The organism is Marinomonas profundimaris (assembly GCF_000508165.1).
GTDB classification, from domain to species: Bacteria; Pseudomonadota; Gammaproteobacteria; order Pseudomonadales; family Marinomonadaceae; genus Marinomonas; species Marinomonas profundimaris.
In genome coordinates this window covers 1-115,343 of record NZ_AYOZ01000003.1, presented here as the reverse complement: position 1 = coordinate 115,343, position 115,343 = coordinate 1, and the positions used below count along the sequence as shown (strand labels likewise).

The 115,343-nt window shown below is 44.3% G+C and carries 109 protein-coding genes and 2 tRNA genes (1 of these 111 running past the window's edge); 47 read left to right on the top strand and 64 right to left on the bottom strand.

Annotated elements, in window-relative coordinates:
• On the top strand, positions 1–128 hold the end of the coding sequence (locus tag D104_RS22505) for an AraC family transcriptional regulator (RefSeq protein WP_024022913.1). It extends 595 nt beyond the left edge of the window; 128 of the gene's 723 nt are visible here — the last part of the coding sequence; the start codon falls outside the window, past its left edge; it ends in the stop codon at positions 126–128.
• Here D104_RS22505 and D104_RS22500 read toward each other — a convergent pair.
• From D104_RS22500 to D104_RS22475, 6 genes are all read right to left on the bottom strand, one after another.
• On the bottom strand, positions 112–1,188 hold the full coding sequence (locus D104_RS22500; RefSeq protein ID WP_024022912.1) for an ABC transporter substrate-binding protein: 1,077 nt from the start codon (positions 1,186–1,188) through the stop codon (positions 112–114). The two genes, D104_RS22505 and D104_RS22500, sit on opposite strands and share 17 nt — an antisense overlap.
• Entirely contained in the window at positions 1,185–2,663 is a 1,479-nt protein-coding gene (locus D104_RS22495; RefSeq protein ID WP_024022911.1) for a sensor histidine kinase, read from the bottom strand. The genes D104_RS22500 and D104_RS22495 overlap by 4 nt, the downstream gene beginning before the upstream one ends.
• Positions 2,626–3,309: a response regulator transcription factor gene (locus D104_RS22490; RefSeq protein WP_024022910.1), complete on the bottom strand. Its 684-nt coding sequence runs from the start codon at positions 3,307–3,309 to the stop codon at positions 2,626–2,628. Before D104_RS22490 ends, D104_RS22495 begins: the two co-directional genes overlap by 38 nt.
• A 107-nt stretch (positions 3,310–3,416) precedes the next feature.
• Positions 3,417–4,940, bottom strand: a complete 1,524-nt coding sequence (locus D104_RS22485) for a tripartite tricarboxylate transporter permease (RefSeq protein ID WP_024022909.1) — start codon at positions 4,938–4,940, stop codon at positions 3,417–3,419.
• A 1-nt stretch (position 4,941) separates the two neighbouring features.
• On the bottom strand, positions 4,942–5,382 hold the full coding sequence (locus D104_RS22480; protein WP_024022908.1) for a tripartite tricarboxylate transporter TctB family protein: 441 nt from the start codon (positions 5,380–5,382) through the stop codon (positions 4,942–4,944).
• Positions 5,383–5,481: 99 nt separating this feature from the next.
• Positions 5,482–6,474, bottom strand: coding sequence for a Bug family tripartite tricarboxylate transporter substrate binding protein (locus D104_RS22475; protein WP_024022907.1), 993 nt, complete (start codon positions 6,472–6,474; stop codon positions 5,482–5,484).
• A gap of 300 nt (positions 6,475–6,774) precedes the next feature.
• On the opposite strand from D104_RS22475, the gene yddG reads away from it, so the two are divergent.
• Positions 6,775–7,707: an aromatic amino acid exporter YddG gene (yddG, locus tag D104_RS22465; protein ID WP_024022905.1), complete on the top strand. Its 933-nt coding sequence runs from the start codon at positions 6,775–6,777 to the stop codon at positions 7,705–7,707.
• Positions 7,708–7,745: 38 nt separating this feature from the next.
• Here the strand turns inward: yddG and D104_RS22460 are convergent, their stop codons facing one another.
• Complete coding sequence (locus D104_RS22460) at positions 7,746–8,978, bottom strand: pyridoxal-phosphate-dependent aminotransferase family protein (RefSeq protein ID WP_024022904.1); 1,233 nt, start codon at positions 8,976–8,978, stop codon at positions 7,746–7,748.
• Positions 8,979–9,278: 300 nt separating this feature from the next.
• Here D104_RS22460 and D104_RS22450 point away from each other — a divergent pair, with 300 nt between their 5' ends.
• Positions 9,279–9,716: a DUF3010 family protein gene (locus tag D104_RS22450; RefSeq protein WP_024022902.1), complete on the top strand. Its 438-nt coding sequence runs from the start codon at positions 9,279–9,281 to the stop codon at positions 9,714–9,716.
• Positions 9,717–9,789: 73 nt separating this feature from the next.
• Here D104_RS22450 and D104_RS22445 read toward each other — a convergent pair whose 3' ends face one another.
• The 5 genes from D104_RS22445 to D104_RS22410 form a co-directional block, all read right to left on the bottom strand.
• The gene (locus D104_RS22445; RefSeq protein ID WP_024022901.1) at positions 9,790–10,194 is read right to left on the bottom strand and encodes a DUF1801 domain-containing protein; all 405 of its coding nucleotides are present in this window, start codon (positions 10,192–10,194) and stop codon (positions 9,790–9,792) included.
• A gap of 116 nt (positions 10,195–10,310) precedes the next feature.
• Positions 10,311–11,246: a hypothetical protein gene (locus D104_RS22440; protein ID WP_024022900.1), complete on the bottom strand. Its 936-nt coding sequence runs from the start codon at positions 11,244–11,246 to the stop codon at positions 10,311–10,313.
• Positions 11,194–12,333, bottom strand: coding sequence for a Shedu anti-phage system protein SduA domain-containing protein (locus D104_RS22435; protein WP_024022899.1), 1,140 nt, complete (start codon positions 12,331–12,333; stop codon positions 11,194–11,196). Before D104_RS22435 ends, D104_RS22440 begins: the two co-directional genes overlap by 53 nt.
• A gap of 317 nt (positions 12,334–12,650) precedes the next feature.
• Positions 12,651–12,929 (bottom strand): hypothetical protein, encoded by a 279-nt coding sequence (locus tag D104_RS22430; protein WP_024022897.1) that lies wholly within the window; start codon positions 12,927–12,929, stop codon positions 12,651–12,653.
• A gap of 1,450 nt (positions 12,930–14,379) precedes the next feature.
• Positions 14,380–15,273, bottom strand: coding sequence for a DMT family transporter (locus D104_RS22410; protein ID WP_024022893.1), 894 nt, complete (start codon positions 15,271–15,273; stop codon positions 14,380–14,382).
• A gap of 138 nt (positions 15,274–15,411) precedes the next feature.
• Here D104_RS22410 and D104_RS22405 point away from each other — a divergent pair, with 138 nt between their 5' ends.
• From D104_RS22405 to D104_RS22395, 3 genes are all read left to right on the top strand, one after another.
• Positions 15,412–16,230 carry an HAD-IIB family hydrolase gene (locus D104_RS22405; RefSeq protein ID WP_024022892.1) on the top strand — a complete coding sequence of 273 codons (819 nt, stop codon included), beginning with the start codon at positions 15,412–15,414 and terminating at the stop codon, positions 16,228–16,230.
• 63 nt (positions 16,231–16,293) lie between these two features.
• Positions 16,294–17,520, top strand: a complete 1,227-nt coding sequence (locus D104_RS22400; protein ID WP_024022891.1) for a glycosyltransferase family protein — start codon at positions 16,294–16,296, stop codon at positions 17,518–17,520.
• A 67-nt stretch (positions 17,521–17,587) separates the two neighbouring features.
• Positions 17,588–19,348 (top strand): alpha-amylase family glycosyl hydrolase, encoded by a 1,761-nt coding sequence (locus D104_RS22395; RefSeq protein WP_024022890.1) that lies wholly within the window; start codon positions 17,588–17,590, stop codon positions 19,346–19,348.
• A 77-nt stretch (positions 19,349–19,425) separates the two neighbouring features.
• On the opposite strand, the gene D104_RS22390 is transcribed toward D104_RS22395, so the two are convergent.
• Together D104_RS22390 and D104_RS22385 are read right to left on the bottom strand one after the other, a co-directional pair.
• Positions 19,426–19,755 carry a DMT family transporter gene (locus D104_RS22390; RefSeq protein WP_024022889.1) on the bottom strand — a complete coding sequence of 110 codons (330 nt, stop codon included), beginning with the start codon at positions 19,753–19,755 and terminating at the stop codon, positions 19,426–19,428.
• 75 nt (positions 19,756–19,830) lie between these two features.
• Positions 19,831–21,693, bottom strand: a complete 1,863-nt coding sequence (locus D104_RS22385; RefSeq protein ID WP_024022888.1) for an ABC transporter ATP-binding protein — start codon at positions 21,691–21,693, stop codon at positions 19,831–19,833.
• Positions 21,694–21,999: 306 nt separating this feature from the next.
• Here D104_RS22385 and D104_RS22380 point away from each other — a divergent pair, with 306 nt between their 5' ends.
• The 4 genes from D104_RS22380 to D104_RS37380 all read left to right on the top strand — a co-directional run bounded on the left by D104_RS22380 (position 22,000) and on the right by D104_RS37380 (position 24,843).
• On the top strand, positions 22,000–23,199 hold the full coding sequence (locus tag D104_RS22380; RefSeq protein WP_024022886.1) for a Bcr/CflA family multidrug efflux MFS transporter: 1,200 nt from the start codon (positions 22,000–22,002) through the stop codon (positions 23,197–23,199).
• A 25-nt stretch (positions 23,200–23,224) separates the two neighbouring features.
• Complete coding sequence (locus D104_RS22375; RefSeq protein WP_024022885.1) at positions 23,225–23,575, top strand: HopJ type III effector protein; 351 nt, start codon at positions 23,225–23,227, stop codon at positions 23,573–23,575.
• 154 nt (positions 23,576–23,729) lie between these two features.
• Complete coding sequence (locus D104_RS22370) at positions 23,730–24,551, top strand: HAD-IIB family hydrolase (RefSeq protein ID WP_024022884.1); 822 nt, start codon at positions 23,730–23,732, stop codon at positions 24,549–24,551.
• Positions 24,552–24,678: 127 nt separating this feature from the next.
• Positions 24,679–24,843, top strand: coding sequence for a hypothetical protein (locus tag D104_RS37380; RefSeq protein ID WP_024022883.1), 165 nt, complete (start codon positions 24,679–24,681; stop codon positions 24,841–24,843).
• Between the two features lie 39 nt (positions 24,844–24,882).
• Here D104_RS37380 and D104_RS22365 read toward each other — a convergent pair whose 3' ends face one another.
• On the bottom strand, positions 24,883–26,391 hold the full coding sequence (locus D104_RS22365) for a TyrR/PhhR family helix-turn-helix DNA-binding protein (protein WP_024022882.1): 1,509 nt from the start codon (positions 26,389–26,391) through the stop codon (positions 24,883–24,885).
• A 38-nt stretch (positions 26,392–26,429) separates the two neighbouring features.
• Positions 26,430–27,632 carry an ROK family transcriptional regulator gene (locus D104_RS22360; RefSeq protein ID WP_024022881.1) on the bottom strand — a complete coding sequence of 401 codons (1,203 nt, stop codon included), beginning with the start codon at positions 27,630–27,632 and terminating at the stop codon, positions 26,430–26,432.
• Positions 27,633–27,822: 190 nt separating this feature from the next.
• Here D104_RS22360 and D104_RS22355 point away from each other — a divergent pair, with 190 nt between their 5' ends.
• Positions 27,823–29,028, top strand: a complete 1,206-nt coding sequence (locus D104_RS22355) for an AGE family epimerase/isomerase (RefSeq protein ID WP_024022880.1) — start codon at positions 27,823–27,825, stop codon at positions 29,026–29,028.
• A gap of 90 nt (positions 29,029–29,118) precedes the next feature.
• Positions 29,119–30,072: a LysR family transcriptional regulator gene (locus D104_RS22350; protein ID WP_024022879.1), complete on the top strand. Its 954-nt coding sequence runs from the start codon at positions 29,119–29,121 to the stop codon at positions 30,070–30,072.
• An 83-nt stretch (positions 30,073–30,155) separates the two neighbouring features.
• Here D104_RS22350 and can read toward each other — a convergent pair whose 3' ends face one another.
• The 5 genes from can to D104_RS22325 form a co-directional block, all read right to left on the bottom strand.
• Complete coding sequence (can, locus tag D104_RS22345; RefSeq protein WP_024022878.1) at positions 30,156–30,788, bottom strand: carbonate dehydratase; 633 nt, start codon at positions 30,786–30,788, stop codon at positions 30,156–30,158.
• Complete coding sequence (locus D104_RS22340) at positions 30,781–31,635, bottom strand: putative RNA methyltransferase (protein ID WP_024022877.1); 855 nt, start codon at positions 31,633–31,635, stop codon at positions 30,781–30,783. Before D104_RS22340 ends, can begins: the two co-directional genes overlap by 8 nt.
• Before the next feature lie 118 nt (positions 31,636–31,753).
• Positions 31,754–33,763: a putative bifunctional diguanylate cyclase/phosphodiesterase gene (locus D104_RS22335; RefSeq protein WP_024022876.1), complete on the bottom strand. Its 2,010-nt coding sequence runs from the start codon at positions 33,761–33,763 to the stop codon at positions 31,754–31,756.
• Positions 33,764–33,824: 61 nt separating this feature from the next.
• Positions 33,825–34,685 carry a DUF1853 family protein gene (locus D104_RS22330; RefSeq protein ID WP_024022875.1) on the bottom strand — a complete coding sequence of 287 codons (861 nt, stop codon included), beginning with the start codon at positions 34,683–34,685 and terminating at the stop codon, positions 33,825–33,827.
• On the bottom strand, positions 34,685–35,026 hold the full coding sequence (locus tag D104_RS22325) for a YqcC family protein (RefSeq protein ID WP_024022874.1): 342 nt from the start codon (positions 35,024–35,026) through the stop codon (positions 34,685–34,687). Before D104_RS22325 ends, D104_RS22330 begins: the two co-directional genes overlap by 1 nt.
• A 95-nt stretch (positions 35,027–35,121) precedes the next feature.
• Here D104_RS22325 and D104_RS22320 point away from each other — a divergent pair, with 95 nt between their 5' ends.
• The gene (locus tag D104_RS22320) at positions 35,122–36,210 is read left to right on the top strand and encodes a DUF3549 family protein (RefSeq protein ID WP_235075883.1); all 1,089 of its coding nucleotides are present in this window, start codon (positions 35,122–35,124) and stop codon (positions 36,208–36,210) included.
• A 74-nt stretch (positions 36,211–36,284) separates the two neighbouring features.
• On the opposite strand, the gene D104_RS37375 is transcribed toward D104_RS22320, so the two are convergent.
• From D104_RS37375 to D104_RS22295, 6 genes are all read right to left on the bottom strand, one after another.
• On the bottom strand, positions 36,285–36,431 hold the full coding sequence (locus D104_RS37375) for a helix-turn-helix domain-containing protein (protein ID WP_031214465.1): 147 nt from the start codon (positions 36,429–36,431) through the stop codon (positions 36,285–36,287).
• Between the two features lie 231 nt (positions 36,432–36,662).
• A complete protein-coding gene (locus D104_RS22315; RefSeq protein ID WP_024022872.1) occupies positions 36,663–36,923 on the bottom strand; it encodes a hypothetical protein in 261 nt (86 codons plus the stop codon).
• A gap of 189 nt (positions 36,924–37,112) precedes the next feature.
• A complete protein-coding gene (gene purU / locus D104_RS22310; protein ID WP_024022871.1) occupies positions 37,113–37,973 on the bottom strand; it encodes a formyltetrahydrofolate deformylase in 861 nt (286 codons plus the stop codon).
• 96 nt (positions 37,974–38,069) lie between these two features.
• On the bottom strand, positions 38,070–40,238 hold the full coding sequence (rlmKL, locus tag D104_RS22305; protein WP_024022870.1) for a bifunctional 23S rRNA (guanine(2069)-N(7))-methyltransferase RlmK/23S rRNA (guanine(2445)-N(2))-methyltransferase RlmL: 2,169 nt from the start codon (positions 40,236–40,238) through the stop codon (positions 38,070–38,072).
• Positions 40,239–40,356: 118 nt separating this feature from the next.
• Positions 40,357–41,397, bottom strand: a complete 1,041-nt coding sequence (locus D104_RS22300) for a quinone-dependent dihydroorotate dehydrogenase (protein WP_024022869.1) — start codon at positions 41,395–41,397, stop codon at positions 40,357–40,359.
• 51 nt (positions 41,398–41,448) lie between these two features.
• Positions 41,449–41,670 (bottom strand): DUF2835 family protein, encoded by a 222-nt coding sequence (locus D104_RS22295; RefSeq protein ID WP_024022868.1) that lies wholly within the window; start codon positions 41,668–41,670, stop codon positions 41,449–41,451.
• 129 nt (positions 41,671–41,799) lie between these two features.
• On the opposite strand from D104_RS22295, the gene D104_RS22290 reads away from it, so the two are divergent.
• From D104_RS22290 to D104_RS22260, 7 genes are read left to right on the top strand one after another with little or no spacing between them, the layout of a single operon-like run.
• Entirely contained in the window at positions 41,800–42,768 is a 969-nt protein-coding gene (locus D104_RS22290) for an AAA family ATPase (RefSeq protein WP_024022867.1), read from the top strand.
• Positions 42,769–42,817: 49 nt separating this feature from the next.
• A complete protein-coding gene (locus D104_RS22285; protein WP_024022866.1) occupies positions 42,818–43,729 on the top strand; it encodes a DUF58 domain-containing protein in 912 nt (303 codons plus the stop codon).
• Positions 43,729–44,205 (top strand): DUF4381 domain-containing protein, encoded by a 477-nt coding sequence (locus tag D104_RS22280; protein WP_024022865.1) that lies wholly within the window; start codon positions 43,729–43,731, stop codon positions 44,203–44,205. The genes D104_RS22285 and D104_RS22280 overlap by 1 nt, the downstream gene beginning before the upstream one ends.
• A complete protein-coding gene (locus tag D104_RS22275) occupies positions 44,198–45,211 on the top strand; it encodes a VWA domain-containing protein (RefSeq protein WP_024022864.1) in 1,014 nt (337 codons plus the stop codon). Before D104_RS22280 ends, D104_RS22275 begins: the two co-directional genes overlap by 8 nt.
• Positions 45,211–46,947: a VWA domain-containing protein gene (locus D104_RS22270; RefSeq protein WP_235075882.1), complete on the top strand. Its 1,737-nt coding sequence runs from the start codon at positions 45,211–45,213 to the stop codon at positions 46,945–46,947. The genes D104_RS22275 and D104_RS22270 overlap by 1 nt, the downstream gene beginning before the upstream one ends.
• A complete protein-coding gene (locus D104_RS22265) occupies positions 46,941–48,764 on the top strand; it encodes a BatD family protein (RefSeq protein WP_024022862.1) in 1,824 nt (607 codons plus the stop codon). Before D104_RS22270 ends, D104_RS22265 begins: the two co-directional genes overlap by 7 nt.
• A 29-nt stretch (positions 48,765–48,793) precedes the next feature.
• A complete protein-coding gene (locus D104_RS22260; RefSeq protein ID WP_024022861.1) occupies positions 48,794–49,711 on the top strand; it encodes a Dyp-type peroxidase in 918 nt (305 codons plus the stop codon).
• A gap of 62 nt (positions 49,712–49,773) precedes the next feature.
• Here D104_RS22260 and D104_RS0118655 read toward each other — a convergent pair whose 3' ends face one another.
• The 8 genes from D104_RS0118655 to D104_RS22225 all read right to left on the bottom strand — a co-directional run bounded on the left by D104_RS0118655 (position 49,774) and on the right by D104_RS22225 (position 58,287).
• Positions 49,774–51,597, bottom strand: a complete 1,824-nt coding sequence (locus D104_RS0118655) for a SurA N-terminal domain-containing protein (protein ID WP_031214462.1) — start codon at positions 51,595–51,597, stop codon at positions 49,774–49,776.
• 75 nt (positions 51,598–51,672) lie between these two features.
• Positions 51,673–51,749 (bottom strand) — tRNA-Asp (locus D104_RS22255).
• Between the two features lie 7 nt (positions 51,750–51,756).
• On the bottom strand, positions 51,757–52,029 hold the full coding sequence (locus tag D104_RS22250) for an HU family DNA-binding protein (RefSeq protein WP_024022860.1): 273 nt from the start codon (positions 52,027–52,029) through the stop codon (positions 51,757–51,759).
• 125 nt (positions 52,030–52,154) lie between these two features.
• Entirely contained in the window at positions 52,155–54,548 is a 2,394-nt protein-coding gene (gene lon, locus D104_RS22245) for an endopeptidase La (protein WP_024022859.1), read from the bottom strand.
• A 215-nt stretch (positions 54,549–54,763) separates the two neighbouring features.
• A complete protein-coding gene (gene clpX / locus D104_RS22240; RefSeq protein ID WP_024022858.1) occupies positions 54,764–56,044 on the bottom strand; it encodes an ATP-dependent protease ATP-binding subunit ClpX in 1,281 nt (426 codons plus the stop codon).
• A gap of 15 nt (positions 56,045–56,059) precedes the next feature.
• On the bottom strand, positions 56,060–56,692 hold the full coding sequence (clpP, locus tag D104_RS22235; protein ID WP_024022857.1) for an ATP-dependent Clp endopeptidase proteolytic subunit ClpP: 633 nt from the start codon (positions 56,690–56,692) through the stop codon (positions 56,060–56,062).
• Between the two features lie 74 nt (positions 56,693–56,766).
• A complete protein-coding gene (gene tig / locus D104_RS22230; protein WP_024022856.1) occupies positions 56,767–58,092 on the bottom strand; it encodes a trigger factor in 1,326 nt (441 codons plus the stop codon).
• Positions 58,093–58,210: 118 nt separating this feature from the next.
• Positions 58,211–58,287: transfer RNA gene (locus tag D104_RS22225), tRNA-Arg, on the bottom strand.
• 328 nt (positions 58,288–58,615) lie between these two features.
• Between D104_RS22225 and D104_RS22220 the strand changes: the two genes are divergently transcribed.
• Both D104_RS22220 and D104_RS22215 read left to right on the top strand, forming a co-directional pair.
• Entirely contained in the window at positions 58,616–59,440 is an 825-nt protein-coding gene (locus D104_RS22220; RefSeq protein ID WP_024022855.1) for a YihY family inner membrane protein, read from the top strand.
• A gap of 54 nt (positions 59,441–59,494) precedes the next feature.
• Positions 59,495–60,046 carry a hypoxanthine-guanine phosphoribosyltransferase gene (locus tag D104_RS22215; RefSeq protein ID WP_024022854.1) on the top strand — a complete coding sequence of 184 codons (552 nt, stop codon included), beginning with the start codon at positions 59,495–59,497 and terminating at the stop codon, positions 60,044–60,046.
• A 77-nt stretch (positions 60,047–60,123) separates the two neighbouring features.
• Here the strand turns inward: D104_RS22215 and sthA are convergent, their stop codons facing one another.
• From sthA to D104_RS22170, 9 genes are all read right to left on the bottom strand, one after another.
• Positions 60,124–61,518, bottom strand: coding sequence for a Si-specific NAD(P)(+) transhydrogenase (gene sthA / locus D104_RS22210; protein ID WP_024022853.1), 1,395 nt, complete (start codon positions 61,516–61,518; stop codon positions 60,124–60,126).
• 20 nt (positions 61,519–61,538) lie between these two features.
• The gene (gene nqrM, locus D104_RS22205; RefSeq protein WP_024022852.1) at positions 61,539–61,772 is read right to left on the bottom strand and encodes a (Na+)-NQR maturation NqrM; all 234 of its coding nucleotides are present in this window, start codon (positions 61,770–61,772) and stop codon (positions 61,539–61,541) included.
• A 32-nt stretch (positions 61,773–61,804) separates the two neighbouring features.
• A complete protein-coding gene (locus D104_RS22200) occupies positions 61,805–62,818 on the bottom strand; it encodes an FAD:protein FMN transferase (RefSeq protein ID WP_024022851.1) in 1,014 nt (337 codons plus the stop codon).
• Between the two features lie 63 nt (positions 62,819–62,881).
• Positions 62,882–64,108, bottom strand: coding sequence for an NADH:ubiquinone reductase (Na(+)-transporting) subunit F (nqrF, locus tag D104_RS22195; RefSeq protein ID WP_024022850.1), 1,227 nt, complete (start codon positions 64,106–64,108; stop codon positions 62,882–62,884).
• A 42-nt stretch (positions 64,109–64,150) separates the two neighbouring features.
• Positions 64,151–64,759, bottom strand: a complete 609-nt coding sequence (nqrE, locus tag D104_RS22190) for an NADH:ubiquinone reductase (Na(+)-transporting) subunit E (protein WP_024022849.1) — start codon at positions 64,757–64,759, stop codon at positions 64,151–64,153.
• Entirely contained in the window at positions 64,760–65,422 is a 663-nt protein-coding gene (locus tag D104_RS22185) for an NADH:ubiquinone reductase (Na(+)-transporting) subunit D (RefSeq protein WP_024022848.1), read from the bottom strand.
• Complete coding sequence (locus tag D104_RS22180) at positions 65,422–66,222, bottom strand: Na(+)-translocating NADH-quinone reductase subunit C (RefSeq protein WP_024022847.1); 801 nt, start codon at positions 66,220–66,222, stop codon at positions 65,422–65,424. Before D104_RS22180 ends, D104_RS22185 begins: the two co-directional genes overlap by 1 nt.
• Positions 66,215–67,411, bottom strand: a complete 1,197-nt coding sequence (locus D104_RS22175) for an NADH:ubiquinone reductase (Na(+)-transporting) subunit B (RefSeq protein ID WP_024022846.1) — start codon at positions 67,409–67,411, stop codon at positions 66,215–66,217. The genes D104_RS22180 and D104_RS22175 overlap by 8 nt, the downstream gene beginning before the upstream one ends.
• A gap of 3 nt (positions 67,412–67,414) precedes the next feature.
• Positions 67,415–68,752, bottom strand: a complete 1,338-nt coding sequence (locus D104_RS22170; protein WP_024022845.1) for a Na(+)-translocating NADH-quinone reductase subunit A — start codon at positions 68,750–68,752, stop codon at positions 67,415–67,417.
• A 440-nt stretch (positions 68,753–69,192) separates the two neighbouring features.
• Here D104_RS22170 and folX point away from each other — a divergent pair, with 440 nt between their 5' ends.
• From folX to D104_RS22155, 3 genes are read left to right on the top strand one after another with little or no spacing between them, the layout of a single operon-like run.
• Complete coding sequence (folX, locus tag D104_RS22165) at positions 69,193–69,561, top strand: dihydroneopterin triphosphate 2'-epimerase (RefSeq protein ID WP_024022844.1); 369 nt, start codon at positions 69,193–69,195, stop codon at positions 69,559–69,561.
• A 6-nt stretch (positions 69,562–69,567) separates the two neighbouring features.
• Positions 69,568–72,978 carry a transcription-repair coupling factor gene (gene mfd, locus D104_RS22160; protein ID WP_024022843.1) on the top strand — a complete coding sequence of 1,137 codons (3,411 nt, stop codon included), beginning with the start codon at positions 69,568–69,570 and terminating at the stop codon, positions 72,976–72,978.
• Positions 72,975–73,775 (top strand): hypothetical protein, encoded by an 801-nt coding sequence (locus D104_RS22155; protein WP_024022842.1) that lies wholly within the window; start codon positions 72,975–72,977, stop codon positions 73,773–73,775. Before mfd ends, D104_RS22155 begins: the two co-directional genes overlap by 4 nt.
• Positions 73,776–73,852: 77 nt before the next feature.
• On the opposite strand, the gene sohB is transcribed toward D104_RS22155, so the two are convergent.
• Positions 73,853–74,890 (bottom strand): protease SohB, encoded by a 1,038-nt coding sequence (sohB, locus tag D104_RS22150; RefSeq protein ID WP_024022841.1) that lies wholly within the window; start codon positions 74,888–74,890, stop codon positions 73,853–73,855.
• 174 nt (positions 74,891–75,064) lie between these two features.
• Here sohB and nhaB point away from each other — a divergent pair, with 174 nt between their 5' ends.
• Positions 75,065–76,567 carry a sodium/proton antiporter NhaB gene (nhaB, locus tag D104_RS22145; protein WP_024022840.1) on the top strand — a complete coding sequence of 501 codons (1,503 nt, stop codon included), beginning with the start codon at positions 75,065–75,067 and terminating at the stop codon, positions 76,565–76,567.
• 109 nt (positions 76,568–76,676) lie between these two features.
• Here the strand turns inward: nhaB and dnaQ are convergent, their stop codons facing one another.
• Genes dnaQ through D104_RS22130 form a run of 3 tightly spaced genes read right to left on the bottom strand, consistent with a single transcriptional unit; the run spans position 76,677 to position 78,567 of the window.
• Positions 76,677–77,390, bottom strand: coding sequence for a DNA polymerase III subunit epsilon (dnaQ, locus tag D104_RS22140; RefSeq protein ID WP_024022839.1), 714 nt, complete (start codon positions 77,388–77,390; stop codon positions 76,677–76,679).
• Positions 77,387–77,830, bottom strand: coding sequence for a ribonuclease HI (gene rnhA / locus D104_RS22135; RefSeq protein ID WP_024022838.1), 444 nt, complete (start codon positions 77,828–77,830; stop codon positions 77,387–77,389). The genes dnaQ and rnhA overlap by 4 nt, the downstream gene beginning before the upstream one ends.
• On the bottom strand, positions 77,827–78,567 hold the full coding sequence (locus D104_RS22130) for a class I SAM-dependent methyltransferase (RefSeq protein WP_024022837.1): 741 nt from the start codon (positions 78,565–78,567) through the stop codon (positions 77,827–77,829). The genes rnhA and D104_RS22130 overlap by 4 nt, the downstream gene beginning before the upstream one ends.
• A gap of 97 nt (positions 78,568–78,664) precedes the next feature.
• Between D104_RS22130 and gloB the strand changes: the two genes are divergently transcribed.
• Both gloB and D104_RS22120 read left to right on the top strand, forming a co-directional pair.
• Positions 78,665–79,438 (top strand): hydroxyacylglutathione hydrolase, encoded by a 774-nt coding sequence (gene gloB / locus D104_RS22125; RefSeq protein ID WP_024022836.1) that lies wholly within the window; start codon positions 78,665–78,667, stop codon positions 79,436–79,438.
• A 54-nt stretch (positions 79,439–79,492) separates the two neighbouring features.
• Positions 79,493–81,145, top strand: coding sequence for a lytic transglycosylase (locus tag D104_RS22120; RefSeq protein WP_024022835.1), 1,653 nt, complete (start codon positions 79,493–79,495; stop codon positions 81,143–81,145).
• 78 nt (positions 81,146–81,223) lie between these two features.
• Here D104_RS22120 and ppnP read toward each other — a convergent pair whose 3' ends face one another.
• From ppnP to D104_RS22100, 4 genes are all read right to left on the bottom strand, one after another.
• On the bottom strand, positions 81,224–81,514 hold the full coding sequence (gene ppnP / locus D104_RS22115; protein ID WP_024022834.1) for a pyrimidine/purine nucleoside phosphorylase: 291 nt from the start codon (positions 81,512–81,514) through the stop codon (positions 81,224–81,226).
• 55 nt (positions 81,515–81,569) lie between these two features.
• Positions 81,570–82,466 (bottom strand): transcriptional regulator GcvA, encoded by an 897-nt coding sequence (gcvA, locus tag D104_RS22110; RefSeq protein WP_036200499.1) that lies wholly within the window; start codon positions 82,464–82,466, stop codon positions 81,570–81,572.
• Between the two features lie 98 nt (positions 82,467–82,564).
• Positions 82,565–83,911 carry a DEAD/DEAH box helicase gene (locus tag D104_RS22105; protein ID WP_024022832.1) on the bottom strand — a complete coding sequence of 449 codons (1,347 nt, stop codon included), beginning with the start codon at positions 83,909–83,911 and terminating at the stop codon, positions 82,565–82,567.
• Between the two features lie 88 nt (positions 83,912–83,999).
• Positions 84,000–84,545, bottom strand: a complete 546-nt coding sequence (locus D104_RS22100) for a DUF1285 domain-containing protein (protein WP_024022831.1) — start codon at positions 84,543–84,545, stop codon at positions 84,000–84,002.
• A gap of 171 nt (positions 84,546–84,716) precedes the next feature.
• On the opposite strand from D104_RS22100, the gene D104_RS22095 reads away from it, so the two are divergent.
• Positions 84,717–85,676, top strand: coding sequence for a methylenetetrahydrofolate reductase (locus D104_RS22095; protein ID WP_024022830.1), 960 nt, complete (start codon positions 84,717–84,719; stop codon positions 85,674–85,676).
• Here D104_RS22095 and D104_RS22090 read toward each other — a convergent pair.
• On the bottom strand, positions 85,669–86,679 hold the full coding sequence (locus tag D104_RS22090) for a glycosyltransferase family 9 protein (RefSeq protein WP_024022829.1): 1,011 nt from the start codon (positions 86,677–86,679) through the stop codon (positions 85,669–85,671). The genes D104_RS22095 and D104_RS22090 overlap by 8 nt on opposite strands.
• Before the next feature lie 107 nt (positions 86,680–86,786).
• Between D104_RS22090 and D104_RS22085 the strand changes: the two genes are divergently transcribed.
• Positions 86,787–87,497 carry a 3-deoxy-D-manno-octulosonic acid kinase gene (locus D104_RS22085; protein ID WP_024022828.1) on the top strand — a complete coding sequence of 237 codons (711 nt, stop codon included), beginning with the start codon at positions 86,787–86,789 and terminating at the stop codon, positions 87,495–87,497.
• Complete coding sequence (locus D104_RS22080) at positions 87,490–88,416, top strand: lysophospholipid acyltransferase family protein (RefSeq protein ID WP_024022827.1); 927 nt, start codon at positions 87,490–87,492, stop codon at positions 88,414–88,416. The genes D104_RS22085 and D104_RS22080 overlap by 8 nt, the downstream gene beginning before the upstream one ends.
• An 88-nt stretch (positions 88,417–88,504) precedes the next feature.
• On the opposite strand, the gene D104_RS22075 is transcribed toward D104_RS22080, so the two are convergent.
• From D104_RS22075 to D104_RS22050, 6 genes are all read right to left on the bottom strand, one after another.
• The gene (locus D104_RS22075) at positions 88,505–89,491 is read right to left on the bottom strand and encodes an LLM class flavin-dependent oxidoreductase (RefSeq protein ID WP_024022826.1); all 987 of its coding nucleotides are present in this window, start codon (positions 89,489–89,491) and stop codon (positions 88,505–88,507) included.
• Between the two features lie 134 nt (positions 89,492–89,625).
• Positions 89,626–91,974 carry a fatty acid cis/trans isomerase gene (locus D104_RS22070; protein ID WP_024022825.1) on the bottom strand — a complete coding sequence of 783 codons (2,349 nt, stop codon included), beginning with the start codon at positions 91,972–91,974 and terminating at the stop codon, positions 89,626–89,628.
• A 150-nt stretch (positions 91,975–92,124) separates the two neighbouring features.
• Positions 92,125–92,724, bottom strand: a complete 600-nt coding sequence (locus D104_RS22065) for a hypothetical protein (RefSeq protein WP_024022824.1) — start codon at positions 92,722–92,724, stop codon at positions 92,125–92,127.
• A 67-nt stretch (positions 92,725–92,791) separates the two neighbouring features.
• The gene (locus tag D104_RS22060) at positions 92,792–93,172 is read right to left on the bottom strand and encodes a YacL family protein (protein WP_024022823.1); all 381 of its coding nucleotides are present in this window, start codon (positions 93,170–93,172) and stop codon (positions 92,792–92,794) included.
• Between the two features lie 11 nt (positions 93,173–93,183).
• On the bottom strand, positions 93,184–94,200 hold the full coding sequence (ylqF, locus tag D104_RS22055) for a ribosome biogenesis GTPase YlqF (RefSeq protein ID WP_024022822.1): 1,017 nt from the start codon (positions 94,198–94,200) through the stop codon (positions 93,184–93,186).
• 267 nt (positions 94,201–94,467) lie between these two features.
• The gene (locus D104_RS22050; RefSeq protein ID WP_024022821.1) at positions 94,468–95,067 is read right to left on the bottom strand and encodes an acyl carrier protein phosphodiesterase; all 600 of its coding nucleotides are present in this window, start codon (positions 95,065–95,067) and stop codon (positions 94,468–94,470) included.
• A 234-nt stretch (positions 95,068–95,301) separates the two neighbouring features.
• Here D104_RS22050 and D104_RS22045 point away from each other — a divergent pair, with 234 nt between their 5' ends.
• The 6 genes from D104_RS22045 (at position 95,302) to D104_RS22020 (ending at position 101,796) form a co-directional block, all read left to right on the top strand.
• Positions 95,302–96,834, top strand: a complete 1,533-nt coding sequence (locus D104_RS22045) for an ABC transporter substrate-binding protein (protein ID WP_024022820.1) — start codon at positions 95,302–95,304, stop codon at positions 96,832–96,834.
• 63 nt (positions 96,835–96,897) lie between these two features.
• Positions 96,898–97,878: an ABC transporter permease gene (locus tag D104_RS22040; RefSeq protein ID WP_024022819.1), complete on the top strand. Its 981-nt coding sequence runs from the start codon at positions 96,898–96,900 to the stop codon at positions 97,876–97,878.
• A complete protein-coding gene (locus D104_RS22035) occupies positions 97,875–98,813 on the top strand; it encodes an ABC transporter permease (protein WP_024022818.1) in 939 nt (312 codons plus the stop codon). Before D104_RS22040 ends, D104_RS22035 begins: the two co-directional genes overlap by 4 nt.
• Before the next feature lies 1 nt (position 98,814).
• A complete protein-coding gene (locus D104_RS22030; protein ID WP_024022817.1) occupies positions 98,815–99,816 on the top strand; it encodes an ABC transporter ATP-binding protein in 1,002 nt (333 codons plus the stop codon).
• Entirely contained in the window at positions 99,813–100,823 is a 1,011-nt protein-coding gene (locus D104_RS22025; RefSeq protein ID WP_024022816.1) for an ABC transporter ATP-binding protein, read from the top strand. The genes D104_RS22030 and D104_RS22025 overlap by 4 nt, the downstream gene beginning before the upstream one ends.
• A gap of 37 nt (positions 100,824–100,860) precedes the next feature.
• Entirely contained in the window at positions 100,861–101,796 is a 936-nt protein-coding gene (locus tag D104_RS22020; protein WP_024022815.1) for a LysR family transcriptional regulator, read from the top strand.
• Positions 101,797–101,829: 33 nt separating this feature from the next.
• Here the strand turns inward: D104_RS22020 and D104_RS36955 are convergent, their stop codons facing one another.
• Positions 101,830–104,163, bottom strand: a complete 2,334-nt coding sequence (locus D104_RS36955) for a bifunctional diguanylate cyclase/phosphodiesterase (RefSeq protein WP_024022814.1) — start codon at positions 104,161–104,163, stop codon at positions 101,830–101,832.
• A gap of 180 nt (positions 104,164–104,343) precedes the next feature.
• Between D104_RS36955 and dbpA the strand changes: the two genes are divergently transcribed.
• From dbpA to D104_RS37370, 4 genes are all read left to right on the top strand, one after another.
• Positions 104,344–105,726, top strand: coding sequence for an ATP-dependent RNA helicase DbpA (gene dbpA / locus D104_RS22010; RefSeq protein WP_031214454.1), 1,383 nt, complete (start codon positions 104,344–104,346; stop codon positions 105,724–105,726).
• Positions 105,726–106,124: a VanZ family protein gene (locus D104_RS22005; RefSeq protein ID WP_024022812.1), complete on the top strand. Its 399-nt coding sequence runs from the start codon at positions 105,726–105,728 to the stop codon at positions 106,122–106,124. Before dbpA ends, D104_RS22005 begins: the two co-directional genes overlap by 1 nt.
• A gap of 91 nt (positions 106,125–106,215) precedes the next feature.
• Complete coding sequence (gene guaD, locus D104_RS22000; protein WP_024022811.1) at positions 106,216–107,517, top strand: guanine deaminase; 1,302 nt, start codon at positions 106,216–106,218, stop codon at positions 107,515–107,517.
• A gap of 121 nt (positions 107,518–107,638) precedes the next feature.
• Positions 107,639–107,803, top strand: coding sequence for a hypothetical protein (locus tag D104_RS37370; RefSeq protein WP_024022810.1), 165 nt, complete (start codon positions 107,639–107,641; stop codon positions 107,801–107,803).
• Here the strand turns inward: D104_RS37370 and D104_RS21995 are convergent.
• Positions 107,800–108,303 (bottom strand): hypothetical protein, encoded by a 504-nt coding sequence (locus D104_RS21995; RefSeq protein ID WP_024022809.1) that lies wholly within the window; start codon positions 108,301–108,303, stop codon positions 107,800–107,802. The two genes, D104_RS37370 and D104_RS21995, sit on opposite strands and share 4 nt — an antisense overlap.
• Positions 108,304–108,526: 223 nt before the next feature.
• Between D104_RS21995 and D104_RS21990 the strand changes: the two genes are divergently transcribed.
• Both D104_RS21990 and D104_RS37365 read left to right on the top strand, forming a co-directional pair.
• Entirely contained in the window at positions 108,527–109,756 is a 1,230-nt protein-coding gene (locus tag D104_RS21990; protein WP_024022808.1) for a multidrug effflux MFS transporter, read from the top strand.
• A gap of 209 nt (positions 109,757–109,965) precedes the next feature.
• A complete protein-coding gene (locus tag D104_RS37365) occupies positions 109,966–110,109 on the top strand; it encodes a hypothetical protein (RefSeq protein ID WP_024022806.1) in 144 nt (47 codons plus the stop codon).
• A gap of 134 nt (positions 110,110–110,243) precedes the next feature.
• Here D104_RS37365 and D104_RS21985 read toward each other — a convergent pair whose 3' ends face one another.
• Genes D104_RS21985 through D104_RS21975 form a run of 3 tightly spaced genes read right to left on the bottom strand, consistent with a single transcriptional unit; the run spans position 110,244 to position 111,669 of the window.
• Positions 110,244–110,702 carry a hypothetical protein gene (locus tag D104_RS21985; RefSeq protein WP_024022805.1) on the bottom strand — a complete coding sequence of 153 codons (459 nt, stop codon included), beginning with the start codon at positions 110,700–110,702 and terminating at the stop codon, positions 110,244–110,246.
• On the bottom strand, positions 110,692–111,228 hold the full coding sequence (locus D104_RS21980; protein ID WP_024022804.1) for a type II toxin-antitoxin system MqsA family antitoxin: 537 nt from the start codon (positions 111,226–111,228) through the stop codon (positions 110,692–110,694). The genes D104_RS21985 and D104_RS21980 overlap by 11 nt, the downstream gene beginning before the upstream one ends.
• 9 nt (positions 111,229–111,237) lie before the next feature.
• A complete protein-coding gene (locus D104_RS21975; protein WP_024022803.1) occupies positions 111,238–111,669 on the bottom strand; it encodes a hypothetical protein in 432 nt (143 codons plus the stop codon).
• Positions 111,670–112,543: 874 nt separating this feature from the next.
• On the opposite strand from D104_RS21975, the gene D104_RS21965 reads away from it, so the two are divergent.
• The 4 genes from D104_RS21965 to D104_RS0118645 are packed head-to-tail and all read left to right on the top strand — an operon-like array spanning position 112,544 to position 115,103.
• The gene (locus D104_RS21965) at positions 112,544–112,936 is read left to right on the top strand and encodes a phage tail protein (protein WP_024022801.1); all 393 of its coding nucleotides are present in this window, start codon (positions 112,544–112,546) and stop codon (positions 112,934–112,936) included.
• Entirely contained in the window at positions 112,920–113,129 is a 210-nt protein-coding gene (locus D104_RS21960) for a tail protein X (protein WP_024022800.1), read from the top strand. The genes D104_RS21965 and D104_RS21960 overlap by 17 nt, the downstream gene beginning before the upstream one ends.
• Positions 113,120–114,163 (top strand): contractile injection system protein, VgrG/Pvc8 family, encoded by a 1,044-nt coding sequence (locus D104_RS21955; protein ID WP_024022799.1) that lies wholly within the window; start codon positions 113,120–113,122, stop codon positions 114,161–114,163. The genes D104_RS21960 and D104_RS21955 overlap by 10 nt, the downstream gene beginning before the upstream one ends.
• Positions 114,164–114,218: 55 nt before the next feature.
• Entirely contained in the window at positions 114,219–115,103 is an 885-nt protein-coding gene (locus D104_RS0118645) for a hypothetical protein (protein ID WP_024022798.1), read from the top strand.
• Positions 115,104–115,343: the final 240 nt, after the last annotated feature.

Sequence of the window (115,343 nt, the reverse complement as noted above, 5' to 3'; positions counted from 1 at the left end):
CGAGCAACAAAAGCTTGGAATGTATTGCTGAACAAGTTGGCATCAGCAACGCCAGCGCACTGGTGCGTCTGTTTACCAAACATTATCACGTTACGCCTGGACACTATCGCGCTACTCTTCCTCACTGATTTCCAGCGCCATTTCCCAGTTACGAATAAAGCGTTTTTGCTTGGCGTAATCTCGTCCAACTAATAACTGCTGATCTAATTCAATTACCCCTGTTGGCCCCGGCGCATTGACCACATAAGGGTCATTTTGGCTGTTCAAATCCGGTCGTATCGGAAACAGAAGCCCTTGGGTCTGCATCATTTTTTGCGCTTTGTCAGACAGCAAAAAGTCCAGAAAAACACCCGCATCTTCAGTGTTTGGCGCGCCTTTTGGGATCAACGCCACTCGCATCAACATCAAGGTGTAGTCTTTTGGCAGAATCATTTTTAGTCGATCGTCATCGCGCGCTCTTTGCGACGCGTAAGACCCCAACAAGTTGTAACCCAGCACTAATTTTCCTGAGGCAACATCGTCAATAATTTCGTGTGTACAACAATAAGTTTGCACGTCATGGCTACCGAAGGCTTCTAATAATCGCCCCCATGTCACGTCGGCTTGGCGAGCATCTTGGCTGGCCAATAAATACCCAACGCCACTTTTTCGAATATCATAAGTGCCAATGCGTTTGGTCATTTCTTTTTCGTTCTGACGAATCGTTTGCAACAACGACTGCCGATCGTCTGGCAAGGCGCCCGGAAATGCCTTTTTATTGACCAGCATAACAATCGGTTCCAGTGAAAACGCAAACAGCTGATTACGCCATTTGAAATTGGCCGGTAAGCGATCGGTTAAGCTCGATTGGTATGTTTGCGCATAGCCATCGTTCACGAGTTTGAGGTGCAAATCCATCGCACTGCTGACCACCAAACTGGCTTGCGGCTTGTTTTGTTCTTTTATCGTCTGGTAATACAACTCCAACGTGTTTACGTCTCGATACGCCACACGGACATCAGGATGAAGCGCCACAAACTCCGTTAGAATAGGTTCAAATGACGCCAAATCCATAGCGGAATTAATGTACAAAACCCGCGACGCGCTGACATTGCCAAACCACACGGGCTCCGTCGCCCATAACTTTCCCGTTGCCACACTCAGAAACGCGATTAGAGCCACACTTCCCCAGACTAAAAACCGTCTCATGCTTCGTTCACTCCGAATGTAAATTTGGCAAAATCCACCTGAAACGTGGTGCCTTTTGGTTCTGTGTCCAATATTTGAATTCTGGCAGAATGGTGGTCGACAATGTCTTTCACCATCGCCAATCCAACACCGCTGCCCGCAATGTCATAACGGCCTCGATAAAAACGCTCAAATACACGCTCTTTTTCGATGTCTGGAATACCGCTGCCGTAGTCGATCACTTTGACGCGATAAAAACCGTCAAATTCATTCAACTGCACGATCACTTCTGTGGCATGTTCCACGCCTAATCCGCTGTAACGCACCGCATTTTCAATCAAATTTTGCATCATTTGCTGAATGGAAAAACTGTCACCTAAAATCAGGGGATCTTGCAATTCACAGTCTAAAGAAAGGCGAACACCTTGATGCAACGCTGTGACGGCCTGTTCACGACACGAGGCTTGGATCGCTTCTAATAGATCGATCGGTTCCAATCGGTGGGTTTGCAAACGATGCGACACGACCGCTTGATTCAGCAATAAAGTCACGGTTTGGCTTAAGGTATCGCATTGCTTCACGATGTTATTTAACGCCTCGCGTTGTTTTTCTGGTGAGCCGTAATCGGCAGAGGTGTTGTCTCGCGCATTTTCCGCCAGTGCCTTTAAGCTCGCCAATGGCGTGCGTAATTGATGCGCGGCATCGGCGGTATAGTTTTCCAGTTGTTCTAAGTTTTTTTGCAGACGCGCCATAAAATGGTTAATGGCAACTTTAAGGTGATGAGTTTCTTTGGGTGTGTTTATGTCTATGGGGGTTAAATCGCCCATGATTCGCTCTTCTAATGCACGCTCAATACGGTGCAACGGCCGCAGCACAAGATGACTGCCAATAATGATCAGGGTGATCGCAACCAAGGCAATAAACACCACGACTTCGACCGCTTTTTGCGTTACCGCCGAGGCCATTTCTTCACGCGACAAGCGCGTTTGGCCCAATACGATACGCACAGTTTGCGCGGTTTCAGGGTCTGTTAGATGGCGTTCAATCCAAGCAAAACGCACCATTTCGCCAGAATATTTTTGGTTATAAAATTGAATTTGATCGAGTTGTGGCGGTTTGGGTGGCACGCTGTCCAGATCTTGATATCCGGTAATAAAGCCCTGCTCTATGCTCTCGACTTTATAAAACACTCGGTCTTCTTCTGCTTGCGCCAAGGTCGCAAACGCTGACCAAGGAATGTCGATACTCACTTCGTTGCGCATTAACCCAACGTTTTCGTCCATCTGCAATAAAGCACTGCGCAACAAACGATCGTAGGATAAATCGGCCAGTTTTTGGCTGTAATCAAAAATCAAATTGATCGCCAATCCGGCAATAATGCCGATGACCAAAACACCCGCCAAAATAAAACGAAAGCGCAGTGACGGCGCTTTTCTTAAGGCGTTTTTTTCCTCTTCTTCACTGAGGCTTTGATGATTTAGTGATTTCTGCCACATAACCAATTCCTCTTAGGGTATTAATGGCTAAATCCCCTTTGACCATTTTTTTTCTCAATCGACCAACATACAACTCAATCGCATTTGGGCCTGGTGTCTCATTGAAATTGAACAAGTGATCGGTGATTTCGTCTTTGCTTAATACACGGCCTAAATGACCGAGGAAAATTTCAAGCAAACGAAACTCTCTGTTGGTGATCGCGGTGAGTTCATCGTCGATAAAAACCTGACGACTGTCGCGATTTACGACGATGTTACCGTGTTCGGTAACATTGGCCGCGTAACCTTGCTTGCGACGAAGTAAGGCCCTGCAACGAGCCTCTAGCTCGCCAAAATCAAAGGGTTTGGTTAGGTAATCGTCCGCACCTTCGTCCAATAAACGAATGCGATCTTCTATTTGATCGCGGGCGGTTAAAATCAACACCGGCGTGTCATCGTCACGCTGACGCAGTTTTTGCAGTAGCTGCAATCCAGACAACCCTGGCAAATTCAGGTCCAGCAGTATTAAGTCGACCGCTTGGTACTTGAGCAACTCATCCGCACGTTTACCATCTCCAATTAAATCCACGCCATGTCCTAGGCTGGTTAATCGTTCACAGATCGCTTGCCCTAAGACCTGAGTATCTTCTACTACCAGAATTCGCATACGTTTTAAGCCATCATATTTTTATTTTTCGTCATAAAAACAACAAAATTCGAGCAACTTTCGCTGCTCGAATTTTGTGTCACAATACCGTTGTAGTATTGCAGGGCTTAAACGTCTTTAACAGCTTCTTTTGATTTTCTCATCTTAGCGCGAACAATCGGGCCAACAATGACAGGTAGAACCAAACCAAGAACAGCGACAGACCAAAGGCCTATGCTCAATCCACTGTTGAAAAGAGCCATCCAATCACCATCAGAAAGTACCAATGCGTGACGAAGACTTTTCTCCATTTCTGGCCCAAGCAACATACCCAAAATGATAGGCACTAATGGAATATCGATCTTACGGAAGATATAACCCAACACACCAAAACCAACCATGAAGTACAAATCCAATGCACTGTGGCTGACAGAATAAATGCCAACCGAAGCAATCAAAGTCACCACTGGCATTAAGTATTTTGGTGGAATGCTCAGCAATTTAACGAAGATACCAACCATTGGAATGTTCAAAAGCAACAAGACCAAGTTACCAACGAACATCGCTGCAATAACACCCCATACTAAATCAGCGTTCTGTTGGAACAGCATTGGACCCGGAGAGATATTCAACGAGATCAACATTGCCAATAGCACTGCAGTTGTACCACTTCCTGGTACACCCAGCGTTAACATTGGAACAAGCGCACCAGACGCCGCACCGTTGTTACCCGCTTCCGGCGCGGCAACACCACGTGGGTCGCCTTTACCAAATGTGCCATCTTTATCCGATACACGTTTTTCCAATGTGTAACTAATAAAGCTACCCAAAGAAGCACCCGCGCCTGGCAATACACCAGCAACGAAACCCAATACGGCACCACGGAAAGACGCAGGAAGCACTTTAATAATGTCTTTTGGCGTTAGTTTCAGTTTATTAATGGCTACTTGTTTAAGACCGTCACCTGCGTGACGTTCTAAAAAGAACAACAATTCACTGATGGCAAATAAACCCACTATCGCAATAATGAAATCGACACCTTCAAACAATTCAAGCGTGTTGTACGTAAAACGTTGTACGCCCGTTGAAATATCGATACCCACTGTCGCGATCATCAGACCAATCGCAGCGGCCATTAATGTTTTAAATTGGTTTTTGCCTGTAATACCGCCCAAGGTAGCGAAAGCAAGTGCAAACAAGGCGAAGTATTCAGCAGGACCAAATTTCAGTGCAAATTTCGCCAAAATCGGAGCCAAAATTACTAGGCCAATGGTTGCAATCAAACTACCAATGAAAGAAGCAATCGCAGAAATGGCTAAGGCTTCTGCCGCCTTTCCTTTCAATGCCATTGGATAACCATCTAAACAGGTCATCATGGCAGGCTCGTCACCTGGAATGTTCAACAGGATAGAGGAAATACGACCGCCGTACATAGCGCCTGCATACACAGACGTTAATAGAATTAGAGAAGAAGTTGGCGACAAACCAAGGCTGAATGCCAAGGGAATCAATATAGCCACACCGTTTGCAGGGCCAAGACCTGGCAGAGCGCCGATTAGGGTACCTAAAATAGCACCGATAACCGCAAACATAATACTTTCCGGCGTTAACGCGACCGAAAAGCCTTGCATTAACAAGCTCATAGTATCCATATTAAAACTCCAATAGACCTAGAGGCAGTGCTAGTTCTAGCACATTATTGAAAAGGAAGAAGATCACAACAGAACTTGTCACACCGGTGATAAGACTCTTCGCAATGCTTGCTCCCATACGCCAACTTAAAAAGCTAACAACCAATGCCGCTGCAGGCATGAAACCAAGCGGTTCAATCGCCCATGCAAAAGCCAGCATCGAAAGAACAACAACACTTAGTTCAATCAACATCGCAACTGGCGCCCATTTCTCGTCTGGATCGGGGCGAACAATCAAATAAATAGAACTAATGCCTAAAATGAGAGAAAGCATAATAGGAAAAGTTTCAGGTCCGACACTTTCGTGCCCGCCAAAAGGAATGGGGAATTTTGTTGCTTCCCAGCCATATACTACGGCAAGGATCAGCATCAGCATGCCAAACACACGATCGTTAATACGCATGTCTCTGCTCCGTGTCAGTGAATCATAAGGGTGAAGTAAATCGAAAACAGGAGGGGCACTGTTTTAGAACAAATGTCCCCTCCAAAAAGCGGTCTGAGGTTATTTAATTAGACCGATATCTTGAGACAAGATTTTGATATCAAGTGTTTGGTTCTTAACGAATTGAGTGAAGTCAGCACCAGACTTGTGGAATGGCATTAAACCATTTTTAGTCATGATGTCTTTCCATTCTTGAGTTGTGTACAACTCATTCATTGTTTTTACCCACCAATCGTAAGAATCGGCACTTGCATTACCTGGTACGTAAAATCCACGCCAGTTAGGTGCGACAGAATCGATACCTTGTTCCATTGCTGTTGGAATGGAATCAAATGGTGCTGGTAGGCGCTGTTCAGAAAGAACCGCTAGAACGCGTAGATCACCAGAATCCATGAAACCTTTCACTTCAGAAATGTCACCAGTAAACGCATCTACGTGACCGCCAACAACTTGAACCAATGCTTCAGAACCACCGCTGAACGCTAGGTAACGAATTTTTGGCAATTTTTCAACGTGGGCTTTTTGTGCTGTCATCAATACTTTCAAATGATCCCAACCACCAGAAGCACTACCACCGGCGAATTTAACCGCGCCTGGGTCTTTCTTAAGGGCTTCGATCACTTGAGTAAGAGACGTGTATTTTGAATCTTTGCCTACCGCGATGATGCCGTAGTCAGCGCCCAATGTACCAACCCATTTAACTTGGTCAGAATTCATACCTGGGAATTGGCCTTGCGCTAGACGAGTCGTTGTTGCCGTACTAGCCGCAACCAATAAGCTATCGTCACTGTCACGTTTACTCACGGTGTGAGCAAAAGCAACACCGCCACCAGCGCCTGGCATGTTGACAGTTTGAACGTTACCTGAGAAATATTTTTGATCTACCAATACTTTACCTACGCTACGGCAAGTAAAATCCCAACCACCGCCTGGGTTAGCTGGTGCGATACATTCTGCACTGCGAGCTGGTTCGAAGGCGTAAGCCTGTCCAGCAATAGTTAGTGCTGCGGCACTTGAAATAAGAACAGACTTCAAAGAAATGGTTTTAAGCATGGTTATCTCCTGCTTGATTATTTTTTTTGTTGTTAGCCAATCAAGCTCTGAAATAAAGAATTTCAGTAAACTTGAGTCGCTAGACCTTACCTGTCAAACCTGTCACTACCCTGTCACCGTCAACTTTTCTTACTTATTTGCGATAAAAAAAGCCGTTAACCTCATTAAACTGATCAATTTCCATTCATCAATCACGTCTTTCTGACAAAGAAAGTCACGCATTTTTGACAATGTTTTTCATCACCCAGCAAGGTACTCTGGCGCTTAAACAGACTAGAACAGCTTTTAGGAAACAACAAGATGACTGTAAATAATCCGCAAGCCACACTGATTGGCACAATGGCTATTTTTCTATGGAGCGTCCTTGCCCTTTTCACAACACAAGCGAGTCTTGTGCCCCCCCTACTGCTTTTGACACTCACTTTTGGTGTCGCCAGCCTTTTGTTTTTTTTGGTGTATCTCATCAAGGGCGAGCTCAGAACGTCTTGGAAAAAAACGCCAATACGCGCGATTCTCATGGGGGGCTTGGGGTTTTATTTTTACCACTTCTGTTACTTTTACGCGTTTCAACATGCGCCACCGGTAGAAGCTGGCCTTATCGCTTACCTTTGGCCTTTATTGATTGTCTTAATGGCGGGAATGGCGAAGGGAAACACGCTCTCTTGGACGCATTTAGTTGGCGCGATGATTGCCTTTTTGGGAACAGGCATCATGCTGCAATCGAAAGGACAAAGTATTGATATCGACAGCTCAAACCTTCATTGGACTGGATACGCTGCGGCCTTCGCCTGCGCCTTCATTTGGTCGAGTTATTCGGTGGCTAATCGACGCTTCCAAGCAGTTCCTTCCAGTGCGGTACTTTGGTATTGCATCATGACCACTTTATTAGCAGGCGCATCGCATCTTGCGCTCGAAACACCACAATGGTCGTTTCCATTAACCACATGGATTGCCATTCTCGGATTAGGGCTTGGCCCTGTCGGTGTGGCGTTTTTCTGTTGGGATTTTGGCGTTAAGAAAGGCAATTTGTCTTTGCTCGGCGTGCTGTCTTATACCGCGCCAGCGCTTTCTACCGCCTGGCTTGGACTGTTTACCGACGCCCAACTCAGCACAGGACAGATCATCGCGTGTTTGTTGATTACAGCAGGGGCTCTTTTTGCGAGCTTGATGCCACGCCTAAATTTAAAAAACAAAAAAATACCCTTGGATTCAAAGAAAACCGAGGGCATTTAATCATTGTCTTATGTGTTAAAAGCATTTAAGCCGTTAAGTTACGCCACTTGATAAAGCGTACGAGGCACACGCTGCAAATAAGACTCCATTTCCGCCATACCGTTGGGTTGATCCACTTTCACGCCCAAGTCGCGCATAGTGCTGCCAAAGGCATGTAAAGTACGGAACAAGTTATGTTCACGGCATTGCTCACCCATTTGTCCGATACGAACAATCGGCTGACCAAATGAACCCGCAATCTCAACTCGATACACATCGGATATATGACGACAAATTTGACCCGCCGTTAGCCCTTCAGGAATATTAATACCGACAACCGAGTTTAACCGAGACGCCGGTGGAATAAAGAGCGACAGCCCCATTCCTTCTATGCCTGATTGCAACGCTTTAGAGCAACGTAAATGGCGCGCAAAACGATTTTCCAATGTTTCATCACAAACCAACTTTAACGCCTCATGCAACGCCATGATGCCAGAAACCGGTGCTGTATAATGATAGCCATCTTTGTGCCAGAAGTTTTCTGCCAGTTGTGCATCAAAACACCATTGCGCCGTCGGTTGAGTACGGCTTTTAACCGCGGCCCACGCTTCGTTTGAAAACACCAACAACGACACGCCAGGAATCGACGACAAGCCTTTTTGCCCGCCCGTAATCACAACGTCCACTTGCCACTCATCCATTTTCAATGGCATGGTACTCAGCGTACAAACCGCGTCCACCACCACTAAACAGCCATAGGATTTTGCGATTTTGGTGATGTCTTCCAACGTGTGATTAAACACAGTATTCGACGTTTCACCTTGTACCAATGTCAGTACTTTAGGACGCGTTTCTTCAATGGCTTTGCGAACACGCTCTGGGTCTGCGGCCTCATGAACACCAACGTGCAATTCGTGCACATCTGCCCCCACTCGAATCGCCATTTCTGCCATGCGATGACTAAAGAAACCATTGTTGATGCATAAAATTCGCTCGCCCGGTTGCAGTAAATTCGCAACCGCCATCTCCATCGCGGCCGAGGCCGGTCCCGCTACACCCAGTACCCATTTAGATTCTGTTTGGAACACATAACGCGCCATTGATTTCACTTGATCAATGACCTGTGCCATAACACCACCCAAATGATTAATGACAATCGAGTTGGCTTTGGCCACTCGCTCAGGAATCGGCACAGGTCCGGCTCCCATCATCAATAAAGGTTCGTGTGGAAGGATTTCGTCTAGAGTTTTCACCTGGGGGCGAGGAATACCCATTGGCGATGAAGCGGTCATTTTATGCAGCCTACGTTAGTCAGAGTTAAAATAAACACCTTCACGATAAAAAGTATATTTTTATACTTTTGCAGTAGAAAATGTCGTGTTTTGAAAATTAACAAAATAATATCTTGAAATAGTACAATATCCCTATCAAAAATAAGAGTCAGCAAAACCAAAAGAGTGTAATCCACCACAAGCAATTACTTTCGCCTTAGATCTGACTCGTTTCATCTCACTCAACCAGTATTTTTTACTCTGCAAGATCGCCATTAACTGTGCCATAATGCGCGAAACCACCCTATTCAGGATCTATTTATGATTACTTGCGGTATCGAAATCAAAGGCAGCGAAGTTATTCTGTGCCTTCTGTCTAAAGAAGACGGACTTTTCCAAATCACCGACTGTCGCCAAATACGCCACACGTTGAGCAATTCCACCGACACAGAAAGCGTGCGTAAATTCCAGTTTCTGCTTAAAAAGCTGTTTGAAGACTACAAGGTCAAAAAAGTGGCCATTCGTGAACGCCCAACAAAAGGCAAATTTGCTGGCGGTTCTGTCGGCTTTAAAATCGAAGCCGCGATTCAATTGATCGATACGGTTCAAGTTGACTTGTTCAGCGGCGCAAAATCCAAAGAGATATTGCAGCACAACCCAATGCCGATTCCATTCAAAGCAACGGGCTTACGCGCATTTCAAGAAGGCGCCTTTACCACCGCGTATGTTGCCTTGTCTGAGTACTTCCCAGAAGCGTAATCATTTATAGATCTCACAATAAAAAACGGACACCATAAAATGGCGTCCGTTTTTTTATGCTTTGTCGTTTTGTTTAACAGCCAAGCAAGGGCAAATTTTTCCGTTGTTGATAGGTTAACGCCAACTCGATACAGTGCTTTACAGCGGCTTCGGGCAATGGCTTAGACAATGACAAAACGATGGCCCTGTTTCCCTGAAAATCCAACACTTCGCCATACAATTCGCGGAATGTATCGACTAACTTGGTTTGGCAATGGAAGAAAAGGCCGTAATCATTAGGAGATTTTAGCTTCCAATCCATCCTGATCGGACTACCTGTTGTAACACTGTAACTGGGTTCACCCCATTTTAAAGACTCTTCCACCTCGCCCAACGCCAAGTCAGAAGCAACCAGAAAAACCAAACCTCGCAACTCTTCTAAACGAATACGAACGTTTTCTGGGTACTCAGCGAAACGGTCTGTGACAGCCTTGGTCATTGGGTTTTCCTGTGAGGGTAACGTCGCGTTCAGAGGCAATAAAATAGCTGGTTAAAATAAGCGAGGCACGAGCAAAAACCAGCTGTTTTTTGTCCTGCTGAAATGACTTGTTATATTTACATTACACATTGCACTTTTTCAAAGGACCAACCTATTGGCTTTAAAGGCTTTGCAATCAATACCTTTCCTTGAGGTAAAAACACTACGCCGTCAATATTTGAAAAATTATCCCCTTGGCAAGTGTGATGTAGATTAAAGTCCGCATATACAGCTACGTTACTTGCCAATATATTACTTTGTAGTGTAACAAAACTTGCAGATCCGATAGTTAAACCTACACCAATAATAAGAAGTATTCCTGACAAAGCTCTTTTAGTAAAATCTAGTAAATTCGTGTAACTGAGGATCAAAGCATCGACTACCCAGATACTTACATAAAGTAAAAGAAATATGAAGTAGCTACCCATAACACCAATAACTACATTTTTAAAAAAGTGAACTACTGTAAGAATTGTTATAGTCCATGGGAAAATCCCTGGTGCTTCTAAGAATATACTGTTCACCTCACCTGACGCCCAAATATATGCCAAAGCACTATATACGGCGACAATTACAGATAAAACGCCTTTTCCCCACATGCTTTTCTTTAATGTTTGGTAAATATAGTTTTCTGTAAGAATCATAAGAACCATTGCAAAAGGAATTATTAAAGTCAATATAAGTACAATCAGTACTAGGGATTTAGGGAACTGTAAGTAAATAGTAAAAAACAATGCTATGTAAGAAAAAATTAACGCATAGAAAAAATTTAGATACTTTTTTTTAGTATTAGCAATCCATTGTTTTGCTTTATTTAATTTTTCTGTAATTTGATCTTTGATATTCAACTCGATACTTCCTTGTAAATATAACGCCCTGTTAACAGGCAAAAAATAGTTGGCTAAAATTAGCGACGAAGGAGCAAAAGCCAACTGTTTTTTGTCCTTTTTTAACAGCTTGTTAGCTTCGTTTTGAATGGTTCTCGTTATGAACAATAAATCTTGCTCTTTCATAAAGCTCATCATAAGTGACTAACTCTACGTTTCTAGAATCTCTGCGAAATAACTCTAAGGTTTTCTCTTTAATCCGCTTGATACCAGTGGGATCATTATCAATTTGAGACCACGAGCCCATTAATAAAATAGTTTTTGAATCGTATGAATGTTGCGTTATTTCTTCGTAATTGTCACCAATAAACTCCTTACTAGTTTCAATTTTAATTTGACCACTAGCTTTTTGTTCTAGGATCTGTGAAAAAGCATCTATTAAGCAGTTAGACAGGCTCCAACAATTAGATCTATTTTTAGACTTATTGAAAAGCTCAGTATTGGGTAATTTTAATTCAACAAATGTAGTGAATTTTTTATCACCTAAAAGAAAGTCAGCAATAACCTCTTCTTTACCTGCTGCATTAGATGTTGATGCATGAAATTCTTTCTGGAGAATTCCTTGGAACCTATAATCTAAACCGTAACCAAAGATCCACTCGTTGGCTTGAAAAAAATGCTGCCAAGCTGTTTCATCTTTTGTATTTGGTTTACCTATTTGAATTTTATAATAAGCTAAACCGTTTCTATTTAGTAGTGAATCAAATACTTCTAATTGATGTTTTCTATAGCCTGTATTTACAAGATCTTGATTGGTAATTAAGCCATTATCCAATAATTCGTACACTACATCACTACCGTCCTCTCCTGATAGAAGTGTAGCTATCTTGGCTTTAGTTTCAGAATCTAAAACACTTAATTCATCATCAGCCAAAGATATACGACGTTTAGTAACATCTTTGAAGTTTAGCTCTTTGATAAACTCTAAGAAGCAAGTTAGTTGTTCCAAATTAAATTTAGATAATTTTACCCGTTCTTTTTCTTTATTTGAAACAACTTTAATTATTTCAAACCCCTCAATATCATCTTTTTCTTTGAGGTAAACAACCTTAAGACAAGTTCTTGCCGCTAATTTTATATGAGTTTCATCTTCATCGGAGAATATAACTTGAAAAAATCGTCCATCACTAAACTCATGGTTGTATAAGTGCTCTAATTTAGAGTTTAAAATTACGTCCTCATCAGTTAATGGGGGTGGTGTAAAATCGTTCATATTGACTCCATTCTATGATGAAACGCTTAAGAAGCTAACATTTTAATAGTGCGCATGCGCATCTACACTGTTTTTAATTTCCATATAAATCCCTATAAAAAATTGATTCTATGGCACTTTTTAAATTTTTCCACAGGATGGTTAATTGGAAATCCGAGCATGCGGGTTTACACATTTATTCACAGCGCGTTATATGGGCTGGGTTTTATGTTGTTGATTGATACTAAAAGACTTTCTGACTTGCTGCCAGTACAAACGCGCAAAAATGCATATCTTTTGGGGTCAGATGAAAATTAAGGCGATTTTTCATTTGCTTGTTATGAATTTTCATCTGGTTTATAAAAATGTGGTTCGTGTATTTGAGGATTTACCTCGTAGATTCCATCCATTTCTTTTGGCCTAAGCTCAGGATAACGTTCCCATAAAGGCTGTAGCATCTCTAAGAAAATTTCTCCCATAACTTTCCCTGCATTTGATCTATAAGATTCAAAATTTTCTTTTGTATCCTTATCCATAACGAAACGCACGCTTTGGTCGAGCTTTCCTGAAACTTGCATTAATAGAACACTTAGTTCTTCGGCTTCCTTCTTATTCACTTAGATCTCCATATACATAACAATTAAGGGTTATACAGCAGTGTAGTTTCGGCTATAACCCACTGTTTACCGGCAGCGTTGTCTATATAGGGGATTTGCTTTTTTCATGATAGGACTTCCCTGTTATATAACTCGCTAAACACCAAAGCCTGTTTGGACGATGCCGCTTCAGATGGTCTTTGGTAACCGCTATGTTGGTTCTTTATTTGCTCTTTTGTAGCGTGATTTGACCAGCAAGGCAAGCGATTCCATCAGACTTTATGACCTGATCTGTTTTCAAGGCAATGTATTTATGCCTAACTAAATATTACGTTGTCGGGCTAAAGCCGCTACCTACCTTTCAATAGGGTGGTTGATGTGGAGTAAGACAAATACCAAGAGCGAGGTCAAACGGCAGTGTCGAACGGTGGTGTTTGGCTTGCTCGCATCTCCAGCGGAAATCAGGGTCAAAACCCCGAGGAGCCAAAGTAATAACCCCTCCCTAGCCCTCCCCTTGAAAGACATAAGGGGAGGGAATAATTACGTTGTCGGGCTAAATGAGGTGATTGATATGAACAAGGCGAACACCAAGAGCGAGGTCAAGCGACAGTGTCGAGCGATGGTGTTTGGCTTGCTCGCATCTCCAGCGAAAGCCTGAGTCAAAGCCCCGAAGAGACAAAGTAATAACCCCTCCCTCGCCCTCCCCTTGGAAGATATAAGGGGAGGAATCATCGCCCCGAAGAGCCAAAGTAATAGCCCCTCCCCCGCCCTCCCCTTGAACGACATAAGGGGAGGGAATGTTTACGTTGTCGGGCTAAATGAGGTGATTGATATGAACAAGACAAACACTAAGAGCGAGGTCAAACGGCAGTGTCGAGCGGTGGTGTTTGGTTTGCTCACATCTCCAGCGAAAGTCGGAATCAAAGCCCCACCTACAAAAAATGTTAAATCAATAACTTATTCAGGTTGATGTGGAGTAAGGCTAACCCCAAGAGCCAAAGTGACACCCCCTCCCTAGCCCTCCCCTTGAAAGACATAAGGGGAGGGAATGTTTACGTTGTCGGGCTAAATGAGGTGATTGATATGAACAAGACAAACACTAAGAGCGAGGTCAAACGGCAGTGTCGAGCGGTGGTGTTTGGTTTGCTCGCATCTCCAGCGGAAATCAGGATCAAAGCCCTGAAGAGCCAAAGTAATAACCCCTCCCTCGCCCTCCCCTTGAAAGACATAAGGGGAGGGAATAATTACGTTGTCGGGCTAAAGCCGTGACCTACAAAAAATGTTAAATCAATAACTTATTCAGGTTGATGTGGAGTAAGGCTAACCCCAAGAGCCAAAGTGACACCCCCTCCCTAGCCCTCCCCTTGAAAGACATAAGGGGAGGGAATGTTTATGTTGTCGGGCAAAAACGACCAAATATCACTCAATAAATTAGTCGATTATGGCGCGCCAAGACAAAAGCGCACCAAAACTAGGCGTTTTTAGAGGCTCGTTTTCTTGCCATAATAACGAGTAACACGCCACCCAGAACGCTTAACGTTGCAATTATAAGATGTAAAGTGATGGATTCATTGGCAAAAATAACGCCTCCAACGGTGGCGATGATGGGAACCAAGAGCTGTAAAACAGCCGCTATAGAAGCACTAAGATAAGGCAGAACGGCGTACCAGATGGCATAACCTAACCCAGACATAATGGCGCCGGAAGTGACGGCCAGAAAAATGCCTTCACGTTGTGCGCTCTGTGGTTCATCGTTATAGAAATGAATAATAAGCAACGCCATCAGTAACAACGGAATGGTTCGCACGAAGTTAGACGTGGTTGCAAACAAAGGCTTAGCCGAGATTTTGCCTCTCCATGTGTACAAGCCCCACGCCACGCCCGCTAGTGTCATTAACACAAAGCCCAATAAAGAAGGCGATGACAAGGTCGGCAGTACCAAATAAACAAAGCCTGCAAAGGCTATGGTCAATCCTAGCCATTCCAACCAAATCAGTTGTTGACCTGCCCTCACTGCCATCACGACCAATGTAAGCTGAACAGCGCCAAAAAGTATCAAGGCTCCCATGCCCGTTTCCAATGTGACGTAGGCATAAGAAAATCCCAAAGCGTAAACAAACAATGACATCGCCGACAACCAGCTACCTTCTTGCCAGATCACTTTCATCGACAGGTCTTTTCCTTTCCAGCCATTCAATAGACAGAGTAACGCCAAGGTTACTGCGCCGCTCAATAAGCGCCATATTGTAAAGTCTGCAGGGTCAATTAAGCCGTCTGCAAGCGCGAGACGGCACAGAACCGAATTGGCTGCGAAGGCAAACAAAGCAAGAAGGATAAAGACATATAAACGTAGCAAACTTGTCATCAATTTGTTCTACAGCCCAGTTAACCTTAGGCTGGTACCTCGTTAAGAAAGACGTACTTTTGCGCACTGGCACCAGATTTGCAAGCTTAATACTAACGCCCACCAGCAACGTATGATGGGCCTAAAAATGGAATCTACATGACAAGCCTTTTAGTATTCACAGATTTAGATGGCACCTTACTTGACCATCACACCTACCGCTTCGACGCGGCTCAGTCTGCTTTACTCTCGCTAAAGACCTTTTCTATTCCTTGCATCATCAACACCAGCAAGACTTTTAGTGAGTTAATCCCCCTTCGAAAAGAACTCAATCACCAAGACCCTTTTATCGTTGAAAATGGCTCCGCCGTTTACATTCCCAAACACCTTGCGCTTCCAATCGATGAAACGCTGGAAGATTGCGGTGATTATTGGCTTAAGTCGTTTGGGCCAAAGCGCGCCCGTTTGATCCAACTCACCGACGGTCAACAAGACAACTACACCTTTAAACGTTTTAGCAACATGACATGGCAAGAATTAATGGCCATAACGGGCTTAAGCGAAACCAATGCAAAACAAGCCATGCAACGAGAATTCACCGAGCCAATGGTGTGGACAGATTCCAACCTTGCACTGACGGCATTCCGCAATCACCTCGATCAATTTGATGTTCAAATTCAAAAAGGCGGTCGTTTTTCCCACCTAATGGGCAAGCACTGCGACAAGGCAAACGCCATGCTGTGGCTAAAAGAAGTGTATGCCCAGCAAAATGAAGACGTTATTACCGTGGCACTGGGCGACGGCGAAAACGACGTCGGCATGTTAAGTCAAGCCGACATTCCCGTGGTGATCCGTTCACCAGTGCACGCTCCGCCAGAAATCCCAAATCGAAGCGATGCTTGGCTAAGTGACGCTTATGGCCCAGAAGGCTGGGCACAGTCCATTAATTTGATCTTAAACAAACAAGGCATTTTGTAACACTAACAAGAGAAAACAACACGAACCATCCATATTTTTATAACAATATTTAGGAGATTTATCATGGGCGACTTTCATCAAAACGGTATCATCACCACACTTCACAATCTGGCGCACCGCCCGTTAGAAGAAATGGAAAAAGAGCTGTGTGAATTTTCTAAAACACGCCCAATGTCTCTGATTCTTCCTTGCCTGTATTCTGAATTAGAAACAGACGCCATGCCCAATATCATTAAACACTTACAAGAAGTGCCGTATCTGTCTGAGATTATCATTGGATTGGACAGAGCAACAGAAGACCAATATCGCCATGCGCTCGAATTTTTCAGTGTCCTTCCGCAAAATTACAAAGTGTTATGGAACGACGGTCCACGATTAAGAGCGATCGATGGCGTATTGAAAGGCGAACACCTTTCGCCTTCCGACCCAGGCAAAGGCCGAAACGTCTGGTTTTGTATGGGTTACAACCTTGCCGCTGGCAAAGCCGAATCCATCGCCATGCACGATTGCGACATTGTCACTTACGACAGAGAGTTGCTCGCACGCCTTATTTACCCTGTTGCCAACCCGAACTTTAACTACGAATTCTGCAAAGGCTTTTATGCTCGCGCGGCGAATGGGAAAATGAACGGCCGCGTCAGTCGATTATTGGTCACCCCATTATTGTATTCATTAAAAAAAGTCTTTGGTCATTTAGACTATTTAGATTATCTAGACAGCTATCGCTATCCACTGGCAGGGGAGTTTTCTTTCCGTCGCGATGTCATGACAGACTTACGCATTCCTAGCGATTGGGGCTTGGAAATTGGCGTGTTAAGTGAAATGTACCGCAACTATTCAACCAACCGTTTGTGTCAGGTCGATATCGCTGACATTTACGACCACAAACACCAAGACTTATCAGCCGACAATGACGATGGCGGTTTGTCTAAAATGTCGATCGATATCACCAAAGCCATCTTTCGCAAACTGGCCACCAATGGTACGATTTTCAACCAAGAAACATTCCGGACCATCAAAGCGACCTATTACCGAGTCGCTCTAGATTTTATTGAAACGTATCGTAACGATGCCGAAATCAATGGACTTAAACTTGATGTTCACTCAGAAGAGCAAGCGGTAGAGCTCTTTGCAGGCAACATCATGAAAGCCGGTAATCAGTATTTAGAAAACCCAATGGAAACGCCTTTTATTCCGAGCTGGAACCGCGTGTTGAGCGCCTTTCCAGGTGTCATGACTCAGCTGGCGCAAGCGGTTGAATTAGACATGGCTGAATTCGGCCCTAAATAACAGGACGTTGATAAACACACCAACGCGTTGATTTTCACCCATTGATTTAAAAGACAGGCAGGTAAACATGGAAAATGCTCCTTTGTCGCATCTAGAACAACGATTGATTGCTCATTTACAAGTCATTTACCCCACCTTAGACAATAAGGTATTGTCGGAAAAATGCTTGGCCACCTTTCATCTAGATCCGGCAACCGAGTCACCCCAACCCCACAAAAACTTGTGGGATCAATCCGACATCATGCTGATTACGTACGCGGATACGTTACGCAGGAAAGACGAAGCGCCCTTGGAAACATTGCACCAGTTTGTTAAAAGCAAACTATCCGATTGCATTTCCGCCGTTCACTTGCTGCCTTTTTTTCCTTACAGTTCAGACGATGGCTTCAGTGTGATGGATTACACCACGGTGAATCCTTCATGCGGAAAATGGGATCACGTCGCCAATTTATCAAAAGATTTCAAAGTCATGGGCGATTTGGTCATTAACCATTGCTCGAGCCGAAGCCTATGGTTTGAAAACTTCAAAGCGGGTGTTCACCCTGGTGCAGACTTTTTTTATGAAGCCGATCCGAGTGCAGATTTAAGCGCCGTTGTTCGCCCAAGAACGTCTCCACTGCTGCGAGAAGTGCAAACCAAAAACGGCGAAAAACATGTTTGGTGCACGTTTAGTCATGACCAAGTCGATTTGAATTTTGAAAAGCCAGAAGTGCTGCTGGAGTTTCTACGCATCATTCATTTGTATTTAGAAAAAGGCATCCGTTGGTTTCGCTTAGACGCGGTGGCGTTTTTATGGAAAATCCCCGGTACCAATTGCATTAACCTACCGCAAACCCATGAAATGATCCGTTTATTACGCTTGATGATTGAACATTACGCGCCTGAGTCCGTCATCATCACAGAAACCAACATACCAAATCAGGAAAATCTAACCTACTTTGGTAACGCCAACGAAGCGCATTTGATCTACAACTTTTCGTTACCGCCTTTGCTTATTAACAGCCTTGTGACTGGCAACGGTAGCCATTTGAAACAATGGCTCATGAGCATGCCGCCCGCACAGCAAGGCACCACGTATTTGAATTTCCTTGCGTCGCATGATGGCATTGGTTTACGACCAACAGAAGGCCTGCTGTCGGAGTGGGAATTGGAAACGCTCATTAATACGATGAAGCGGTTTGGCGGCAAGATAAGCTCTCGCACCACACCGGAAGGCGAGGCTAAGCCTTACGAGATCAACATCAGTCTTTGGAATGCGCTGTCAGGGTCCGCTCAGCACGGTCCAGACCAGTGGCAATTCGCCCGCTTTCTTTGTGCCGCCGGGGTTATGATGGCGCTGGAAGGCGTGCCTGCCTTTTATATCCATAGTTTGTTTGGCACAGAAAACGATTTGGATCGCGTCAATAACACAGGTCATTTTCGCTCGATTAACCGCCACATTTGGGACATGGAAGACTTAGAACACGCATTGAATACACCCACTCATCATCAAAAGGTCTTTCAAAGCGTCACTAAATTAACCCAAATTCGCCGAGCGCAACCGGCGTTTCACCCCAACGCCACGCAATACATTTTGCACATGGGCGAAAACCTGTTTGCGTTCTGGCGCCAAAGCCTAGACAGAAGACAAAGCTTGTTTGCGGTGTACAACATGACCGATCAGCCACAGAGTTTTAACTTGTCAGAACTGAACCTGATTGCGACAGACGATTGGACTGATCTAGTATCAGAACAGGTGTATGAAGACCATTTAGGGAAAGTTACACTGATGCCTTATCAGTTTGTCTGGCTTGCAAATAAGAGAGGACGAGTCAAATCCATTTCGTAATGGCTAAAAACAGAATAAAAAAACGCGCTCATTTCAAATGGCGCGTTTTTTTATATTACAGCGTTAACCGCGAGCTACTAATGACTGACCGTGTCAGAAAATACATTAATGACCACAACACCCGCCACGATCAAGGACATGCCTAAACACGCCGCCAAGTCGAGTTTCTCATTGGCAAAAAAGTACCCAAACAGCGAAATTAACACGATACCTAAGCCCGACCAAATTGCGTATGTTACGCCAGTAGGCATCGATCTCATGACAATGGTTAATAGGTAAAAAGACACCGCATAACCAATCACTAACACCACACTTGGCCCTAATTTAGCGAAAGAGTCCGAGGCTTTTAATGCCGTCGTTGCGATCACTTCAGCCAATATGGCCAAGAACAACAAAAAATACGTCATAGAACGTCTCCGCATGGAAAATTAAAATACATCCGTTATTGGCTCACGGTCGCTTCAAGACACTATAAACCAATATTAAGCCTCACTTTTAGGATCGTCAGGATCAATATCTGCGGCCAAAAAACCGCCCGTTTGATGAGTCCAAAGTGACGCATAAATCCCAGCGTGTTTAATCAGTTCTTCATGGCTGCCTTGCTCGACGATGTTGCCTTTGTCCAATACGATCAAGCGATCCATTGCGGCAATGGTCGATAATCGGTGAGCAATCGCAATCACGGTTTTGCCTTGCATCAACTTGTATAAGCTGTCTTGAATGGCCGCTTCCACTTCCGAATCCAGCGCCGAGGTTGCCTCGTCCAATATCAACAATGGCGCATCTTTCAACAACACACGTGCAATCGCAATACGCTGTCGTTGGCCGCCAGATAATTTGATACCGCGCTCTCCGACCATGGCGTCATAACCGACATTACCAAATGGGTCGGTAAGCGTTTGAATGAAATCATGCGCTTCCGCTTGCTTCGCCGCGGCAATCATTTCGGCTTCGGTTGCGTCTGGTCGACCGTATAATAAATTCTCACGTACTGTTCGGTGTAACAAAGACGTGTCTTGCGTCACCATGCCGATTTGAGCGCGTATCGAATCTTGTTTAACGTCTCGAATGTCTTGCCCATCAATGCGAATGTGGCCGGATTCGATATCGTGAAAGCGCATCAGCAAGTTCACTATGGTCGATTTACCTGCACCAGAGCGACCAACTAATCCTACTTTTTCGCCCGCTTTAATAGACAGTACAAGATTTTCAATCACCTTGTTATCTTGTTTTCCATAATGGAAATTAACCGCGTCATATTCAATTTTCCCGTGCGGAACCAATAATGCCGGTGCGTCTTTTGAATCTTCTATTTCAATAGGTCGCGATAGGGTTTTCATACCGTCATTGACCATACCAATGTTTTCAAACAGCGCACTCACTTCCCACATAATCCATTGGGCCATGCCATTTAAGCGAAGTGCCAAACTGACTGCAATGGCAATCGCGCCCACGCTAATAACACTGTCTGTCCACAACCAAATAGATAAGGCGGCAATTGAAAACGTCAATATGTAGTTACACGATTGCACACCTACGTTGAGCAAGGTAACCAAACGCATTTGCCTATAAACCGTTTGTAAAAAGCCATCCATGCCGTCTTTCGCGTATTCCACTTCACGTTCATGATGTGAAAAAAGTTTCACCGTCGTGATGTTACTGTAGCTGTCGACCACTCGGCCGGTCATGGTCGAGCGAGCGTCGGCTTGTTCGGCGGATATTTTTTTCAGTTTCGGTACGAAATAAAGCTGTAACAACACATAACAAACCAACCAAGTTAGCATTGGAATCATCAAGCGATAGTCTGCATTGCCGATCAACACAACCATGGAAACAAAGTACACGCCGATATAAACCAATACATCGAGCAATTTCATCACGGTTTCACGAACTGCGAGCGAAGTTTGCATGACCTTGGTGGAAATACGCCCCGCAAATTCATCCTGAAAGAAAGACATGCTTTGACGCAAAATATAATGATGAGACAACCATCGAATCCGCATTGGATAATTACCAAGCAAGGTTTGATGAATAATAGCTGAATGCAAAAACGTCACCAATGGCATTGCCACGAGAATCATCAAAGACATCCACATTAGGTGTGAACCCTCTTCTGCAAAGAAGGTGTCTGGATTTTTGTTAATCAACCAATCAACCAGCTGCCCCATGAAACTGAACAAGGTCACTTCTAGAATCGCGATGGTCGCGGTTAAGATCGACATAATTAACAGCGGCAGCTCTACGCCTTTCGAGTAGTAGCGACAAAAAGCGAGCAATGTTTTAGGGGATTGTATTGCGTCGATATCAGGATAAGCCGACACCCATTTTTCAAAAAAACGTAACATAATATTCCTTATTGGACCCTAAAATTGATGCTGCTCAGAAAATAGAACAAAACGAGAAAATAGAGTGATGTAGCGGTAAATGACACAGATCCATCATTGTTTTAGCAAAGAGGCAAAATTGAAGCACGTTACATAATTGAAAACCAGAAAAGAACCGCCTTTCAAAATGCATCGCAATGCGCTTTACTTAGTGTTTGCACAATTAGAGCCGCTGACAATAAACAAACCCATTATAATTCAGTTCGCGTACAAATATGCTTCAACTTTGTTGCAAACAACCGATTCATCCATAAATAAAGCCATTATATGAAACTGACTTTCCCCATTATTTTAGTTCTCGGCCTTCTGTCTGGACTAACACCGCTGGCCATTGACGCTTATCTACCCAGTATTCCAACCATATCTAAAAGCTTAGAGACCGATATTAGCCTGATACAAATGACGTTAAGTTTGTATTTGTTGGTGTTTGCTTTTCTACAGATTGTCTTTGGTCCAATTTCAGACGCCATAGGACGCCGAAAAGTCGTCGTTGGTGGTCTGGGTGTTTTTGCCATTGGTAGTTTGATATGTGCCATCGCACAAAGCTATGAAATGTTACTCGTCGGCCGAGCCGTTCAAGCCTTTGGCGGTGCCGCTGTGGCCGTGTGCGTTCCCGCTCTTGTGAAAGATGGCATGTCGATAAATCAATTTGCTAAAACCATGTCGATGATCATGCTGGTGATGGCGCTTGCGCCTTTAGCCGCACCGATTCTTGGCGGGGCCATTTTGACCATTCTAAGCTGGCATTATATTTTTGTTTTCTTAGGCATATTAGCCATTATCGCCATGGTTTTATTTTTACGCACGATTCCTGAAACGCTGCCTCCGGAACAACGCACCCCGTTTTCATTTATCAACGCTTCTCGTAACTATGGAATCTTGATTAAAAATCCATCCGTGTTGGGTTATGTCGCCGCCTCCGCGTTTTATTTCGCGGGTATGATGAGTTTCATTACGGGCTCTTCTTATGTCTATATTGAAATTTATGGCGTTGACCCGGCTAACTTTGGTTTCTTGGTGGGACTTAATGTTATTTCTATGATGCTAGCGTCAACCATTAATGGTCGCTACGTTGAAAAAATCGGCACAGAGTTGCTGTCTAAATATGCGATTTACGTTCCATTAGTAGCGTCGATATTAATGATCTTCGTGAGTTTTTTTGAGCGCCCTCCGCTCTTCTTTATCATTATTACCAGCATGTTATTTATGGGGCCAATGGGCATACTCGGCAGTGGCTTTATGGCAGGCGCACTAAAAAATGCGGGCAATCACAATGGCAGTGTCGCCGCCTTAGCGGGCACTTCTCGCTTTGCTTTCGGCGCGTTAGGTGGTGCTGTCGTAAGTATTTTTCATAACGACACGTTTGTCCCTATGCTGATAACCATCGCCACGTGCGGCATCATTGCCTTTGTCATTTTCAAAGTCACTGTGCACTACGCAAACCCCACAACAGACACCGAATCTTAATAACAATCAACACTATGGAGCCCTAATGTTAAGCACACAAACACTGATTGAAAAGATCAAACAAACGCCAGAAAACGTCCAATTCAAGGAAGTTATTGATGTTATTGAACGCGAGTACGATTTCACACCCGTCGCTTTTACAAATGGCGAGCAACAGAATGCGATAAATGAAAACAATGGCTCCTGCAAAATTTTCTCATTTGCATCGATTCATCAACTAACCGATGCAGAAACGTTGCATTTATTTGGAAATTTCTATCGTGTTGATGTACTAGAAAATCTGGATGCCACAGACCATCAGAATATTCGCCAATTTATTAAAAATGGTTGGTCGGGCATTGCTTTCTCTTCAACGGCTTTAGTGAATAAAAACTGATACTTAGGGCCGCTATCATCGCTTGCGTGGTTTTGCGGCCCAACACCCTCTGTTTTCTGCGCCCTATTCTCTGAATATTATTTACCCTCGTTAACAGTTGAATTTCCCACTGATAAAGTGCGATAGTGCCAAACACATTACGCATGAGGTGGTTATGGAATTAGTGGCATTTGATCTGGATGGAACCCTACTTAACCGACATCAACGTCTTTCGGATTACACGCTCGACACACTTGAGCGCTTAAAGTCAGCGGGTATCTTCTATACTGTCGCCACAGGACGAACCCATTTTGCGGCCATGCCTTGCATTGAAGGGCATCAATTTCCCAACTGGCAAATTTTTAAAAATGGCGTCGAATGGTGGGACCCCCAGCAAAACCAATATCGCCACAGAAACCTACTGTCCCAAAGCCACATTTCTGAATTGCTGCCTTCCTTTGAAGAAAACGAAGTCACTCCTTTCATTTTTTGCTTAGGAGAAGATGGCTCACATCAGGTCTACCACGCTCCACTTTCTGGTCACTTAAGCGATCACATTGCCAACGAGTTAGGCAACCATAAAAACATGAGCCTTCACCCTCTTACCGAGCTGACTCAAAACGCGAAAATCACCAACATCAGCGCCATGGGTCGACCAGAGTTGATTGATAACATCATCAAAGACAGCCAAGAACACAGCCATTTAACTGCGTACTCGGGTGGTGGCATTTATCATCCAGACGCGTTTTGGTTAGACATTCATCACAGCAATGTGTGTAAAGGTTCTGCACTGATGGAACTAAAAGAAGAAATTGGTGCCGAAACGCTAGTGGTGTTTGGAGACGGAGACAATGATTTGTCTATGTTTTCCGCCTCCGATGAAGCGTTTGCAACCGACAATGCACTACGTCATGTAAAAGAAGCCGCAACCGATATCATTGGTCATCACGATGAAGATGGCGTGGCAAGATACCTGAGAAAAAGATATAACTTGTGACACTGAATGCAAGGGGGTTGATTTCTCTTTATCACCCTCCATTAACTAAAAGACTACATAACCGCCTTTACCCAGTGATCATAATGGCTCATGATTGTGATAAGAATAACTAGTTTGGAGAAATGCCATGTTTGAATTTTTATTGTTCGTTGCCGCGTGTGCTGCAATTGCTTTCTTGGTAACCAATATCCAGAAACAAGCGACGCAACCTAAAACAAAGCTTCAGCCGATTAAAATTGAGCGTGAAGAAAAAATGCGACGCCCTGCTCCTCGCCGTAACCGTCCCTACTAAGCCATTCTATTAAACACCGTTTGCCAGATTGATTTGTTATCAATCTGGCAATTTCGTACTAATACCGTATTCTTTTAGCTTGTTCGCGATCGCACTGTGGCTCATGCCAACCGCTTTTGCTAAACGCCTTGTACTTGGAAAATTTGGGTACAACTGCTTTAGAAGCTCGGCCTCCCAGTGTTTCACAGTAACATCCAATGACTCATTGATTAATGTAAGACCTGTCAAGGTACAGGTCTCAGGCAACACCAAATCATCTGCTGCCCACTCTTTTCCTTTCACGGCCAACAAGGCTTGAAGGCAAATGTTTTGTAATTCTTTCAAATTACCAGGCCAATCATACAAAGCCAATTTAGTCAGCGCCCCTTTTGATACTGTAGGCACGGGTAACCGATAACGCTCCGATTGCGCCATAATAATTTGCTGAACCAAGCCTTCAATGTCTTCTTTACGCTCTCTCAGTGATGGCATTGCAAGCTGCAATGTGGCCAACGAAAAATACAGGCTTTTATTTAACGTTACCCCATCGGACAACTGTTTTCTGCTTAAAGAAGAAAGACTGATCAAACGCACACTGGCATCAAAACTGGTTGCCACGATCGGTTGTCGAGTCAGCCAATTGGACAAGCTAACTTGCACAGACTCTTGCAGATATTCAATATCTGTAATTACAAACCAACCAGACTGGGTGTCTAACGCCGCAATATCGTCACATGTTAAATCTCGAGCATGGCGTATTACCAGCTGAGCGTCTTGATCCGCTTGGCGCTTATGCCAATATTGGAACAGCGCTTCGATGAAATCCCGCTTCCCTGTGCCAACTTCGCCCTGCACAAGCAACGGCATGGCAACCTCTGCAAACGCTTTTGCTTCGGTTAAGGTTCGTTTCATCGTTTGACTTTGTCTTACAGCAGACTGGAAATAGAGTTCTAAATGGTTTTCGGCGTCGGGGGCTTGTTTCAAACTTGCAGCTTGGCGGTTCAAACGCAGTTCAGATTTTAAATAGATGACCGTTCCTGCTGGGTTTTCTAGGCCATCGTCATCGGACACTAAAATGGGTTTCATTTCCAATAACAAGGTTTTATTACGAATGCGGATTCGCTTGCTCATTCCGACCTTTGGGTTTGCCCAAACGTCTTTTGAAAAGCTGATACCCTTAATAAACTGCTGCAAAGGTTTATGCAATAAATCGGCAACCGGAACATTCAAGTCTTCAGCCGCCAGCTCCGTCACCATGGTAATGTAGCCCTTAAGGTCAACCGAAATAACACCGTCTGGTAGAGTTTCTAATAAGGTATAAAGTGCATTATGTTCTCGTTCAAACGGTGTGAACATGACTGTTTTCACGTCTTCAACACTGTCTAATCGACGAATCTCAGCCAACAAACGCTGCAACAACGAAAAAGGTATATCCAGAAATCCGCAATAGATACAGCGCTGTTTACTGTCTATTTCTACCAAGCGCATATCAATTTGGTGCGATGTAAATAAATCGAGAATCTCATGTACCATGCCGATTCTATCTTCGCACTGTATTTCTAATCTCATCTTGTCTCACTCGTTGTTAACCTTAAAAAAGGTCCGCGTTATCTTTCTTTGGAACTTAATAGTAGTAGGTTTTGCTGTGGTGCAAAGGTTTCATACAAGGGCAATACTGCGGCACCTAATACTCCGGCGGTATAGCCTGTTTGCGCCACTCGAATAGCTGGCAAAGGCAACATACTGTGTGAGCTTAACGTGTTTTCCATAGCGGAAATCAACGCGGAGAGAACAGGGGCAGGTAAGCGCCCCCCAATAAGCACGGCTTCTGGATCATATAAAGCAATCACCGACGCCAACGCGGGCGTCACTTCAACTGCGACATCTTGGGTCCATTGATCAATGAGCATGGTGTACTGAGCCTGCTGCCAAGCATCTTCTGTTGCTGGCCAAGCCACTTGATTGGCCATGAAAAATCGTCGCAACGAGGACAGAGACAAGGCTTCTAGAATCCATTTACCATGTTTTCCTGTCGCGGTTGGGATCAAACCAAAACTGCCTGCTTTGCCGTGCGCACCAAAATAACATTCCCCATTGGCAACCAAACTTCCACCGCATGCAGTACTCACAAAGAGGTAAAAAAAGTGGCGTTTAGGAGAGTCTGATGCCAACAACAATTCACTGGTTGCTGCGGCCACAGCGTCATTTTCACAAAAACAGGTCACGCCCGTTAGTTCGGTTAGCCAGGTTTCAAAAGCATCCGACTGCCAATATTCTAGCGCCGCTTTAAGTTCTGCTAAATTTTCCCTTTGTTCCGAATCAGTGACTAAGGTTTCCAGCCAAGAGTCCATATAATCTGGTCGAGCCAGACCAATGCCTTCCACTCGGCTCCACTCCGAGCCTAAGGTCGTTTTGACTTCTTCAATCAGTTCTTGAGCGATACCCTTAGCCAAATGTTCAGAGGGAAACGACACCATTCGCTCCAACTGAAGGACGCAAGCGCCACTGAAGTCCAGCAGCGCGGCACTGATATGATCTCGGTCGACATTAATGCCCAACCCGTAAGCACCTTTATGATTAATGCTCAGCTTAATAGAGGGTTGCCCACGGCGACCTTTGACCTTCCCCGTAATGGTGAGTAATTGTCGCTCAAGTAAAGAAGAAGTAATGACGGAAATAGTCTGAGCGCTCAAGCCCGTCCTTTCGGCAATACTCACCCGAGAGATTTCTGGGAACTGTCGAACCAAGTGAAGAATTATCCGTTCGTTATAAACACGACTTTGCTCAGAAGTACTACCTGACGATTTCATACAACCCTACTCTCATTTGAAGCCCGTAAACTAACCACTGAGATTTAATAAATCTAATTGATTTAATAATATAACCCATTAAGATGAGATAACGCGCACAAAATACCAAACCAATAAACAAAAGCCCCTTTAAAATAAAAGACGTATTGCTTTCTTTCAGATCGTAAAGTCATACACAAAGGACGACATTATGCCTGTTTTTCCCGAGTTCCAATCTGCCCTTTTTTTAAACCAACACATTCAATCCACCATGGCGTTTTATCACCCACATTGCATTGATAAGGCAGGGGGATTTTTCCAATTTTTCAAAGACAATGGCGAGATTTATGACACAGACACACGTCACCTTGTTAGCAGCACACGTTTCATTTTTAATTATGCAAAAGCCTATCAAGCTGAACCCGCTCAAACAGACAATAAACCAGCCTATCTAGAGGCAACAAGACATGGTCTTCGTTATTTGAGAGAACGTCATCGTCGCGACAATGGTGGCTATGTCTGGCTATTAAATAAAGACCAAAACCTTGACGAAACCAACCACTGCTACGGACTTGCGTTTGTCTTACTCGCCTACGCCACGGCTTATAAAGCCGGCGTGGAAGAAGCCAAACCTTGGATAAAAGAAACCTTCGATCTTATGGAGCTGCATTTTTGGGATAGCGAGTTTGGCTTGTACAAAGACGAAATTTCAGGCGACTGGCAAGATGTATCTAATTATCGTGGCCAAAATGCCAACATGCACAGCTGCGAAGCCCTTCTGGCGGCCTACGATGCTACTCAAGAAGTGCATTACCTCGAACGAGCAACACTACTTGCCAAACATATTTGTTTACGCCAAGCGTCTCTAGCGGGTGGTGAAATCTGGGAACATTACACAACCGATTGGCAAGTCGATTGGGATTACAACAAAGAAGACCCAAAACACCTATTCCGTCCGTGGGGTTTCCAACCCGGACACCAGACCGAATGGGCAAAACTTCTACTCCTTATTCATCAGCGCTCCCCTATTGAATGGCTTGTTCCTACCGCTAAAAAACTGTTTGACGCAGCGTGGGATAAGTCTTGGGACAACACCAATGGCGGACTTTGCTATGGCTATGACCCTGAAGGAAATATTTGTGATGGCGATAAGTACTTTTGGGTTCAAGCCGAAACGTTTGCCACTGCGGCACTTTTGGCGCTCACAACAAATGAAAGTCAATATTGGGATAAGTACCAACAAATTTGGCAATACAGCTGGACTCATATGATTGATCACCAATATGGCGCTTGGTTTCGCATTTTGACTCAAGAAAACAAAGCCCTTGATGATTGCAAAAGTCCCGCTGGAAAAACCGACTACCACACCATGGGCGCTTGCTATGAAGTGATAGAGCAACTTTCTAAACTGGCTTAATACCTTACTCTCTCTGAGGAAACATTCTAATCAGAGGGGAAATGAAGTATGATGCAGGCCCTACGCTAGTGGACACGGGCCTCTTCCTTTATGCAGTTAGACAAAATAGATCTCAATTTACTTCGTTACCTAGACTCCTTATTACGGGAGCAAAACGTTACCCACGCCGCCAATCAACTTGGTATTACCCAGCCTGCGATGAGTAACGGATTACGTCGTTTACGAGATCTATTTCATGATCCATTACTGGTGAGAACCAGTGAAGGTATGATGCCGACTGCCTTGGCCATTCAATTACAGCCGCGCGTTCAAGTCATTCTTCAATCGGTGGATGAAGTCCTCCATTTGGGACAGAATTTCGAAGCCGAATCCAGCTCACGTGTATTTCGCATTATGGCGAGTGATTACGCTGAAGCCACATTGATCCCACCTTTAATGAAGAAGCTTCAAAATGAAGCGCCTAACGTCATTTTAGACGTCATGAACCCAAGCGACGTGAGCTTTCATGACGTTGAAAAAGGCAAAGTCGATTTGGTCATTAACCGATTTGAGACCTTGCCACAGTCATTTCATCAAAAATCTGTTTGGGTTGACCATTTTTCTTGCTTGGTGCCTGCGGACTCAGAAATTGCGAGAAACTTTTCCCTAGAAACCTACCTTGCCTCACCACATGTTTGGGTCAGTAAAACTGGGTTTGGTGTTGGCGTGGGTATTCAGCCTGAGGAAGTTCAAAAATTAGGTTGGGTCGATGGTTCATTAGCGGATTTGGGGTTCAAACGTAATATCCGTTTGTTTACCAGAAACTACAACGTTGCCATGCGAGCAACAGAACAGCTGGGCCTTATTGCCACACTGCCTTCATTGGCGACCAGACTGATGGAAGACAACAAACGCGTCGTTGTTATGCCTCCGCCATTCGACATTCCGCCGGTAGAACTGAAAATGCTCTGGAGCCCTTTGCTGCAACATGACCCGGGGCATATTTGGCTGAGATCAACCATCGCAGGTTGTGCAAAAACGATTGCTGAAAATAACAACCTATAATTGTTTACGCATTCTATAAAAACAAAAAAACGAACTTTGAGTTCGTTTTTTTGTTTTTATACCGTGATCCGATCAACAATACACTACATATTATTCAATCTTTCTGCGGATTCTTCTGCGTTGGACACGGTCACGTCTAAATCTTTGATATGACCATTTCCCAAGCTGTAACACCAGCCATGGACATGCAACTCTTGCCCTATTCGCCATGCGTTTTGAACAATACTGCTTTGACAAACGTTCGCCACTTGCTCGACCACATTTAGTTCACACATACGATCAAAGCGAGCGTGCTCATCGTCAATCGCATCAATTTCTTTTCGATGCAATCGATAAACATCTTTAATATGGCGTAACCAGTTGTCGATCATGCCGTGCTCTTCCGTCCCCATGGCCGCTTTGATACCGCCACAACCATAATGCCCAACCACCATAATATGCTTAACTTTCAACACATCGACGGCGAACTGAATAACCGACAAACAATTCAAGTCAGTATGAACCACCACATTTGCAATATTACGGTGCACAAACACTTCACCAGGTAACAGGTCGACGATCTGATTGGCTGGAACCCGGCTATCAGCACAGCCTATCCAAAGATATTCCGGCATTTGCTGTTTGGATAACGTAGAAAAGAACTCAGGATCCTCTTCGGTAACCTTGGCTGCCCACTCTCTATTTTTACTAAAAAGTTCATCTAAATTATTAGACATAATCTACTACCTTAGTTTTTCGATACCAGCGGAGCTTAATGTCTGCGGTAAGATTGATAGATTCAAGTTGTTTAACCGCTTCACGGCCATCGTAAGACGCTTTATGAATATGAGGTGTCATCGTCAATAATTGTTGAATTTCTGTTTGCGAGTTTAACGTGAAACGATAGGTTTCTGACTGCTCGGACACCAAGTCAAAATGCGCCATACCTTCAGAAAACGTTTGTTTGTAATCATGAATAGAGGGGTACAGTATTTTACGCAATTCAATCAGATGATCAGGCCCCGATTCCACCAGCAATAGTAAACCCTTGTCACTCAGTACGCGTGAGAACTCACTAAAGATAGGAAAACCAAACAAACACAAAATCGCGTCAAAACGCGCATTGGGAACCGGTAAACTGGCATTACTGCCAACCAACCAACTCACGCTTTTATCACGTTTGCTCGCGGCTGTAATGGCCCATTTAGAAATATCTAAACCGGTGCGTTCCATGGCAATGTTTTGTTCCGCCAAAGCGCCACCAATGGCATTAAGGTAATACCCTTCACCACACCCAGCATCTAAAATTCTAGTGCCATTCACCAAATCACTTTTTGGCCAAGACGATAGGATTTTGTTCACGATCGGAAAGTAATGCTGCTGGTTTAAAAAAGCCTGCCTTGCAGCCACCATTTCTTTACTGTCACCAGGGTCTTTGGAACGTTTATTTTGCACAGGAAGAAGGTTGATATAACCCGTTTTAGCGAGATCATAGACATGCCCATGTTCACACTTCAGGCTTCGTTCATCACGGCTTAGTGGTGTGGCGTCTATCGGACAAGAAAGGTTTTCGAGTGTCGACACAATGTACCCATAGTTTATTAATTTTCACTTGAAGCGGTAGGATAACCCACTAATAAACAGCAAAACATTAAAAATTCAAAAACTGAACAGACAAATCCTGAAAATTATAACGCCAATTTTATACGTAATCTGCTTCTATTGAAGCACTTAAGTTACTAAAGCCATGCGTATCCATGTAGAGTGCAAACTCGTGACTGCAAAGGGGTTTAGAGAATAAATACCCTTGTACTTCTTGGCATTTGTAACTGTTCAAAACATCCACCTGAGCACGACTTTCGACCCCTTCTGCTATCACTTTTAAATTCAGACTGTTCGCCATCGCAACCGTGGCTTTAACAATGGCGTCATTGTCGCTGTCTAAGCCTAAATCGTGGATGAAGGATCGATCAATTTTTAATGTTTGAATCGGAAATTTCTTTAAATACGCCAGTGAGGAGTAGCCTGTTCCAAAATCATCAATGGACAATGTCAGCCCTAGCTTTCGGAACCCATGTAGCTTTTCAATGGATTGCTGAGCGTCCGCCATCAACATGCTTTCCGTCAATTCCAGTTCTAAATATTCAGAGTCTACACCCGTTTCTTGCAAGATACGCTGAACCATATCCACTAAATCAGCTTGCATGAATTGCCGACTGGACAAGTTGACTGATAATTTAATAGGTGGGTAGCCGGCCTCTCGCCACGCTTGCAATTGACGACATGCCCTACGAATAACCCACTCGCCAAGAGGAAGAATCAGACCGCTCTCTTCCGCTAAAGGGATAAATTGATCTGGACTGATCATCCCGAGTTCTGGATGAAGCCATCGAATCAACGCCTCTGCACCAACAACCGCTTCGTCAGGAAGGCGTATCTTAGGCTGATAATGAAGAACGAACTCTTCCTCATCAATGGCTTTACGTAAGCCGCCACCTAAGGTCAGGTGAGCATTGATGTTATCGGCCATTTTATTTTCATACACAAAATACAGGTTATGGCCGGTCGACTTTGCTCGATACATGGCAGCATCGGCATTTTTCAACAAATTATCAACATCATCCGCGTGCGACGGGTAACTGGCAATGCCGATACTCGCGGTGATCATCATTTCCATTTTTGCCACAGGGTATGTATTGCTCGCATTTTGCATAATGCTGGTCGCAATATTTTCCAGCTCTTCAATAGCGTGTGTGTTTTCCAGCACGACCACAAACTCATCGCCGCCCAAACGGTACAAGCAAGCGCCCGATGGAATACTGGCTTTTATGCGCTCAGCCACTCTTTGAATAAGCTCATCACCTACTCGGTGTCCAAAATTATCATTAATGACCTTGAAGCCATCCAAATCCAAATACAATATGCCAAACTCTCGTTGGCGTTTGCGCGCATTGATCAAGGCACTTTCTAACTGCTGATACAATAAATTTCGATTGGGTAAATTGGTAAGGCTGTCGTAGTTATTAAGACGATACAAAGCAACTTCATGATCCCTTTCTTCTTGGATGTCATGAGCCAGTAAATAGATTTTATTGGTTAAGGCATTTTTAGACACTTCGATTCGATGCCAACGCACACCATCTAGCGCAGACAACATGATTTCCTGAGACAGGTTTTCTTGTTTAGATATACGGCTAATAAAGCTGTTTGCGGCACCAGACACTGCGAATAGGTCTCGTACATGGCGGATGTCGCCAAAATGGGTTTTAAACGCATCACTCGATTCGACACAAACACAATCCATATCGAATATAACAAAAGATAAGGTTTTAAATTGCCGTAGAAGTCCGGCGTCTTGATCATGTTGGGGAGCGCTAGGGAGAACAACGGGGCGGGCTTCAACAGACAAACCTTTGCGTTCATCGCCCAATGAAATAACGGAACCAGTACAGTTGTAACGGGTACCATTCTTAGATATAAATGGCCAATTAAACGCTAATGTCTTTCCTTCCTCTACAGCCCCTAAACAAAGCGACAATCGTTCTTTTAATGTATCGCTTATAATCCGCCGGCCAGAGTGAATTTCGCCAAGAGAATCAACCAATAGCTGCTCTGCGGCGTCATTGCACCATGGCACGCTAGAATGCTCTACATCTATAATCCAAGCAGCTAACGGCATTTTGCACTGAAGTAATTTTGTTAAATCGGTCATTTATATTTAATACTACTAAAATATATTCGATGCATTTTGGTATTAGATTCTGTCTAACCTCTCACCACGAATCAGGAACAATAAATACAGTGCGTTTTGTCGTATTAATGTCATCAAGCGTCCGGCATAAAAAAACGTGTCTAGGACGATCGTCGCGTAGGAAATGACCTACGAGATTGTAGGCAGATTGAGGAGAAATGAAAGAAAAATTATCATTTAAATTGGGAGAAGCCATCCAATGAGGCTTTTGTAAGATAAGAAAATAGGAAAAATAAGGCATCAACAAAGGCAGGTCAGACGCCCGAATCCAGCCGCCTCGCTCAGAATTTTCAAGCCAATCATTGATACTTTCAATGCATGCCAAAACGGAATACAAACGACCAAAAATCATCAAATTGGCATGTGGTATTCGACCGTTTGCCACATTATCAATGACTTCTTTTCCTTCTGGCGTTTGTAATATTTGCAATTGGTGCTCTTTGGCTCTCGACACTTTTTTCAACAAACTGTCGTTTTTATTCGGTCCAATCCAATGGTTAGGGTAAAGGTCCGGCCTTTCTAAATAAAACTTAATCGCTATTTCAAATTGATGAAGCTCCCCATGCGGAGTCTCCACCAACATGTCTACTTCGCCCAACGTTCTGCCTTCTTTTTCAATTTGTACGTGTTCTAAGCAAATCGTTAAATCGGACAAATGTTCGATAGCAAAGGAAAATAGCGTTTCGAAGTAACTACCAAGAAAGTGCGATTTACACGCTGACATAGCGTCTATGATTGGCGTAGGGTCATGCTCTAATGCAAGCAGTTTCACTTCAAGATCTGGCAGCCAATGCGGCTTAAGATCAAAATCTTGCTCAATATAATGCCCCTCCACCAACCAGCAAAGATCTTTTACCAATGGATTTTTCACACTTTTTAACATCAAGCGAGATTACCTAAGTGCTGATCAATACGATTCAAACAATCCACGATACAAGCGACTTTTACAGGCTCTAGCCCTTTAAAAGCGTCTTCCGCCATCGGGGAAATATGACAATTGGCAGGGAGTGGTGAGCCGGTTTCCAACATTGTTTTAAATCGTTCCATCATCACAAACCTTAACCATTGCCCAAAAGTCATCGTATCAATGCAAAAAGGTGCCACACTTTGCAACGCGGATTGAGTAGGAACATCGCACTCCCAAACACCACAATCTTGCAATGCCATTTGCAAGTCCATCAATAAATCAGCCAACACATGATGGGCAGAAAAGGCTTTTTTCAACCTGATTTCTCCTTCGAAAAACGGTAAGATAGCGCATCTTTAACTCACACATAAAAGCAAACCGAGAACGGCACATTAACGCGTTTATCGGCAACATGAGCCAATACTATATCATGAGCAATATTGAATCTCTTTCTGACTTATTCGACATGGTCGGTTGCGATGTAACCTATTACGATTTAGGCCGTAACATCACCAAAATAACACCACAGCAGGCGGTGCAATTCGACCGTAAGCAACAAGCCTACCCGTTTCCATTTCGTCAACATGCGTGGTTAGCATGCCTACTTAAAGGCAAAAATGCGACAAAAGAAGATGTGGCAGATCAAGGTGTTATTTGGTTTCTAAAATTGCCTTTAGATGAAGCGGGTTGTTTGAATCTTGGAACACGAGATCACTTCATTAAAAGTATCGTCGATAAAATCCTGCACAAAGGCGAAGAAGCTGGCCTATCAGAAGCACTGGAAGACAACCCTTATGTTTTTAAGCCAGACCAAGAGCGCATGGCAAGCCTTCACGCCAAGCTTGGCAAAGACCTAAACCAAGCACCATCAGAATACTTTCATGCCGCGGCTCACTATCTTGCGTCCGATCTATCAGACCAAAATGAAAGCTGGCAAAGCGTAGGTTTACAAGGCATCGCAGAAATCGCCGTCAACGTTGATGAAGAAAAGTACGAAGACCTCATCAATAACGCCGTTCAGCACGCGGCAAAACCCGTTATCAGCGCGCTGTGTCATGCCCTTGAACACGAGCACCTTTCAGCCGCACTTCAAAACACGCTTATTACGCAACTACAAACCGAACAAGATCCATTAATACAAGCAAGTTATCTACGTGCCCTATCCCGAGCAGATTTAAACGACACGCTATTATTACCGCTGTTTGGCTTGCTCGGCAGTTTGTCCGAATGCAAAGACGACGACCTTCACGTCATCGCCGCCCTCGCCGCCAAGTGCCCTCATTGGTTAGGACAAAACCCGCAGCTACTGCGTATTATCATGGAAAAGCTGGCTCACCGCGAAGACGGCTATATTGCCTTCAAACAAATCGCCGCCGAACTAAGCCAACACCCAGAAGCCAAACAACCACTATGGGCATTACTACGCAGCGGACACGCCAGCCCAAAACTAGCACAAGCGGTGAGTTATTTATTCACACAGACACCAAAGTCAGTGCAGTAAGTGGGACGAGTTAGAATTGGGAGAATTGGAGTCTGTGAGTTTCTGAAAAGAAAAGCACTACAGACTCCGATTTTTTATGAAGGTCGATCTTTAAAAATTTGGCTTAATAAAGATGAAGCGGCATCCAACTGCTTAACAGGGTAACGACAACTTAAAGCAGCGGGCTTCAAATACACGTCATAGATAAATTCCCCTAGATGTGGCGGATTACGCATAGTCATTAGTGATAATCCTCATAATTGAGAATGTATGCATTACTATCAATAAACTCAAACGCACTGCGCCAATTATCGTGATTAAAAAGAGCTAGAAACGAAATAATTAGCATATGACTTGGAGCAAGGTGATAAAAGACAAAAGAAGAGGGAATAATTACGCCAGCACATAAAAAAGAGCCCCATTATTTTCCGCAAAGAAGACATGGGGCCCAAATGAGACCAAGAACACAATCATTAATGGTGAACAGGTTTCGGTTCAACCATTTCGCGCATCCGTTTACGATGCTCGATAAACTCATCACTCAACATATATCGCCCATGTTCCGTATGAGCAAGCGCACCTCGATTAACCAACGCGTCTAAGGTTTTTGGCAACACCTTCTGACGACGCTCTCCTTTTATAAAATAAAACTGCTCACCTAGCTGAATCAACTTAAAACCAGATTCTAAATAACCAACACATAAGTTTTGAGTTGGCGTTAACTTGAGTTTCATAAACCACCTCACCTAGCCGTCTCTTTTTTTGGATCGCTTTTGTTAGCTTAACTATAGTCACTTTTTTTCATAACAAAAATTTTAGAGGCCTAAGATTACAAAAAGATAAGAAACGACAAAAAACCTAACAGACACAAAAAAGGGAAGGCGCAAGCCTTCCCTTTTTAAAAGAACTGAGTAACGGCCGCTTTATTCGGCGAACACCACGGTTTTATTGCCGTGAACAAGCACTCGATCCTCTAAGTGATAGCGTAAACCTCGAGACAGCACCAATTTTTCGATGTCTTTTCCTAAGCGCACCATGTCTTCTGCTGCGTGACTGTGACGTACACGAATCACGTCTTGTTCAATGATCGGTCCAGCGTCTAAATCCGCTGTCACGTAGTGACAGGTTGCCCCAATCAATTTCACGCCACGAACCGCCGCTTGATGATAAGGCTTAGCACCAATAAACGAAGGCAAGAAGCTGTGGTGAATGTTAATGACTCGATGACGGTATTTTTCACACAAGTATTCAGGAAAAATTTGCATGTATCGAGCCAATACAATGGTGTCCGCTTTGGCATCATCAATGCAAGCTTCAATTTCTTGGAAGGCCGGCATTTTATTTTCTTTTGGAACCGGGATGCAGTGATATGGAATTTTATACCATTCCACCATGGAACGAAGTGCTTCATGGTTCGCTATCACTCCAACAATTTCACAGTTCAATTCGCCTGTGTGCCAGCGATGCATAATGTCATTAAGGCAATGAGACTCTTTGGTCGCCATCAGTATTACTTTAGGACGATCTTCACTGTCATTAACATACCAACGCATATTAAATTCTTCAGCAATTGGCGCAAACTCTTCACGAAAGGCCGCAACATCAATGTTTAGGCTTTCCGCGTCAATATCATGGCGCATGAAGAACCACTTTTGCTCAATGTCTGTATGGTGGCTGGCTTCAATAATAGAGCCTTGGCGTTCATTCAAAAATTGACTAACCGCTGCGACAATACCCACTCGATCTGGGCAGCTAATAACAAGTCGAAATGTCTTTGTTCTCATAGTAAAACTTATAAACCTTTAAAAATCGGCGGGTTGAATCGTTAATTCAACCCGCAAAAAACGTCACTTAAACAAAACTTAATCCGCGCTTTACGCCTAAGATTTGTGCTTAATAATATAGCACTGGTGAATTTTGCTATTACGATCAAAGTCTGGATCGAAGGTTTCTTGCGTGATGTTTTTCACGTCAAACTCTTGCTCAAGATCCACGTCCAGAATGAAACGACGATAGTTATTCGAAAAGATCAACTCGCCGCCTTTTGCCAATCTCGCCATCGCCAAACGAACTAGGTCGCCATGATCGCGCTGGATATCCAGCACATCGGCCATTTTTTTCGAGTTAGAAAAGGTCGGTGGATCCATGAAGATCAAATCAAACGTATCACGACTTTGCTTCAACCATTCAATACAGTCTGCGCGCTCCACTTGATGATGAAGTTCAGAAAACTCGTTCAGTTCAATGTTACGACGCGCCCATTCCGTGTAAGTATTCGACATATCGACACTTAAGGAATTTCTCGCTCCGCCTTGACCAGCATGAATGGTCGCCGTTGCGGTATAACAAAACAGGTTCAAGAATCGTTTGCCATTGGCTTTGTCTTGAATCAATTTACGCACTGGTCGGTGATCCAAAAACAAACCTGTGTCTAGGTAGTCTTTTAGATTCACAATAAAGTCACAGCCGTATTCTTCGACGATCATTTCGTGTTTCGTCTGATCAAATTTCTCGTATTGCTCTTTGCCTGACTGTCTTTGACGTTGCTTCAAGATCACATTCGACTCAGAAATATTCAATGCCGTTGGAATCGCCGACATTACTTCAAACAAACGCTGCTTGGCTTTTTCTGGGTCAACGCTTTTCGGCGCTTGATACTCTTGAACATGCGCCCAATCTTGATACACGTCGATGGCCACCGCGTATTCAGGCATATCAGCGTCGTAGACGCGGTAACACTGAATCTTGTTCTTATCGACCCATTTTTTCATCTTCTTGGCATTTTTTTGAAGACGGTTGGCAAACATTTGAGCGCCAGGCGTCATAGCCGATTGCGCAACAACGTCTTCTTTAATGCTGCGTTCTAATAGAGGAAAAAGGTAAGCTCGACATTCTATGCCACCGTTAATAACGCGCGTGCTTTTTTCTGGTCGAACGGGGATTTGACGAGCCAAATGCTCATTACTGGTCAACATCATAAACTGCCAACCACGAACATGACCGACAACCCACTCGCCCAATTGGCGATATAACGCGATCAGCGCCATTTCATCGCCGATACGTTCACCATAAGGTGGGTTACAAATCACCAACCCAGGCAGTTCTTGGTTAATGTCAAACTCATGTTCTTGGAACGGCGTCATCGCCACATCAATCACACCTACCAATCCAGCACGCTTAATGCTTTCACGGGAAGCCGCAATGGCTCTTTGATCTCGGTCTGTGCCTTGAAAGCGCAAGCCCAATTCAACGGGATCTTTTTTGCGGTTTTTTGCAAAATCCATCAGCTGTTGCCACATACGGTGATCGTGCTGTTTCCAGCCTTTGAACCCCCAGTATTGACGACCTAAACCCGGCGCAATGTCCAAAGACATCATCGCCGCTTCGACTAAGAACGTTCCTGAGCCACACATAGGGTCAATTAATTGCGTCAAACCGCAATCTCTTCCCCAACCTGCTCGTAACAATAAACCGGCCGCAAGGTTTTCTTTCAATGGCGCCATGCTGCCTTGTTGACGATAACCACGACGATGCATACTTTCGCCAGACAAATCGATACTGACAGTCACTACTTCGCGTTTAATGCGTAACGCAATACGTACATCTGGCTGCTCTTTTTGAACACTAGGACGCTCGCCAGATAAATCCACAAAATAATCTGCGATGGCGTCTTTCGCTCGTACCGCACCAAACTGAGTATTACGTATATGATGGTTTGTACCGTGACAATCGATCGCTATCGTATCGGTTGCTGACATGTGCTCGGACCAATTAATCGCTCTTACCGCGTCGTATAAATCATCGGCGGAATCGATTTTGAAATTGGCAATCGGCAACATGACTCGGGTCGCCACGCGTGACCAAAGGCACGCTTTGTACATGCCTTCTAAGTCCGTCGTTAGCTTCACTTGCCCTTCACCAAAACGGGTGTTCGTCAGGCCTTCACCATGCAGTTCTTTTTCTAAGACATTTTCCAATCCAAGAGGACAAGTTATCTCTAATGAATAAACCTGACTTGCTGAATCTGTTGTCTGTAATATCGTGCTCATTTTTAAATTACTTTTTTAAATTTCAAGGAATGTGCGGTATAAAAAAGTAGGTGAGACTACATCCCACCTACATGACAAGACGCCTAATACTAGGCACCTTGTTTTCAATTCAATTGTATTAAATGCCTAAATCACGCTCTCGGTAATACGCATCTGTACTTGCTATCGCTTCTTTTATGAGTTCTGGACCTTGATAAATCAAGCCTGAATAAATTTGTACGAGTCTTGCGCCAGCCTGCAATTTTTCAACCGCATCCGCACCACTAGAAATACCGCCCACCCCAATAATTGGGAGCGTGTCATTCAAATGTTCCGCCAATACTCGAACCACATGCGTCGATGCATCACGAACAGGCGCGCCACTTAGCCCGCCCGCTTCTTTCTCAAATTGATGGCCCACAACCGCATCGCGAGACAAGGTTGTATTGGTGGCAATAATACCATCCACACCTTGTTCGACCAGTGTATCAGCGACCATTTTAATTTCGTCATCCGTCATATCTGGCGCAATTTTTACGGCCAACGGAACGTACTTGCCATGCTCTGATTCATACCGATCACGCGCTTCTGCTAATGGTGCAATAAGTTGCGCCAAACTCTCTCCAAATTGCAGACTGCGTAAACCTGGTGTGTTTGGTGAGCTAATATTAGCCGTAATATAATCGGCATAAGGAATAACCGTTTCCAAACACGTCAAATAATCGGCCGCTGCATCTTCAACTGACGTTGTTAAATTCTTACCAATGTTCACACCCAATATACCGGGATAGCGGTGAGACTTAATCCGTGAAACCAAGTGATCGACGCCTTTGTTATTAAATCCCATACGATTAATAATGGCTTCGTGCTCAGGCAAACGGAACAGACGTGGCTTAGGATTACCCGCTTGACCTCTTGGCGTCACCGTCCCTACTTCAACAAAACCGAACCCTAACGCGCCTAAGGCTTCAAATGCATCTGCATTTTTATCCAACCCTGCCGCTAAACCAACGGCATTGGGGAAGCGCAATCCCATCACATCAACCGGTTTCGAGGATGGCAATCCACCCAGAATTTTATTCAAGCCTAATCGACTGCCTGCCGCAAGAAGATCCAGAGACAATTCATGGGACACTTCTGGGTCTAATTTGAAAAGTAACGAGCGAGCAAGTTGGTACATAGTTAAGGCTCCTAGGCTTTAAGGTCTGGTGAATACTTTATCTGAGCGGTGCTATCTAATTTGAGTGACGCCAATCAGTTTATTCGTGTCATCAAATTCTACTTCAAACACGCCATAAATGCCTTGGCGTGTCACAAAACGTTGAAAGGCAGATAAAGGCAACTGAACTTTACGCCCATCTAGACTGCTCGCGACGAGGTTTTTCGCCGAACCTGCATACATCGCTTCATATTTAAACGCGGGTAAGGCCACATTTAATACAACTTTTGCCATTTTTCTTTCCTGTGCTTACATTACCCTTACAGATAACACTCTGTGCGTAAAGATTTGAATCCGATAAGATGGGGACTATTATATTGCGTTGACACTTTATTTGACAGAAGTATAAGGAATCTAGGTTCGATGGTAGCTGTAATTGAACAATTAAAAGAACACCTAAATCGCGCCGTTGTCGGCCAACCAGACTTAACTCAAGAATTACTTGTCGCTTTAATCGCCAATGGCCATGTATTGCTAGAAGGGCCGCCAGGCATCGCGAAGACGACTGCCGCCAAAGCTCTTGCCAGCGCCATCGACAGCCGCTTTCAACGCATTCAATTTACCCCAGATTTATTGCCAGGGGACGTAACAGGCTCCGACATTTACCAACAAGAAACGGGGCAATTCAGCTTTATTCCTGGCCCCATCATGAACGACATCGTACTGGCCGACGAAATCAACCGCGCGCCAGCCAAAGTTCAATCCGCCTTATTGGAAGCCATGGGCGAAAGACAAGTCACAGTGGGAAATCACAGCTACCCGTTATCAGACTTATTCTTTGTCATTGCGACACAAAACCCGATAGAGCAAGAAGGCACTTACCCATTACCCGAAGCTCAGCTTGATCGCTTTATGATGAAAATCACGCTTGGCTACCCAAGTGCCGCAAGTGAATTGGATGTATTAAGACTCGTAAGACAACAAGATCTACACAAAACTGCCGCAAGCAAACCACAGCCAGTATGCAAGCCCAGTGATATTCTTGCGCTTCAGCAAAAAGCACTGTCCTTATACATGTCCGAAAGTGTCGAACAATACATTGTGCAACTTGTCATGGCGACACGACAACCTGAGCTTTATTTAGGCGAAGCGGGGAAAGGAACAAACCTCATTGAGTTCGGCGCCAGCCCACGCGGAACGCTTGCTCTCGATCGTTGCGCGCGAGCCAACGCGCTATTGAACGGAAGAGACTTTGTGACGCCAGATGATGTACGTCAAATTGCGCTGCCTGTGCTTCGACACCGAATCATCACCAGCTTTGAAGCCCAAGCGGCAGGATTGTCCGTAGACGATTTATTGAAGCGATTGATCAGCCACGTCCCGGCATTGTAAAACAAGGCCCGCTAATTCAAAGAACAGCAATACAAGGCACCTTAGTACAATGAGTCCATTATTATCTCCCGATTCCCCTGAGTTGGATGACGCCCATTTCGCTCTGTTAGCGCATTACGCTAAGCATTTAGGACGCGCGCCAAAAGCCACTCGCTTTGCATCAAATACGGGTGAGCGCCGCTCTCGGCAAAAAGGCCACGGCATGGAAATGCTCGAATTGCGTGCATACCAAGCCAGCGATGACTTAAGACACATCGATTGGCGCGTGACCGCTCGAACAGGACAAACACACACGCGCCTTTATGCTCAGGAAAACGACCACCATCAACTCATGCTGCTGGATCTTTCTAGCAGCGCCTATTTTGGCACACGCCATACGTTTATTTCTACGCGCTTTACTCAGCTAGCAGGCATCATTGCATGGCGCTCAAAACAACAAGGCGATACATTGTCTTATCGCTTAGCTTACGGTGACGAAACGCACGCTAGCAACAAGTCAGGTACGCTTTCCAACCTGCTCAGCAAACTAAAATCGGCCTCACAGCTGCAACACCGAAACAGCGAAAGTAACCACGCAAGCATTTGGTCGAACACGCTGCTCACCAGCAAAACACACAACAAAGACGTGATCATTCTGACCGACAAGCAAACGTGGGACAAAAGTGAAGAAAGCGCACTGATGCAGCTCGCGAAACACAACAGGGTTTATTGGATACAAATATTCGACAGTAACACTTACAACTTACCGGCAGGTCACTACCAGATGGCCGACCACCTCGGCCTAAAACAAATCACCATCAGTAAGCACAGCATGCAACAGGTAAAAAAAGATTTTTTCGACCAAAACGCACAACTGCGACAAAAGCTCGCCAGCTTTGGCATTCAACATCAACTGTTCGACATCACTGAATCACCGGAAAAAATAGCACGCTATTTATTGTCGCAAGGAGCAATTCACTGATGGCCCCTGCACAGGCAACAATTGACTTACCAAACAAAGCGTATCTATTACCGCAAGCCATTCCAATGTGGCCACCAGCATGGTGGACTTGGTTAGCGCTCGCCATCATCCTGATGTTAGCCATCGGGGCTTTGGCCTTTTTCTACAGACGACATAAAAAACGCATTTACCGTCGAGAAGCACTGTCTGCATTAACGACAGCATCCCATGAGCTTGATGCTAAAGCGTGCATTTTACAGTGCCACGAAATGATTCGACGCTGCCTTATCAGTGAAGGGCAGCACGAAACGGCGGCCCTACCCAGCTCCGCCCTGCTTGAAAAAATTGACCAAAGCATGCCAAAAAAACATCGTTTTTCCTCTCTTGGTGCAGACTTTGTGGATGGAATATACCAACAGCATATTGAATTAACCGCAGCTCAGCGTGCAGAAATGCTAAAGGTCACTCGCTACTGGATAAGGAAACACCATGCTTGAATTATCTTGGCCTTGGCTTCTCGTCCTTTTGCCTCTGCCTCTCATCATGTACTTTTTACCCAGAACCAAAGCAAAAGGTGATGGCATATGGTGGGGCAATAGCCATCAATTACGCCATCATCAGGACATAAAAGTCGCGACAAGAAAACCCACCCTACGAAACACCTGTCTCGTCATCGCGTGGTTTTTATTAATATTTGCGCTATGCCAACCCGTCTGGTTGGGCGAACCAACGAAAGTCACCCCATCTGGACGCGACCTACTGATCGCATTGGATTTATCCGGCAGCATGCAAGTTACCGACATGGCATTGGATAACCAACCTGCCAATCGCCTTGAAGCCGCTAAGTCTGTACTGGCTAACTTCATCAAAGAGCGCCGCGGGGATCGTATTGGGGTAATTGTTTTTGGTAGTAAAGCCTACCTTCAAGCACCATTAAGCTTTGACACCAATACCATCAACCAACTTGTCCAAGAAACTCAAATTGGCTTTGCTGGCGAGCAAACCGCCATTGGCGATGCCATTGGCTTGGGCATCAAACGACTGGAAGACAAGCCATCAGACAAAAAAGTGCTGATATTAATGACGGACGGCGCCAATACCGCTGGACGCGTTCAACCTCAACAAGCTGCCACCTTTGCTGCATCACAAAACGTTCGGATTCACACCATTGGCATTGGCGCAGACAGTATGATTGTACAAAGTTTCTTTGGCCCAAAAGCCATCAACCCATCGAGTGATTTAGACGAAACGCTCCTGAAAAACATTGCGGCCCAAACAGGCGGTGAATATTTTCGTGCAAAAAGCACCGAGGATTTACAAGCCATCTATCACACACTCGACGCGTTAGAACCAACACCGACGGAAGACATTTGGCAGCGACCGCTTACCAGCCTATTTCATTGGCTAGGACTTGGCTCTTTGGCATTTTTTGGTCTGTCTCTTCTGGCAAGCTATCAACTCACTTTGCGCAATAGTAATTGGCGCAAAAGGAGTCGAACATAATGCTTTTTGACTTGATTCATTTCGAACGACCATATTGGCTTATAGGCATTCCGTTGACCTTGTTAGTGGCCTACTTGTTCACCTCAAATCGCTCGGGAGAAAACACCCTAGATAAGGTCGTTGACCAGAAATTACTGCAACATCTTGTTTACAAAAACACATCTGGTCACTTGAATATGTGGCTCGGATTAGTAGCAATCTCTTTATGTTGGATTGGCTTAGCGGGCATCAGTTGGGAAAAGAAACCCACAACCATGTTCGAGAACACTCAAAAAACCGTTTTGATTGTCGACCAATCACTGTCTATGTACGCCACAGACATAAAACCCAATAGGCAAACGCAATTAAAACAAACCATCCGAGACATATTGGAACAAAGCAAAGAAGGCGACATCGCCTTGGTCGCCTTTGCCGGTGAAGGCTTTGTCATTAGTCCATTCAGCCAAGACAGAGAAACCATCACTCACTTTCTTTTAGCATTAGACCCCATCATCATGCCGGTTTACGGCAGTAACTTGAGCCACGGCATTCAGACCGCATTGTCGCTGAATAAGGATGGCACCTTGCCATTGCATCTAATTATCTTCACTGACGATGTAAATAACGAAGATAAAGCAAGAATTCCGACGTTATTAAAAGACCTGAATGTTCAGCTAGACTTAGTCGCGGTAGGCACTGAAAAAGGGGCGTACATTAAAATACCAGATGGGCAAATCTTAAAAAGAAACGGGAAAAACGTCATTCCAACCACCCCCATTTCGGAACTAAAAGCGCTAACAACGTCACTCGGCGGCGCCTTTCATCATGGTCGATTATCGGCTCAAGAACTAGCGCAGATCACCAGTACAACGTTGGATACCGAGCAAACCAAAAAGGCGCAAAATAAAAGCATTCACTGGATCGAAAAAGGACACTGGCTTGCCCTGCCTTTTTTATTATGGCTCGCTTTTCAATTTAGAAAGGGAATGGCCCTCATGCTGTTACTCAGCGTGTTTGCTTTGCCATCCGAGAAGCTACAAGCGTCACCTCTGGACTGGTTTTTAACGCAAGATCAGAGAGGGCAACAAGCGGTTGATCAAGACAATTGGCAAGAAGCAGATCGCCTTTTTCAACAACCGGACTGGAAAGCAGCCTCTTCCTACGCGTTAAAAAACTACCCGACCACAATAGAAGCACTGGAAAAACTGGATAGAAACGCCGCAGAAAATTACAACCTTGGTAACGCCTTAGCACTGAATGGTGATACCCAAGGTGCCATTAAGGCTTACGAAAAAGCATTAGAGCAAGACCCCGCTTTCACCGCAGCAAAAGAAAACCTCGACTATCTAAAACAGCAGAAAAAAGAACAAGAAAAGAAGCAACAACAAAACAAAGATCAGGACAACGACCAGAAAAAAGAACCAGAGAAGAACCAAGAAAAACAGAAAAACCCATCAGACTCTGGCGATAAAAACGACTCGCAAGACCCATCCGATCCAAAAAAAGACAATAAAAAGAACGAAAAACAAGACAACAACAAAACACCTGAGGATAATAAGCAAGACAACGACTCAAACAATAAAGACAGGCAAGAACCATCACCGCTGGACAAAGAAAAACAACAGGCATTAAACCAGTGGCTAAAGCAGATTCAAGACGATCCAGGTCGACTTCTGCAACGCAAGCTTTGGTATTTGCACCAAGAGAAACGCAGTGAAAATCGATTTACGCAAGAGGATGGGCAAAACCCATGGTAATAAAGCAACACTTCTTTTCATTCATACTCAGAAACAAGCCTCATCGTTTGCTAAATTCACTCATGGCTGCGCTGTTTTTTATTACACTAACGGGCTCTTTGCATGCCGCCAGTGTCACGGCGTCTCTCAATAAAAATGTCACCACCGAAAATGAAATTGTACAACTCACGTTACGTGCAGATTTTTCTGATACAGGCAATGGCCCTGATTTAACTCCCCTACAACGTGATTTTGATATTTTAAGTAAAAGCCAAAACAGCCAGTTTAGCTTTAATCTTGGCACCAGTACTGCACTCAATTTCTGGGTGGTTTCTTTAATGCCAAAATCAGTTGGCACAGTCGAAATTCCTGCTATAAAAATTGGCGACCATGAATCCCAACCAATCAAACTCGTCATCAAAAGCTCCCCACAACTGATGGACAATAATGGCAACCCACCTGTCATTATGAAAACGGAAGTATCTGAAATAGAACCGTATTTACAGCAAGAAGTAATTTTAAGCGTTCAGCTCTACACGTCTGTCGCCATGCAAAATGCCAATCGCTCAATTCCTTCTCATCCAGACCTTGTCATTGAACGACTCATTGATGACCAAATGCACTACGAAACCATTAATGGCACTCAGTATCAGGTACTCACTCGAGATTATTTAGCGTTCCCACAACGCAGCGGCACACTTACCATTCCACCGCAAAGCATCCAAGCGATGATCAACACATCCACCGGCAGAAGACTGATTAAGGTTCAAAGCGAACCTCTTAACTTGCAAGTTTTGCCTATTCCAGCAAGCTACACCGGCGATACGTGGCTACCCAGTAAAAATGTAACCATCACCACAAACTTAAACAAAACTAATGAAAACCCAAGAGTCGGTGATACCCTAATCTGGACAATTGACATTAGTGCCAAAGGCGCACTGCCAGAACAAATCCCCACTTTAGATTTTAATAGCACACGCAATTATAAGCTTTACCCAAAGCCGCCAAAATTCGACAATCAAAAAACCGCCAGCGGCGTGGTTGGAAAACAAACCATCACGGTAGAAGTGGTTCCTACAGAGGAAGGCAGCCTTTCATTGCCCGATATCAACGTCACTTATTGGGACACAGAACAAAGAGCCATTAAGACCGCAACAGCTTCCAGCACACCGATTGATATCGCGCCATTGCCAAGCAGCACCAACAAAACCATACCAAAAACACCTGAAAAGCCAGTAATAAGCGCCCCACTCCCAGCACAAACGCGATCTGTGGCACCAATCTCTTTAGCGAAAAAACCAGCCGTAGAAAAACCGCAAGTCGAGCCGAACAGACTTGAAGTCGAGCTGACGAAAACAAATGACGGTGTCTCATTTCGACACTATTTAATCGCCGGCTTGCTCTTACTAACGCTCGCTCTGCTGAGTATTTGGTTCATGATTTGGCTCAAACGGAAGAGAGCCCAACCCGACACCAGCGAGAAAGTGCCAACATTACAAGACTTCGCACCACTCAGCACTCTAGACGAACTAAGTGCCTATAACGCACTGATAGAATGTTGCTTACAAAATAGCTTAACAACACTAAGAGCAAGCTTACTTGAATGGGCGCGACATCGCTGGGGTGACAGTGAAATCCGTAGTGTTGATGACATAAAACGACTCACATCGGTTCAAGTCACACAACTCCTAATGGAAGCCGAATTGATGATGTATTCGAACAACCCAAGCCATGAATGGCTAGGTGAGCCGCTGGCCGAAGCATTAGAAGAGTTCACAAGCGGCCAGGCCAAGCCTTCACAAGCCAGCCAGCTGAAAACACTGTACCCAAATTTTTAAAAGATAACGTTACTAAAAGGACCATCACGATGACACCATTTCAGTCAGGCATTATTGCCGAAGCGTCGAGTGACGCCCTTTTCATCACGCTCAACGTAAATCCATCCGAGATTGATACACTTAAGAAAGCCCTAGCGGACTCACCAGCCCTTATTACTGATGTTCAGCAACAGTTCCCAGATGCCATGCTACATGCTGCAATAGGGATTAGCAGCCTGATATGGGATAAATTGGATACTAAGCGCCCACAACACCTGAGCACTTTCCCTCATATCTCAGGAAAAGAGTACGAGATAATACCAACGGATGTTGACCTTGTTCTGCATATTCGCTCTTCTCGCCATGATGTTACCTACGAATTAGCCAACAGCCTTTACTCAAGCTTTGGCAACAGCGTCACCTTAGTGGACGACGTCAGCGGCTTTAAATATATGGACAATCGAGACCTCACCGGCTTTGTCGATGGCACAGAAAACCCTGAAGGCGAGCATCGAAAAAACGTTGCACTGGTTGGCGAAGAAGACATCGACTTTAAAAATGGTTCCTATTTTAATCTGATGCGCTTTGTTCACGATTTAGATAAATGGGAAAAAGAAGCACTTAAAACGCAAGAAGATGTGTATGGACGCACAAAACTAGATAACCAAGAATACCCTTCTGCCAAAAAATCCGCCCATGCGCACACCAAACGCACCTCACTAAAAGATAAAAATGGACAATCCATGGAAATATTGCGCCAGAGCATTCCTTTCGCATCGTTGACCGAAAAAGGGCTCATGTTTGCAAGTTACAGTAAAACACCGGAAACGTTTAACCTCATGCTAGAAAGCATGGTAAAAGGTGACGAGAATGGCAACACAGATTTTCTAATGAAATACACCAAAGCGACGACAGCACAAGCCTTCTTTGTACCTTCAAATACGTGGTTAACGTCACGTTCAAACTAGCTTATTCGAGACACAAAAAAACCACTCAATATGAGTGGTTTTTTTTGAAGCAAAATTTGCGATTAACGTACAACTTCCGCTTTATTTTTCAATAGATCTTGCTGACCCTGGGTACTCAAGCTTGCTTGAGTTTGATTCAAATAACGTTCGTAAGCTTGCTTTTGATCATCAGGAGTAGACTGATCACCCACTTCAACGCTATTCAGTCGAATCAATGCCAAATCACCATTTGCTAAACCTTTCACTTCAACAACAGGACTTCCTTCTGGATGCGCTAAAGAGAAAGCCAACGATGTCAATTCATCCTGCCCTCGCTTCGCACTCACAACAGAAGACCACGCCGTGTCACTTGATTCTTTAGCTGCATTGGCTTTTTCTCGAAGAGACGCAACCGCTTTATTTTGCACAACTATGGAAGCAACTTGCTCCTTAGTATCTTCATAAGACTGAATGGCTTCCTGTTTATGATCATTTAAATGCAACACGGCGATCTGATCATCATTGAGTTCAATCAAATTACTATTTTGATTATCTTCCAATACAGAAACACCAAATGCAGCCGCAATAACGGCCGCATTGCTTGTTACTTCATCTGAACCTCCATCACGTCCGAAATAGGCACTTTGCAGAACATCCACGCCGTACTCTTTCGCAATAACATTCAGCGTATCACTCGCATAAGCCAAGTCAGTAATATCTTCATGGGCCGTCAAGAGAGCGTCTCTGGCTTTATCATCAAGAATTTTTTGCTTTAACACTGCCTCTTGAGAAGCAAACGTTGGCACATCTGGCGTCGTAATGTCATTCAATTTAATAAGGTGATAACCAAATTCGGTTTTGACCGATTTAACCTCACCTTTTGACATTGAGAACAATACATCATCAAACGCTTCATCTATTGTGCCTTTTTCGACATAACCTAGATTACCGCCATCATTTTTAGAACCAATATCGTCAGAATATTCAGCCGCCAACTCTGTAAAGGTATCACCAGATTTCAGCTTAGACTGTACTTCTTCTAGACGCTTTTGAGCGTCCTCGTCACTTCGATCTGATGTATCGATCAGAATATGTGACGCAGATCGTTCTTCTTGAACAAGCCCAGAAACAGACGCTTGGTAAGCATCTTGTAATTCTGCCTCAGTCACACTGACCTTGCTATAAAAGTCTGAGCTAGAAATGACGACGTAATTCACCTTAACTTGTTCAGGTGTTTTAAAGCTTTCTTTATTGGCTTCGTAATATGCCATCAGCTCTTCATCTGAAACGCTCGTATTCTCAGATTCATCCGCCAAGGAGAAAGACACGTAATCATATGTTCTTTCTTGTGATTGAAGCTGAGAAACACTGTTAATTTGGTAAGGCAATACAAATTCAGATCCAGCAATCGCATTTCGAGGCTGCTGAATCAAAACATCTTGCTTAATACGCTCTTTAAAAGCCAATGGTGTAAAGCCAAGAGAGCGAATGAAATTTAGGTACTTATTTTGATCAAATTGGCCATCAGTTTGAAACTGCTCAGCTTGCAATAAGTAAGCATCGACTTGAGCATCCGAAACCCCCAAGCCCAAACCTGTTGCTTGATTCGCCAACACAACACGTTGAACCAACTCATCCAGCGCTCTGCGCTGCAGCAAATTATCTTCCAGTAATGCGGGATTAACTTGCCCACCCATCATTGAAATTAATTGTCGACGTTGAGTTTCTGCGCCTTGTAGCATCTGTGTACGGGTAATTTCAACCCCATCAACTTCCGCAACGGTGTTCGAAGAATTGAAACTATTGACCAAGGCATCTACGCCAAATAGAGCAAAAGTCACAACGATAAAACCAACTATGATCTTTACCACAATGCCTTGTGACTTATCTCTGATATCTTGGAGCATTGCTGCCTCCGAATAAGTTAATGAATAACAAATAAAAAAGGTGCATTCCGCTTGGAATACACCTTTTGTGTCTAATGGCGGAACAGACGGGACTCGAACCCGCGACCCCCTGCGTGACAGGCAGGTATTCTAACCAACTGAACTACTGCTCCAAAAACATTAGTTTACAGCGTCTTTAAGACCTTTACCGGCTTTGAAACCAGGCACTTTCGCTGCTTTAATTTGGATTTCCTCACCAGTTTGAGGATTACGGCCTGTACGCGCCGCACGTTCTTTTACTGCAAAAGTACCAAAACCAACTAGTGTAACCTGGTCACCTTTTGCCAAAGCCGCTTCAATTGCTTTTAAAGTAGCGTCAAGAGCATTGTTTGCAGAAGCTTTAGATAAATCAGCAGACGCCGCAATAGCATCAATCAATTCAGATTTGTTCACGTTGTACCCCTTCAGTATTTTCTTGGATCCTTAGTTTTTTTCGGCGCAGTATAAATGCCTACCGACAAGGCCGAGCGAGAAGTTATACAAGCCCGACCTACTCCCTGTCAACACAGGATATGCCCTTAATGATGACTCACAGTTTCTTGTTCATCAACAGTTTTTTCACTCGAAGGTAAGGTTTCTACCTTTTTTGGTGAAGGAATGTACTCTAAAGCAATATCCAGTACTTCATCTATCCATTTAACAGGAATGACTTCAATGTCCGCCTTGATATTATCAGGAATCTCTTTTAAATCACGAGCATTTTCTTGCGGAATAATAACAGTTTTTATCCCACCCCTGTGAGCTGCCAAGAGCTTCTCTTTCAGTCCACCTATAGGTAACACCTCTCCGCGGAGTGTAATCTCCCCAGTCATAGCCACAGAGGCCTTAACAGGGATCTTTGTAAGTACGGAAACAATGGCCGTGCACATAGCAACACCTGCACTCGGACCATCCTTCGGCGTAGCCCCTTCTGGAACGTGCAAATGAAGGTCTGTTTTCTCATGAAAATCTTCGTCAATTCCAAGTCCAATTGCGCGACTTCTTACGACCGTCAAGGCTGCTTGTATGGATTCTTGCATCACATCACCCAGCGACCCAGTCTTAACATGACGACCTTTACCAACAACACCAGCCGCCTCTATCGTCAATAATTCACCGCCAACAGATGTCCAAGCCAAACCCGTCACTTGTCCAATTTGATTTTTTTCTTCTGCTTTTCCATAACTAAATTTATGAACACCAGAGAAATCTTCCAAATTTTCACTTGTCACTTCGACCGCTTTTAGTTCTTTTTTAGCACCTAGCGCTTGTTTTTTGACAACGCGACGGCAAATTTTACTCAGCTCACGCTCCAGTCCACGAACACCGGCCTCCTTCGTGTAATAACGAATAACGTCCATCAACGCGCTATCAGAAACCTGAATTTCACTTTCTTTTAGGCCCGCTAACTTAATTTGCTTCGGCAATAGGTAACGCTTAGCAATATTTAGCTTTTCATCTTCTGTGTAACCAGGAATGCGGATCACTTCCATACGATCAAGTAATGGCCCAGGAATATTCATACTGTTGGATGTACAAATAAACATCACATCTGAAAGGTCAAAATCCACTTCAAGATAATGATCATTAAAAGTATGATTTTGCTCTGGATCAAGCACCTCCAACAAGGCAGAAGCGGGATCTCCGCGCTGATCCATGCCCATTTTATCTATTTCATCAAGTAAAAAGAGTGGGTTTTTCACCTTCACTTTAGCCAATTTCTGAAGCAGTTTACCCGGCATAGAGCCAATATATGTACGACGATGTCCACGAATTTCCGCCTCATCTCGAACACCACCCAACGCCATGCGGATATATTTTCGGTTAACCGCTTTTGCAATGGATTGCCCCAAAGACGTTTTACCAACACCTGGCGGCCCTACCAAACACAATACTGGCCCCTTCACTTTCTTAACTCGCTGTTGCACTGCAAGAAACTCTAAGATCCGCTCTTTCACATCCTGAAGACCGTAGTGATCTTGATTCAAGATTTTTTCAGCGTACGCCAAATCGTTACGAACTTTACTGCGTTTTTTCCAAGGCAAAGACGTCAACCAATCTATATAACCTCGAACAACCGTCGCTTCGGCAGACATCGGCGACATCATACGCAGCTTTTTAAGCTCAGCCTCGGCCTTTTCTTGCGCCTCTTCAGACATGCCAACTTCAGCGATTTTTTCTTGAAGAAGGTCTAGCTCATTACCACCATCCTCCATATCGCCCAATTCTTTTTGAATGGCTTTCATTTGCTCATTCAAGTAATACTCGCGCTGGCTTTTTTCCATTTGCTTTTTAACACGGCTACGAATGCTTTTTTCTAGGTGTGCTATGTCTAGCTCGCCATCCATTAAGCCAATAAGGTATTCGCCGCGACCAGTAAGGGAGTCGACCTCCAATACTTTTTGCTTATCTTCGAGCTTCAAGCTCATATGACCAGTAATATTATCAATAAGCTTTGAAAGATCGTCGATGGATTTTAATGACGCCACAACCTCAGCAGGAATGCGCTTACTGCCAGCAACATATTCATCTAGCTGTTTAAGCAAAGCATTGCGAATCACGCCATGCTCAGTCTGGTCTTCTTCCTGTAGATCGAGCTCGACAACACCACCCAAAACAAAACCATCTGCGTCTTCCATTTTTTCAAGACGAGCACGTTTAGCGCCTTCAACTAATACCTTAACCGTTCCATCGGGTAAGCGTAGTAATTGCATCACTTTCGCCGTAGTACCAATCGAATAAAGGTCCTCTAGCGCTGGATCATCCTTAGACGCATCTTGTTGAGCAACAAGAAACACATATTTATCATTTTCCATAGCAGACTCTAACGCCGCGATGGATTTAGCCCGACCAACGAACAACGGCAGAACCATATGAGGATAAACAACCACATCACGAAGTGGCAGCATTGGCAGGAGCAAAGAATCTGTCATATTTTTTTCCAATCCGGGCGCATCAAGAAAAGCGCACTTTATATTTCAACATTGATTAGGAAAGAGATAGGGGCAAAGCCTAGGATTACAAGCGCAATCCTCACTTCAATTTAGCCTACTTAACATTAAAAAAACGAAACGCAATAAAAAAAGGCCGAAATCAAGTAATAAAACTCAACCTCGGCCTTATATTTCAATTTGCTTGGCGCTATGAGCTAGGCGTTTTTTGCCAACTCTTCTTTTTCTAACACCATAAGAGGCGAAGACTCTCCACGCATTGAAGGACCATCCATTACGACTTTTACTACATCATTACGAGTAGGAAGATCGTACATACAATCCAACAAAGCAGACTCTAAAATGCTACGCAAACCACGCGCACCCGTTTTACGTTCCAGCGCTAAAATTGCCGCTTCACGCAAGGACTCTGGCGTAAATTCCAACTCAACACCTTCCAATTCAAAAAGATGTTGATATTGCTTCACAAGCGCATTCTTTGGCTGGCTCAAGATAGTCATCAAAGCCTCTTCATCCAGTTCAGAAAGCGTTGCCACTACCGGCAATCGTCCAACAAATTCTGGAATCAGACCAAATTTCACTAAATCTTCCGTTTCCACACGATGAACCGCTTCTGAGAAAGACTTACCTTCGTCTTTGCTTTTCACCGTTGCAGAAAAACCAATACTACTTTTTTCTGTTCTATCACTAATAACGCGCTCTAATCCAGCGAACGCACCACCACAAATAAACAGAATATTAGAAGTATCGACTTGCAAGAATTCTTGCTGAGGATGCTTACGACCACCCTGAGGAGGAACAGAGGCAACCGTACCTTCAATCAATTTAAGCAAAGCTTGTTGAACACCTTCACCAGACACATCACGCGTGATAGATGGGTTGTCCGATTTTCTAGAGATTTTGTCTATTTCATCGATATAAACAATACCTCGTTGGGCCTTCTCAACATCATAATCGCAATTTTGAAGCAATTTTTGAATGATGTTTTCCACATCTTCACCAACATAACCCGCTTCGGTCAGTGTTGTTGCATCTGCAATGGTAAAAGGCACATCCAATACACGAGCCAATGTTTGAGCCAACAGCGTTTTACCGCTACCCGTTGGACCAATCAGCAAAATATTACTCTTGCCAAGCTCTATACTGGTATCTGTTTTACCTTGATGACGCAGTCTCTTGTAGTGATTATAAACCGCTACTGCCAAGACTCGTTTTGCCTTGTCTTGCCCAATAACATAATCGTCCAGTGCCGCGCTCAATTTTGACGGCGTAGGTAATTCATCAGCTGACTCGCCGCCTTCATTAATTTGAGACAACTCTTGTGTAATGATGTTATTGCATAAATCTACGCATTCATTACAAATATAAACCGATGGCCCAGCGATAAGTTTTTTTACTTCGTCCTGACTCTTTCCGCAAAAAGAGCAATACAATAACCGATCGGAGTGGTCGCCACGGCTAAAATTATCATCCGACATTATTCCACCCTTTTCTTAAACTGTTCGTTTTTGCAAAATATCATCAATCAAGCCATATTCTTTTGCCGTTTCAGGATTCATGAAGTTATCACGGTCCGTATCAATCGCAACTTGCTCAATTGGCTTGCCTGTATGAAAAGAAATAATTTCATTTAATTTATGCTTGATACTTAAAATTTCACGCGTGTGAATCTCAATATCCGAAGCCTGCCCTTGATAACCACCAAGCGGCTGATGAATCATAACGCGTGAATTTGGCAAACAATAACGCTTACCTTCCGCACCCGCCGTCAACAACAAAGCCCCCATACTGGCCGCTTGACCAATACACATCGTACTTACATCAGGCTTAATAAATTGCATTGTATCATAAATAGACATTCCAGCCGTTACCGAACCACCTGGAGAGTTAATATACAAATGAATGTCTTTATCTGGGTTTTCCGACTCCAAAAATAACAACTGAGCCACAACCAAGTTCGCCATGTGATCTTCAACTTGACCAACCAAAAAAATCACTCGCTCTTTCAGTAAGCGAGAGTAAATATCAAATGATCTTTCTCCACGAGCAGTCTGCTCAATAACCATTGGAACTAGGCCATTACTTGTGATCGCAACAGGACCGGTAGTTGGGTTCGTCAAATTCATATCGCATTCCTTAAAACAAAAAAGTCGACACAGCAAATGCTATGTCGACCTTATTAAAAAAGATAAGACGAGTCTTATGCTTCTTCCCCAGCCTCTTCAGCTTGGGCATTTGGCTTGATAGCGTCTTCATACCCCAATGTCACTTCAGTAACTTGGGCAGATTCTAACAGTTTATCAACAACTTGCTCTTCAAGTACAGCAGATTGCACTTGAGATAGCTGCTCTTTGTTCTTAAGGTAGAAATCAATAACTTGCTGTGGCTCTTGGTAAGCCTGAGCCATATCTTCCAAGAAAGCACGAACACGATCGTCATCTACTTTCAAATCGTCTTGCTTGATCACTTCAGAAATCAACAGACCAAGTTTAGCGCGTTTTGTCGCTTCTTCTTGGAACAATTCTGCAGGTAACTGAGAAGCATCAAAGCCTTCACCGCCGAATTGACTAGCAGCTTGCTTACGAAGTGCATCAACTTCTTGATCAACCAACGCAGAAGGCACTTCCACTTCATTGATAGACAATAGACCATCAAACAAAGCGTTTTTCAATTTCGCTTTAACCGCTTGATTCAACTCGCGCTCCATGTTTTTACGCACTTCTGCACGCAAAGCAGCAATCGTCGCCTCTTCTAGGCCAAATTTCTCAACAAACGCATCATCCAATTCTGGAAGCACTTGTTCAGCTACTTCAGACACAGTGATTTTAAAGCTAGCTTCTTGACCTTTTAGGTTTTCAGCTTGGTAATCATCTGGGAACGTCACAGAGATTGTACGCTCTTCACCTGCTTTAGCTCCTACGATACCCGTTTCAAATCCTGGGATCATAGTGTTAGAGCCAAGTACCAATTTGTGAGCTTGAGCAGCACCACCTTCAAATGCTTCGTCACCTAGGTAACCAACAAAATCGATTGTAACCTGATCGCCATCAGCAGATGCACGCTCAACAGCAGTCCATTCAGCATTCTGTTTACGCAATGTTTCCAACATAGTATCAACGTCTGCATCTGTAACATCAGAAACAACACGATCAACTTTGATTGCTGCGTTATCCGCTAGGGCAACTTCTGGGTAAACCTCAACCTTAACAACAAACTCAAGATCAGAACCTTCAGCGAAGTTCTTAGGCTCAATAGAAGGCATACCTGCTGGTTGAATAGATTCTTTTTGAATCGCTTCTACATAAGCATCACGCATGATTTGCTCTACAGCGTCCATGCGAATACCTTGACCGTAACGTTTCTTCACAACGCTAACAGGAACCTTACCTTTACGAAAACCATCGATGCTAATTGTTTTCGCCGTTTTAGCCACTTCAGAACTTACTTTTTCGTCAACACGAGCAGCTGGAACACTGATTGTTAGAACGCGCTCGATTGAAGACGTTGTCTCTACAGAAACTTGCATAAAACTTCCTCTCGGGAACTTGCTTTAATTTGTTGGAAAATTTGACATTTACAATGACATTCATTCAATTACAACCAACAAAACCTAAATTAAAAATCATTAGAGTAATGGACTGAAATGGTGCTCCGTACTGGATTCGAACCAGTGACCTACCGCTTAGAAGGCGGTTGCTCTATCCAACTGAGCTAACGGAACTAAGCTCATTACATTTCATTTGGTGGGCTATTATAGGGATGGAATACCAATCGTCAACCAATAGACATAAAAAAGCCCAGTAAACTGGGCTAAAATGACTATTTGCAACCAAGGAACAGAGAATAGTGAATATCCACTCCCCCGCAGCACAAATATCACAAAAGGAACACGATAAATATTACAAGCAGAGCGCTTAAATAACAAGCAGAGTGCGCTAAAAGGGATCATGTTGCACTGTATTTGTGCAATGTTCATTAAATAGAAGTTTTTATAAACTCTTTATAAGCTGTGATATTGTTGTCACTCATTTAACCGAGCCCTATCCACCATGCCAGATCGACTAATGTATTTTTTCCTCACCGTCAAACGTTATGGCCATCTAACAGTAACCAGATTTCAAAATAGCAACCTCACACAAAGAGCCGCCCAGCTAACGCTGTCCAGCTTATTGGCTGCAGTACCCATCATCACCATTATTCTAGGCATACTAAGTTTCACTCCAGCCTTAGAAGCCATGCAAGCACAATTATTTCAGTTACTTGAACAGCATTTAGCTCCTGGCTCCAGTGATGTCATGCTGCCTTACTTAATAAAGTTTTCTACTCAAACTAAAAATCTACCCATTGCAGGACTGGTCGCGCTCTTTTTAACCGCGTTACTCTTACTCAATACGTTTGAAAGCAGCGTGCAATCAATATGGGAAATAAAGAAAACACGCAAACTAAGAGAGCGATTATTAACCTATTGGGCCATCCTAACATTAGGGCCAATCATATTCGCCACATCATTAAGCCTGTACGGCACACTTATTTCCATCCAGATACACGATACAGAAACCAGCATTTGGTTTAATTATTTATTAGAGTTAGGCAGTATTACGCTGTATTTCCTCATGCTCTTAACATTGAACTTTTTAACCCCGAATGCCGACGTTTCAATAAAATGGGCCGCGATATCTGCATTAGCAGGTAGCATTGGACTTTACATTTTAAACAGCATATTTGGCTCTTTCGCACATTTTTTCACCAGCTACCAGGTAGTGTATGGTGCATTTGCTGCTATACCTATATTTCTGGTCTGGTTACAGGGCTCATGGCTGGTCGTTCTCGCCTCCATTTGCCTTTGCGCAACATTACACAATATAAAAACTTAGCATCTGGTCAGGATTAATGTAAAATCCCGCCAATTTTCTACAATAGGGCTCACCATGACGAACACAATCAACGACCTAAACAAAATTTTAGATGAAGCAGATTGCTTAGTCGACGAAACAAAACTGAATGACGCTCTAGATAAAATGGCCACTCAGATCACTGCAGAACTTTCTGACAAACTCCCACTTGTTCTTTGCGTTATGAATGGTGGACTGATCCCAACGGCAGCATTGATAGAAAGATTAAACTTTCCACTTGAGCTTGATTACATCCACGCCACACGCTATGGCATGGAAACAGAAGGCGCATCATTAAATTGGTTAAGCTACCCACAGACCAGCTTAAAAAACAGAAACATACTTGTCGTCGATGACATTTTCGACCAAGGACACACGCTGCAAGCTATTACCCAATGGCTCGAAGCTCAAGAAACTAACAGCGTCTATACCGCCACCGTCATCAACAAATTGCATGATCGCAAAACAGACATGACACCAGACTATATTGGCACCGATGTCGCCGACCGCTTCCTCTTCGGGTATGGAATGGATTACAAAGGTTTCTTTAGAAACCTAAAAGGCATTTACGCCATCAAAGGCAGCTAATCAACACCAAATTCTGAACAAAAAAAAGCGCCTCCCACAATAGTGGGAGGCGCTTTTTTTGCAATCATACAAAGTAATTAAAACACTCGGTTAAAACCATTCAATGCCGCAACACGATACGCTTCCGCCATCGTTGGGTAGTTAAACGTCGTATTTAGGAAATATTTTAGTGTGTTCTGTTCACCTGGCTGTTTCATAATCGCTTGACCGATATGAACAATCTCCGACGCTTGGTCACCAAAACAATGAATCCCCAACAACTCAAGCGACTCTCGGTGGAAAAGAATTTTCAACATACCAACCGCTTCACCAGTAATTTGCGCTCGCGCTGTATTCTTAAAGAACGCACGACCCACTTCATAAGGTACTTTTTCAGCCGTTAATTCAGCCTCAGTCTTACCAACAGAACTGATCTCAGGAATCGTGTAAATACCTGTCGGCACTTCACTGATAAATTCACCGCCAGCCGCCCCAAACATATTTGCCGCCGCTGCGCGCCCTTGGTCATAAGCTGCACTCGCTAGGCTTGGCCAACCAATCACATCACCTGCAGCATACACATTGTCGACCTGAGTCTGATAGGTATCATTCACCGCAAGCTGGCCACGACTATTAACGTCTAGATCAATAGATTCCAGGCCTAAATTATCCGTATTACCGGATCGACCATTACAGAATAACAACGCATCAGCACGCAATTTCTTACCTGACGCCATATGCATCACAACACCACGATCCGTCGTCTCGACTGAATCATAAGTTTCATTATGTCGAATAAGAACACCACCATCTCGCAAGTGATAACTCAACGCATCGGTGATTTCATCATCCAAGAAGCTCAGTAACTTTTTAGCCGGATTAATCAATTCAACCCGTACACCCAAACCACAAAAAATTGAAGCGTATTCACAACCGATAACACCCGCGCCATAAATAATTAAAGAGCGAGGCGTATGACTTAAACTTAAAATAGTGTCAGAGCAATATATGCGAGGATGAGCAAAATCAATATTTGCAGGGCGATATGGGCGAGAGCCAGTAGCAATAACAACTTTATCCGCTACAAGCAATTCAGGCCCTTTTTCGTATGTATTAACTTCAATAGTATTCGCATCTTTAAACTTTCCTCTTCCGAAGAAGATATCAATTCGGTTACGCGCATAATACTCAGTACGGCCCATTACTTGCTGATCGATCACTCGGTTTGCTCGATCCAATACTTTAGGAAATGAGAACCAGCGAGGCTCACCAATATCGCGAAACATAGGGTTAGTATTAAAGACAATGATCTCTTTAACAGCATGACGCAATGCCTTTGAAGGGATGGTACCCAAATGCGTACAACTTCCGCCCACTTGCGAGCTAGCCTCAACAACAGCCACTCTTTTACCCGCTTTTGCAGCACTCATTGCTGCGCCTTCACCCGCAGGGCCTGTACCTAAAACCACTACATCATAATGTCTCGTTGTCATAATACCCTCTTTCAATTCAATTATTTAGATGCGTCATAAAACGTGTCATCGGAGACTTTTTTCGCAGCGCCATTTTTCGTTTCTTCTTCACACTTACCTTTGTCGCCACCACAAATGTCACAAGCCACTTCCATACCCAAAGAACTCATGCCACCACAAGAACCTGAGATTGGCTTTCTTCCCATCAACACACCCACTGACATGGCAGCAACCAATAAAAGCATAAGGACAAACGCTAGAATAATCGTCAACATAAGACCACCCTTAAAAAATTAAAAAAATCAACTCATTGTAAATAAGGTTTAAAAGCATCAGACGGATGCTCTTCAAAACCAAAATCTGTCTTGACCAGCAAATAAGCGGCAATGCCATTCTTCTGCGCAAACTCGAACCCTTTTTGAGGCCCAAGAACAGTAATCGCTGTTGCAAGACCATCTGCCATGGTCGTCGTTTTATCTACCACGGTAACAGAAACCAACCTGTGTGTAATCGGACGCCCTGTTACAGGACTAATCGTATGAGAATAGCGCACACCATTCTCTTCAAAATAGTTTCGGTAATCACCCGATGTTGCAACTGCCACATCCGCTACCGGAATGATTCTCTCTGCAATATCATGACCACCGGCAGGACTCTCTATCGCCACTCGCCAAGGCGTACCATCAACCTTCAAGCCTTTGGATAAGATCTCACCACCCACTTCAACCAAATAGCTTTCAATACCGCTATTTTGTAATACTTGCGCGACCATATCCACGCCGTAGCCTTTTGCAATCGAAGACAAATCCACATAAATGTCTTTTTTCTTCGTTAGTCGGCGACCGTCAAGCTGTAAATACTGATAACCAACTCGTAATTTCGCCTCATCAATTGACTCTTGAGTTGGCACTTTATCTTCTCGCTTCCCCGGCCCAAACCCCCATAAGTTAACCAAGGGGCCTATAGTCACATCGTATTCACCACCGCTCATGTCACTGATCAGTAAAGCCTTATCAATCACATACACCATGTCTTCACTAACAGTAGAGGACTTATTCGCTGGCAGCTTATTGAAAACCGAAAGCTCCGAGTTTGGATCATATGTCGACATCAGCTTATTAACCCTAACCAATGCAGCATCAACACCATGCTTTAGATCCCGAGAGCTTTCAACATCATTCGTGGTATAAAACTTCACCGTATACGTTGTGCCCATTGTAGGGCCGGAAAAACTCAACAGCTCAGGAGTAAAAACAAAAAAGCGATAAACCGTCGCAATAACGATAAGTAGGAAAGCAGAAAATAATATTTTTTTACGCATAAAAAGTCTTTCTAGTAGTCAATAAAATAAAGACCCACCAAAAGGTGGGTCTTTATTTAGGTGCTAGCCGCCGAAATCATCCAATAGGATATTTTCTTTTTCTACACCAAGATCTTCCAACATTTTAATAACAGAAGCATTCATCATTGGAGGTCCACACATGTAGAACTCACAATCTTCTGGTGCCGGATGGTCTTTCAAATAGCTCTCATAAAGAACATTATGAATGAAGCCAGTCTTACCTTCCCAGTTATCTTCAGGCTGAGGATCCGAAAGCGCCAAATGCCACTCAAAATTCTCGTTCTCTGCTTGAAGCTGGTCGTACTCTTCCATATAGAATGCTTCACGCATACTACGAGCACCATACCAAAAAGTAATTTTACGCTTTGAGTTTAAGCGTTTAAGCTGATCAAAAATATGTGAGCGCATTGGTGCCATACCAGCACCACCACCAACAAACACCATTTCAGCTTCGGTGTCTTTAGCAAAAAACTCACCAAATGGACCGTATACTTTTATCTTATCGCCAGGCTTAAGACTGAACACATAAGACGACATTTGACCAGGAGGTAGATCATCTTTACCTGGAGGCGGCGAAGCAATACGAATATTGAACTTAACAATGCCTTTTTCTTCAGGATAGTTTGCCATTGAGTAAGCACGGATAACGGTTTCATCAACCTTAGAAACGAATTTCCAAAGGTTAAATTTATCCCAGTCACCACGATATTCTTCTTCAATATCAAAGTCTTTGTAGTTCACCGTATGCGCTGGCGCTTCAAGTTGAACATAACCACCCGCACGGAAATCAACGTTTTCACCTTCAGGCAATTTTAACGTCAACTCTTTAATGAAGGTTGCTAGGTTAGGGTTTGACTCAACAGTACATTCCCAAGCCTTAACGCCAAACACTTCTTCAGGCACCTCTACATCCATGTCTTGCTTTACAGCAACCTGACAGGAAAGACGATAGCCTTCTTTTTCATCACGGCGCGTAAAATGAGACTGCTCAGTAGACAGCATAGAACCGCCACCACTTGTCACTTTACATTTACACTGAGCACAAGTACCACCGCCACCACAGGCAGACGATAGAAAAATGCCACTGTTCGCCAAAGTTTGAAGTAATTTACCGCCAGCTGGCGCGGTTACTTCTTTTTCACCATTGATGCGAATTGTAACGTCCCCAGTACTTACCAAACGAGCACGAGCAGCAAGTATAATTGCCACTAACGCAAGCACGATAGCTGTGAACATCACCACACCTAGAATAATTTCTAAGTTGACCATGTTAGTTAAACCTTATTCTTGGTTGTCTAAATGTGCCGCCTATTACAGCTGCACACCAGAAAATGACATAAAACCTAAACTCATCAGACCAACAGTAATAAACGTGATACCAAGACCACGAAGACCTGCAGGAACATCTGAATATTTAAGTTTCTCCCGAATACCGGCTAGCGCAGCAATCGCCAACGCCCAACCAACACCAGCACCTACACCGTAAACAAGACTTTCACTAAAGTTATAGTCACGCTCAACCATGAACAAAGAAGCACCCATGATGGCACAGTTCACTGTGATAAGTGGCAAAAACACGCCCAGCGCGTTGTACAGAGCGGGCATGTATTTATCTAATGTCATTTCCAGTATTTGAACCACAGCAGCAATAACACCAATGTAGCTCAACAAACCTAGAAAACTAAGATCAACACCTGGAAGACCAGCCCAATCAAGTGCACCATCAACCAAAAGGTTTTGATACAAAAGATTATTCAGCGGAACCGTAATTGCCAAAACAACCACAACCGCGATACCTAAACCAATCGCTGTCTCAACTTTTTTGGACAAAGCCAAAAAAGTACACATACCAAGGAAGAAAGCCAATGCCATGTTTTCTACAAACACAGCTTTAACGAACAAACTAATTAAATGTTCCATTTAGAGCGCCTCCTGTGCACGTGAATTGGCAGCAATCTTAAATTCAGGCTCTTCAACTTGTTCTGTTTTGTAAGAACGTAACACCCAAATTACCAAGCCAATAACAAAGAATGCGCTTGGAGGTAAAAGCATTAAGCCATTAGGCTGATACCAACCACCATTTTGGATAGTCGCGAATATCTCGACACCAAACAACTTACCTGCGCCTAGCAATTCACGGAAGAAAGCAACAACGATCAACATCGCGCTGTAACCTAAACCGTTACCAATACCATCCACAAAGCTCATGACTGGACCGTTTTTCATAGCAAACGCTTCTGCGCGGCCCATTACGATACAGTTAGTGATGATCAAACCAACGAAAACAGAAAGCTGCTTACTAATTTCGAAAGCAAACGCCTTAAGGACTTGGTCAACCACGATTACCAAAGAAGCAATAATGATCATTTGAACAATGATACGAATACTGTTTGGAATATGGTTACGAATGATCGCAATAAAGAAGCTAGAGAACGCAGTTACCAAGGTTAAGGCAATTGCCATAACCAAACTAACACTCAGACTACTCGTCACCGCCAACGCTGAACAAATACCCAAAATTTGCAATGCAATTGGATTATTCGCAAGAATCGGCCCAAAGAGGACTTTTTTCACATCAGACATTATTGAGCTCCTTCGCTACGAAGTTTTGCCAAGAAAGGACCAAAGCCTTCCTCACCTAACCAGTATTGAACAAGATTAGTGACACCACGACTTGTCAAAGTAGCACCTGACAAACCATCCACCTTATGAATTGCATTTGGATCAGAGCTATCTACGCCACCTTTAGCAAGCTGAAGAACCGCCTCGCCTTGATCGTCATAAACCTCTTTGCCCTTCCACAACGCCTTCCAATTAGGATTATCTACTTCGCCACCCAACCCAGGCGTTTCGCCCTGAGAATAGAAGCCAAAGCCGATCACAGTATTGAAGTCATTTTTCAACGCCATGAATCCATACATAGTAGACCATAGGCCATAACCATGAACCGGAAGGATGATTCGATCGATGTCATCACCAGATTTAACGAGATAAATCGCTGAAAAATTTGCTCGGCGCTTAATGCTCGCCGGATCATTTTCGCCACTCAAAGCAACTGACAACTGAGGATTTTTTGCTGCTGCTTTTTGATCATAAGTCGCTGGATTGATACCCGCCGCCTTAATCTCAGCCTCTGTCGCAAAAACACCGGTTTGCAAATTGACGATGCGTGTTTCTACCGTCTGAAAGACTTCATCAATTGACTTACCAGGAACAAGCATGCCAGCCGCAGACAAAATATTACGTTTACGGTCTAGATCCTTATTGGCATTTTGGATTGGCTTAAGCCCTACTGCTGCCGCGGCAACAAAAATAGAACAAACCAAACACAAGGACAAGGCAACTATAATGGTTTTTTGAATACTATCGTTACTGCTAGCCATTGCGTGCAATCCTCCGCTTAATGTTTGCCTGAATCACAAAGTGATCGATAAATGGTGCAAACAAATTCGCAAATAAAATTGCCAACATCATACCTTCTGGGTACGCAGGGTTAACAACTCGAATGAGAACAACCATCAAACCGATTAATGCGCCATAGAACCATTTACCACGATTCGTCATCGATGCAGATACTGGATCCGTCGCCATGTACATCATACCAAACGCAAAGCCACCCAAAACAAGGTGCCAATACCAAGGCGTTGAGAACATAGGGTTCGTTTCGGAGCCGATCACATTAAACAATGCAGACGTCAGAACCATACCTAACATAACACCAGCAACAATACGCCACGCCGCAATTCGCATAATCAGCAACGCACTACCGCCAATCAAGATAGCCAGAGTCGATGTTTCACCCATTGAACCTTGAATAAAGCCGAAAAATGCATCCGTCCACGCTACTGTCAAACCTGGCACACCGTCTGCTGCAAGCTGACTTAACGCCGTCGCACCAGAGAATCCGTCTACCGCTGTCCATACCGCATCACCAGACATAGACGCTGGGTATGCAAAGAACAAAAAGGCACGGCCTGCTAACGCTGGATTCAGGAAGTTTTTGCCCGTGCCGCCAAAGACTTCTTTCGCAAGCACAACACCAAAACTGATACCTAGGGCAACTTGCCACAAAGGAACCGTTGCAGGTAAAGACAAGGCAAACAGAATAGACGTTACAAAGAAGCCTTCGTTTATTTCATGCTTACGCACGGAAGAAAACAAAACTTCCCAAAAACCACCAACAGCAAAGGTAACAAGATAAACAGGCAAAAAATACATTGCACCGTAAACCATATTGTCCCATATGCTTGAGGCATCATAATTGGTCAATGCACCAATAATATCATGGCGCCAAGAGTCCGCTGCCGTAACGCCCATGACGTCCATTGCCGTGTTCGCTTGCAAACCGATGTTATACATACCAAAAAACATCGCTGGAAATGTACACATCCAAACCAAGATCATGATGCGCTTCATATCGACCGCGTCACGAACATGAGAGCCATTTTTGGTAACCGAACTTGGACGGTAAAAAATAGTATCGACCGCTTCAAAAAGCGCATACCATTTTTCGTATTTACCACCTGAGTGAAACTCAGGTTCTATTTTATCGAGTACTTTTCTAAGCCCCATGAATTAACCCTCTTTCTCTATTAGAGTTAGGCAATCACGAAGGATCGGACCATATTCGAACTTACCTGAACAACTGTAAGTACACAAAGCCAAATCTTCATCATCCAACTCAAGCGCACCAAGCTTTTGAGCTTGCTCCGTATCATTCACAACCAACGCACGCAGCAATTGAGTTGGTAAGATATCAAGCGGCATAACGCGCTCGAAATTACCAAGTGGCAACATGGTACGATCACTACCATTGGTGGTTGTTGTCATATCGAATGATTGCTTACCAGTGAGTTTGGATAGAAACACATTCATAAGAGAGTGTTTTTCTACACCGGCACGAAGATAATGCATCATCTGACGTTCACGACCTTCAAGCAATACAGACACTTGATTGTGGTAACGCCCTAAATAAGAAAAAGAGCCAAAAGCATTACGACCAGAAAGTACGGAACCTGAAACAATACGATTATCACCTTCAGCCAGCTCGCCCGCCAACAAATCGTCTAGATTTGCGCCAATTTGCGTGCGAAGTAGACGTGGATTTTTCACTTGCGGTCCGGCCAAAGCAATAACGCGCTCAACACTAAGTTCACCAGTGACAAATAATTTGCCTACAGCAACAACGTCTTGGTAATTAATAGACCAAACTGTTTTCTTATCGCTTACTGGATCAAGAAAGTGAATATGCGTTCCTGCATTACCAGCGGGATGCACACCAGAGAACTCTTCTACAGTGACATCAGACGTCGTCGGAATTTTTGTGTTTGGTGCTTTACAAACAAACACTTTACCTTCCGTCAAACGAGCCAAAACCGTCAAGCCGTCTGCAAACGCTTCTGCCTGATCAGCTAGCACAACTTCAGGGGAAGCCGCTAACGGATTAGTATCCATCGCTGTAACAAAGATAGAACTCGGTACTGAAGCAACTTCAGGCACTTTTGAGAATGGACGCGTACGAAATGCTGTCCATAATCCAGATCCAACCAGATTCTCAACAACTTTACTGCGTTCTAAAGATTTTAATTCAGAGCCAGAATAAGCAGCAAAGGTTTCTGACTCGTCACCTTCGACACGAATAACAACAGATTGAAATACGCGTCTTTCGCCACGATTAACCGCCGTTATTGTTCCAGAAGCAGGTGCGGTGTACTTAACACCTTCCGTTTTCTTATCTGTAAAGATAACCTGCCCTTTCTTAACCTTATCCCCTTCCTTAACCAACATGGTGGGTTTCATTCCATGGTAGTCAGGACCAATCACAGCAACCGTCTTTGCGGCAGCAGCCGCCTCAATCACTTGATTGGGAGCACCTGAGATCGGCAGATCCAGGCCTTTTGTAATTTTATACATATGTTCTGCCCAACAATAAATTGAACACAAAAAGCGTAATGTGTCATGCCTACACCCCCCTCCGGGAAAACATGCATAAGCGAACAACCAATATTAAATTAATTGTAAAACACAAACTCACTTCACCAAAAAACCGACGTATTATAAAGATCATTAACGACATTGACCAGCGCATAGCGTCGTCTTTAAGCACCAACCCTGACTTAAAAGCCCCACTTTGTCCTTATTGATTGACCTTACATACTAAAAAGTACATTTTTTGCTTATAAATCACCGCACTCAGGAGCTCACTTACTCCTTTGACGTTACAAAAAAATCAAATCCAAATTACACAATCACGAGTATACAAACAGATCACATTTACTAAGTTGCCATACTAGATTGAAAACGACACAATATCGCCTAACACATGAATCAGCTCAAAATACGGAAGCACCATTATGATTAAACCAGAAGCTCAAATTCATATTAAAAACTTACGTTTACGAACCTATATTGGATTCAATGATTCAGAGACAAAAAACAAACAAGACATCATTATCAACGCCTGGATTCACTACCCAGCCACTCAAGCGTACGACACAGACAATGTTGAAAATGCTGTAAACTACAGAACACTCTGTAAAGAAATGATAGCTCATACTGAAAACAACCGCTTTTTTTTACTAGAAAAGCTCACCGCAGACCTGCTTGAACTTTGCATGACCCCCAGCAATGTCACCTTCGCGAAGATCGAGGTAGCCAAACCACACGCTTTACGCTTTGCGGATTCCGTGTCCCTTACACTCTCCGCCAACCGAGATCAGTAAAACAACATGCCCGAGACAACACTCACACTAAAACCCGGCTTCAAAAATGTAATTGACGGACTCAATGGCAGCCGTAAGGCCCTACAACTTATCGCCATTGCCTCTCAACATAAGCTACCCATTCTTTTTATGGCCAACACCGTCGGCGAATTAAATGAGCTGGAAGACGAACTGCGCTTTCTAAACCAGAACAAAAAAGAACTACTTAGATTCAGTGACTGGGAAACGCTGCCATACGATGCTTTCTCACCACATCAAGACATTGTTTCTCAACGGCTCGAAACACTCGCCAAGCTAACCGAAACAAAAAACCCAATCATTCTTACCACTGTTGCGTCTTGCTTAACTCGACTTTGCCCAAAACAGCATCTAGACGCTCAGCGGTTCCATTTAAAAGAAGGCCAAGAACTACCATTAGAACAACTGTCTCAAAAACTCACCAATGCGGGTTATTTGAACGTCGACAATGTCCACGAACATGGCGAATACGCCATTCGCGGTGCATTAATGGACGTATACCCAATGGGAGCCGAAAACCCTATAAGAATTGACTGGTTTGACAATGAAATCGAATCCATTCGATGGTTTGATCCCGAGACCCAACGCAGCATAAATAAAGTCAGCGAAATAAAAATGCTGCCGGCAAAAGAATTTCCGACCACCTCACAAGGCATTCAACAGTTTCGGAAAGCCTTTCGCGAACGCTTTAACGCCTCGCCGCTTTCAAACCCAATCTATCAAGATATTTCAAGCGGACTCATTCCTGCTGGCATAGAGTATTATTTACCTCTATTTTTCGAAGCAACCGCCAATGTATTCGACTACCTTCCTGGCAACACACTGATCATTCGCTCAGACACCTTTAACGAACAACTCGCCAGCATTCAACTCGACTTCAAAACACGCCACGAATCACTTAATTACAATATAGAGCGCCCAATTCTAAAGCCGGACGAAGTCTGCCTACGAGAAGACGAACTGTTTTCCATACTTAACCAGTTCCCGTCGGTTATTTTTTCAGCAAATGGCGAACACCCACTTTATAAAGCACCGAATTCAGTAAAAATCGAATCCAAAGCCGCTGAGCCACTGCATAAACTACAACACTTTTTGAATAACACCCACACCAGAACACTCATCGTAGCGGAATCGGCAGGCCGCCGAGAAGCACTACTTGAGCTGCTTAAAAAGCATAAAATCAAACCCAAGCAAGTGAACAACTGGGAAGCATTTACAAAATCCTCCCAGTCGCTCGCCATCACAGAAGGTCGCATTAGTCGCGGATTTATAATCGACAATGACATCACCCTTATTGCGGAAAGCGAAATACTGGGTGAGCGTGTTTCACAACACCGTCGACGCAACAAACACAGCGATATCAATGAAGATGCGATCATTCGCAATCTGACCGAACTGAGAATGAATGCACCTGTTGTGCATATTGATCACGGCGTTGGGCGCTATCTTGGCCTCACCAACTTACAAATCGATGGACAAGAAACGGAATTACTCACTCTCGGTTACGCCAACGACGCTAAACTCTACGTCCCTGTGTCTTCTCTACAATTAATTTCCCGCTACACTGGCGCCGACGAAGACACCGCGCCACTGCACAAACTTGGCACAGACAAATGGAGTGTCGCCAAACAAAAAGCCGCCGAAAAAGCCCGCGACACCGCCGCCGAATTGTTAGAAATTTACGCCCAACGCGAAGCACGTGTGGGGTACGCATTCGCAAAACCAGACGACCAATACGAACTATTTTCAGCAGGCTTTCCCTTTGAGGAAACACCAGACCAACAAATGGCGATCGATGCCGTTATGCAAGACATGATAGGCAAAAAGCCGATGGACCGACTTATCTGTGGTGACGTAGGGTTCGGCAAAACCGAAGTCGCTATGCGAGCCGCTTTTTTGGCGGTTCAGGACGGAAAACAAGTTGCCGTTCTGGTTCCTACCACCTTACTGGCTCAGCAACATTACGAGAATTTTTGTGACCGATTTGCCGATTGGCCCGTTGAAATAGAGCTCTTATCTCGCTTTCGCTCTGGCAAGCAATCCAACACATCCATTGAGCGCTTAGAGTCAGGAAAGGCGGACATTGTTGTTGGCACACACAAACTGATTCAAGGTGATATCCGGTTTTCTAACCTAGGATTGGTCATTATCGATGAAGAACACCGGTTCGGCGTAAAGCAAAAAGAACAGTTTAAAACCCTAAGAGCCGAAGTCGACATTTTAACACTGACAGCAACACCAATCCCTAGAACGCTAAATATGTCTTTGTCGGGCATTCGTGATTTATCGATTATTGCCACGCCTCCCGCAAAACGCTTGTCAGTAAAAACCTTCGTAAAACAAAAAGATGCACATCAAATAAAAGAGGCTATTTTACGAGAGCTTCATCGTGGTGGTCAGGTTTATTACTTACACAACGAAGTACAAACTATTCAAAAAGCCGCCGAAGAGCTCGAAGAGCTCATTCCCGAAGCGCGAGTCATCGTCGGCCACGGCCAAATGCGCGAGCGAGAGCTCGAACAAGTCATGTCTGACTTTTACCACAAAAGAGCCAACGTACTGGTCTGCTCAACCATTATTGAAACCGGCATCGACATTCCTAATGCCAACACCATTATTATCGAGCGCGCGGATAAGTTTGGCTTAGCTCAACTTCATCAACTGCGAGGCCGAGTCGGCCGCTCTCACCATCAAGCGTACGCGTATTTGCTCACGCCTAACGACCGAAAAGTAACCGGGGATGCGGAAAAACGCTTGGAAGCCATTACATTGGCCGACACACTTGGCGCCGGATTCACACTGGCCACTCACGATTTAGAAATTCGCGGTACTGGTGAACTATTAGGTGACGGCCAAAGTGGGCATATTGAACATGTCGGCTTCTCTTTGTTTATGGACATGCTCGACAGAGCCGTGAAATCTTTAAAAAATGGCGAATCTCCCGATGTCGACATTACCTCGCCAGCACAAACCGATGTCAATCTGCGCGTACCTGCGCTGATTCCAGAAGACTATTTGGGCGATGTGCACTCTCGATTGATTCTGTATAAGCGCATTGCCAGTGCGAAAGTCAGTGAAGAATTAAAAGACCTGCAGGTCGAAATGATCGACCGCTTTGGCCTTTTGCCTGACGCAACAAAGAACCTTTTCAGACAAACTGAGCTAAAACTGAAAGCAGAAGCACTCGGCATCAATAAGATTGAAGCCAATGCAAAAGAGGGTAAAATTTTCTTTAACAGCAAAACACCGGTTGATCCGATGAAGTTAATTCGACTTATTCAGACACAACCTGACAGCTATAAACTCGTAGGATCTGACACTTTGAAATTCCTAGCGCCAATGAACAGCGCGGAAGATCGCTTCCAACAAACCACAAAGACTTTGGAACTATTACATTGAAATCCTTAACCATTACGCTTGTCGCCTTAACATTATTTAATACAAACCTGTTTGCCGAAGACAGCGACATTAATCCAGATACCGCCAGAGCCTATGAAGGCTACTTGGTGACTTTTATGTGGCCAGAAGGGCAATCGAGTGAGCAAATTCGCTACAAAAATGTACTAACCACCGAAAACCTTCTTCGACTCACGCCTGACGAGGAAGATAAAGCGGATCTTATCGATGACACTCACGCTTCTCCTTTCACAGAAATAGAAGAAAAACTTGGCCGACACGTGACCGTATTGTCAAATCAAAAGTGGACACTGATTTTCAAATATCCAGGCGACACCATCAGCAAAAGTTTTCATAGTAAACAAGAAAAAGACGGCTACCCAGAACTCACTGGTGACATAGCAATTAAACTGGGTCGTTACCTCGAATCAGATATCCACTATCAACATTATCTATTTGATAGCTTCACTCAACCAAACAATCCGGCACGCATCGACGCAGCGACCGAGAGACAACAATCCTCCTTATTTTTCTCACAAAGGCCGAGCGAGCCAGAAGAACAAGTAGAACTGAAAGCATTTGACCCTGCATTAGTATTGACGCTCAACCTGCTCAATAAAACCGCCAGTAAAAAAGTCAACTATCTCGATCACCCAACCATTGGCACCCTACTTTACTTTGAGCCCATTGAGCTGGAAGACGCGATGGCGAAAATTGCCCTACAATCCATGACACCCGAAACCGGCACGAGCTTGAACTATGACGAACTACAAAGCACCAACGAGCTTACCAAGCCATAGCCACACAAATTAAACATCAAAAAAAAGGATGGCACGTTAAACGCACCATCCTTTTTTTATAACTAAGAACGTATTTACTAATAACCCCGAGATTGACTCAATTTGCCAATCCAAGAAACCGCCTTCTGCTCTAGCGCAGAGAAAAAAGACAAGCCCAAACGCTCAGCCATGCCTTTTGGTTGCTTATAAACCACTTGCACCACTTCCGCATTACCATAATGGGAAACCAAATACGCGTCGCTCGTCATCACAACATCGATCAGTTTATTTTCCAATGCCTCCGACCCGTACCAAGTATCGCCTGTTGCAATATTTTCAATATCTAATTGTGGGCGTTGACCAGATACAAAACGTTTAAACAAGTCGTGAGTGTCTTCCAAATCCTGTTTGAATTTTTCACGTCCTTCGTCGGTATTTTCACCCAACATGGTCAAGGTTCGCTTAAATTTACCCGCCGTATGGAGCTCCACATCAATTAAGCTTTTATCCAATAATCGATGCACATTCGGAATTTGCGCAACCACACCAATGGAACCAAGAATAGCAAAAGGCGCCGCAATAATTTTGTCCGCGACACACGCCATCATATAACCGCCACTGGCTGCGACCTTATCAACACACACTGTGAGCGGAATATTCGCTTCACGAATTCGCTGCAATTGAGACGCCGCCAAACCATAACCATGTACCACGCCGCCACCACTTTCCAAACGAACAACCACTTCATCGCTTGGTTTTGCCACACTTAATACGGCGGTAATTTCTTCACGCATTGACGCGACCGCAGAGGCTTTAATATCACCATCAAAATCCAACACATACAGACGTTTTTTCTCCACTGCTTCCTGTGGTGATTTTTTTTGCGCCTTTTTCTCTAACTTCTCTTTTTTCTTCTTTTCTTTCTGTCTGTCTTTAAGTACTTTTTTATCCAAAAGCTGATGGTCTAAATCAGCTTTCATCGCGTCGTAGCCTTCGTTTAACTTAGTTACAGACAAACTGCCCGGCTGCGATTTTTTCTTACCACTGGCAATAACCGCCAACAGAAAACCAATCACTAACGCGACACTAATTAACTTCAACAAAAAACCGGCATAATCAGTTAAAAATTCCAACATCTTTTCCTCTAAATATTCATAAGCTCTTGAGATAGTGGGGCTATTTTCTGAAATAGCAATATCCATTAGCCATTAATCACTATAGATACTGTTTTCTTTATCCCTTATCATCAGGCCATTAAAAAAATCATAAAAACTTGCAGACAAGTTCATGCCTTTCTAAAGGAGCAATAAATGAAAACCTCAATATCACAAGCGCTTGGAAACAATTTCCTAGGGGCCTCCCCCTTATGGTACAAACAGGCTGTGATCGCGTTTCTTATCATCAACCCAATCGCTGTGATTACCTTAGGGCCTTTCATTACGGGTTGGTTACTTATTATTGAGTTCATCTTCACATTGGCCATGGCACTTAAATGCTACCCTTTACAACCTGGCGGACTCATCGCTCTGCAAGCGGTTTTATTAGGATTAACCACATCCGACGGTGTTTACCATGAGGTCATTAAAAACTTCGACGTTATTTTGCTATTGATGTTCATGGTGGCGGGCATTTACTTTATGCAAGACATGCTGCTATTCATCTTCAATAAACTGCTGGTCAAAATACGCTCTAAAGTCATCATTTCCTTGGTGTTTAGCCTTAGTGCCGCGATTCTTTCTGCTTTTTTAGATGCACTAACGGTTACCGCCGTATTAATCAGCGTCAGTGTTGGCTTTTATTCTGTTTATCACAAAGTCGCTTCAGACCAATCAACGAATAACAAACACAACCCAAGCAGTGACGACCATATACTTCCTGTGAATCAACAAGATTTGGCCGAGTTTCGCTCTTTTCTGCGTAGCCTATTGATGCATGGCGCAATAGGCACGGCATTAGGTGGTGTATCGACGCTGGTTGGCGAACCTCAAAACTTACTCATCGCAAAAATGGCAGGCTGGGACTTCGTTGAGTTCTTCATACGTGTTGCACCAATCTCCATGCCAGTGTTGGCCTGCGGTTTACTGACTGTGGTTATTTTGGAAAAAACTCGCTGGTTTGATTATGGCGCCCTGCTTCCTGAAAATGTCCGTAACATTCTGAAAAACTTCGAAGAGGAAGAATCTAAAAAAAGCACAACCAAACACAAAGCCCAGCTTATTATTCAAGGTATTGTGGCCATTGTACTGATGCTATCCCTTGCTTTTCATGTTGCAGAAGTTGGCTTGGTTGGCTTGATGGTTATCGTTTTACTGACCGCATTTAATGGCATCACAGAAGAACACCAGATTGGCCACGCCTTCGAAGAAGCACTGCCTTTTACAGCACTACTGGTCGTGTTCTTTACCATCGTTTCGGTCATCCATGAACAACATCTTTTCCAACCGATCATTGATGTTGTCTTACACATGCCAACGCATTCCCAGCCTCTCATGTTCTTCATTGCCAATGGTATTTTGTCCGCGATCAGTGACAACGTCTTTGTCGCAACGGTATACATTGGCGAAGTAAAAGCAGCGCTGGATTCTGGTGCGATCAGCCGAGAACATTTCAATACTCTCGCGGTTGCCATTAACACAGGAACAAACCTACCAAGCGTGGCCACACCGAATGGTCAGGCCGCGTTCCTATTCTTGCTAACGTCTGCCATTGCGCCGCTATTACGCCTGTCTTATGGCAAGATGGTGTGGATGGCGTTGCCTTACACGTTTGTCCTCAGCATTGTCGGCGGCCTGTGTGTTGCCTACTTACTGTAAGCCGCTAGCAAAGTCGTAAACAATAGACATAAAAAAAGCCCTCATTTCACATGAGGGCTTTTTTTGCACTTCTGTTTATCAAAGCTCGACTGTCTTTATGCAATATCAGTTAGTGCTTAATACGCCACAAGGACTGACCCGATTTTTTATCAATCAAATCCAGCCGCTCTTCATGTACTTTTAATTCTGTATCACTGGCTCGAATGATCTTCAAAGCAGGACGATCTGCAGATAAACGACGAATCTCCCCTACCTCACCCTCTTGCTTTGAATCTGAGCCCGCGTCATTTGCCAACCCTAGACTCGTTTGCCCACCGGTCATTAACAAATAAACGTCAGCGAGAATCTCCGAGTCCAACAGGGCTCCGTGCAACTCTCGATGAGAGTTGTCTATGCCGTAACGACGACACAAGATATCGAGATTGTTTTTCTGACCTGGGTGTTTTTTTCGAGCATAAACCAAACTATCAAAAACACCACACACTTCTGCGGTTTTAGGATAGCCGCCCACTCGAGCAAACTCATGATCCATAAAACCAATATCAAAGGGCGCGTTATGGATAATAAGCTCAGCCCCTTTGATAAAATCAAAAAACTCTTGCGCTATTTCATGGAAACGCGGTTTGTCTGCCAGAAACTCATTGCTGATACCATGGACACGAAATGCCTCTTCTTCCACTTCACGATCTGGATTAATGTAGACATGGAAATGTCGCTTAGTCAGTTTACGACCAATCATCTCCACACAACCAATCTCAATGATTCTGTGACCTTGTTTCGGATCAATACCCGTTGTTTCTGTGTCGAGTATTACCTGCCTCATGATGCTGCCCTTAACTCGTCAATACCTTGATTGGCCAATTGATCTGCAATTTCGTTACCTTCAATACCAGCGTGACCTTTCACCCACTTCCATGTCACATCATGTCGCTGACACTGTTCGTCCAATGCCTGCCACAAGTCTTTGTTTTTAACCGGCTGTCTAGATGCCGTCATCCAACCTTTTCGCTTCCAGCCAGCCAACCATTCCGTAATGCCTTTTTGGACATAAGAGGAGTCGGTATATAAGGTGACAGTGCATTTTTCCTTTAATGCTCGAAGACCTTCGATTGCGCCCAACAACTCCATACGGTTGTTCGTCGTATCATGCTCGCCACCGCAAAGGTGTTTTTCATGCTCACCAAATGTAAGCCAAGCTCCCCAACCGCCAATTCCCGGATTGCCTTTACAAGCACCGTCTGTGTACATTTCTACCTTTTTCACTCTTTCATCTCTTTTGCTGCTGGTTTTGTTAAAGGAGGTACTCGCACTCGAGCACCAGACCAACGAGGTTTTAATGGTATATAACGCTTAACCTGTTTAGTTGCCGTCATCACATAAACGCCACTAAAAGGCAGTTTAAGAGGCCTCAGTATTTTATCAACCCAAGCAAACCGTGCCCGCCACTTGCCGCTTTGAAGCGGCGGCTCATAGTGAATAAAACGCTTTGTTTCTAAGGTTAAACCCGCCACCTTAAGCCAATCCTCGAGCCTTTGATGGGCAATAAAATGACCACACCAAGGCGCTTTCACTCGCTTTGAAAACAAGCGACAAAAGCCCCACAAACTCAAAGGATTAAAGCCGATAATAATGAGTTTACCACTGGGCAAGAGCGTCCTCGCAGCTTCTCGTAGATCATCATGGGGTGTAGCAGAAATGTCTAATGTATGATGAAAAACATGAACATCCACACCATCCGATTCGAAAGGCAATTCACTGGCTCTAGCCACAATCGTATTACTTGGCGCCCCAAACTCTAGAGCAGGCGCAATTAAAATACTCTCGCGTAAACGATGGTTTTGTAACGAAAAATCCCTAAGAGGAGATTGAGCCACCAAGTAATAACCCACCGCCGAATCTAGCTCGGAAGCAACCTCTTCCAACTCAAGCGCCAACAAGTTCTCACCTAAGCTACTCTTGTACCAGTTTTGAAAAAATTGTCTTGATTGATCATCCAACATACAATGAATTCTCTAATTAAAACGGCATGACGAGACACATGTTCTTTCTATCGATACGTCATGTGGAATGAAGTAACTACTATAAAGTAAACAAATTATGACCATTTTTCCGCTACCCGCCTTTCAAGACAATTATATCTGGATAATCCAAGATAAAGATAGTTCGCACATTTGGGCGGTTGACCCAGGCAAAGCAGACGTTGTTTTAAAATACTGCCAAGAAAATAACCAAAACCTCGTTGGTATTTTAATCACCCATCACCACAAAGACCATACGGGTGGCGTCGCTGAACTCAAGCAACACACAAAGTGTCCCGTTTATGGCCCAGAACACTTAAAGGGTTTGGTGACTCACCCAGTTGATGACGGCGATACTGTTTTCGTGTTTTCTCAACCATTTAGCGTTATCTCGACGCCCGGCCATACACTTGATCACCTTTGCTACTTCGCAGGACAAGGTTCTCCCGTTTTATTCAGCGGCGACACCTTATTTAAAGGTGGCTGCGGCCGCATAATGGAAGGTACCGCCGAACAAATGCTCACGGCAATGCGTAAAATAATAGCACTACCTGACGAAACGCTAATCTACGGCACGCATGAATACACGCTCGCTAACTATCGCTTTGCTTTATCATTAGAGCCTAACAATATGGCGCTAATAGAAAGCAACAATACGAGCAAAACGTTACGCCTAAACAACCAACCCACATTACCAACAACGTTGAGTTTAGAGAAAAAAACTAACCCGTTTTTACGCAGTGACCTTAACGACGTTAAAACGCAGGCAGCACAACAACTTAACGAAAAACCTGCCCACGATCCTGTGGCTGCTTTTAGCCAAGTTAGGCGTGCGAAAGATAGTTTTAGTTGACCTCTATCGCCACACCTTTAAAATGTCCAAACTTTATTCAATTTTGTGAGCTTCATGACATATAAAATTTTCTGGGTTTGCCTTGTTAGCCTAACCTTAAGCGCCTGCCAAACCGCCTCTAAAATCGAGAGAAGCAACCCATCTTCTGATCTTTTAGAAACGGCCGAAGAAGCCGATATGGTCGAAGCCGATACCGAAAAGCTAGGTTTCATTGACACCGTCCCGCCCGTGGACTCTACAACAGAAGAAGTGACGGAAGAAGACGTCATTGAACCGGTTATTGCCACCAGCAAGCCAAGAGCACCAGAAGACATCTGGGAACGCATTCGAGCTGGCTACCAATTAGACCTTGATCTAGATCGCCCTAGACTGTCGTCTCAACTTCGCTGGTTTAGTTCTCACCCATCTTACTTAGACAGAGTGTCAAAACGTGGTGAGCGTTATTTATACTACATCGTAGACGAATTAGAGAAGGCGGGCATACCAACTGAAATCGCCTTACTCCCAATCGTCGAAAGTGGCTTTGACCCTTTCGGATACAGTCACGGTCGTGCGTCTGGCCCTTGGCAATTTATCCCATCAACGGGGCAAATGTACGGCCTCGACCAAACTTGGTGGTACGACGGTCGACGTGACATTATAGGCTCGACTCAAGCGGCGATCGCTTACCTCACTCGCTTAAACAAAATGTTTGATGGCGACTGGCTACATGCCCTTGCCTCTTATAACTCTGGCGAAGGTACCGTTCGTAGAGCGATAAGAAAGAACCTAAAAGCAGGAAAGCCAACTGATTTTTGGTCGCTCGACCTTCCGAGAGAAACACGAGCCTACGTTCCAAAGTTGATCGCTCTCGCAAAAATCATCAAAAACCCAGATAAGTACAATTACTCCACGTACTTTATTCCAAACAAACCATACTTTGATGTCGTGAATATTGGCGGGCAACTGGATCTAGCACAAGCAGCGGAAATGGCTGGGGTTAGCATTGATGAAGTGTACCTTTTAAACCCAGGCTTCAACCAATGGGCAACGTCGCCCGACGGTCCACATAGACTGTTAATGCCCATTAAAAAAGCCAAACAATTTAGAACCAAGCTGGCTGAAATTCCCAATAAAGAACGCGTAACCTGGGTTCGATATACCGTAAAAGCAGGCGACAACTTGCTTCTCGTTGCAAAGCAGCACAACACAACCGTCAACGTACTACAGAACGTCAATAAAATATCGTCCACCATGATTCGTGTTGGACAAGAGTTGATGATTCCAGTTGCCGGTAACGACATTGAAAGCTACACATTAAGCTCTCACCAACGCCTGCTTGCAAAGCAATCCCGAGCGCCAAACCGAAACAGAATCAAAATAAGCTATACCGTCAATCCTGGTGATAGCTTGTGGTTGATTTCAAATAAATACGACACAGACAGCAAAACACTTGCTCGCTGGAATAGCATGGGGCTTGCTGACCCGCTCATTCCAGGAAAAAAACTCGTGGTGTGGCTAGAACCTAAGCCGTCTGAAAGCAGCACTCGAAGCGTGATGAAAAAAGTGGTTTACACCATTCGCGATGGTGAATCTTTAGCACTGGTCGCCAACAAGTTTAAAGTGTCCGTCACCGACATTAAAGATTGGAACCCGAATGTAGGCAGCCAAAAATACGTTCAACCAGGTGATAAAGTCACACTACTGGTTAATGTGGTGGGTGGCTAACCATCGACCATTAATAAAAACACCGCATAAAAAAAGGGCTGATTATATCAGCCCTTTTTTTACATTTGAGAAACTTGTTTATTCGTAACGACAAAGATAAGCGGTCGTTTCTTCCACTTTAACGTTAAAAGACTGATTCGCTTCAACAATAAACGTATCGCCTTTCAGATAAGTATCCCAACTATCTGAAGCAGGTAACTTAACCGTCAAAGCGCCAGATACGACGGTCATGTATTCTCTTTGGCTCGTGCCAAATTCATACTCTCCAATGGCCATCACACCAACGGTGGATGTGCCTTCTTTATTGTCCAACGCAATGGATTTCACTTGATCATTAAAATAACTATTTACGGTTAATACTGCGCTCATATTCAAACTCTCATTCATATTTTAAATTTTTCTGTCAGCGATCAATAAAAACACCTTAGGTATTTTTATTACCCACCATCTCTTCAATTATCCACTCTTTAAATGCCGACATCGCAGAAGTGACTGAGCGACGTTTCTCATAAACCAAGTAAAAAGATCGATTGGTAATCAAGTGTTGGTTAAACAGCACCTTTAAGCTGCCCGCTTCAATTTCGGGCATAATTAACTCTGGGTCGGTCAATGAAATACCCAACCCTTGAGCTGCCGCCCCTGCGGTTAAAGATCCGCTTGAGAACATCAAACCTCGACGAAAGAGCTTTGGGTCCAGATCGTGCTGCTGCAACCAATCGTGCCATTCATCTTTGCGTTTTGTGACATGTAAAAGTGGGTAGAAGCGCATGTCTTCAGGCGTGTTGATAGGCTGATCTGCCTTGATCAATTTTGGATTACACACTGGCGCCAATCGTGCAGGACGCAAGTAATACGCCTCCACATCTTCCCAATCACCATTACCAAAATACACTGCCATATCAATATCATTGGCAGAAAAATCGATCAAACCGGTAGAAGAGCTAATCTCAATTTGAATATCAGGATAACGATCCTGAAAACTCTGCATTCTTGGCATTAACCAACGAGTCAGAAAAGCAGGTGCCACCGCCAATCGCAACGAGCCTGATTTTTGCTTACTTTTTAATTCTGACGTTGCGTCTTCTAGTTGCTCAAAAATGCTCTTGATTGGTTTTAAATAAGACTCCCCAGCTTCCGTTAATATTACTTTGCGCTTAGTACGACGAAACAATTCAAGACCTAGAAAACTTTCTAAGCCTTTAATTTGATGACTAATAGCGGAAGGTGTTACAGACAATTCCTTGGCTGCTTTATTGAAACTGCCATGACGAGCCGCAGATTCAAAACACCTTAATGAATTTAATGGGGGTAAACGATTAATAAGCTCATCTCCAATAGATAAGAAAGATTAACCAATAGCGTGAATACGGCTCATCTGTCAATTAATAAAACACATTCGGTGAACAAGTTATTAAACGACTAATCTTCTTCGTCCGTATTGACCTGCACTTCAAAACGCTTTGGCGGTAACTTGAACGCTTCAAATCCGTCTTTTTGCTGATTATCATGGAAGCGAGCTTTACCTTGAACCTTTTTAGAGGTCTTTTTAGGCACGTTCTTTTGCGCTTTAGTGTCTATTTTTTTATTCGTTTTTCGAGCCGGTTTTGGCGGCGCCAATCCTTTAAATGTTGGCTCTAATCCTTCAACAACTTCCGTCGGAAAGGTTTTTTGCAAGAAAGCTTCAATCGCTTTAAAGTTCACCCAATCTTTAGGGCCGACTAATGAATAGGCATCACCCTTAAAGCCAGCACGGCCAGTTCGACCGGTTCTGTGAACAAACTCTTCCGCCTGTTTTGGCAAGTCGAAGTTAAATACATGAGACACACTGGCAATATCCAAGCCACGAGAAGCGACATCTGTACTCACGAGCACATCAAACTGACCTTTCGCAAAACTTTCCATGGTTTTATTACGAGCACTTTGAGACAAGTTCCCGTTCAACGCCTGAGTACTTAACCCCCAGCCAGCCACGATTTCAGACAAGCGTACCGTGTCGCTTTTGGTGGCCGTAAAAACAATGGCTTGCTTAATGGTTTGACCCGTTAAGATGTGTTTCAGCAAGGCCTCTTTATGATCCAAATGATCACAAAGCAATACATGCTGCGTAATATCCGTGTGTTCATCAAAGCCCTGTCCGACGGCCACTCGTGAAGGTTCACGCAATAGTTCGCTGGCAATGCCACTGACTTCGGTATTGTCTAACGTTGCAGAGAAGAACAAGGTTTGGCGTTGTCGATGATTGGCGGCCGCATTAATCGCTCTCATTGCATCCGCAAAGCCCAAATCCAACATACGATCGGCTTCGTCCAGAATAAGCAACTCTAAACCTTCAAGAAAAACATGACGTTGCTTTAAATGATCAACCAACCGACCTGGTGTCGCAACAATAAAATGCGGGTCTTTCTGAAGCATTTTATGCTGATCATTAAAGTTCTCGCCGCCCTGAATAAGGATCGATGTAAAACGACTGGACGCTAACAAAAGGCGTAACTGACCAAAAACTTGCTTTGCTAGCTCACGCGTTGGCACCAAAATAACCACACGCGGGTCTCGCTTGGACAAGGCTTTTTTCTTGTATACGCGATGCAGCGCAGGCAAAAGATAAGCGAGTGTTTTTCCTGAACCCGTTTTTGACGACGCCAGTAAGTCTCTGCCAGCCATGGCTTCTGGAATTGCACGAGTTTGAATCTCTGTAGCTTCATCAAACCCCAAATGGCCAATGGACTTTAAAATGCGATTATCAAAACCAAATTCTTCGAATAACAAACAAACACCCCTTCAAAAACTAAAAACCGTACGCACACAGATCGTCACGTCTAATTCGCTCATTATAACCTAGACAGGCCAAAACCCGTTATGCATCTTGCAATAAAAGATAGCTTTTACCCGCACTTATTAACCCCATTCCGTCACCTTCAGACGTATCCACTCGCTCCAAGTACTCAGCCACACCATAAAATACATTTCGACCAACCAATGCCTTCATGCCGTAGCGCATGGAAACATAAGGACGTTCTTCACCCGAAAACGACGCCATCCAGATATCGCAATCTATTCCGAGTATCAATACATCCTCTGTTTGCGTTTTGAACTCAATAGATCGTCCTTTTTCTGTGTCTATCCACTGCCAGGCAGTTACCAAAAAAGGCGCATCCTCGACTTGAATCCGAACCTTTTCAACCGGTGTAACCAAAAAGTATTCACCCGCCTCATGCCAAAGAATACGACTAAATAGAGAGACCATGGACGATCGCTTGATCTTACCGCCTTCATGAAACCATTCACCGTTGGCCTTAATCACAAGATTCATATCACCACAAAAAGGAGGTGTCCAAGTATGCACTGGCGGCAGCGCTGACGACTTACTGATAGGCAAACCTTTTAACTCAATATTTGACATAAACACGCTCTTTTTATCTGAGGCAGATTAGCCGCCTTCACTTCATCTACAATATTATTCAACTTCTAAGCGAAGCCTTGAATTCATTTCACTGTTAGAATAACCCCATCAAACAAATTTACCGAGGTGCAGAACAACATTATCTGCCTCGTCTACTTAGAGTGTGACATTATGAAATCGCAATTAGCAACAAAGTTTCAAGATCCGAGCCGAGGCATTTATTTCATCGGTACGACACCACCAAAATCATCACTTGTAGAAGAGCAACTGGTGGAAATCAGCCAAAAATTGCTAGAGCGCCTAAACGGTATCGATGTAGACGGTTTGATTGTCTATGACATTCAAGACGAAACCAGCCGCATAGACAAACCACGCCCATTCCCTTTTATGGAAACACATGACCCAAGAGCATGGTCGAAACGCCTTCATCAGCAGTCTGAAAAGCCAGTCATTACCTACAAATCCGTTTCATCACGCAGTTCTGAAGCGTTCTCTGGCTGGTTAACGGAAGCATGGGAAGAGTATGGCATTCGCGATTTGGTTTTGGTTGGGTCGCCCTCTTCAAATGGCGACATCAAACTGCCGTTACCCCAAGCGTATGACGCGCTCAAACAATCGCCTCACAACTTCAACTTAGGTGGCGTCACGATTGCAGAACGTCACGCTAAAAAAGGCGATGAGCATTTACGCCTGTTAAAAAAATCCGATTCAGGGTGTGATTTTTTCATCTCCCAAGCGGTCTATAACCACCAAGCAACCGCCGATTTAATCAGCCGTTACGCGCGAGAATGTAAGAAAAGAGGCGAAACGCCAAAACGCATCATTTTGACATTCACGCCTTGCGGCAGCGCGAAAACCCTAGAATTTATGGAGTGGCTGGGCATCTCCGTTCCTGACGCAACAAAACACCGCATCCTAGACGCAGAAGCACCACTGGAAGAATCCATTAAAATTTGTCGCAACGCCTTGGAACAGATCATAGAAACGGCATTACCACTTGGCGTACCTCTTGGCTTAAACATTGAGAGCCTAACCAACAGAAAAGAAGAGATCGACGCCTCTATCCAGTTGTACAAACTGTTAAAGGCGACACTAGATCTTAAACTAGCGGAACAATCACTGACTAAATAAGCGCCTCTAATTTAGCCAACACTTGCTCTACACGAATGTGCTGCATGGCCTCATGGTCATGCACACGAGTCGACCAAGGTAATTCAGAAGCTGGCTTCTGATACTCTTTTTCAACCAACACATCATAAACACTGATCACCTTGTCCAAATCTTGATAAGGCCCAGTACGCTCCGGATTTGAATGCGCGTACAAACCCAAAACTGGCGTTCCTACCAAGGTCGACATGTGAGCAGGCCCGGTATCTGGACTCACCACAAGTGACGCACCTTTTAACACCGACAACATCATATTAAGCGGTGTTTTACCCACCAAATTAATAACACTCTCTTTGCGATGGGCAATAACGTCTTCCGCAAACGCCGCTTCGTCCTTCGAAGGACCACCCGTTACGACCGGCGTTATGCCTTTTTTAAGCAAGCAATCGATCACAGCCTGATAGCCTTCAACTGTCCAGTTACGGTCAGCTTTAGAAGCAGAAGGGTTAATCACCACATACCGTTCTGGCAAATCAAAACGCACTTCGGGCAAAGACAGTTCGCATGGCAGCGACGGCTCGGTTACGCCCAGCACACTGGCAATCGATAAGAAAGAATCCAACACATGCTCGCCTTTCGGCTCAGGTGCTAGCTCATTGACAAACCAGCTTTGCTTCTCCCGAGAATGCGACAACGCAAAGCCAATTCGTCGTTTTGCTTTCAGCATGCGTGATACAAGGCTAGCCCGAAAAGACCACTGCAAATGCAGTAATACATCGAATGACTGATGGTTAAGTAAAGATCGCAGCGCGAACAAACCAGAAAATCCCGTTTTTTTATCGTATTCAACCACTCTGACACCTTCGAGCAATCGAACCAGATTCGCCTCTAAAGGAGACGTTACCCAAGTGACCTGCATAGTAGGATGACGTTTCATAATAGATTGAACCACTGCCATCGCGTGGCACACATCACCTAATGCCGATAAACGGATCACGGCCAAATGCTGAATATTCTCTTGTTGCATGTGTTCCTCTAGGGCTGTTTAAACTCAGCAAGTATTATAGAATAGTCGCTCTTGAATGTGTCCATATTTATAGGCACCACAAAGAACACCATAATGAAGCGAGTAACATGCCACAAACCGTCAAAATATCACCGACAACCACCTTGTTAAAAAGTGACCTAGCATTGCCTATCTCGCCGTTATGGCTTGATTCTGCATTCTGGCAATCACAAAATGCCTTAACAGGAATCGGCAACGGACGAGGTGAAGTTTGGTTTGTTAACAGTCAATTTGGAGACTTTGTCATCCGTCGCTATCGACGTGGCGGCCTGGTCGCTAAATTCAACAAAAGCCACTTTCTTTTTACAGGGCTAGAACAAACTCGACCGTGGCTTGAGCTCAGTCTTTTAGAAAAAATGACCCAGTTGTCTCTTCCCGTACCCAGACCAATCGGAGGCATTTTCACCGTTCGATTCGGTTTTTATCAAGCAGTACTGCTGACTGAAACCATTAAAGGCGCACAAGACCTTTTTGATATAATCAAAAGCCATCAAGCGGATACCGTAAATTGGTGTGAAATAGGCAAGGTCATCAAACGCTTTCATGACAACGGCATCTATCATTCAGACCTGAATTGCCACAACATAATGATCGATAATCAACAGAAAATATGGGTTATCGATTTCGATAAATGCGAGCAAAGAGACCCGCACAATGATTGGATGCAGTCCAATCTTGATCGCCTTAAGCGCTCACTCGACAAAGAATCCAGTAAACACTCCAATTTTCACGTATCAGAAAAGCAATGGCAGGCTTTTTTAGAGGGATACCATGGCTAAGCAAAGTACATTAGACAAAAATATTCTGCATTTTCTTGGGCCAAAACATTGGCTAACATGGTTAGGAATGGGCATTGCTTACGCCTTAAGTTTTTTGCCGTGGTTCATACAAAAGTTTCTTGGAAAAGCGCTGGGGAATCTACACCGTGCTCTCAGCCCAAATCGCCGTCACATCTGTGACGTCAATTTACACATGTGCTACCCAGAAATGACCATCAAAGAAAGACAATCCTTAACCAAAGCGCACTTTGAAAGCATGGGAATAGGTGTGTTTGAAATGTTTGCCACTTGGTTTCAAGACAGAAGCAAAACCATTTCAAAAGTCAGCTTCCACAATGAAGATGTCGTCGAAAAAGCCCTTTCGAAAGGAAAAGGCTGCATCATTATCGGGGCCCACTTTTCTTCTATTGATCTTTGTGGAACTCACATGGCGCGCTATATTGATGTGCACCCAATTTACAAGTTACAACGTAACCCTGTCATGAACTGGGTCATGGAACGACAGCGCCGAAAGATTTTTTCAAAAACCATTGAGCGCCGCAATGTACGAGAAGTCATAAAATCATTAAAACAAAACAAAGCCGTCTGGTACGCCGTCGATCAAGATTATGGCCGAAAAAATTCGGTTTTTGCGCCATTCTACGGACATGAATGCGCCACTATTTCACACATCAGCCGACTCGCTAAATCCACCCAAGCAGCCATTTTGCTTTATGACTACGGGCGCACAGAAAAAGGCTATTTTCTATCCCTTACTGAGCTGGAAGATTATCCAACGGGTGATGAAGTACAAGACGCCACCAAAATAAATCAATTAATTGAACAACAAATCGAACCAAAGAAAGCACAGTATTTTTGGTCTCATCGTCGCTTTAAAACACAAGCGATAGAAGGCACTCCCTCCCCTTACTCAAAATAAACAAAAAGGCCACTGAAAAATATTATCCAGCGGCCTTTGATCTATCGTTTTACTCTAATCACAACCTAGTCAATTACTCGGTAATCTATCACTCAAGCGTATCACGGACTTCCGCCATCAAACGCAATGACTTTAGCCTGGCCTCGGGGTCATGAATCGGCATGGAAACAATCAATTCATCTACCTTTGTTACGTCTAAAAAACGAGTTAATTGAAACGCCACAGACTCTTTGGAACCCACAATCGCGTATTGCAACATATGCTCAACCATATGCTTTTCGCTCGGCGACCAAATATCATCCATAGACACCACTGGTTTGGCAAATGGCACATTACGATTACGGCGTAAATTTACAAATTGCTGCTGTGCTGAGGTGAATAAATACTTTGCTTCTTCATCGGTGTCTGCAACAACCGCCATCACACCCGCCATGGTATGCGGTTTCTCATTCTGTTCTGATGGCTTGAAGTTTCTACGGTAAACCGTCAGCGCTTGAATCAATTGATCCGGCGCAAAATGAGAGGCAAAAGAATACGGCAAACCAAATTCAGCGGCGACTTGAGCACTGTATAAGCTGGAACCCAGCATCCATATAGGAACATGGGTATTTCTTCCAGGCACTGCCATCACGCCTTGCTCGCCACTTCCAAGCAACCGTTGCAGCTCCAAAACGTCATCAGGATAACTGTCGACAGACGCATCCATGTTTCGGCGTAACGCGCGTGCCGTTAACATGTCCGTGCCTGGTGCGCGACCCAACCCCAAATCAATACGATTCGGATACAACTCCGCCAAGGTACCGAATTGCTCAGCAATCACCAAGGGCGAGTGATTTGGCAGCATAACACCACCAGAGCCGAGACGAATGTTAGACGTTGCTGAACCGAGGTACGACAACACCACCGACGTGGCAGAACTGGCAACACCAGCCATACCGTGGTGTTCCGCCAACCAAAAACGCAAATAGTTGTTTTCTTCGGCGGCCATCGCCATTTTTCGGCTCATCGCCAAAGAGTCTGCAACAGAATAGCCATCCGCAACAGGTGCAAGATCAAGAATAGAAAAAGGAACCATAATGTTTTCCCAGTAACAGAGTTTTCCAACAATGGAGAATACCCAGTATTTTGGGCCCATATATTACGGAAACAAGGGTTCAATATTGCAGAAAATGCAGAAGAACAAACAACAATCCGCTCTCCTGTCTTTTATTATCTGTTTTCGAGTCGATTATAATCCAGTATTCCACTTTCTCTTGGACGGTCTTGACGATTTAAGTTGGCAATTGCATCACTCACAAACCAAAAATTTGGATGCGTTCTACGAATCCCAAAACTGTCTAAAAGCGCCGAGTAATCTTTTTGTGTTTTCAGCATTGCGACTTGATTCGCCCAATCAATCAGCTCACCTTCCTCTACTTGCATTAGCGCATTCGGGTAATCCCCTAAAACACCTTTCGCCAAAGTAATGCCATCTTCTGCGGGTAATCTCGCCGCTTCTTCATCCAATAAACTCGAAATATTAGCATGGGCTTTGTTATGAATAAGGCTAATCACTTCCATAGGAACACCTTGCTTTGTCACCAACACAGTCACAACATTGGGCAAAAATACCAAACCACCGCCCCGTTTCGCTTGAAGGCGATATAACGCTTTTCGCTGGTCATCTGTCAGTTTACTTTGCTCAAGGTCATAATTGTGATCCAACACCCTCGCCAATTTCTTCCGTAGCTTTTCATACAATTCGGACTGATGATCATTGGTCTCATAGGCAATTTGCGTTTGTCGATCAATTTTAATGTAATCACTGAAAATGTAGTTTTTGATCGTCTCGTTAGCGTCTCTGTACCAATACTTGCGAATCGATTCCCGGTCTTCTTTTGGCAATAACAGCAAGAAATTCATTTCACCTTCCATGCGCAAGAAATCCATATACAAACGCGTCACGAGCTGATGCCCAACATTGCCATACACATCAAAACCCGCCACCAGCAAGTAATGGATTCGCTCTAACAAGGGGTAATCAATTACCCAAGCGGTTTTAGGTTGCTGACCTACCATGCCTTTTACCACAGAGGCATTATCAAAATGACGAAAGATAGTCAGCGCTGCATTTTTGTTACTGCCATCGCCATCCCAAATCAAATCCAAATCAATGGGCACCGTTTTGCCCGCTTCACTTTGAAACAACGCCGCTTTCGCTGATAGGTAAGATTTTTGCTGCTCAGAAAAACCAATCCAAGACGCCGGGTTCAAGGTATTACTGGACCCAACTGCAGGCAAATCCAAATCCTGCACCTGATCTTCTAAATAATCGGCAGAGCCTTTGTTGTAAACCACTTCTGGATCAATAAAATACACCCAAAATTGCTCATTGATCACATTCACTGCGACTTGGCCACGACAAACTGGCCCCTTAATAAAGGCCATGATGGTTTTTTGAGAATGGTCCAGCAAGAACCGATAACGAGCGTGTGCAGGGATTTCACGGAAAGCCTTGAATGGGTTAGTCGCGACTTTCACATCATAACCAGGGTCTTTTGTGACGCTATAATCTTCATCATAAAAGTAAGACATCCAACGCTTATAGCGCGCTTCATCCAACTGCATAGGAATGTGATTTTTTTGTACTTTTACTTCTGGGTCTAGCCAAAGTCGGTAATAAACATGATCAACACCGGGGTCATCATAAGGTCGACGCGTTGCAATTCGATCAATTGCCTCACCTGATGGAGTCCTAGAACGCACCAACTGGAAACGATACGCTTCACCACCATCAAGATACAAACTGTACAGATACAAATGCTCATAAATGTATCGAGAGATGAGCTGTCCCTTAAGATTGTCACTGTTTAATCGTGACTCCCACAAAGTGACTTGCTGCTGCAGCGCCTCCGGCAGCGCTTCTGCTTTAGGCATTTTTCCGCCTTTCGCGAGCCAACGCGTTAATACATCGTATTCGTTGGCATTTAAAGCAGGAAGACCATAAGGCATTCCCCAGTTCGGATAGTCTTGCTCAAATTGAGGGTATTCTTCGATGCTCACACATTGCTGATCCCGAGCCAATGAAAAGTCGTAATCGTCCGACAATACAGGTTGAGTAAAGCTGCCCTGCCTTTTCCGTAATGCAATTGCTCGATACAACAAGCTACCCTGCAAATTGGCGGATGGCGACTGCTCTCGCTCATTCAATACGGGGTGAAAACCTTTTTTTCGCCAATCTTCCGTGGTTTTACCATCAATAAATAAACGCGTCGGAGAAGATGCCAATAAACGAGTACCATCATACACAAGCTCTTTGGAACCGCCTCGTTCGATGCCGCCAGAAGCCGTAAATTTCAACTGACAAGGCGCATCATAACAAGCGTGACATGACACACATCGACTGTCCAAAATAGGTTTAACTTGCTCTTTATAAAAAGCAGCGTCTTCTTCACTGACATCGCCGACACGATGCGCAGGATCTTGTTCGCCAAATACCACATCAAATTGATGTGTTGCATAAGCCGCACAACCAGAAATAAGCACAAGCGAACAAAGTAAGATCAACCACCGAGACATAAAAAGGTTCCTATTTTTCATTTCATCTGATTTACAGCGCACTTGTAATAATGCGGCACAAGACCAACGTCTGCCAACTTTCATAGCGTGTCATAAATAAAAAAAACGCCATTTAAGGCGTTTTTATTCAGCAAATTCAGTGATCAGCGTTTACTCATCATCGACAATGCCATCGTCTGGGTAATCATCCGACAACTCATAAGAGTCATCACCCATGTCATCATTTGCTAGCATTAACGCATCTTCATACGCGCCGCCAAATTCAATACGAGTAATGTCATATAAATCGTATTCAAATGTATCATCAAACCAACGAGCATCAGAGCCAATTTCTTCCAACTCATAAGTCACAGCATCGGCTTTAATCACACGACCAATTTCGCAGCTGTCGGGTTCCACTTCTTCACGATGAAGCGTTACCAAACCAAACTCTTCGCTAATATCAATCAGCAAGACAGCCAAGTCATCTAATTCGACTTCTGGATCTACGACCTCTTCACCACGAAGCGACAATACTTTCTTCTGGAAATCATTAAAGGGAGCTGGATGCGCAAAATCGCTAATGTCTTCTAAAAATAAAACTTGGTAGCCATTTAAACGAACACTGTCATCCACTAACTGGAGCAAAACCATTTCTTCGTTGGCATCCACAACAAAACCGTCCGTCCAGCTATCTGGCCCGTCCAGTTCTTCACGAAAAATGCGAACTACATTGTTTCGAGTGCGTGCTTTTTCCAATTCGATGAGCATATTGGCTCCCTAAAAACGTAATAAAATAAACACTTGCTAGTGTAAACCCAGCCAGCAAAAGGAACAACTACTGCAGCACTTCATGCCAGTTTTCAATCATATTTATCAAGTCTTCCAAGCCGCATTCTGCTTGAATGCCATCCGTAGACGTTTGATAAAAGCTTTCTTGAGTATCAAACATCGCTTTTATTTCTTCTTCCGCCGAATCTAAGTCCACTTGTCGCGACACAGACACACCCTCTTCACTCAAAATAACATCAAACGGACCGTGTTTGAATTCGGTCGTTTCTTTTTCAGTTTCAGCCAATCGAGCCGCCATTAATACTCGCTGGATACTTTCTAATTCGCGCACATATTCGGAAACCCACTCACCAATAGCAGCGAACTCGTAGCCGGTATAAATGCGATAAACATTTTCGTCCTGATCAAAGGCAATTTCATAATCCATGACCGTGAACCTCACTGTTTGTCATCTGTTTTCTCTTCTTGATTTGTTGCTGAAGCATGTTCTGCTTGTTGCGCTTGATTGTTACGGTAAGCGCGGTTACTCGCTTGTTGGCGCTGAGGAATCGCAGCCGCTAGTCTTGCTTGTCTGACCGCTTCTTTTTTCGCTTTTGCCTCTTCTACCAAACGCTCTTCAATCGCAATCATTTCTGGTGTTTCCATAACATAAGGGCCAATCGCACCAGTCCTTACATCATTCAAAAAAACTTCTGCTGCTTTATGCATATCAACTTTGCCGCCAGCACGCAATGCGCCTCGCTTGGAGCCGATCACTTTCAAAACATCGAATGGATCTGGAGCAAGTTCTTTCAGCTTATAACGAGTGACCAACGCGTCTTGGTAATCCTTGATAAAGAACTTTAATCCAACCAGCGCCACATCTTCATAATCAATCGCTGTATCACGCACCGCGCCTGTGACCGCTAAACGATAACTCGCGTCTGGGTTTTCGATCTTTGGCCACAATATTCCCGGTGTATCGAGTAATTGAAAACCATTGGTTACTTTCAGCTTTTGCTGCGACTTCGTTACCGCAGGCTCATCGCCCACTTTTGCGACACGACGACCCAATAATGCGTTCATCAAACTGGACTTGCCAACATTGGGAATGCCCGCAATCATCGCGCGAATTGGTTTTTCAGCACTGCCTCTATGGGGAACCATTTGGCTCACCCATTGGCTAATCTTCGCGACGTCTGCTTTGTCTAGCGTAGAAAAAGGATGCGCTAGAATCGTCTCGCTGCCCTGCCAGTGCGCTAACCATAAGTCTAGTCGAGCTTTGTCTGCTAGGTCTTTTTTATTGAGAAGGCGAAGAACAGGAACGTCTCCACGCAATGTATTGAGCATAGGATTTTGGCTGGAATCAGGAATACGGGCATCCAATACCTCAATAACGATATCTACCTGCGTCATGACTTCTTCGATTTCTCGACGCGCTTTGTTCATGTGCCCTGGATACCACTGAACGCTCACCTTAACTCTCCCATTATGACCTAGTCTTTTTCGGTGGCGGATTCTACCACAAGTTCCAACAAGATAGAGAAAATACTCTGCCTCTATTAAATGTACTTCAAATGCAGCAATCGCTTGTAATCTGACGTAAATCAAGGCGATGCGCCGTAAAATACCTATACTCAATCATTCCATCTAAGCGTGAGCAAGGAATCTGCACCGAGCCTCTCGCTTACATGGTTGTTCTCTCGATAGGGTCGGCTATATTTATTATCGCCAACAGACCCATTAGCCGAGGCTGTGTGTGGCCTCGGCTTTTTTCATTTCACACTCAACGTAATCGAGTAGGTCTGGATATAGGGCCAAAAAAGGCGCTTCCGCTTGTTCTATTATTTGCGGCAAATCGTCTAAAAAATATTGTAAATGCTCGCCATATCGCCAACGGCGCATAATCGATAAAATCGCTTTTTCAACGCCCTCAATAGTGCCCAAATTAGGCAACCAATTTTCTCGCTCTAACGAAGCGATCATATTTTTTAAACGCTCTGGACTGCGGTCTTTGTCTTTGACTAATTCCAACACGGCTTGATCACAGAAAACACCCAACGGCACTGAGCCAAATTTTGCCCAATATTGTATTAACCAGTAGTCCATAACGATGTCTTGTACAATGCCAGCAAATCGGCGGCGACCTTTTCGTGGCATAGAACGAAAATGCACACTCGCATCGTGCTTATCCACCATGACATCCACCTGCTGATGCAAGCGCCAACCCACCAATAAATCAGGGGCCAACGTGCTCACATCGACGGGGAAGTCTCCCAGCAAATTACCAACCCAAGACGTGTTCGTAATAGACGCAATGTGTAGGTGTGAAAAATAATTCATCTTTCTCAGTATCACTTCAATTTAAGTTTATAAAAATAAAGCACAGTTTTTGTCTAATTATGTCAACATGACATCGTCTTACTGTCTTTTTGCTCATTTATTTGTAGAATGACACACCGTCTATATGGTCAGGATTTGTTCACGCTGCCCACAAACCTTGTTTTTTCGACCGCAGACGAAAAATCCGAGAAAGACGATCTCATCACAAGCCATCCCAAAAAGAGACCTAAAATAATGAAAATAAAGGTTATTATAGCCTGCTGTTTGGCTCTAATCTTATGGAATAAGGCAACGGCGACAACACTTAGAGTGGCTTTTGATGCCGATCCGATCTCATTGGACCCGCATGAACAACTTTCAGAAGGGACGCTGCAGTTTTCACATCTTGTGTTTGACCCTTTATTACGCTGGAAACAGAACGGTCAATTCGAGCCTCGTCTCGCCACACACTGGCAGCGCATAGATTCTCGAACCATACGCTTTTATTTAAGAAAGAATATTACGTTTCATTCTGGCAACCCGTTTTCAGCAAAAGACGTGGTTTACACCATTAATCGTCTGAAAAAATCCCCCGACTTTCGCGCCATGTTCGACACCATTGCGTCGGTTTCCGCAATCGACGATTACACTATTGATGTGCACGCAACCACGCCCAATCCATTGTTACTGAACATCATGACGTATGTTTTCCCTATGGATAAGGCGTTCTATCAAGGCAAAGACCAAATTATCAAATATGGCGAAACCTTCGCTTCGCGTCACGTTTCAGGAACCGGGCCATTTACCCTCGTTAGCCGAGAACTTGGCAGCCGAATGGAACTCAAACGAAACCCAAATTATTGGGATAAACATTCGGTCGGCAACGTAGACGACATCATAATGACGCCAATCCGTGCGGATTCCACACGACTCGCTGCACTGCTTTCTGGCGATGTGGATTTTATTTTTCCCGTGTCACCCATTGATATCGAACGGACGAAAAAAGTCTCTGGCATTCAATTGGTGACATTGCCAAGCACTCGCATCTTATTGCTGCACATGAATCAAAAACGCCGAAAAGAATTTCGCGACGTCAGAGTCCGAAAGGCCATCAATCTAGCCATCAATCAGTCACTCATCGTGGAAAAAATTCTAAAAGGCTACGCCACACCCGCCGGTCAATTGAGCGCTGACCGTTTTCTAGGCCATATTAACGACTTACAACCCGAATACGATTTACCCAAAGCATTGGCACTAATGAAAGAAGCCGGATATGTAAAAGGCTTTCGCATAAGTATGATGGCGCCCAACAATCGTTACATGAACGATGAAAAAGTGGCCCAAGCCATCACCGCCATGCTCGCTAGAATACACATTACGGTCGAGCTAAAAACGTTACCAAAAGCGCAATACTTTAAGGAATTTGATAATCGCGCAGCAGATATGATGATGCTGGGTTGGCAATCTGACACCATGGACTCCAACAATCTATTTGAATTTATTATCGCTTGTCCCGATGCCAAAACAGGATTAGGTGCTTATAATGCCAGCGAATATTGCGAACGCAGCATAGATGACAACATTCATCAGGCCAATCGTGAAATGAACCCCGAAAGGCGCCTTCGCCTTATGCAGCAAGTAGAGCGAACACTCTACAAAGACGCCGCCATTGTCCCGCTATACTGGCAATCCCTTATTTGGGCCGCTAAGGACAATGTTAAAATACAAGACATCGTTAATGACCAAAACTACCCGCACTTGGGGGACTTGTTCGTTGAGAGCAAATAAACACACAACACCCTTAATACAAACGTTTGCCGTTCAAACAACAAGTGGGAATAAAGCCAACTAATGCTGATTTTTTTGCTCCGCCGCTTAATTCAAGCTTGTTTCGTCATGATCATCATCAGTGTGATTAGCTTTGCGATACAAGACAAGCTAGGCGACCCAGTACAACAAATGGTTGGCATGTCTGTATCAACAGAAGAACGCAACCAACTCCGGAATGAATTAGGCTTAAACGATGGCTTCTTCAGCCAGTATTGGCGTTTTGCCAAAGGCGCCATTCACGGCGATCTCGGCACATCTTATTACTACAAAGAACCGGCTTTGGATGTCATTTTCAAAAAGCTCCCCGCTACGCTAGAACTGGCCTTTTGCGCAATATTAGTGGTCATCCTTGTCGCAACGCCATGCGGTGTGTTGGCGGCCATCAAGCCCAAACACATTGTGTCGCGACTCCTCATGATCATGAGCTCTATCGGCCTCTCCGTGCCAATTTTTATCATCGCGATATTCATGGTGTACATTTTTTCTATCGAATTGAACGTAGCGCCAAGCTTTGGCCGAGGTCATACCACAGAACTGTTCGGCTTATGGGAAAGTGGCATTTTTACAAAAGACGGACTCAAACATTTATTGCTCCCAACCTTCACGCTCGCCATTGCATTAATGCCGATTTTTGTTCGTCTTATACGTGCAGAAATGATGGAAGTTCTGCAATCTGAATACATACGTTTTGCGTGGTCAAAAGGCTTATCAGCCTCACGTATTTATTTTGTTCATGCGCTAAAAAACACCATGCTCCCAGTGATAACCGTCGGCGGTATACAAGCGGGCACCTTAGTGGCTTACACTATTTTAACGGAAACCATTTTCCAATGGCCCGGCATGGGATTTTTGTTCATGGACGCCGTGAGCCGAGTGGATACACCGCTTATTTCTGCGTATTTGATCGTGGTTGGTGGCATGTTTGTTATCACTAACACTGTCGTCGATTTAATCTACGGTTTAGTCAATCCAACCGTACGTTTAGCGAGTCATGGACTATGAAGTATCCGAAGAAAGACCTCATCCACCCAATTTCGGGTAGCCGATGGAATCATATTTGGTCAGGCTTCGTGGGTGATAAGCTGGCGATGCTGGCACTGATAATTTTCATATTTTACGTACTTGTCGCTCTGCTTGCGCCGCTTGTTGCGCCTTTCGACATTGCCGATCCAGCCTTTATGGATTTAATGAACGCTGAAATTGCACCAAGCTGGATAAGCGGTGACAGTCAGTTTTTACTAGGAACCGATGCCCAAGGGCGAGATCTACTGTCCGTGATTTTATATGGTACTCGGTTGTCTCTTACCATTGGGATTTGTGCGGTATTAATCCAGGCCACACTCGGGATTTGCATTGGTCTTGTGGCGGGGTATTTAGGCGGTCGAATTGATAACTTTTTAATGCGCTGTGCCGACATCCAGCTATCTTTTTCAAATATGATGGTCGCGATTGTCTTTCTGGCCATTTTCCAATCTTTATTTGGCGTAGCTCGCTACCAACAACTCGCCATGGTGATTCTAATACTCGTCATCGGCTTAACGGAATGGCCACTTTTTGCCCGAACCATTCGCGCCTCCGTGTTAGCGGAAAAACAAAAAGAATACGTCGATGCCGCAAGAGTCATGGGCATCAGCTCAAAACGCATTATGTTTCGTCATATTTTGCCCAATACCTTGTCGCCCATTTTGGTTATTTTTACGGTGCAAATTGCAAACGCCATTGTGGCGGAAGCCGCCTTGTCCTTTTTAGGGCTAGGAATGCCAGCAACAGAGCCGTCGCTTGGCTCACTCATTTCAGCAGGGTTTGCCTACATGTTTGCGGGGTCATGGTGGATTTGTGTGATACCGAGCGTCACGCTGATTATTTTAATCTTGGCGATGAACCTACTTGGGGATTGGTTGCGTGATCACCTAAATCCAAGGGCATACAAAGACTAATATGAATTTATTAAGCGTCAGTAATCTAAACGTCAACTTTCATATGAAAGAACAAGAGCTCGCGGCCCTGATTGATGTCAGTTTCACCCTAAACCGCGGCGAAAGAATTGCCATTGTGGGCGAGTCTGGCGCAGGAAAATCCGTATTAGGCTTCTCCATCGTCAACCTAATTGGCAAACCTGGCTACATTGCATCTGGCTCGATCAAACTGGAAAACAAAGACATCACCCAAATGAATCTGCGACAGTTGCAAGAAATCCGTGGCAAACGCATCGCGATGATCTTCCAAGATCCGATGATGACGCTCAACCCCGTGCTGACTATTGGCGATCAGTTGGTCGAAACCATCCGTAGTCATACCAAAATATCGTATAAAGATGCGCGAAATATTGCCATCGAAAAACTTCACAACGTTCAGATTGCGTCCCCTGAAAAACGTTTTGACCAATACCCACATGAACTGTCTGGTGGCATGAGGCAACGGGTCATCATTGCCTCCGTGTTACTGCTTAACCCTGACATTATTATTGCGGATGAACCAACCACGGCGTTGGACGTTACGATTCAAGCTGAAATTTTGCAATTACTGCTGGCTATTTGTCGCGATAATGGCGTTGCACTGGTGTTAATTAGCCACGATCTCGGCGTCGTATCTAAAGTCGCCGAGCGAACCATCGTAATGTACGCCGGACGCGTGGTAGAAGAAGGCCCAACGCTTGAGATCATCAACGACCCACAGCACCCTTATACGCAAGGCTTACTCAATGCCTTGCCGCAAATGACGCTGCCAGGCCAACGATTAAACCAAATTCAAGGTAGCATGCCCTCTTTGGCAGAAAGACCTTCGGGATGCGCTTTTCACCCTCGTTGTCCCTACGCCACAGAACGATGCAGACAAGAGCAACCCAGCTTTATTTACAGCGGCGTCTCCAGCGTGGCCTGCTTTCTAGTAGAAGACATGCTTAATGAGTTTGCCGAACAAGATAAGGAGGTCAATGAATGACTCGACCTCTCATTCAAATTAGTGGCCTAGAAAAGTCCTTCACCTCTAATGAGGGCTGGCTCGGCCAATGGCGCTTCCATCAAGGCAAGCTCACCAGACAAAAAGACAGCGTACACGCACTAAATGGTGTAAACCTGACAATTAACCAAGGTGAAACCTTGTGCGTTGTTGGGGAAACCGGCTGCGGAAAATCAACACTGGCGCGAGCCATTATGGGGTTAACCACGCCGACCGCAGGCGAAATCCACTATCTTGATCAGCGTATCGATCAATTAAACAATCGCCAACGCATGTTCTTCCGTCGTCGTATGCAAATGGTTTTTCAAAACCCTTACGCGTCCTTGAACCCCAGAATGACCGTGTACCAAACGCTTAGCGAACCCATTTCGTTTCATAATCCACAGCTGTCTCGCGCCCAAGTGGATGAGCAAATTGACGAGCTGCTCGAATCTGTCGGCATTTCAGCGTCCAGCTCGGACCGTTATCCCCATGAATTTTCTGGCGGCCAACGTCAACGTATTAGCTTAGCTCGTGCGTTATCGGTGGAACCGGACTTTATAGTGGCGGACGAACCGCTGTCGGCATTGGACGTTTCTGTGCAAGCTCAAGTCCTCAACTTGATGATGGACAAACAAGAAGAGCGCAATCTTAGTTACCTTTTTATCACTCATGATCTGGCCGTTGTGGAGCATTTTGCCACCAGAGTCGCCGTCATGTATTTGGGTCGCATTTGTGAATTAGCTCCGACAAATACGTTATTTAACTCACCCAAACACCCGTATACTCAAGCCTTGCTATCGGCCATTCCGCGATTAGACAGTAACACCGCTCAACCTATTCGATTAATTGGTGAAGTGCCAACGCCCACAGAAAAACCCATTGGCTGTGTGTTTCAAGCCCGTTGCCCATACGCCAATCAGCGCTGTTATGATGTGTCGCCCGAAATGACACTACAAAGTGACGGCAGCAGCGTCGCCTGCCACGCCATTGAAGAGGGTCGACTATGATGCTCTTACTTATGACTTCTGTTAAGCAGGAGGTCTCATGGAAATAAGATGGCTTGAAGACTTTATTGCGCTTGCGAAAACACGTCACTTCTCGCGCGCGGCTGACGAACAAAACGTCACGCAACCGACCTTTAGTCGACGCATTAAGTTGCTCGAAGAAGAAATGCGCGTCACCTTGATCGACCGCAACACCTTGCCGTTATCATTGACGCCCGCAGGGGAAGTGTTTTTACAAAGTGCCGAGTTGATCACAAGACAACTCAGAGACACAAAAGAACGCTGCCAAGAAATCCGAAAGCAAGAAGAGTCTCAAATACGCTTCGTCACCACTCAAACACTGTTCCTTAGTTTCTATAAAGAAGTGATCGAACCTTTTTGCCAAGACATTGACATGGATTTGGACATCAACATGAAGTCCAGCTCTTGGCTTGGCATTGATTTCGTCAATTCATTAATGGAGCAGCAATGCGACATCATGCTCTGCTATTGGCACCCTGCCATTAACTTCATTCGATCATTGGATGACGAGCAATACGAGTACATCGTTATCGCGGAAGAAACACTTATTCCGTGTAGTGCAACGGACACAGATGGTGAACCAAAATTCACCCTACCCGGCGCCAAACGCAAACCATTGCCTTATATTGGTTATTATGAAAATTCATTTTTGCAACCAGTGATCCATCATCACCTGCAAAGACAAAGAGACATTCCGCAGCTGCAAACGCTCTCAGAGAACTATCATTCAGTCAGCATAAAAGCCATGGTGAAAGAAGGGTACGGTATTGGTTGGATTCCAAAGCGACTAATGCTAGACACGTTGAACTATGGGAAAGTGGCGTTGGCAGGAGAAGAAAACTGGCATATTCCATTAGAGATACGCCTATATCGCTCTAAATTTAATCAAAACCCAAATCTCACTCAATTTTGGGAAGCGCTTAAAGAAAAAATTGCACGAAGCGGCCCACTCTAAATCGCGCCGCTTTTCCGGTTACTGCTTTGCCCGCTACTCAAGGCCCTGTTCATTTAGCGCCACAATCATTGGGTCACGACTCATGGTGTTTGCGCCAAGGGCTTTGCTGAACAAATAACCTTGGCCAATGTCACAACCAAACGCTTTTAGCATCTGCAGCTGATCTGCATTGGTAATCCCTTCCGCAATGACTTTAAGGCCCAAATCATGGCTCATACTAATAATCGCGTGGGTTAAAGCTTCATGCTTTGTGTCTTCGATAATATTACGAATAAAAACTTGGTCTATTTTGACGTAATGAAATGGCAAATCTTTCAGATAACTTAAGCTCGAATACCCAGTGCCAAAGTCATCAATGGCCAACTTCATTCCAAGACGACTAATCTGACGCAATAGCTCTGCACAGCCTACTGCATCTTCAATCAAAATGGATTCCGTCACTTCGATTTCTAAAAGGCTGGGGTCGATTTTATACTTGTCCAACAAAGCCAATAGTTTTGGTAAAAAGTCGACTCGCTTAAGCTGTGCAGCCGAACAGTTGACCGCGATGGGTGGCACGATAATACCCAGCTCTTGCCATTCCAAAATATGCTTAAACGCTTGTTCAAACACCCAATCACCCAAGGGGATTATAATGCCGGTTTGCTCTGCGATAGGAACAAACTCGGCAGGTGAAACGGACCCAAGCTCTTCGTCATTCCAACGCAACAATGCTTCCATACCAACACAACGTTCTGTAACAAGATCCACTTTCGGTTGAAAATGAAGTTCTAGATTTTCTTTCGATATAGCTTGTCGAAGACGCGTTTCGATCCTCACATTACGGGCAAATCGACGCCCCATTTCACCATCGTAAAAGTGGTAAGTGGCTCGTCCAGATGTTTTTGCCTGATACACGGCCATGTCAGCATTTTTGATCAGGGTTACACCATCCAAACCAAACTCTGGGTACAGCGCCACACCGATTGAACAGCCAATGTCTAGCGTCAATCCGTCGACGAAATAGCTCTGACTGAGTTTTTGTATGACATCTTTTGCCAATGCGTCCAGCGGCGTCTGATCTTGACTGTCATCAAGAACCAATAAAACAAGAAAGGCATCGCCACCCAAATGACCGACAATGGCCTTTTCAGGCAAAACAGACACTAATCGCTTAGAGACCTTAGTCAATAATTTATCGCCTAATTCATGCCCAAACGCATCATTAATGGTTTTGAAATGGTCTAAGTCCAACACCAGTGTCGCTAATTGCTTGCCTTCTTTTTCACAAAGAAGAATCTGATCATTTAACTCTTTTTGGATTTGATAGCGACTCAACAATCCAGTTAGTTCATCCACTTCAAGACGTTTTTTAACCAAGCTGAGTGCGGAGTAATAGGTTGACGACAATTTTCGCGTGTAAAGCGATAAAACTAACGCCAACAAACAAAAAATAAACAAGGGCGCCATTACTACCCACCAGTTTATCTGCGCCATTATGCTCTGTGTAGGGGATGTATCTATCCGCCACTCGCGCCCAGCAAAGAGAATATATTGGGTGTTGTAATGCTCTTTTTCCCACACCTTAGTATCCGCAGAATCGGAAAACCACACAGGGGATTTCTTCGTTGCAATATCCGCCATGCGATAAAATAAATCACGGCTTTCAGACGGCCCAACCGTCTTCAACAAACTGTCTACTGTAAAATACGCGCCAACAATACCGTGAAAACCCACACTGTCTGCCATCTGCTCAGAACGAATATCAACAGGTAAAAAAATCGGCGTCCGTAGAACAAACGTATTCACTTTGCTACTTTGTTCTCCATCAAAAGACGGAATACTTATGGGGTTGGATAAGGTTAATCCCAGAGAGTTTCGAGCAGAGCTGATAGAGTCATGATTAAGGTATTCGGCCGATAACAAGTCGTATCCATACGTTATTTTATCGGGAAATCTCAAGGTGATCGGCAAGTATTCGTGTCTCTCGCCTTCAGGAGAAATGCGAAAGCCCGTGTCATTCATAGAAGCATATTGACGCGTTTCGAATTCGCGTTTCTGATGGCCCGGCACGTATTGTGCAAAATAGAAATTGACGCCGGGAGAACCATTAAAGCTTTGGACAAATCGAGAAAAACGACCGGGGGACACATCCCATTCACTCGTTTGAATAAGCGCCACAACGGAAGCCTGCTCCGCCGCGTATTGTTTCAACCCATCTTGAAGTTTTTCGGTAAACAGAGCACCCAATACGACCCGTTTTGATAAAATCCGATGCTCTTCTTCAAAATAAAGAGCAAGGCTTGTCGCAATCCCGAAGAAAAAAACAATACAAAAAACAATGTAGTGAGCTTTGTTACTTTTTATACGGCTTTTTAAAGGAATCATTGTTTACCCGTCGATTTTTTCCAAATAATAAAGTGTTTCCATACACCACTTTATTCGCATCTATTTGCTACTCTACCTAAAAATCGTGAAACCGACACGGAATAAATGGTTAAGAACAGTATTTATGCCGTTTTTCTGATATCCTCCGCCTATTATTTACTCTATTTAAACAGGCCTTTTGTGACCCAATTTAACCACGCTTTAACCAACCTTCTTCCAACCAAACTGACAACTTTACTCTCGGACATGGGATTTACAACGTTTACCCCTATTCAAGAGCAAAGTTTGCCACCAATGATTGAAGGTAAGGACATCCTTGCTCAGGCACAAACAGGCAGCGGTAAAACCTTAGCATTTGCTATCGCCCTTTTACTCAAAATCAACCCACGTTTTTTTGGTGTTCAGGCATTGGTTATGTGCCCAACACGCGAGCTTGCAGACCAAGTATCGAAAGAGATTCGCAAAGTAGCGCGCTACCAAGACAACATCAAAGTACTGAGTTTATGTGGCGGTATGCCATTTGGCCCACAAATTGGTTCACTAGAACACGGTGCTCATATTGTTGTCGGAACTCCTGGTCGTTTAATGGAACACTTACGCAAAGGCACGCTTAAACTCAATGCGCTAAATACATTGGTATTAGATGAAGCTGATCGTATGTTGGACATGGGCTTCGTCGACAGCATTCGTGAAGTCGTTGAACTAACACCAAGCAATCGCCAGACGCTGCTTTTTTCCGCTACTTATGGCGACGGCATTGAAGCGATCAGTACCGAGTTTCAAAACCAACCCGTTAGCATCAAGGTTGAAGCGCAAGAAGATTTGAAGCCAAACATTGAGCAGTTTTTTGTGCGCAGTGAAAACAAAGACAAATGCGAAACATTGCTCGCGACATTGCAGCATTTTGAACCTCGCCAAGCCATTGTTTTCTGTAACACCAAAGCCGAATGCCAGGTCGTTGCCGATTGGTTAGCGGAACACAAAGTCGCAGCGCAAGCTATTCATGGCGATTTAGAACAACGACAACGTGATCAAGTATTGGTGCGTTTTAGCAACCAAAGTAGCTGTGTTCTTGTAGCCACCGATGTGGCGGCTCGCGGTATCGACGTAAAAGAGATTGACCTTGTTGTGAACTACGACACAACGCGTGATATTGATGTGCACACGCACCGAATTGGTCGGACTGGCCGTGCGGGCGCTGCGGGTATTGCCGTTAACCTTGTGACCTCAAAAGACGATTACAAAATCCGTGATATCGAGACCCGCTTTAGCATGACGGCGAACTTCGTTGAACTTGAAGCAATCGACCCACACTATCGTTTGGTACCACTCAAAACCACCATCTCTTTTGATGCTGGACGCAAAAACAAACTTCGTCCAGGCGACATACTGGGTGCGCTCACAGCGGGCTTAGGTTTGGATAAGTCTCAAGTCGGCAAGATTGATATTTTCGATTTCCACGCGTATGTTTCCATCGATAACGCGGCGGCTAAAAATGTTGTCAAAGAATTTGAGAACAAAAAAATAAAAGGCCGCAACATTCGAGCTCGCATCCTTCGCTAATGCCTCGTAAACGCCTTTTAAGCTTTTACCAAACTCCGACAGCACAAGCTGTCGGTTTTGTATTGGGCGCCATCATCATTAGTTTGGCGACGCTCACACCTGCCGACTTTCTCCCGCCAACGCCCGGATCCGATAAACTTCACCATGTGTTTGGTTTCGGCGGATGGGCGTTACTCTGCGCATTTGGCCCAGTGAAACGCTTCCTTTGTATGGCCTTATTTATCGCTTTTTGGGGCGGTATGATTGAATTAATTCAGCCCAGCGTGAACCGATACGGTGAATGGCTCGATTTCTACGCTGACACACTGGGTGTTGTGCTCATCGTCGCTGGCCGACTGCTAACTGTCTATTTTATAAAATCAAACGACAAGTTTCTTAAATCGAACGACAAGGTTTAATGAAAGCTCGAAAAAGACCTGATAAAGTATAACCATTCGGTCAAATATCGAGTCATTTTACCCTTTAAGAAAAACACCTAAGAGAAACATAATGAGCCATTTGAAAGCTTGGCGTGCTGCCATTGTTCACTGTATCGCAGACCCGAAAGACGTGGGCGTCGATGCCGCTTATGAGTACTTTGACGATGGCGTATTAGTCATTGATGGCGATAAGATCCATGCCCTTGGCGATGCGAAAACACTGCTTGCCAGCCTACCAAATGATCTCGTCATCGAACATCATCCTGACGCCATTATCACCCCGGGCTTTATTGATACACACATTCATTATCCGCAAACCGACATGATTGGCTCCTATGGTGAACAGTTGCTGACATGGCTCAACACATACACTTTTCCTGAAGAACGTAAATTCAGCGACAAAGCGCACGCCCGTGACGTCGCCGATCGATTTTTAAAAGAGCTGCTGCGTAATGGCACCACCACCGCCTTAGTGTTTGGCACGGTTCATAAAGTGTCGGTTGATGCCTTTTTTGAAGCCAGTGAAGTACACAACCTTCGAATGATTTGCGGCAAAGTGATGATGGATCGCAACGCGCCAGATTACCTAACCGACACGCCAGAAAGCAGCTACCAAGAAAGCAAAGAGCTTATTGAAATATGGCACAATAAAGGTCGATTACATTACGCAATTACCCCTCGTTTCGCACCAACCAGTTCAGATGAACAGCTACAGCTAGCAGGTAAATTACTCAGCGAATACGATGACGTATACTTGCACACACATTTGTCTGAAAACAAAGACGAGTGTGCGTGGGTGCAAGACCTTTTCCCAAACAGCACCAATTACTTAGACGTTTACGATCAACACAAGCTTCTGAGCGAGCGTTCTGTTTTTGCTCATGGCATTCACCTCTGCGACAACGAATACCACAGATTACACGAAACAGGCTCTGCCATTTCATTCTGTCCAACCTCTAACCTCTTTATTGGCAGCGGTTTATTCAAACTGGGCAAAGCCGAAGAGCATAACGTAAACGTAGGATTAGGCACAGACGTGGGTGGCGGCACCAGTTTTTCTATGCTGCAAACCATGAACGAAGCCTACAAAGTCATCCAGTTACAAAATGAGAATTTAAACCCAATTAAATCCTTGTATTTGTCGACACTGGGCGGCGCTAAAGCCCTTCGATTAGAAGACAAAATTGGCAACCTCGCCGTTGGCAGCGAAGCAGATTTTTTGATTCTGGATAAAAAAGGCACACCGCTGCTTGAGTCACGTTTAGCCTTGTCTAAAAACATTGAAGAGAGTTTGTTTGTACTGATGACCATTGGCGATGATCGCGCGATTCAAGCCACCTACTCTGCTGGAGTATGTGTTCACCGACGCTAAAATTTACTACTCGTCTCTCAAAATATAAAACGGGCACATGACGCTTAAATTCTGACAGCGCTTTAAACGTGACCGTTTTTTTATATAATCATCACAACCCATTTCATTGAGCACAAATATTATGCATTCACTTGCCACGGTTGCACTTGGCGCCTTCGCTATTATTTTCTTTTGCGCCGCGTTAATCGTTGGTCTTATTGTTCTTAAAAAATACAAAGCAGAACAGATACGCCTCAATCGCCTCGTTAAAGACAGAACGGATGCGCAGAAGAGAAGTAAAAGCTAGGGATAAAGCCTGACAATGCCACTTTTTCCTTCTATATCACCAAGAATCCACACTTTTTCAAACGCATGCGGTACGGGCATGGAGATCAAATGCTCAAGCGCTTTGATCTCCTCTTGGCGCCACGCTGGATGCGTATTTCGAATCACCAACCACACACGTTTCGTCTGATAATGTTTACCGGATTTATTCTCTAAAATACGGTTCAGCGATCGAAGTAACCGTTCTTCCGCGGGTTCGTCTTTTAAAGTATGCAAAGTAGCCCGTGTTTTTTCCGTCAAATTTCGCCCAAGAATCGCCATGGCTTCTTCCTCGGAGCCATAAAGATGCGCAATTTCGAGATCCAAGCACTCCCCTTCTAGCATGCAAGATACATCTGGACGAATGGGATTATTGTGCCAAATATGACGAAAATGCTTGCCCGTATTTCGCTCATAACAACGCATAAAAAGCTTGGCCGCTTGATGCTCCAACTCAATTTTTTCTTGATCACTGTTATGCATAACGGTTTCCCAACGTCCGAACATCGACCTAACTGAGTGGTTATCTTACGAACTCGGCAAGAGAATCACAAAGCCAAAATATAAAACCACCCTGTTCACTTCCTCATTTCATGCACAAATTGGTAAACTGAGTTTTGTAAAGCCTGAGTATAATACTCAGCTATTAATAGGGCTCGAATCATTCGCCGTCCTACAAAACAACCTGTTTTCTTTGGATACTATTATGGAAAATGCGCACAACAACACATCCGCGTCTGGCATGGAAGCGAAAGAGTTCACCCTCTTAGTCGCGTTACTCATGTCGATCACCGCTATTTCTATCGATGCGCTACTGCCCGCTTTGGGTATCATCGGCAAGGATTTAGGAGCGGTTACCGCCAACCAACCACAGTTATTAATTAGCATGTTGTTTCTAGGTTTGGCACTCGGCCAGCTTATATGCGGGCCGTTGTCTGACGCTTTAGGTCGCCGCCCGATTCTATTTGGCGGCTTTGCCTTATATCTTGTTGGCACTGTCGTATGTCACCAAGCAGATAGCTTAGAAGTGTTAATGCTAGGTCGTTTCATTCAAGGGCTCGGCGTTGCTGGACCGTACATATCTGCAATTTCACTGGTAAGAGACTTATATCACGGCGCTCAAATGGCTCGTATTATGTCCTTGGTGATGATGATCTTCGTCTTAGTTCCGGCCATTGCACCGACACTTGGTCAAGCCATTATGCTGGTCACCGACTGGCGTGGTATTTTCACACTCTACCTTGTTTACGCAGCCTGTCTTATTGTTTGGATTTCATTTCGATTAAAAGAAACCCTGCCAAAGTCCAACCGTATTCCTTTTACTCGAAAAGGGTTTTATGAAGGCTTTAAAGAAGTCGTTACCAATCGAATTACGGCCAGCTATACCCTTTGTATGGGGTTATTTTTTGGTAGCTTTATTGGATACCTAAATTCCTCCCAACAAATTTTTCAGGTGCAATTCAACACTGGCAACTTGTTTTCTTTCTACTTTGGTTTATTAGCCTTAGTGTTGGGTTTTTCTTCGCTGATTAACTCGCGCATCGTTGAAAAACACGGCGCGAAATACATCGCATTCCGTGCTATTTGCCTTGTTGTTATCACCTCCATTGTGTTCTTCGCGTTACACGGATTTATGGCAATCACCTTATGGATGTTCATGGCTTACGCGGCGGTGCTCTTCTTTTGTTTTGGCCTGCTATTTGGCAACGTCAACGCACTGGCAATGGAACCAATGGGGCACGTCGCCGGCATTGCGTCCGCTGTTATCGGCTCAGTATCTTCCATTATGTCCATGTCCATCGGTACCTTCATAGGTCAAATGTACAACAATACATTGATGCCTATTTCTGGTGGCTTTGTGATTACCGGAACGCTGGCGTTATGTCTAATGTTCTGGGCGGAAAAAGGACGCGTTGAAGAGGTCAGTGAAATATAGTTTTTAAGGATAAATACGAAACTATTGTAACAGGCGAATAATAATACCCGCCATGCTATGGATTTCCGTAACATGGCTGGCGCCAGTTTCACTTTTTTTAGTAGAGTACATTTTGTATATCCTTTTGAAACAACGCCCTGATTCCCAACTACACAATGTTTATCCTTAAAAATATCACCATCAGAGACATAGTCAATGGTAGCCGCGTCATGTTTTTTGATCGCATCAACGCCCTAGTTACCAATGACCTAAAAGCCCTGTTCGCCAAAACCTATGACTTTGACGAAGCACCTCAAGCCTACCAATACTTCTCAGAAGCTAAACACATAGATAAAGCACTGATTAAATTCTAACCTTGCGTAAATCACACTTCAGAAACAAAAAAAGAGAAGTCGAATGTCTTCTCTTTTTTTATTGGATTCTCTTATAAACAAAAGCCCATCAAATAGTGACTGTCTTTGACAGGCTTATTATTTATTCAATAAACTTACTTACTAAACTGTACGGTAGGTAACACGACACGGGGTAAGCGCAAACGTTCACACTGAGCACTTAAAAATTCACGCCAATACGGCCAAACATGAAAACTGGCATTTTTCAGTGCAAATTCATCGACAATATCTTGCTCTAATAGCTCTGCCATTTGATATTCAGCGATAAAGTCCGCTTCAATAAACGCTTTAATATTAGACTCCTCACTCTCGCTTGGAGACAACCAGCGGGTACCTAGACGAACATAAATTCTCACCAGCAATTCAGCATCATTCACTTGAAGCACTTCACTTTTTCGTACTGTATGCATTTGCTGAACAAGCAGCTCATCTAAATCGGTTGATTTAGGATCAAAATCGTCCTCGCACTGCGCTTGTGTCGATTTTAAGTAAACATCCTGAATCTTAAGAGTCTCGATGGCTTGCTGTAATTTCTTGCTGACTTTAGCTGCCATAACGCGCCTCATATCCAGTGGAATGGGAGGTAATAACCACAGTCTTAGCTTGAGCCCTATAAGTTGCAAGGTTAACAACGGTGACATTGTCCCACTGGACAACCCGCTTACTATGAACACCTGAATTTGCCATTAACTTATCCAATACGGTAGGCAATTCATCCGCCATTCGTAACAACTTATCCATTGCATCGGATTGCATGACATCGTCGGCTTCATATTTAGAAAAAGCAACGGGACCACCACCAAAGACTTTTGCAGCTTCGTCTTGGCTCAACCCCCAATCTTTGCGCAGATCTCGTACCTGCTTACCCGTTAATAAACCTTGTACCTGTTTTTTAAAAGACACCATGGCACGCTTATTAAAACGCGCTTCGGCTGCACCAGCTTGCTCGCTACCGCAAGCGTCACATTCTGAATAATGACTTTCAATACGGTCTTGCTGACCTAAATGCTCAACATCAATCCATTCAGCATGAGTATGTAATTGCCCAGCTTCACAAATCGGACACATTCTTTGTTTCATAACACTCCCCTACTGCGATAAATGACAAGAGACAAGTAGCAATAACTTCCCTGTCTTAGCAATCGCAAATTTCACATAATATTCGTAGCGTAGATGCTTATAAGCGTTGTCGTTCCACTCATCACGTAACAGGCGGTAACTATCACACGCAGCCCAAGGACCCGTTGGTTTTTGTACACACCACTCAGAATTGATGTATTCGCCTTTGGTTAATGCTTGTTTCAACAGCTCACGTACATCAGCAACATCAAAGGCCAATCGCTCAACATCTTGTATGCACTTACGAGTCCACAAATTGGTTTTGTTGTCACCCTGAGCTAGAAGCGCAAGAACATCGGCAACCCCATAAAGAGGACCACTTCTTATTCGAGATCTTCCATTGCCAACCTCAGCAGGCGGAAGCCCTTCATAAGCGCTAATATTTGATGCATTATTTACCATAATGGTAACTATATCCAGTAATATTCATTCTTTCCTTAGTTAATACAGAAAAAGAGACCTAAGCTCTTTTTCGTCCCTATATTACTATTACAACTCTACAAAGCTTGCTCGACTAATGCATCAGCAAGGTTCAGTTGCGTGGTTTGCACGTCGCTGAGTCGGGCTTTCAGCTGGCCGAAGACAGTTATTAACTCGTCGAACTCTCCAATCCAGAAAACTTCAACACAGCCCTCTAAGAGAGCGAGGTCAGTCTTTCTAGCACCCCTCCCTCTTAATTACCTTTATTCCTTTCCCAGCGCTTACCTTACTACCGAAGTGAATTGTCTTACTTGTTCGTATGTTCCTTAACTTATTATCAATTAAATATGATATTGGAATATAACCATTCACCTCTTCTCTGGGAATCTGGCTTAGAAACACTTTATCTAGTCGTCGGAGTGTTTTGGGGTAACGTTGGATGGGATTATTACACGAACATAAAAAATGGCTGTAAGTCCACAGAAATTGTTGACTATTTTTTTAGGTTTTCCGCGCCAGGAATTTTTGTATTCCCTATTTTTCTTTCAATTGTTCAAGCGACGGTTTCTACTTTTCAAGACGGCTTTGCGTGGGGATGGTATCAATTATTGTCATCAGGTGCTTGGTTTGCGGTAGTAATGTTAATTATGCTAAGTGGTTTCAATAAGCGCAGAGTACTTAACAAGTCAAGCAAGTCGGACGCTGAAAAGCGCGCCGATTCTTGAGGCGTTAAGTTTGGAGTTTGGGCTCAGAAAAAAACACCCTTAACCTCTCAAACCCAAACCAAATACCCCCAAGCCCATCCTTCGATGGGCTTTTTCGTTTCTGTCCTTCCATTTTTATCTAAGGAGTAATCATGCGTCAGATGATGTCGCTCGGTGGTTTTGTGTTTTCGCTGAGCGAAGGCACGCCATACGAGGGTTTGCAGCGTACTAGCGACGGCGGTTGGGTCGCGGTGGCGCGATACGGTCAAAAGCCGATGAGCCAAAACACCGGCCAACAGTTGGAAAACATCACCGTTACAGGCACGTGGTTTCAAGGCGATGGCATGGCGAATCTCAACGCTTTACGCGCCTTACAAAACCAGCGAGCGCCTTTGGTGCTGGCCGATGGCTACGGCAATAATTTAGGCCAATGGACGATCAAGCGCTTGCAAGAGAAGCAAGATAAGATCATCGACGACGGCACCGCCTTCGTCCTCGCTTTCACCCTAGAGCTAGAAGAGTACGCCAATGACAACCATCCGTAGCCGCGACGGTGACACCATTTCTAACATTCTGTGGATCGCCCTAAAACGCAACGACGACCAAGCGGAAGAAGCCTTGTTCGAACAAAACCCCGGCTTAGAAGCCTACGGGCCAGTGCTTCCCGCTGGCGTTGTGATCCAAATCCCCACCTTGCCAGACAAAGCAGCCGAGACGGTAACCAACCTATGGGACTAAACAATCCATCCAACTATTTGCCAAGCGTGCGCGTGAGCGGAGCAGGCGAGGGCATCATTAACAACCGCCTGACCTCGTGGGAGCGCATCGACGCCGCTGGCACACAAAGCGACCAACTCACCTTGCACATCGACACCACAGGGCAAACAGGTTTGCCGAAAGAGGGCGCCGTGCTCACGTGGCAAGAAGGCTACGGTGACAACCTCATCGACAAAGGCCAGTTCAAAATCACCCGAATCGTGCCGAAACTGTTTCCGCCCAGCGTGACGATCGTCGCCACCGCCGCGCCGTTTCAGGTAGAAGACAAGACCGGCTTTAAAGAGCGCCGCACTCGCACCTTCGAAAACGTCAGCCTTGCCGATCTGTTCCGCCAAGTCGTCACACCCCACGGATTCAGCCCACGGGTGGCCAAAGAGTTTGAAAGCGTCGTCCTCGAGCACATGGACCAAACCGACGAAACCGACAGCGCCTTCTTAACCCGCATCGCACGGGAACGGGACGCCATCGCCAAACCCGTCAACGACCTGTACGTCCTCGCAAAACGGGGCCAAGTCAACACCATCACAGGGCAAGCCATCCCGCCCGTCGTCGTCGGCGTACCGAGCCAGAACAAACCGAGCGAAGGCCAATTCATCAACTGCCAACTCGACCGACCCAGCCGCAGCGCCATCACCGGCGTCAAAGCCAACTGGACAAACAACAACACAGGGGAAGAACACACCGTACAAGTCGGCACCGCACCGTATAAAAAACTCCGCCAAAGCTACGACAACCCAACCACCGCCCAACAAGCCTGCCAAGACGACCTCATCAAAAGCCAACGCCAAGGCTCCAGCGTCACACTCGACTTACCAGGCAACCCCAAACTCGTCGCAGAAGGCATCCTCACCCTAAACGACACCTTCCCACCGGAAATGAAAGGCAACGGGTCCATCGACAAAGTCACCGCACGAGGCGACAGCAAAGCAGGGTATCGGTGTACTGTTGTCGCGAGTGAGATTGTTTGTGGGGTTAGAGATAAATCATTTGCTTAGTAGGGCTGCATGCTGGCATTATTTTTAGAAATAGGATTAGTTGATAGGTAATGTTATGAGGCTGGGTAACTTATTACCATTTGGTCAAGACATTGAAAGTGGCGAATTTGTTGATGTTGGAAATGTTCCGAATGGTGATAAATGCGGTTGTATCTGCCCTTCATGTAAAACCTTATTGACAGCTAGGCATGGTGAAAAAAATGAATGGCATTTCGCTCACAAAGTTAAGAAATCTCATAATTCAACTAAGGTTCCTTGTGACTTTTCTTTTTACGTATCTGTAAGAATGATGATACGTCAAATTTCACAAGCAGGATTGGACTTAAAAATCCCTTTACTTACAGTTCCTTCTCAAATTTATGATGAAAGCAAAAAAAGCATACTGCCAGATATTATGCATGTCGTTAGAACACAAGATATTAACCTTCAAGATATAAGGGTTGGTGAAATATTCTCTGGAGTTGTAGTTGATGTTCTGGCTACTGTAAGCGGTTATCCTTTCGTTATTTTTGTCAGTTACAAAGATAGGCCTGTACCTATTGAGCTATCTGACCCTAAAGAGTCAAAAGCAGGGGTAATTGAGTTTGAGGCAAAGGCATTACGAGAAGCGTTTCAGCAAACAAAAAATGGTCAATATTTAGAAGCTTTAAAACATTTCCTAATGAATGGAATTGAAGGAAAGCGGTGGGTTTATCACCCTAGATTTAAAGAAGTAAAGCAGAAAGCCTTTATTCAAAGTGAGAATGCACAAAAGCAAAAAAAACTTGCTGTACGAAAGGAAGGGCCTTCTAAAGACTGGGGAACGAACAGGTCTCCAACGTCATTAGCAAACGGCTACAAAAACAGCACTTTTGTTTGTAGTAACTGTCACTGTAAATGGAAATCAAATTCTGCTGTCTGTCCTCAATGTGGTACAGAGGCAAGGCCTTTTAAGTACTAAATAATTGGTCATGAATGAAGCTGTTTAATTTTACTCTGACCATATATTGAAGTGAAATTATTGATAGGGCCTGATGACGCTCCTTTTTTAGGAGATAAAGTCACTAGTTCAAATGCTGAAAGTACGATTTGGTATGGACCCAGTTTCCTAGACAGTTTCTAGCTCCGTAAAATATCGCTTTTCATATTGCAGTGGCGATAATCCATCATTGGATCCATGGTGTCGCTTTGGATTATAAAA

Excerpts from the sequence above, each read along its gene's own strand:
- D104_RS22500 (WP_024022912.1), bottom strand. The coding sequence starts at position 1,188 with ATGAGACGGTTTTTAGTCTGGGGAAGTGTGGCTCTAATCGCGTTTCTG.
- D104_RS22495 (WP_024022911.1), bottom strand. The coding sequence starts at position 2,663 with ATGTGGCAGAAATCACTAAATCATCAAAGCCTCAGTGAAGAAGAGGAA.
- D104_RS22490 (WP_024022910.1), bottom strand. The coding sequence starts at position 3,309 with ATGCGAATTCTGGTAGTAGAAGATACTCAGGTCTTAGGGCAAGCGATC.
- D104_RS22485 (WP_024022909.1), bottom strand. The coding sequence starts at position 4,940 with ATGGATACTATGAGCTTGTTAATGCAAGGCTTTTCGGTCGCGTTAACG.
- D104_RS22480 (WP_024022908.1), bottom strand. The coding sequence starts at position 5,382 with ATGCGTATTAACGATCGTGTGTTTGGCATGCTGATGCTGATCCTTGCC.
- D104_RS22475 (WP_024022907.1), bottom strand. The coding sequence starts at position 6,474 with ATGCTTAAAACCATTTCTTTGAAGTCTGTTCTTATTTCAAGTGCCGCA.
- yddG (WP_024022905.1), top strand. The coding sequence starts at position 6,775 with ATGACTGTAAATAATCCGCAAGCCACACTGATTGGCACAATGGCTATT.
- D104_RS22460 (WP_024022904.1), bottom strand. The coding sequence starts at position 8,978 with ATGACCGCTTCATCGCCAATGGGTATTCCTCGCCCCCAGGTGAAAACT.
- D104_RS22450 (WP_024022902.1), top strand. The coding sequence starts at position 9,279 with ATGATTACTTGCGGTATCGAAATCAAAGGCAGCGAAGTTATTCTGTGC.
- D104_RS22445 (WP_024022901.1), bottom strand. The coding sequence starts at position 10,194 with ATGACCAAGGCTGTCACAGACCGTTTCGCTGAGTACCCAGAAAACGTT.
- D104_RS22440 (WP_024022900.1), bottom strand. The coding sequence starts at position 11,246 with ATGAAAGAGCAAGATTTATTGTTCATAACGAGAACCATTCAAAACGAA.
- D104_RS22435 (WP_024022899.1), bottom strand. The coding sequence starts at position 12,333 with ATGAACGATTTTACACCACCCCCATTAACTGATGAGGACGTAATTTTA.
- D104_RS22410 (WP_024022893.1), bottom strand. The coding sequence starts at position 15,273 with ATGACAAGTTTGCTACGTTTATATGTCTTTATCCTTCTTGCTTTGTTT.
- D104_RS22405 (WP_024022892.1), top strand. The coding sequence starts at position 15,412 with ATGACAAGCCTTTTAGTATTCACAGATTTAGATGGCACCTTACTTGAC.
- D104_RS22400 (WP_024022891.1), top strand. The coding sequence starts at position 16,294 with ATGGGCGACTTTCATCAAAACGGTATCATCACCACACTTCACAATCTG.
- D104_RS22395 (WP_024022890.1), top strand. The coding sequence starts at position 17,588 with ATGGAAAATGCTCCTTTGTCGCATCTAGAACAACGATTGATTGCTCAT.
- D104_RS22390 (WP_024022889.1), bottom strand. The coding sequence starts at position 19,755 with ATGACGTATTTTTTGTTGTTCTTGGCCATATTGGCTGAAGTGATCGCA.
- D104_RS22385 (WP_024022888.1), bottom strand. The coding sequence starts at position 21,693 with ATGTTACGTTTTTTTGAAAAATGGGTGTCGGCTTATCCTGATATCGAC.
- D104_RS22380 (WP_024022886.1), top strand. The coding sequence starts at position 22,000 with ATGAAACTGACTTTCCCCATTATTTTAGTTCTCGGCCTTCTGTCTGGA.
- D104_RS22375 (WP_024022885.1), top strand. The coding sequence starts at position 23,225 with ATGTTAAGCACACAAACACTGATTGAAAAGATCAAACAAACGCCAGAA.
- D104_RS22370 (WP_024022884.1), top strand. The coding sequence starts at position 23,730 with ATGGAATTAGTGGCATTTGATCTGGATGGAACCCTACTTAACCGACAT.
- D104_RS37380 (WP_024022883.1), top strand. The coding sequence starts at position 24,679 with ATGTTTGAATTTTTATTGTTCGTTGCCGCGTGTGCTGCAATTGCTTTC.
- D104_RS22365 (WP_024022882.1), bottom strand. The coding sequence starts at position 26,391 with ATGAGATTAGAAATACAGTGCGAAGATAGAATCGGCATGGTACATGAG.
- D104_RS22360 (WP_024022881.1), bottom strand. The coding sequence starts at position 27,632 with ATGAAATCGTCAGGTAGTACTTCTGAGCAAAGTCGTGTTTATAACGAA.
- D104_RS22355 (WP_024022880.1), top strand. The coding sequence starts at position 27,823 with ATGCCTGTTTTTCCCGAGTTCCAATCTGCCCTTTTTTTAAACCAACAC.
- D104_RS22350 (WP_024022879.1), top strand. The coding sequence starts at position 29,119 with ATGCAGTTAGACAAAATAGATCTCAATTTACTTCGTTACCTAGACTCC.
- can (WP_024022878.1), bottom strand. The coding sequence starts at position 30,788 with ATGTCTAATAATTTAGATGAACTTTTTAGTAAAAATAGAGAGTGGGCA.
- D104_RS22335 (WP_024022876.1), bottom strand. The coding sequence starts at position 33,763 with ATGACCGATTTAACAAAATTACTTCAGTGCAAAATGCCGTTAGCTGCT.
- D104_RS22330 (WP_024022875.1), bottom strand. The coding sequence starts at position 34,685 with ATGTTAAAAAGTGTGAAAAATCCATTGGTAAAAGATCTTTGCTGGTTG.
- D104_RS22320 (WP_235075883.1), top strand. The coding sequence starts at position 35,122 with ATGAGCCAATACTATATCATGAGCAATATTGAATCTCTTTCTGACTTA.
- D104_RS37375 (WP_031214465.1), bottom strand. The coding sequence starts at position 36,431 with ATGACTATGCGTAATCCGCCACATCTAGGGGAATTTATCTATGACGTG.
- D104_RS22315 (WP_024022872.1), bottom strand. The coding sequence starts at position 36,923 with ATGAAACTCAAGTTAACGCCAACTCAAAACTTATGTGTTGGTTATTTA.
- purU (WP_024022871.1), bottom strand. The coding sequence starts at position 37,973 with ATGAGAACAAAGACATTTCGACTTGTTATTAGCTGCCCAGATCGAGTG.
- rlmKL (WP_024022870.1), bottom strand. The coding sequence starts at position 40,238 with ATGAGCACGATATTACAGACAACAGATTCAGCAAGTCAGGTTTATTCA.
- D104_RS22300 (WP_024022869.1), bottom strand. The coding sequence starts at position 41,397 with ATGTACCAACTTGCTCGCTCGTTACTTTTCAAATTAGACCCAGAAGTG.
- D104_RS22295 (WP_024022868.1), bottom strand. The coding sequence starts at position 41,670 with ATGGCAAAAGTTGTATTAAATGTGGCCTTACCCGCGTTTAAATATGAA.
- D104_RS22290 (WP_024022867.1), top strand. The coding sequence starts at position 41,800 with ATGGTAGCTGTAATTGAACAATTAAAAGAACACCTAAATCGCGCCGTT.
- D104_RS22285 (WP_024022866.1), top strand. The coding sequence starts at position 42,818 with ATGAGTCCATTATTATCTCCCGATTCCCCTGAGTTGGATGACGCCCAT.
- D104_RS22280 (WP_024022865.1), top strand. The coding sequence starts at position 43,729 with ATGGCCCCTGCACAGGCAACAATTGACTTACCAAACAAAGCGTATCTA.
- D104_RS22275 (WP_024022864.1), top strand. The coding sequence starts at position 44,198 with ATGCTTGAATTATCTTGGCCTTGGCTTCTCGTCCTTTTGCCTCTGCCT.
- D104_RS22270 (WP_235075882.1), top strand. The coding sequence starts at position 45,211 with ATGCTTTTTGACTTGATTCATTTCGAACGACCATATTGGCTTATAGGC.
- D104_RS22265 (WP_024022862.1), top strand. The coding sequence starts at position 46,941 with ATGGTAATAAAGCAACACTTCTTTTCATTCATACTCAGAAACAAGCCT.
- D104_RS22260 (WP_024022861.1), top strand. The coding sequence starts at position 48,794 with ATGACACCATTTCAGTCAGGCATTATTGCCGAAGCGTCGAGTGACGCC.
- D104_RS0118655 (WP_031214462.1), bottom strand. The coding sequence starts at position 51,597 with ATGCTCCAAGATATCAGAGATAAGTCACAAGGCATTGTGGTAAAGATC.
- lon (WP_024022859.1), bottom strand. The coding sequence starts at position 54,548 with ATGACAGATTCTTTGCTCCTGCCAATGCTGCCACTTCGTGATGTGGTT.
- clpX (WP_024022858.1), bottom strand. The coding sequence starts at position 56,044 with ATGTCGGATGATAATTTTAGCCGTGGCGACCACTCCGATCGGTTATTG.
- clpP (WP_024022857.1), bottom strand. The coding sequence starts at position 56,692 with ATGAATTTGACGAACCCAACTACCGGTCCTGTTGCGATCACAAGTAAT.
- tig (WP_024022856.1), bottom strand. The coding sequence starts at position 58,092 with ATGCAAGTTTCTGTAGAGACAACGTCTTCAATCGAGCGCGTTCTAACA.
- D104_RS22220 (WP_024022855.1), top strand. The coding sequence starts at position 58,616 with ATGCCAGATCGACTAATGTATTTTTTCCTCACCGTCAAACGTTATGGC.
- D104_RS22215 (WP_024022854.1), top strand. The coding sequence starts at position 59,495 with ATGACGAACACAATCAACGACCTAAACAAAATTTTAGATGAAGCAGAT.
- sthA (WP_024022853.1), bottom strand. The coding sequence starts at position 61,518 with ATGACAACGAGACATTATGATGTAGTGGTTTTAGGTACAGGCCCTGCG.
- nqrM (WP_024022852.1), bottom strand. The coding sequence starts at position 61,772 with ATGTTGACGATTATTCTAGCGTTTGTCCTTATGCTTTTATTGGTTGCT.
- D104_RS22200 (WP_024022851.1), bottom strand. The coding sequence starts at position 62,818 with ATGCGTAAAAAAATATTATTTTCTGCTTTCCTACTTATCGTTATTGCG.
- nqrF (WP_024022850.1), bottom strand. The coding sequence starts at position 64,108 with ATGGTCAACTTAGAAATTATTCTAGGTGTGGTGATGTTCACAGCTATC.
- nqrE (WP_024022849.1), bottom strand. The coding sequence starts at position 64,759 with ATGGAACATTTAATTAGTTTGTTCGTTAAAGCTGTGTTTGTAGAAAAC.
- D104_RS22185 (WP_024022848.1), bottom strand. The coding sequence starts at position 65,422 with ATGTCTGATGTGAAAAAAGTCCTCTTTGGGCCGATTCTTGCGAATAAT.
- D104_RS22180 (WP_024022847.1), bottom strand. The coding sequence starts at position 66,222 with ATGGCTAGCAGTAACGATAGTATTCAAAAAACCATTATAGTTGCCTTG.
- D104_RS22175 (WP_024022846.1), bottom strand. The coding sequence starts at position 67,411 with ATGGGGCTTAGAAAAGTACTCGATAAAATAGAACCTGAGTTTCACTCA.
- D104_RS22170 (WP_024022845.1), bottom strand. The coding sequence starts at position 68,752 with ATGTATAAAATTACAAAAGGCCTGGATCTGCCGATCTCAGGTGCTCCC.
- folX (WP_024022844.1), top strand. The coding sequence starts at position 69,193 with ATGATTAAACCAGAAGCTCAAATTCATATTAAAAACTTACGTTTACGA.
- mfd (WP_024022843.1), top strand. The coding sequence starts at position 69,568 with ATGCCCGAGACAACACTCACACTAAAACCCGGCTTCAAAAATGTAATT.
- sohB (WP_024022841.1), bottom strand. The coding sequence starts at position 74,890 with ATGTTGGAATTTTTAACTGATTATGCCGGTTTTTTGTTGAAGTTAATT.
- nhaB (WP_024022840.1), top strand. The coding sequence starts at position 75,065 with ATGAAAACCTCAATATCACAAGCGCTTGGAAACAATTTCCTAGGGGCC.
- dnaQ (WP_024022839.1), bottom strand. The coding sequence starts at position 77,390 with ATGAGGCAGGTAATACTCGACACAGAAACAACGGGTATTGATCCGAAA.
- D104_RS22130 (WP_024022837.1), bottom strand. The coding sequence starts at position 78,567 with ATGTTGGATGATCAATCAAGACAATTTTTTCAAAACTGGTACAAGAGT.
- gloB (WP_024022836.1), top strand. The coding sequence starts at position 78,665 with ATGACCATTTTTCCGCTACCCGCCTTTCAAGACAATTATATCTGGATA.
- D104_RS22120 (WP_024022835.1), top strand. The coding sequence starts at position 79,493 with ATGACATATAAAATTTTCTGGGTTTGCCTTGTTAGCCTAACCTTAAGC.
- ppnP (WP_024022834.1), bottom strand. The coding sequence starts at position 81,514 with ATGAGCGCAGTATTAACCGTAAATAGTTATTTTAATGATCAAGTGAAA.
- D104_RS22100 (WP_024022831.1), bottom strand. The coding sequence starts at position 84,545 with ATGTCAAATATTGAGTTAAAAGGTTTGCCTATCAGTAAGTCGTCAGCG.
- D104_RS22095 (WP_024022830.1), top strand. The coding sequence starts at position 84,717 with ATGAAATCGCAATTAGCAACAAAGTTTCAAGATCCGAGCCGAGGCATT.
- D104_RS22090 (WP_024022829.1), bottom strand. The coding sequence starts at position 86,679 with ATGCAACAAGAGAATATTCAGCATTTGGCCGTGATCCGTTTATCGGCA.
- D104_RS22085 (WP_024022828.1), top strand. The coding sequence starts at position 86,787 with ATGCCACAAACCGTCAAAATATCACCGACAACCACCTTGTTAAAAAGT.
- D104_RS22080 (WP_024022827.1), top strand. The coding sequence starts at position 87,490 with ATGGCTAAGCAAAGTACATTAGACAAAAATATTCTGCATTTTCTTGGG.
- D104_RS22075 (WP_024022826.1), bottom strand. The coding sequence starts at position 89,491 with ATGGTTCCTTTTTCTATTCTTGATCTTGCACCTGTTGCGGATGGCTAT.
- D104_RS22070 (WP_024022825.1), bottom strand. The coding sequence starts at position 91,974 with ATGTCTCGGTGGTTGATCTTACTTTGTTCGCTTGTGCTTATTTCTGGT.
- D104_RS22065 (WP_024022824.1), bottom strand. The coding sequence starts at position 92,724 with ATGCTCATCGAATTGGAAAAAGCACGCACTCGAAACAATGTAGTTCGC.
- D104_RS22060 (WP_024022823.1), bottom strand. The coding sequence starts at position 93,172 with ATGGATTATGAAATTGCCTTTGATCAGGACGAAAATGTTTATCGCATT.
- D104_RS22050 (WP_024022821.1), bottom strand. The coding sequence starts at position 95,067 with ATGAATTATTTTTCACACCTACACATTGCGTCTATTACGAACACGTCT.
- D104_RS22045 (WP_024022820.1), top strand. The coding sequence starts at position 95,302 with ATGAAAATAAAGGTTATTATAGCCTGCTGTTTGGCTCTAATCTTATGG.
- D104_RS22040 (WP_024022819.1), top strand. The coding sequence starts at position 96,898 with ATGCTGATTTTTTTGCTCCGCCGCTTAATTCAAGCTTGTTTCGTCATG.
- D104_RS22035 (WP_024022818.1), top strand. The coding sequence starts at position 97,875 with ATGAAGTATCCGAAGAAAGACCTCATCCACCCAATTTCGGGTAGCCGA.
- D104_RS22030 (WP_024022817.1), top strand. The coding sequence starts at position 98,815 with ATGAATTTATTAAGCGTCAGTAATCTAAACGTCAACTTTCATATGAAA.
- D104_RS22025 (WP_024022816.1), top strand. The coding sequence starts at position 99,813 with ATGACTCGACCTCTCATTCAAATTAGTGGCCTAGAAAAGTCCTTCACC.
- D104_RS22020 (WP_024022815.1), top strand. The coding sequence starts at position 100,861 with ATGGAAATAAGATGGCTTGAAGACTTTATTGCGCTTGCGAAAACACGT.
- D104_RS36955 (WP_024022814.1), bottom strand. The coding sequence starts at position 104,163 with ATGATTCCTTTAAAAAGCCGTATAAAAAGTAACAAAGCTCACTACATT.
- D104_RS22005 (WP_024022812.1), top strand. The coding sequence starts at position 105,726 with ATGCCTCGTAAACGCCTTTTAAGCTTTTACCAAACTCCGACAGCACAA.
- guaD (WP_024022811.1), top strand. The coding sequence starts at position 106,216 with ATGAGCCATTTGAAAGCTTGGCGTGCTGCCATTGTTCACTGTATCGCA.
- D104_RS37370 (WP_024022810.1), top strand. The coding sequence starts at position 107,639 with ATGCATTCACTTGCCACGGTTGCACTTGGCGCCTTCGCTATTATTTTC.
- D104_RS21995 (WP_024022809.1), bottom strand. The coding sequence starts at position 108,303 with ATGCATAACAGTGATCAAGAAAAAATTGAGTTGGAGCATCAAGCGGCC.
- D104_RS21990 (WP_024022808.1), top strand. The coding sequence starts at position 108,527 with ATGGAAAATGCGCACAACAACACATCCGCGTCTGGCATGGAAGCGAAA.
- D104_RS37365 (WP_024022806.1), top strand. The coding sequence starts at position 109,966 with ATGTTTTTTGATCGCATCAACGCCCTAGTTACCAATGACCTAAAAGCC.
- D104_RS21985 (WP_024022805.1), bottom strand. The coding sequence starts at position 110,702 with ATGGCAGCTAAAGTCAGCAAGAAATTACAGCAAGCCATCGAGACTCTT.
- D104_RS21980 (WP_024022804.1), bottom strand. The coding sequence starts at position 111,228 with ATGAAACAAAGAATGTGTCCGATTTGTGAAGCTGGGCAATTACATACT.
- D104_RS21975 (WP_024022803.1), bottom strand. The coding sequence starts at position 111,669 with ATGGTAAATAATGCATCAAATATTAGCGCTTATGAAGGGCTTCCGCCT.
- D104_RS21965 (WP_024022801.1), top strand. The coding sequence starts at position 112,544 with ATGCGTCAGATGATGTCGCTCGGTGGTTTTGTGTTTTCGCTGAGCGAA.
- D104_RS21960 (WP_024022800.1), top strand. The coding sequence starts at position 112,920 with ATGACAACCATCCGTAGCCGCGACGGTGACACCATTTCTAACATTCTG.
- D104_RS21955 (WP_024022799.1), top strand. The coding sequence starts at position 113,120 with ATGGGACTAAACAATCCATCCAACTATTTGCCAAGCGTGCGCGTGAGC.
- D104_RS0118645 (WP_024022798.1), top strand. The coding sequence starts at position 114,219 with ATGAGGCTGGGTAACTTATTACCATTTGGTCAAGACATTGAAAGTGGC.